This is a genomic window from uncultured Jatrophihabitans sp., from assembly GCF_964244045.1.
Taxonomy (GTDB): domain Bacteria; phylum Actinomycetota; class Actinomycetes; order Mycobacteriales; family Jatrophihabitantaceae; genus Jatrophihabitans.
In genome coordinates this window covers 1-111,710 of record NZ_CAXTHK010000006.1, presented here as the reverse complement: position 1 = coordinate 111,710, position 111,710 = coordinate 1, and the positions used below count along the sequence as shown (strand labels likewise).

Annotated in this window: 120 protein-coding genes and 4 pseudogenes (1 of these 124 running past the window's edge); 60 read left to right on the top strand and 64 right to left on the bottom strand. The window is 69.6% G+C overall.

Going from position 1 to position 111,710, the window contains the following annotated elements:
- The 5 genes and pseudogenes from ACFFC4_RS07285 to ACFFC4_RS07265 form a co-directional block, all read left to right on the top strand.
- A protein-coding gene (locus tag ACFFC4_RS07285; RefSeq protein WP_375499264.1) for a L,D-transpeptidase crosses the window boundary here: on the top strand, positions 1-574 show its 3' portion. 221 nt of this gene lie to the left of the window's left edge; 574 of the gene's 795 nt are visible here — the last part of the coding sequence; its start codon lies off the left edge, out of view; its stop codon occupies positions 572-574.
- A gap of 43 nt (positions 575-617) precedes the next feature.
- Positions 618-1,043 (top strand): annotated as a pseudogene (locus ACFFC4_RS07280) (zinc ribbon domain-containing protein); the annotation flags it as partial.
- Between the two features lie 94 nt (positions 1,044-1,137).
- Positions 1,138-1,332 carry a hypothetical protein gene (locus tag ACFFC4_RS07275; protein WP_375499386.1) on the top strand — a complete coding sequence of 65 codons (195 nt, stop codon included), beginning with the start codon at positions 1,138-1,140 and terminating at the stop codon, positions 1,330-1,332.
- A gap of 64 nt (positions 1,333-1,396) precedes the next feature.
- Positions 1,397-2,644: an NAD(P)/FAD-dependent oxidoreductase gene (locus tag ACFFC4_RS07270; RefSeq protein WP_375499262.1), complete on the top strand. Its 1,248-nt coding sequence runs from the start codon at positions 1,397-1,399 to the stop codon at positions 2,642-2,644.
- A gap of 74 nt (positions 2,645-2,718) precedes the next feature.
- Positions 2,719-4,278 carry a GAF domain-containing sensor histidine kinase gene (locus ACFFC4_RS07265; protein ID WP_375499260.1) on the top strand — a complete coding sequence of 520 codons (1,560 nt, stop codon included), beginning with the start codon at positions 2,719-2,721 and terminating at the stop codon, positions 4,276-4,278.
- A gap of 19 nt (positions 4,279-4,297) precedes the next feature.
- Here ACFFC4_RS07265 and ACFFC4_RS07260 read toward each other — a convergent pair whose 3' ends face one another.
- The 4 genes from ACFFC4_RS07260 to ACFFC4_RS07245 all read right to left on the bottom strand — a co-directional run bounded on the left by ACFFC4_RS07260 (position 4,298) and on the right by ACFFC4_RS07245 (position 6,410).
- A complete protein-coding gene (locus ACFFC4_RS07260) occupies positions 4,298-5,263 on the bottom strand; it encodes a DNA polymerase domain-containing protein (RefSeq protein WP_375499258.1) in 966 nt (321 codons plus the stop codon).
- A 111-nt stretch (positions 5,264-5,374) separates the two neighbouring features.
- The gene (locus ACFFC4_RS07255; protein ID WP_375499382.1) at positions 5,375-5,770 is read right to left on the bottom strand and encodes a type II toxin-antitoxin system VapC family toxin; all 396 of its coding nucleotides are present in this window, start codon (positions 5,768-5,770) and stop codon (positions 5,375-5,377) included.
- Positions 5,771-5,790: 20 nt separating this feature from the next.
- A complete protein-coding gene (locus tag ACFFC4_RS07250; protein ID WP_375499256.1) occupies positions 5,791-6,027 on the bottom strand; it encodes a type II toxin-antitoxin system Phd/YefM family antitoxin in 237 nt (78 codons plus the stop codon).
- Between the two features lie 5 nt (positions 6,028-6,032).
- Positions 6,033-6,410, bottom strand: coding sequence for a DUF4262 domain-containing protein (locus tag ACFFC4_RS07245; RefSeq protein ID WP_375499254.1), 378 nt, complete (start codon positions 6,408-6,410; stop codon positions 6,033-6,035).
- A gap of 109 nt (positions 6,411-6,519) precedes the next feature.
- Here ACFFC4_RS07245 and ACFFC4_RS07240 point away from each other — a divergent pair, with 109 nt between their 5' ends.
- Complete coding sequence (locus ACFFC4_RS07240) at positions 6,520-6,777, top strand: type II toxin-antitoxin system Phd/YefM family antitoxin (RefSeq protein ID WP_375499252.1); 258 nt, start codon at positions 6,520-6,522, stop codon at positions 6,775-6,777.
- Positions 6,774-7,175, top strand: a complete 402-nt coding sequence (locus tag ACFFC4_RS07235; RefSeq protein WP_375499250.1) for a type II toxin-antitoxin system VapC family toxin — start codon at positions 6,774-6,776, stop codon at positions 7,173-7,175. Before ACFFC4_RS07240 ends, ACFFC4_RS07235 begins: the two co-directional genes overlap by 4 nt.
- Positions 7,176-7,608: 433 nt before the next feature.
- Here ACFFC4_RS07235 and ACFFC4_RS07230 read toward each other — a convergent pair whose 3' ends face one another.
- A complete protein-coding gene (locus ACFFC4_RS07230) occupies positions 7,609-7,974 on the bottom strand; it encodes a hypothetical protein (protein WP_375499248.1) in 366 nt (121 codons plus the stop codon).
- Between the two features lie 332 nt (positions 7,975-8,306).
- On the opposite strand from ACFFC4_RS07230, the gene ACFFC4_RS07225 reads away from it, so the two are divergent.
- From ACFFC4_RS07225 to ACFFC4_RS07210, 4 genes are all read left to right on the top strand, one after another.
- Positions 8,307-9,563, top strand: a complete 1,257-nt coding sequence (locus ACFFC4_RS07225; protein ID WP_375499246.1) for a nucleotidyltransferase family protein — start codon at positions 8,307-8,309, stop codon at positions 9,561-9,563.
- Positions 9,564-9,614: 51 nt separating this feature from the next.
- Positions 9,615-9,764, top strand: a complete 150-nt coding sequence (locus ACFFC4_RS07220) for a lasso RiPP family leader peptide-containing protein (RefSeq protein ID WP_375499244.1) — start codon at positions 9,615-9,617, stop codon at positions 9,762-9,764.
- Positions 9,765-9,842: 78 nt separating this feature from the next.
- On the top strand, positions 9,843-10,928 hold the full coding sequence (locus ACFFC4_RS07215; protein WP_375499380.1) for an asparagine synthase-related protein: 1,086 nt from the start codon (positions 9,843-9,845) through the stop codon (positions 10,926-10,928).
- Positions 10,925-11,209, top strand: coding sequence for a PqqD family protein (locus ACFFC4_RS07210; RefSeq protein WP_375499242.1), 285 nt, complete (start codon positions 10,925-10,927; stop codon positions 11,207-11,209). Before ACFFC4_RS07215 ends, ACFFC4_RS07210 begins: the two co-directional genes overlap by 4 nt.
- A 416-nt stretch (positions 11,210-11,625) precedes the next feature.
- On the opposite strand, the gene ACFFC4_RS07205 is transcribed toward ACFFC4_RS07210, so the two are convergent.
- From ACFFC4_RS07205 to ACFFC4_RS07195, 3 genes and pseudogenes are all read right to left on the bottom strand, one after another.
- The gene (locus tag ACFFC4_RS07205; protein WP_375499240.1) at positions 11,626-12,153 is read right to left on the bottom strand and encodes a GNAT family N-acetyltransferase; all 528 of its coding nucleotides are present in this window, start codon (positions 12,151-12,153) and stop codon (positions 11,626-11,628) included.
- Between the two features lie 9 nt (positions 12,154-12,162).
- Positions 12,163-12,689, bottom strand: a pseudogene (locus tag ACFFC4_RS07200) (DUF6596 domain-containing protein).
- A gap of 8 nt (positions 12,690-12,697) precedes the next feature.
- Entirely contained in the window at positions 12,698-13,132 is a 435-nt protein-coding gene (locus tag ACFFC4_RS07195; RefSeq protein WP_375499238.1) for a YciI family protein, read from the bottom strand.
- A 150-nt stretch (positions 13,133-13,282) separates the two neighbouring features.
- Between ACFFC4_RS07195 and ACFFC4_RS07190 the strand changes: the two genes are divergently transcribed.
- The 4 genes from ACFFC4_RS07190 (at position 13,283) to crtI (ending at position 17,641) form a co-directional block, all read left to right on the top strand.
- Positions 13,283-14,041 (top strand): class I SAM-dependent methyltransferase, encoded by a 759-nt coding sequence (locus ACFFC4_RS07190; protein WP_375499236.1) that lies wholly within the window; start codon positions 13,283-13,285, stop codon positions 14,039-14,041.
- 192 nt (positions 14,042-14,233) lie between these two features.
- On the top strand, positions 14,234-15,064 hold the full coding sequence (locus tag ACFFC4_RS07185; RefSeq protein ID WP_375499234.1) for a carotenoid biosynthesis protein: 831 nt from the start codon (positions 14,234-14,236) through the stop codon (positions 15,062-15,064).
- Complete coding sequence (locus ACFFC4_RS07180; RefSeq protein ID WP_375499232.1) at positions 15,058-16,155, top strand: polyprenyl synthetase family protein; 1,098 nt, start codon at positions 15,058-15,060, stop codon at positions 16,153-16,155. Before ACFFC4_RS07185 ends, ACFFC4_RS07180 begins: the two co-directional genes overlap by 7 nt.
- A gap of 4 nt (positions 16,156-16,159) precedes the next feature.
- On the top strand, positions 16,160-17,641 hold the full coding sequence (gene crtI, locus ACFFC4_RS07175) for a phytoene desaturase family protein (RefSeq protein WP_375499230.1): 1,482 nt from the start codon (positions 16,160-16,162) through the stop codon (positions 17,639-17,641).
- Between the two features lie 24 nt (positions 17,642-17,665).
- Here the strand turns inward: crtI and ACFFC4_RS07170 are convergent, their stop codons facing one another.
- Positions 17,666-18,106 (bottom strand): SRPBCC family protein, encoded by a 441-nt coding sequence (locus ACFFC4_RS07170; RefSeq protein ID WP_375499228.1) that lies wholly within the window; start codon positions 18,104-18,106, stop codon positions 17,666-17,668.
- Between the two features lie 95 nt (positions 18,107-18,201).
- Between ACFFC4_RS07170 and ACFFC4_RS07165 the strand changes: the two genes are divergently transcribed.
- Together ACFFC4_RS07165 and ACFFC4_RS07160 are read left to right on the top strand one after the other, a co-directional pair.
- Positions 18,202-18,954: a class I SAM-dependent methyltransferase gene (locus ACFFC4_RS07165; RefSeq protein ID WP_375499226.1), complete on the top strand. Its 753-nt coding sequence runs from the start codon at positions 18,202-18,204 to the stop codon at positions 18,952-18,954.
- Positions 18,903-20,519 carry an FAD-dependent oxidoreductase gene (locus ACFFC4_RS07160; protein WP_375499224.1) on the top strand — a complete coding sequence of 539 codons (1,617 nt, stop codon included), beginning with the start codon at positions 18,903-18,905 and terminating at the stop codon, positions 20,517-20,519. Before ACFFC4_RS07165 ends, ACFFC4_RS07160 begins: the two co-directional genes overlap by 52 nt.
- On the opposite strand, the gene ACFFC4_RS07155 is transcribed toward ACFFC4_RS07160, so the two are convergent.
- Complete coding sequence (locus tag ACFFC4_RS07155; RefSeq protein ID WP_375499222.1) at positions 20,489-21,433, bottom strand: DUF5914 domain-containing protein; 945 nt, start codon at positions 21,431-21,433, stop codon at positions 20,489-20,491. The genes ACFFC4_RS07160 and ACFFC4_RS07155 overlap by 31 nt on opposite strands.
- Positions 21,434-21,542: 109 nt before the next feature.
- Here ACFFC4_RS07155 and ACFFC4_RS07150 point away from each other — a divergent pair, with 109 nt between their 5' ends.
- On the top strand, positions 21,543-22,676 hold the full coding sequence (locus ACFFC4_RS07150; RefSeq protein WP_375499220.1) for a glycosyltransferase: 1,134 nt from the start codon (positions 21,543-21,545) through the stop codon (positions 22,674-22,676).
- Between the two features lie 40 nt (positions 22,677-22,716).
- Here ACFFC4_RS07150 and ACFFC4_RS07145 read toward each other — a convergent pair.
- Positions 22,717-23,124: pseudogene (locus ACFFC4_RS07145) on the bottom strand (CDP-alcohol phosphatidyltransferase family protein); the annotation flags it as partial.
- 189 nt (positions 23,125-23,313) lie between these two features.
- On the opposite strand from ACFFC4_RS07145, the gene ACFFC4_RS07140 reads away from it, so the two are divergent.
- From ACFFC4_RS07140 to ACFFC4_RS07100, 9 genes and pseudogenes are all read left to right on the top strand, one after another.
- Positions 23,314-24,417, top strand: a complete 1,104-nt coding sequence (locus ACFFC4_RS07140) for a branched-chain amino acid aminotransferase (RefSeq protein ID WP_375499218.1) — start codon at positions 23,314-23,316, stop codon at positions 24,415-24,417.
- A 221-nt stretch (positions 24,418-24,638) separates the two neighbouring features.
- Positions 24,639-24,854, top strand: a complete 216-nt coding sequence (locus ACFFC4_RS07135) for a hypothetical protein (RefSeq protein ID WP_375499216.1) — start codon at positions 24,639-24,641, stop codon at positions 24,852-24,854.
- Positions 24,855-25,228: 374 nt separating this feature from the next.
- Positions 25,229-26,113 (top strand): aldo/keto reductase, encoded by an 885-nt coding sequence (locus tag ACFFC4_RS07130; RefSeq protein ID WP_375499214.1) that lies wholly within the window; start codon positions 25,229-25,231, stop codon positions 26,111-26,113.
- 1 nt (position 26,114) lies between these two features.
- Positions 26,115-26,483 (top strand): DUF3253 domain-containing protein, encoded by a 369-nt coding sequence (locus ACFFC4_RS07125; protein WP_375499212.1) that lies wholly within the window; start codon positions 26,115-26,117, stop codon positions 26,481-26,483.
- 39 nt (positions 26,484-26,522) lie between these two features.
- A pseudogene (cynS, locus tag ACFFC4_RS07120) lies at positions 26,523-27,009 on the top strand (cyanase).
- Between the two features lie 219 nt (positions 27,010-27,228).
- Positions 27,229-27,504, top strand: a complete 276-nt coding sequence (locus ACFFC4_RS07115) for a nucleotidyltransferase family protein (RefSeq protein ID WP_375499210.1) — start codon at positions 27,229-27,231, stop codon at positions 27,502-27,504.
- Positions 27,452-27,631, top strand: a complete 180-nt coding sequence (locus tag ACFFC4_RS07110) for a nucleotidyltransferase family protein (RefSeq protein ID WP_375499208.1) — start codon at positions 27,452-27,454, stop codon at positions 27,629-27,631. The genes ACFFC4_RS07115 and ACFFC4_RS07110 overlap by 53 nt, the downstream gene beginning before the upstream one ends.
- 51 nt (positions 27,632-27,682) lie before the next feature.
- Complete coding sequence (locus ACFFC4_RS07105; protein ID WP_375499206.1) at positions 27,683-27,967, top strand: type II toxin-antitoxin system Phd/YefM family antitoxin; 285 nt, start codon at positions 27,683-27,685, stop codon at positions 27,965-27,967.
- Positions 27,964-28,224, top strand: a complete 261-nt coding sequence (locus ACFFC4_RS07100) for a type II toxin-antitoxin system RelE/ParE family toxin (protein ID WP_375499204.1) — start codon at positions 27,964-27,966, stop codon at positions 28,222-28,224. Before ACFFC4_RS07105 ends, ACFFC4_RS07100 begins: the two co-directional genes overlap by 4 nt.
- Positions 28,225-28,271: 47 nt before the next feature.
- Here the strand turns inward: ACFFC4_RS07100 and ACFFC4_RS07095 are convergent, their stop codons facing one another.
- The 17 genes from ACFFC4_RS07095 to ACFFC4_RS07015 all read right to left on the bottom strand — a co-directional run bounded on the left by ACFFC4_RS07095 (position 28,272) and on the right by ACFFC4_RS07015 (position 45,929).
- Entirely contained in the window at positions 28,272-29,816 is a 1,545-nt protein-coding gene (locus tag ACFFC4_RS07095) for a class I adenylate-forming enzyme family protein (RefSeq protein ID WP_375499202.1), read from the bottom strand.
- Between the two features lie 2 nt (positions 29,817-29,818).
- Positions 29,819-30,787: a phosphotriesterase gene (locus ACFFC4_RS07090; RefSeq protein WP_375499200.1), complete on the bottom strand. Its 969-nt coding sequence runs from the start codon at positions 30,785-30,787 to the stop codon at positions 29,819-29,821.
- 41 nt (positions 30,788-30,828) lie between these two features.
- On the bottom strand, positions 30,829-31,848 hold the full coding sequence (locus ACFFC4_RS07085; RefSeq protein ID WP_375499198.1) for an LLM class flavin-dependent oxidoreductase: 1,020 nt from the start codon (positions 31,846-31,848) through the stop codon (positions 30,829-30,831).
- 1 nt (position 31,849) lies between these two features.
- Entirely contained in the window at positions 31,850-32,569 is a 720-nt protein-coding gene (locus tag ACFFC4_RS07080) for a 2-phosphosulfolactate phosphatase (RefSeq protein ID WP_375499196.1), read from the bottom strand.
- The gene (locus ACFFC4_RS07075; protein ID WP_375499194.1) at positions 32,566-33,174 is read right to left on the bottom strand and encodes a hypothetical protein; all 609 of its coding nucleotides are present in this window, start codon (positions 33,172-33,174) and stop codon (positions 32,566-32,568) included. Before ACFFC4_RS07075 ends, ACFFC4_RS07080 begins: the two co-directional genes overlap by 4 nt.
- Positions 33,147-33,620 carry an adenosine deaminase gene (locus tag ACFFC4_RS07070; protein ID WP_375499192.1) on the bottom strand — a complete coding sequence of 158 codons (474 nt, stop codon included), beginning with the start codon at positions 33,618-33,620 and terminating at the stop codon, positions 33,147-33,149. Before ACFFC4_RS07070 ends, ACFFC4_RS07075 begins: the two co-directional genes overlap by 28 nt.
- 33 nt (positions 33,621-33,653) lie before the next feature.
- Positions 33,654-33,908: a hypothetical protein gene (locus tag ACFFC4_RS07065; protein WP_375499190.1), complete on the bottom strand. Its 255-nt coding sequence runs from the start codon at positions 33,906-33,908 to the stop codon at positions 33,654-33,656.
- Positions 33,905-36,115, bottom strand: a complete 2,211-nt coding sequence (locus ACFFC4_RS07060; protein ID WP_375499188.1) for an NADP-dependent isocitrate dehydrogenase — start codon at positions 36,113-36,115, stop codon at positions 33,905-33,907. Before ACFFC4_RS07060 ends, ACFFC4_RS07065 begins: the two co-directional genes overlap by 4 nt.
- A 43-nt stretch (positions 36,116-36,158) precedes the next feature.
- Entirely contained in the window at positions 36,159-37,718 is a 1,560-nt protein-coding gene (locus ACFFC4_RS07055) for an acyl-CoA synthetase (RefSeq protein WP_375499186.1), read from the bottom strand.
- Positions 37,719-37,763: 45 nt separating this feature from the next.
- A complete protein-coding gene (locus tag ACFFC4_RS07050) occupies positions 37,764-38,240 on the bottom strand; it encodes a DUF2867 domain-containing protein (protein ID WP_375499184.1) in 477 nt (158 codons plus the stop codon).
- A gap of 13 nt (positions 38,241-38,253) precedes the next feature.
- Positions 38,254-39,660 (bottom strand): DUF222 domain-containing protein, encoded by a 1,407-nt coding sequence (locus tag ACFFC4_RS07045; RefSeq protein ID WP_375499182.1) that lies wholly within the window; start codon positions 39,658-39,660, stop codon positions 38,254-38,256.
- Positions 39,661-39,752: 92 nt separating this feature from the next.
- Positions 39,753-39,950, bottom strand: coding sequence for a hypothetical protein (locus tag ACFFC4_RS07040; protein ID WP_375499180.1), 198 nt, complete (start codon positions 39,948-39,950; stop codon positions 39,753-39,755).
- Positions 39,951-40,301: 351 nt separating this feature from the next.
- Positions 40,302-40,982, bottom strand: coding sequence for a uridine kinase (locus ACFFC4_RS07035; protein ID WP_375499178.1), 681 nt, complete (start codon positions 40,980-40,982; stop codon positions 40,302-40,304).
- Between the two features lie 9 nt (positions 40,983-40,991).
- Entirely contained in the window at positions 40,992-41,882 is an 891-nt protein-coding gene (locus ACFFC4_RS07030) for a DUF6159 family protein (RefSeq protein ID WP_375499176.1), read from the bottom strand.
- A gap of 74 nt (positions 41,883-41,956) precedes the next feature.
- Entirely contained in the window at positions 41,957-42,388 is a 432-nt protein-coding gene (locus ACFFC4_RS07025) for a heme-binding protein (RefSeq protein ID WP_375499174.1), read from the bottom strand.
- Positions 42,388-44,565, bottom strand: a complete 2,178-nt coding sequence (locus tag ACFFC4_RS07020) for a malate synthase G (protein WP_375499172.1) — start codon at positions 44,563-44,565, stop codon at positions 42,388-42,390. Before ACFFC4_RS07020 ends, ACFFC4_RS07025 begins: the two co-directional genes overlap by 1 nt.
- Positions 44,562-45,929 (bottom strand): FAD-binding oxidoreductase, encoded by a 1,368-nt coding sequence (locus ACFFC4_RS07015; RefSeq protein WP_375499170.1) that lies wholly within the window; start codon positions 45,927-45,929, stop codon positions 44,562-44,564. The genes ACFFC4_RS07020 and ACFFC4_RS07015 overlap by 4 nt, the downstream gene beginning before the upstream one ends.
- 53 nt (positions 45,930-45,982) lie before the next feature.
- Here ACFFC4_RS07015 and ACFFC4_RS07010 point away from each other — a divergent pair, with 53 nt between their 5' ends.
- The 5 genes from ACFFC4_RS07010 (at position 45,983) to ACFFC4_RS06990 (ending at position 51,279) form a co-directional block, all read left to right on the top strand.
- Positions 45,983-47,167: an MFS transporter gene (locus ACFFC4_RS07010; RefSeq protein WP_375499168.1), complete on the top strand. Its 1,185-nt coding sequence runs from the start codon at positions 45,983-45,985 to the stop codon at positions 47,165-47,167.
- A gap of 23 nt (positions 47,168-47,190) precedes the next feature.
- On the top strand, positions 47,191-48,012 hold the full coding sequence (locus tag ACFFC4_RS07005) for an SDR family oxidoreductase (RefSeq protein WP_375499166.1): 822 nt from the start codon (positions 47,191-47,193) through the stop codon (positions 48,010-48,012).
- Between the two features lie 4 nt (positions 48,013-48,016).
- Positions 48,017-49,048: a glutathione S-transferase family protein gene (locus tag ACFFC4_RS07000; RefSeq protein WP_375499164.1), complete on the top strand. Its 1,032-nt coding sequence runs from the start codon at positions 48,017-48,019 to the stop codon at positions 49,046-49,048.
- A 127-nt stretch (positions 49,049-49,175) separates the two neighbouring features.
- Positions 49,176-49,535: an STAS domain-containing protein gene (locus ACFFC4_RS06995; protein WP_375499162.1), complete on the top strand. Its 360-nt coding sequence runs from the start codon at positions 49,176-49,178 to the stop codon at positions 49,533-49,535.
- A 25-nt stretch (positions 49,536-49,560) separates the two neighbouring features.
- Positions 49,561-51,279 carry an SDR family oxidoreductase gene (locus ACFFC4_RS06990; protein WP_375499160.1) on the top strand — a complete coding sequence of 573 codons (1,719 nt, stop codon included), beginning with the start codon at positions 49,561-49,563 and terminating at the stop codon, positions 51,277-51,279.
- A gap of 14 nt (positions 51,280-51,293) precedes the next feature.
- On the opposite strand, the gene ACFFC4_RS06985 is transcribed toward ACFFC4_RS06990, so the two are convergent.
- Positions 51,294-51,803: a hypothetical protein gene (locus ACFFC4_RS06985; protein WP_375499158.1), complete on the bottom strand. Its 510-nt coding sequence runs from the start codon at positions 51,801-51,803 to the stop codon at positions 51,294-51,296.
- Between the two features lie 194 nt (positions 51,804-51,997).
- On the opposite strand from ACFFC4_RS06985, the gene ACFFC4_RS06980 reads away from it, so the two are divergent.
- Together ACFFC4_RS06980 and ACFFC4_RS06975 are read left to right on the top strand one after the other, a co-directional pair.
- Complete coding sequence (locus ACFFC4_RS06980; RefSeq protein ID WP_375499156.1) at positions 51,998-53,710, top strand: sensor histidine kinase; 1,713 nt, start codon at positions 51,998-52,000, stop codon at positions 53,708-53,710.
- Between the two features lie 67 nt (positions 53,711-53,777).
- Complete coding sequence (locus tag ACFFC4_RS06975) at positions 53,778-54,410, top strand: response regulator (RefSeq protein ID WP_375499154.1); 633 nt, start codon at positions 53,778-53,780, stop codon at positions 54,408-54,410.
- Between the two features lie 9 nt (positions 54,411-54,419).
- Here ACFFC4_RS06975 and ACFFC4_RS06970 read toward each other — a convergent pair whose 3' ends face one another.
- From ACFFC4_RS06970 to ACFFC4_RS06960, 3 genes are all read right to left on the bottom strand, one after another.
- Entirely contained in the window at positions 54,420-55,796 is a 1,377-nt protein-coding gene (locus ACFFC4_RS06970; protein ID WP_375499152.1) for a wax ester/triacylglycerol synthase family O-acyltransferase, read from the bottom strand.
- 63 nt (positions 55,797-55,859) lie between these two features.
- Positions 55,860-56,849: a cation diffusion facilitator family transporter gene (locus ACFFC4_RS06965; RefSeq protein WP_375499150.1), complete on the bottom strand. Its 990-nt coding sequence runs from the start codon at positions 56,847-56,849 to the stop codon at positions 55,860-55,862.
- An 11-nt stretch (positions 56,850-56,860) separates the two neighbouring features.
- Positions 56,861-58,297 (bottom strand): GuaB1 family IMP dehydrogenase-related protein, encoded by a 1,437-nt coding sequence (locus ACFFC4_RS06960; protein ID WP_375499148.1) that lies wholly within the window; start codon positions 58,295-58,297, stop codon positions 56,861-56,863.
- Between the two features lie 36 nt (positions 58,298-58,333).
- Between ACFFC4_RS06960 and ACFFC4_RS06955 the strand changes: the two genes are divergently transcribed.
- The gene (locus ACFFC4_RS06955; RefSeq protein WP_375499146.1) at positions 58,334-58,795 is read left to right on the top strand and encodes a hypothetical protein; all 462 of its coding nucleotides are present in this window, start codon (positions 58,334-58,336) and stop codon (positions 58,793-58,795) included.
- 233 nt (positions 58,796-59,028) lie between these two features.
- Positions 59,029-59,253 carry a DUF5999 family protein gene (locus ACFFC4_RS06950; protein ID WP_375499378.1) on the top strand — a complete coding sequence of 75 codons (225 nt, stop codon included), beginning with the start codon at positions 59,029-59,031 and terminating at the stop codon, positions 59,251-59,253.
- 13 nt (positions 59,254-59,266) lie between these two features.
- Here ACFFC4_RS06950 and ACFFC4_RS06945 read toward each other — a convergent pair whose 3' ends face one another.
- The 5 genes from ACFFC4_RS06945 to ACFFC4_RS06925 form a co-directional block, all read right to left on the bottom strand.
- Positions 59,267-60,100, bottom strand: coding sequence for a metal ABC transporter permease (locus ACFFC4_RS06945; RefSeq protein WP_375499144.1), 834 nt, complete (start codon positions 60,098-60,100; stop codon positions 59,267-59,269).
- A complete protein-coding gene (locus ACFFC4_RS06940) occupies positions 60,097-60,903 on the bottom strand; it encodes a metal ABC transporter ATP-binding protein (RefSeq protein WP_375499142.1) in 807 nt (268 codons plus the stop codon). The genes ACFFC4_RS06945 and ACFFC4_RS06940 overlap by 4 nt, the downstream gene beginning before the upstream one ends.
- Complete coding sequence (locus ACFFC4_RS06935; protein ID WP_375499140.1) at positions 60,896-61,816, bottom strand: metal ABC transporter solute-binding protein, Zn/Mn family; 921 nt, start codon at positions 61,814-61,816, stop codon at positions 60,896-60,898. Before ACFFC4_RS06935 ends, ACFFC4_RS06940 begins: the two co-directional genes overlap by 8 nt.
- A gap of 174 nt (positions 61,817-61,990) precedes the next feature.
- Positions 61,991-63,622, bottom strand: coding sequence for an acyl-CoA dehydrogenase family protein (locus ACFFC4_RS06930; RefSeq protein ID WP_375499138.1), 1,632 nt, complete (start codon positions 63,620-63,622; stop codon positions 61,991-61,993).
- A 41-nt stretch (positions 63,623-63,663) separates the two neighbouring features.
- The gene (locus ACFFC4_RS06925; protein ID WP_375499136.1) at positions 63,664-64,062 is read right to left on the bottom strand and encodes a hypothetical protein; all 399 of its coding nucleotides are present in this window, start codon (positions 64,060-64,062) and stop codon (positions 63,664-63,666) included.
- Positions 64,063-64,132: 70 nt separating this feature from the next.
- Between ACFFC4_RS06925 and ACFFC4_RS06920 the strand changes: the two genes are divergently transcribed.
- Positions 64,133-64,495, top strand: a complete 363-nt coding sequence (locus ACFFC4_RS06920; RefSeq protein WP_375499134.1) for an MmcQ/YjbR family DNA-binding protein — start codon at positions 64,133-64,135, stop codon at positions 64,493-64,495.
- A 35-nt stretch (positions 64,496-64,530) separates the two neighbouring features.
- Positions 64,531-64,803 carry a DUF2277 domain-containing protein gene (locus tag ACFFC4_RS06915; protein ID WP_375499132.1) on the top strand — a complete coding sequence of 91 codons (273 nt, stop codon included), beginning with the start codon at positions 64,531-64,533 and terminating at the stop codon, positions 64,801-64,803.
- Between the two features lie 8 nt (positions 64,804-64,811).
- Here ACFFC4_RS06915 and dop read toward each other — a convergent pair whose 3' ends face one another.
- Together dop and ACFFC4_RS06905 are read right to left on the bottom strand one after the other, a co-directional pair.
- Positions 64,812-66,356, bottom strand: a complete 1,545-nt coding sequence (gene dop, locus ACFFC4_RS06910; protein ID WP_375499130.1) for a depupylase/deamidase Dop — start codon at positions 66,354-66,356, stop codon at positions 64,812-64,814.
- A gap of 43 nt (positions 66,357-66,399) precedes the next feature.
- Positions 66,400-67,158 carry a sulfite exporter TauE/SafE family protein gene (locus ACFFC4_RS06905; RefSeq protein WP_375499128.1) on the bottom strand — a complete coding sequence of 253 codons (759 nt, stop codon included), beginning with the start codon at positions 67,156-67,158 and terminating at the stop codon, positions 66,400-66,402.
- A gap of 32 nt (positions 67,159-67,190) precedes the next feature.
- On the opposite strand from ACFFC4_RS06905, the gene ACFFC4_RS06900 reads away from it, so the two are divergent.
- On the top strand, positions 67,191-67,709 hold the full coding sequence (locus ACFFC4_RS06900) for a methyltransferase domain-containing protein (protein ID WP_375499376.1): 519 nt from the start codon (positions 67,191-67,193) through the stop codon (positions 67,707-67,709).
- Here ACFFC4_RS06900 and ACFFC4_RS06895 read toward each other — a convergent pair.
- From ACFFC4_RS06895 to arc, 6 genes are all read right to left on the bottom strand, one after another.
- Positions 67,696-69,954, bottom strand: a complete 2,259-nt coding sequence (locus tag ACFFC4_RS06895) for a glycosyltransferase family 2 protein (RefSeq protein WP_375499126.1) — start codon at positions 69,952-69,954, stop codon at positions 67,696-67,698. The genes ACFFC4_RS06900 and ACFFC4_RS06895 overlap by 14 nt on opposite strands.
- Entirely contained in the window at positions 69,951-71,816 is a 1,866-nt protein-coding gene (locus ACFFC4_RS06890) for a hypothetical protein (RefSeq protein ID WP_375499124.1), read from the bottom strand. The genes ACFFC4_RS06895 and ACFFC4_RS06890 overlap by 4 nt, the downstream gene beginning before the upstream one ends.
- A complete protein-coding gene (locus tag ACFFC4_RS06885) occupies positions 71,809-72,774 on the bottom strand; it encodes a glycosyltransferase (RefSeq protein WP_375499122.1) in 966 nt (321 codons plus the stop codon). Before ACFFC4_RS06885 ends, ACFFC4_RS06890 begins: the two co-directional genes overlap by 8 nt.
- The gene (locus tag ACFFC4_RS06880; RefSeq protein ID WP_375499120.1) at positions 72,771-73,835 is read right to left on the bottom strand and encodes a glycosyltransferase; all 1,065 of its coding nucleotides are present in this window, start codon (positions 73,833-73,835) and stop codon (positions 72,771-72,773) included. Before ACFFC4_RS06880 ends, ACFFC4_RS06885 begins: the two co-directional genes overlap by 4 nt.
- A gap of 115 nt (positions 73,836-73,950) precedes the next feature.
- Entirely contained in the window at positions 73,951-74,301 is a 351-nt protein-coding gene (locus ACFFC4_RS06875; protein WP_375499118.1) for a VOC family protein, read from the bottom strand.
- A 6-nt stretch (positions 74,302-74,307) separates the two neighbouring features.
- Positions 74,308-76,083: a proteasome ATPase gene (gene arc, locus ACFFC4_RS06870; RefSeq protein ID WP_375499116.1), complete on the bottom strand. Its 1,776-nt coding sequence runs from the start codon at positions 76,081-76,083 to the stop codon at positions 74,308-74,310.
- Positions 76,084-76,241: 158 nt separating this feature from the next.
- On the opposite strand from arc, the gene ACFFC4_RS06865 reads away from it, so the two are divergent.
- A complete protein-coding gene (locus tag ACFFC4_RS06865) occupies positions 76,242-76,517 on the top strand; it encodes a ferredoxin (protein WP_375499114.1) in 276 nt (91 codons plus the stop codon).
- A gap of 40 nt (positions 76,518-76,557) precedes the next feature.
- On the opposite strand, the gene ACFFC4_RS06860 is transcribed toward ACFFC4_RS06865, so the two are convergent.
- Both ACFFC4_RS06860 and ACFFC4_RS06855 read right to left on the bottom strand, forming a co-directional pair.
- Positions 76,558-77,454: a tRNA (adenine-N1)-methyltransferase gene (locus ACFFC4_RS06860; RefSeq protein WP_375499112.1), complete on the bottom strand. Its 897-nt coding sequence runs from the start codon at positions 77,452-77,454 to the stop codon at positions 76,558-76,560.
- Positions 77,451-78,581 (bottom strand): site-2 protease family protein, encoded by a 1,131-nt coding sequence (locus ACFFC4_RS06855; protein WP_375499110.1) that lies wholly within the window; start codon positions 78,579-78,581, stop codon positions 77,451-77,453. The genes ACFFC4_RS06860 and ACFFC4_RS06855 overlap by 4 nt, the downstream gene beginning before the upstream one ends.
- Before the next feature lie 50 nt (positions 78,582-78,631).
- Between ACFFC4_RS06855 and lepB the strand changes: the two genes are divergently transcribed.
- Together lepB and ACFFC4_RS06845 are read left to right on the top strand one after the other, a co-directional pair.
- Positions 78,632-79,621, top strand: coding sequence for a signal peptidase I (lepB, locus tag ACFFC4_RS06850; protein WP_375499108.1), 990 nt, complete (start codon positions 78,632-78,634; stop codon positions 79,619-79,621).
- A 40-nt stretch (positions 79,622-79,661) separates the two neighbouring features.
- Positions 79,662-80,525, top strand: coding sequence for a RecB family exonuclease (locus ACFFC4_RS06845; protein WP_375499106.1), 864 nt, complete (start codon positions 79,662-79,664; stop codon positions 80,523-80,525).
- Here ACFFC4_RS06845 and ACFFC4_RS06840 read toward each other — a convergent pair.
- Entirely contained in the window at positions 80,455-81,147 is a 693-nt protein-coding gene (locus ACFFC4_RS06840; protein ID WP_375499374.1) for an HAD family hydrolase, read from the bottom strand. The two genes, ACFFC4_RS06845 and ACFFC4_RS06840, sit on opposite strands and share 71 nt — an antisense overlap.
- A gap of 258 nt (positions 81,148-81,405) precedes the next feature.
- On the opposite strand from ACFFC4_RS06840, the gene ACFFC4_RS06835 reads away from it, so the two are divergent.
- Positions 81,406-82,626 carry an EAL domain-containing protein gene (locus ACFFC4_RS06835; protein WP_375499104.1) on the top strand — a complete coding sequence of 407 codons (1,221 nt, stop codon included), beginning with the start codon at positions 81,406-81,408 and terminating at the stop codon, positions 82,624-82,626.
- 24 nt (positions 82,627-82,650) lie between these two features.
- Here the strand turns inward: ACFFC4_RS06835 and ACFFC4_RS06830 are convergent, their stop codons facing one another.
- Positions 82,651-83,001, bottom strand: a complete 351-nt coding sequence (locus ACFFC4_RS06830) for a VOC family protein (RefSeq protein ID WP_375499102.1) — start codon at positions 82,999-83,001, stop codon at positions 82,651-82,653.
- 29 nt (positions 83,002-83,030) lie between these two features.
- On the bottom strand, positions 83,031-83,558 hold the full coding sequence (locus ACFFC4_RS06825; RefSeq protein WP_375499100.1) for a DUF4383 domain-containing protein: 528 nt from the start codon (positions 83,556-83,558) through the stop codon (positions 83,031-83,033).
- A 196-nt stretch (positions 83,559-83,754) separates the two neighbouring features.
- On the opposite strand from ACFFC4_RS06825, the gene ACFFC4_RS06820 reads away from it, so the two are divergent.
- Positions 83,755-84,531: a GAF and ANTAR domain-containing protein gene (locus tag ACFFC4_RS06820; RefSeq protein WP_375499098.1), complete on the top strand. Its 777-nt coding sequence runs from the start codon at positions 83,755-83,757 to the stop codon at positions 84,529-84,531.
- 26 nt (positions 84,532-84,557) lie between these two features.
- On the opposite strand, the gene ACFFC4_RS06815 is transcribed toward ACFFC4_RS06820, so the two are convergent.
- The 4 genes from ACFFC4_RS06815 to ACFFC4_RS06800 form a co-directional block, all read right to left on the bottom strand.
- The gene (locus ACFFC4_RS06815) at positions 84,558-84,965 is read right to left on the bottom strand and encodes a hypothetical protein (protein ID WP_375499096.1); all 408 of its coding nucleotides are present in this window, start codon (positions 84,963-84,965) and stop codon (positions 84,558-84,560) included.
- Positions 84,965-86,170, bottom strand: a complete 1,206-nt coding sequence (locus tag ACFFC4_RS06810; protein ID WP_375499094.1) for a molybdopterin-dependent oxidoreductase — start codon at positions 86,168-86,170, stop codon at positions 84,965-84,967. The genes ACFFC4_RS06815 and ACFFC4_RS06810 overlap by 1 nt, the downstream gene beginning before the upstream one ends.
- A gap of 89 nt (positions 86,171-86,259) precedes the next feature.
- The gene (locus ACFFC4_RS06805) at positions 86,260-87,375 is read right to left on the bottom strand and encodes an alkaline phosphatase family protein (RefSeq protein ID WP_375499092.1); all 1,116 of its coding nucleotides are present in this window, start codon (positions 87,373-87,375) and stop codon (positions 86,260-86,262) included.
- A 25-nt stretch (positions 87,376-87,400) separates the two neighbouring features.
- Positions 87,401-87,634, bottom strand: coding sequence for a hypothetical protein (locus ACFFC4_RS06800; protein WP_375499090.1), 234 nt, complete (start codon positions 87,632-87,634; stop codon positions 87,401-87,403).
- Between the two features lie 142 nt (positions 87,635-87,776).
- Between ACFFC4_RS06800 and ACFFC4_RS06795 the strand changes: the two genes are divergently transcribed.
- Positions 87,777-87,980 (top strand): DUF2945 domain-containing protein, encoded by a 204-nt coding sequence (locus tag ACFFC4_RS06795; RefSeq protein WP_375499088.1) that lies wholly within the window; start codon positions 87,777-87,779, stop codon positions 87,978-87,980.
- Here the strand turns inward: ACFFC4_RS06795 and metH are convergent, their stop codons facing one another.
- Complete coding sequence (gene metH, locus ACFFC4_RS06790; RefSeq protein WP_375499086.1) at positions 87,981-91,775, bottom strand: methionine synthase; 3,795 nt, start codon at positions 91,773-91,775, stop codon at positions 87,981-87,983. It lies immediately after the preceding gene.
- A gap of 209 nt (positions 91,776-91,984) precedes the next feature.
- Here metH and ACFFC4_RS06785 point away from each other — a divergent pair, with 209 nt between their 5' ends.
- Entirely contained in the window at positions 91,985-92,947 is a 963-nt protein-coding gene (locus ACFFC4_RS06785) for a PAC2 family protein (protein ID WP_375499084.1), read from the top strand.
- 35 nt (positions 92,948-92,982) lie between these two features.
- Entirely contained in the window at positions 92,983-93,147 is a 165-nt protein-coding gene (locus ACFFC4_RS06780; RefSeq protein WP_375499082.1) for a hypothetical protein, read from the top strand.
- 76 nt (positions 93,148-93,223) lie between these two features.
- Here ACFFC4_RS06780 and ACFFC4_RS06775 read toward each other — a convergent pair whose 3' ends face one another.
- Together ACFFC4_RS06775 and mshC are read right to left on the bottom strand one after the other, a co-directional pair.
- Positions 93,224-94,030, bottom strand: coding sequence for a hypothetical protein (locus ACFFC4_RS06775; protein ID WP_375499080.1), 807 nt, complete (start codon positions 94,028-94,030; stop codon positions 93,224-93,226).
- A 266-nt stretch (positions 94,031-94,296) separates the two neighbouring features.
- Complete coding sequence (gene mshC / locus ACFFC4_RS06770) at positions 94,297-95,541, bottom strand: cysteine--1-D-myo-inosityl 2-amino-2-deoxy-alpha-D-glucopyranoside ligase (RefSeq protein ID WP_375499078.1); 1,245 nt, start codon at positions 95,539-95,541, stop codon at positions 94,297-94,299.
- A gap of 44 nt (positions 95,542-95,585) precedes the next feature.
- On the opposite strand from mshC, the gene ACFFC4_RS06765 reads away from it, so the two are divergent.
- A complete protein-coding gene (locus ACFFC4_RS06765; protein ID WP_375499076.1) occupies positions 95,586-96,029 on the top strand; it encodes an SRPBCC family protein in 444 nt (147 codons plus the stop codon).
- Positions 96,016-96,381, top strand: coding sequence for a VOC family protein (locus ACFFC4_RS06760; protein ID WP_375499074.1), 366 nt, complete (start codon positions 96,016-96,018; stop codon positions 96,379-96,381). The genes ACFFC4_RS06765 and ACFFC4_RS06760 overlap by 14 nt, the downstream gene beginning before the upstream one ends.
- Here the strand turns inward: ACFFC4_RS06760 and ACFFC4_RS06755 are convergent.
- The 6 genes from ACFFC4_RS06755 to ACFFC4_RS06730 form a co-directional block, all read right to left on the bottom strand.
- A complete protein-coding gene (locus tag ACFFC4_RS06755; protein ID WP_375499072.1) occupies positions 96,378-96,620 on the bottom strand; it encodes a hypothetical protein in 243 nt (80 codons plus the stop codon). The genes ACFFC4_RS06760 and ACFFC4_RS06755 overlap by 4 nt on opposite strands.
- A 220-nt stretch (positions 96,621-96,840) precedes the next feature.
- Positions 96,841-97,614 carry an SCO1664 family protein gene (locus ACFFC4_RS06750; protein WP_375499070.1) on the bottom strand — a complete coding sequence of 258 codons (774 nt, stop codon included), beginning with the start codon at positions 97,612-97,614 and terminating at the stop codon, positions 96,841-96,843.
- Between the two features lie 9 nt (positions 97,615-97,623).
- Positions 97,624-98,187 (bottom strand): DUF3090 family protein, encoded by a 564-nt coding sequence (locus ACFFC4_RS06745; RefSeq protein WP_375499372.1) that lies wholly within the window; start codon positions 98,185-98,187, stop codon positions 97,624-97,626.
- A 45-nt stretch (positions 98,188-98,232) separates the two neighbouring features.
- Positions 98,233-98,937 (bottom strand): MSMEG_4193 family putative phosphomutase, encoded by a 705-nt coding sequence (locus ACFFC4_RS06740; RefSeq protein WP_375499068.1) that lies wholly within the window; start codon positions 98,935-98,937, stop codon positions 98,233-98,235.
- Positions 98,934-99,779 (bottom strand): undecaprenyl-diphosphate phosphatase, encoded by an 846-nt coding sequence (locus tag ACFFC4_RS06735; RefSeq protein ID WP_375499066.1) that lies wholly within the window; start codon positions 99,777-99,779, stop codon positions 98,934-98,936. Before ACFFC4_RS06735 ends, ACFFC4_RS06740 begins: the two co-directional genes overlap by 4 nt.
- The gene (locus ACFFC4_RS06730) at positions 99,776-100,828 is read right to left on the bottom strand and encodes an LLM class F420-dependent oxidoreductase (RefSeq protein WP_375499064.1); all 1,053 of its coding nucleotides are present in this window, start codon (positions 100,826-100,828) and stop codon (positions 99,776-99,778) included. The genes ACFFC4_RS06735 and ACFFC4_RS06730 overlap by 4 nt, the downstream gene beginning before the upstream one ends.
- A gap of 74 nt (positions 100,829-100,902) precedes the next feature.
- On the opposite strand from ACFFC4_RS06730, the gene ACFFC4_RS06725 reads away from it, so the two are divergent.
- The 6 genes from ACFFC4_RS06725 (at position 100,903) to ACFFC4_RS06700 (ending at position 106,713) form a co-directional block, all read left to right on the top strand.
- On the top strand, positions 100,903-101,898 hold the full coding sequence (locus ACFFC4_RS06725; RefSeq protein WP_375499062.1) for an aldo/keto reductase: 996 nt from the start codon (positions 100,903-100,905) through the stop codon (positions 101,896-101,898).
- A gap of 101 nt (positions 101,899-101,999) precedes the next feature.
- Positions 102,000-103,805 carry an AAA family ATPase gene (locus ACFFC4_RS06720; protein ID WP_375499060.1) on the top strand — a complete coding sequence of 602 codons (1,806 nt, stop codon included), beginning with the start codon at positions 102,000-102,002 and terminating at the stop codon, positions 103,803-103,805.
- Positions 103,806-103,829: 24 nt separating this feature from the next.
- Positions 103,830-104,501 (top strand): TetR/AcrR family transcriptional regulator, encoded by a 672-nt coding sequence (locus ACFFC4_RS06715; protein ID WP_375499058.1) that lies wholly within the window; start codon positions 103,830-103,832, stop codon positions 104,499-104,501.
- Positions 104,498-104,716, top strand: coding sequence for a DUF5703 family protein (locus ACFFC4_RS06710; RefSeq protein ID WP_375499056.1), 219 nt, complete (start codon positions 104,498-104,500; stop codon positions 104,714-104,716). Before ACFFC4_RS06715 ends, ACFFC4_RS06710 begins: the two co-directional genes overlap by 4 nt.
- A gap of 42 nt (positions 104,717-104,758) precedes the next feature.
- Positions 104,759-106,099, top strand: a complete 1,341-nt coding sequence (locus ACFFC4_RS06705; RefSeq protein ID WP_375499054.1) for an MFS transporter — start codon at positions 104,759-104,761, stop codon at positions 106,097-106,099.
- A 23-nt stretch (positions 106,100-106,122) separates the two neighbouring features.
- Complete coding sequence (locus tag ACFFC4_RS06700; RefSeq protein ID WP_375499370.1) at positions 106,123-106,713, top strand: hypothetical protein; 591 nt, start codon at positions 106,123-106,125, stop codon at positions 106,711-106,713.
- A gap of 16 nt (positions 106,714-106,729) precedes the next feature.
- Here the strand turns inward: ACFFC4_RS06700 and ACFFC4_RS06695 are convergent, their stop codons facing one another.
- Positions 106,730-107,122 carry an ankyrin repeat domain-containing protein gene (locus ACFFC4_RS06695; protein WP_375499052.1) on the bottom strand — a complete coding sequence of 131 codons (393 nt, stop codon included), beginning with the start codon at positions 107,120-107,122 and terminating at the stop codon, positions 106,730-106,732.
- 74 nt (positions 107,123-107,196) lie between these two features.
- On the opposite strand from ACFFC4_RS06695, the gene ACFFC4_RS06690 reads away from it, so the two are divergent.
- The 5 genes from ACFFC4_RS06690 to ACFFC4_RS06670 all read left to right on the top strand — a co-directional run bounded on the left by ACFFC4_RS06690 (position 107,197) and on the right by ACFFC4_RS06670 (position 110,932).
- Positions 107,197-107,646 carry an SRPBCC family protein gene (locus tag ACFFC4_RS06690; protein WP_375499050.1) on the top strand — a complete coding sequence of 150 codons (450 nt, stop codon included), beginning with the start codon at positions 107,197-107,199 and terminating at the stop codon, positions 107,644-107,646.
- Between the two features lie 42 nt (positions 107,647-107,688).
- Positions 107,689-108,924, top strand: a complete 1,236-nt coding sequence (locus tag ACFFC4_RS06685; RefSeq protein ID WP_375499048.1) for a phosphatidylserine decarboxylase family protein — start codon at positions 107,689-107,691, stop codon at positions 108,922-108,924.
- A 92-nt stretch (positions 108,925-109,016) separates the two neighbouring features.
- Entirely contained in the window at positions 109,017-109,247 is a 231-nt protein-coding gene (locus tag ACFFC4_RS06680; RefSeq protein ID WP_375499046.1) for a hypothetical protein, read from the top strand.
- Between the two features lie 51 nt (positions 109,248-109,298).
- Positions 109,299-110,075, top strand: coding sequence for an HNH endonuclease family protein (locus tag ACFFC4_RS06675; protein WP_375499044.1), 777 nt, complete (start codon positions 109,299-109,301; stop codon positions 110,073-110,075).
- Positions 110,076-110,299: 224 nt separating this feature from the next.
- On the top strand, positions 110,300-110,932 hold the full coding sequence (locus tag ACFFC4_RS06670; RefSeq protein WP_375499042.1) for a hypothetical protein: 633 nt from the start codon (positions 110,300-110,302) through the stop codon (positions 110,930-110,932).
- Positions 110,933-111,710: the final 778 nt, after the last annotated feature.

The following is a 111,710-nucleotide window of genomic DNA, read 5'->3' as shown; positions in this document are numbered from 1 at the left end:
CTCCGGGCAGGTGATCACCGTGGTGGCGTCCTCGCACGCCAGCACCACAGCCCAGCTGCAGGCCTGGACGAAGGTGCCCGGCGGCTGGCGCAAGGAGGGCCCGGCGATCACCGCGCACGTCGGCTCGGGCGGCATCGGCAAAGCCAGCGAGGGCTCGACGCGCACCCCGGCCGGTAGCTTCACACTGACCCAGGCGTTCGGGCACGACGCGAACCCCGGCACCCGGCTGCCGTTTGTGCACACCACCCCGGCCGACTGGTGGATCAGCGAGCCGTCGTCGCCGCTGTACAACACCCGGCAGCGGTGCGCGTCGGCGTGCAGCTTCACGCGCGGCGACCCGAACGAGCACCTGTACTACGAGACGCCGTACTACGACTACGCCGTGGTCATCGACTACAACACCGCGAACGCGCCGGGTGGCATCCGTGCTGGCGCAGGCAGCGCGTTCTTCCTGCACGTCACCGACAGCGACCCGACGCAGGGGTGTGTGTCGATCCCGAAGGCCCGGCTGATCGCTGTGCTGCGATGGCTGCGCCCGGCCCAACACCCGCGCATCCTGATCGGCGTGGCGTAGCCGGAAAGTCGTGTCATGATTCCCCGGTGCTGACCTGCACCTCTTGCGGCGCCGAGAATCCGCAGCGAGCAAGCTCTGCCACGAGTGCGGCACGTCCTTGGCCCGAGCCTGCAAAGCGTGCGGAGCCGCGCTGTCCGCCATGCAGCGTTTCTGCGGTGAGTGCGGCACTCCCCATGCCGTCACCGCTCCCGCACCGGTGTCGCCGGCGCCGACGCAGACCGAGCGTCGGGTGTGTTCGGTGCTCTTCGTCGACCTCGTGGGGTTCACGCCGCTGTCGGAGGCCCGTGACGCCGAGGACGTCCGGGAGCTGCTGTCGCAGTATTTCGAGCGGGCGCGGACGATCATCGAGCGGTACGGCGGAGTGGTCGAGGAATTCATCGGCGACGCGGTGAGGGCCATCTTGGGCACGCCGGTAGCCGTCGAGGGCGACGCCGAGCGCGCGGTGCGTGCCGGGCTGGACCTTGTCGTGGTGAACACGGCGGCGCGCGTGCAGACCGTGGCAAGCCCCGCAACGGTGTGGGTCGACGGCGTCACCGAGCGCATCACGCACGCCGCCATCGGCTATGTCGACGCTGGTGCCCTACCACTTGGCCCACGGCCTGCTCGACGTCGTCGAGCTGCTGTCCCACATCGACCCCACGTCGGCCGCGGCTCACCTCCAGGAAGCATCCAACATCAACAATTATCTCGGCGCGCCGGCACTGATTCGGCGGCTTCAGCGCAGCTCCATCCAGTCAGACGGCACCGTTCCGGTATGAAGGGCAGCGCTGAGCTCCGGCACGGCTCGCGAACGTGGCACTCCCTTTCGCTACCGTCGATTCGGTGACGCAGGCGTGCGATGTGGTCGTGGTCGGGGCCGGACTGGCAGGTCTGAACGCTGCTCGTCGGCTGCACCGCGCGGGCCTGTCGGTGCTCGTGCTCGAGGCCTCCGACGCAGTGGGCGGACGGGTGCGCACCGACACCGTCAACGGAATGCTGCTCGACCGCGGCTTCCAGCTGCTGAACCCGTTCTACCCGCGCGCCCGGGCTGACCTTGACCTCGCGGCCCTCGACCTGCGGACGTTCCAAGCCGGCGCAATGGTCGGCCACGGCGACGGTCGCTTCGTGGTGGCTGACCCGCGCCGCTCGCCGCGTGATCTGCCCGCCGACCTGCGCCTGCCGGTCGGCTCGCTGCGGGCCAAGGCCAGCTTCGTGCGCTGGGCAGCCACCGTGGGCTTCGGGCCGGCATCGCGGATCAAGCGCAGCCCCGACCGCAGCCTCGCGGAGGAGCTGCGACGGCGCGGGCTCGACGGGCCGCTGACCGAATCCATCCTGCGGCCGTTCCTGTCCGGAGTGTTGGGCGAGGACGAGTTGCGGACGTCGCGTCGTTTCGCGGAGCTGATCGTCCGCTCATTCGTACGCGGCTCGCCGGGGGTGCCGGCCGCGGGGATGCAGGCGATCCCCGACCAGTTGGCCGGCGCGCTGCCCCCGGGCACGGTGCGGTTGTCGACGCCGGTGACCTCCGTCGCCCCGGGCGTCGTTCGCACGGCTGCAGGTGAGTTCATGGCGCGGGCCGTGGTCGTCGCAGCCGACCCGGTCACCGCCGCGGCCCTGACCGGACTGCCCGAACCGGCGATGAACGCGTTGACGACCTTCTACCACCGCGCACCTGTGTCTCCTGCGCAGCGCCGCCTGTTGCACCTCGACGGCGATCGGCGCGGTCCGGTCGCGAACACCGCGGTGCTGACCGACGTCGCGCCGGCGTACGCGCCCGGCCACGCACTCATTGCATCCAGCGTTGTCGGTACGGACTCGTCAGGGGAAATGGCGGCGCGGGTGCGCACCCAGGCCGGCCTGCTGTACGGCGTCGACCCGGGGGAGTGGGAGCACGTCGGCACCTACGCGATCCCACACGCGCTCCCGGCGATGCCGCCCGGCACACCGCTGCGTAAACCCGTACGCCTGGCCGACGGGTTGTACGTCGCCGGTGATCATCGCGACACGGCCTCACAGCAAGGTGCGCTGGTCTCCGGTCACCGAGCAGCCGGAGCTGTGCTGGCTCAGTTCGATGCTGTGTCAATGACTGCATGACGGGCCGTCGTCCGGTTCATATCCGCTACAGTCTGTTAGCCCAAGTCCATCCTGGATCCCCGGGGGATGAGTCTGTGAGCAGCGTGTTCGACGACAAGCCGTCAGCCGAAGCCGCCATGCGCCGTGCTCTCAACGATTCGCCGCAGGCCGGCGCGGACCGCCCGCTGCCCGAGCTACTCACCGACGTCGCCCGCGATCTGCACGGCACCGTTGCGTGCCAGTGGGTGGCCATCGTTGTCTGGGCGAGCGATGGACCGCCCGAACTGCTCGTCACCGCCGGCGACGACGCCGCGGCTCGCACCGAGATCGATGGGCCGCAGAGCGCCGCTGACCTGCTCGAAGACGCCGCGCCTGCGCCGCCGGACGGCGGGCCGGTGACCCGGCTGACCGTGCCGTTGCTGCTGCGTGGGCGGACGGCCGGTGTCGTCGACATGGGTGGAATCTCCCCCGACGCTGATCTGGCGGAGGCCGACTCGGTGGTGCACGCAGCGGCAGCGAACGCGGGCGCCATCGTCGAGCGGGCGCGCACTGCCGACGCTAACCGGCGACGCGAGAAGTGGCTGTCGGGCGGCACCGACATCGCGCGTGCGCTGACGGCCGAACACCATCCCGACCCGCCGGCCATGATCGCCGAGCGGGCCGCGGAGATCGCCAGCGCAGACAACGTCCTGCTGCTGAGTCCCGGTGCACTCCCGGGACTGTTCCGGGTCGACGCGGCGGCCGGCGCGACAGAGATAACGGCGGGGCAGCAGCTGCCCGACACCGAGGACGGTCACCTCGGGCGCGTCCTCGCCGAGGGTCGAGCGGTGCGCATCGACGACGTGGCTGTGGCCACCCCACAGGATCATCTCGCCGTCGGTGCGTCGCTACTCGTGCCCATGTTCGGAAGCACCGGCTTGCGTGGCGTCATGTGCTTCGGCCGTCTCGGACGCAACACGTTCAGCGAGGCCGAACTGGGCATGGCCACCCTGTTCGCCGGAACGGTGGCGCTCGCGCTCGAGCTGGCCGAGTCCCAGAGCCGGCGCGAGCAGGTCGCGCTGATCCTCGAACGCGACCGTATCGCTCGGGACCTGCACGACCACGTGATCCAGCGGCTCTACGCGATCGGGTTGACCGTGCAACACGTGAGCTCGCTCGCCGGCGGCGAGACGGCAGACCGCCTGTTCAACGCGGTCACGGACATCGACGCGGCCATCGCCCAGATCCGTTCGACGATCTTTCGGCTCACCACCCCCATCCTCGGCGCCGACAGGTCGCTGCGCGCCCTCGCCGACGCACTCATCGACGAGTTGGAACCCGTCCTCGGCTACCGACCCGCGCTGCTGTCCGAGGGCCCGCTCGACTTCGGTCTGGACGATGACCTGATCACCGATTGCGAGGCCGTGCTGCGCGAGGGCATCACCAACATCGCGCGGCACGCGCAGGCCACGCGCGCGGACGTCAAGATCGCCGTCGGACGTGATCAGGTGCAGATCGAGATCAGCGACAACGGTCGCGGCCTCGGCGACACCGACCGGCGCAGCGGGCTGGCCAACATGCGCCAGCGTGCAGAACAACACGGCGGCGCGTTCGAGCTCGCCGACGCCCCCGGGTCCGGTACCCGGCTGGTGTGGACCGTCCCGCTGGGGGAGTAGCGCTGCTCGCTGCGGCGAGTCAGTCGGGTGGCGGCCCGTCGGAACGCTGCGCACGCTTTCGACGCTTGCCGGCGTGCATGGCCTGCACTCGGGCCACCGGGATCGCTTGGCCCTCGTCCAGCAGCGCCTGCGGCAGCTCCTGGGGGGCCGGCAGCAGGGTGACCCACGGGTCGCTGTCGCCGAGCAGGTCCGGCACCGTACGGATGGTGAACGCCAACGGATCGACCTCGGCGAGATCGACCCAGGCCACCGGAAACGACACGGGCAGGCCCGGACGTATTCGTGGACTGTAGGCGGCCGCGACGGTGGCGCCACCGGCTCGCGTCGAATCGAGGAAGACCTTGCCCTCGCGTTCGTCACGGACGAAGGCGGTAGTAGCGAGGTCTGGATCGAGCCGTTCGGCCCGAACCGCAATCGCCCGAGACGCGGCAGCAGCCTCATTGGCGCCCGCCGACGCCAGCGGGACGAAGACGTGCACGCCTTTCGCCCCACTCGTCTTCACCGCACCATCGAGCCCGACGTCTGCCAAGGCCTGCCGGACGAGCTGCGCAGCCGCCACGACAACCCCGAAGTCGGAGTCGAGCGGCGGGTCGATGTCCAGCACGAGGTGGGTGGGTCGGGTGTCATCGGCCAACCGGAACAACGTCGGGTGAAATTCAACCGCCCGTTGATTGGCCAGCCAGAGCAGCGTGCGGCGGTCGTCGCAGACCGGATAGGTCACGGTCCGCTTCGAGCGCTGCGCCCAGCTCGACGATCTACGGATCCAGTCCGGCGCATATGTCGGCAGGTTCTTTTGCATGAAAGACGCCGACCCGGGACGCACGCGGATCACGGACAGCGGACGGTCGGCGAGCACCGGGACGAGCCGGTCGGACATAGCGTCGAGGTAGTCCAGCAGCTCGCGCTTGGTGACGTCGGTGTCATCGTGCAGCGGCTCGTCGAGATGCGTGAGCGCGATCCCGTCACGCGCCTCGTTCGCGGCCACGCCCTTATCGTCTCAAACGGGTGCTGTAGTGGCGTCGGCTGAGACCGAAGTTGGTCGCGCACTTCGCTAAGTTTGTTGTGCCGATAATGCACATTATGTCAATTAAAGCAGCTATCGATCCGGGTGAGGCACGGCGCGAACCTCGAGACCCTCGATCCCCTGAAAGTCGTCAGGATTGCAGGTGTGGATCGGAATGTTCTCGGCCAGAGCTGACGCTGCGATGAGCGCGTCGTAGGCCCGAGCACCAGGTTTGCGGCCGGCGGATCGCAGTGACGCCGCCACGCGACCGAACGCGCGGGCCGCCTCGGGTCCGAACGGGATCGCGTCGAAGTCGGACTCGGCCTGCTGCAGATGCGCCTGGCGTGCAGCACGCTCCTTCGCAGTGTGTGCAACGTGCGGACCGACGGACAACTCAGCCAAAGTGATGGCGCTGATGACGGAATCGGTCGGCAAGGTCGAGGGATCGGTGAGCCGGCCGAGCAGGATCACCGTCGAGGTGTCCAACATCCCTCGGTCTTCGGCCTCGGTCACAGTTCGGCATCCAGCACCGTATCCATGTCCCTGCGGAGCGCATCGGGATCGACAACCGGAAGGTGGCGACGTCGCGCGATGAGGTCTGATGCCGACGGGCTCCGGCGGGTGCGAGGCCGCAGCTCGGCAACCTCAGCTCCATCGCGCGTGACGACGAGCGCCTCGCCGCGCGCCACCCGGTCGAGGACCTCTCCCCCGTGGTTGCGCAACTCGCGGACGGTGACCGATTCCATAGCCCTCACTGTATCACCGGTGATACCAGACCGGGCGGTCTGCGCGCCGAATAGTGCCGATCCGAATATTGACGGATACGCAACCCGGACCGCACCGCCCGGTCTGCCAGGGAATTCAACGCGTGGTGCATGACTGCGACCGGTAACCCGGTCATCGCTAGTTCCGGATGGCCGGCGCGGTGGCCCAGCCCGACCGTGTACGCGAACGCCGGGCCGTCGTTGCTGTCGGAGTCGCTGCCGCAGCAGGTGCACGGTGCGTCACCGCCCACCGTGACCACCTGCCACCCGCATCGGATGACCGTTTCGATGCAGCGAGGGTCGTCGGACGCAGCGAACTCATCGACAAGGTCCGGAACGCAGATCCGGCACGCCCAGCCCGACACGGCCGGAGTGGACCCATCGCTGGTGTCCTCATGGCGCGCAGCGTGTCAGGTGGGTCTGACACTTTTGCACGGCTGCCTATAGTGTGGCGGAAGTGCTACGATTGCGCACATGACAACGGTTGCGTCGCGCGATCTCCGGAACCACACGGCCGAAGTCCTGCGTCAGGTCTCCGGTGGCACCAGGGTCACAATCACCGTGAACGGCACGCCGGTAGCCGAGATCGGGCCGGCGCGTTCGACGCGTCCGCAGTTCTTCACCAAGGCTGAGCTCGTCGACCTCGTCCTGCACCATCAGGCCGACTCCGGGCTGTCTCGCGATCTGGAACTACTCGCCGGTGACACCACGGACGGCCTCGACGCGCTGTGAGCACGCGTCCAGGCCTGCTCGACACGAGCGTCCTCATCGCCCACGAATCAGGACGCCGCCTGAACGGTGACGCGCTGCCCGAGCAGACCGCGATCAGCGTGGTGACCATAGGCGAACTGCATGCCGGCGTACTTGCCGCTTCCGACACCCCCACCCGGGCTCGTCGCCTGTCGACGCTCGAGTCTGCCTCGGCCGTCGAACCCCTGCCGATCACCGCGGAGGCCGCTCGCCGGTGGGCCGAGATGCGAGTGCGACTGGCGGAACAAGGTCGCCGCGCCAAGGTAAACGATCTATGGATCGCAGCCGTTGCCACGGCCAACGGGATGGACATCATCACTCAGGACGACGACTTCGACGCCATCGAAGAAGCCGGAGGACCCACAGTCATCCGAGTGTGACGCCGGCACTCCCCCGCGCGGCGGCCGGGTCGGTGGCGCTGGTCCAAGACGACCGCGCCGGCCGCCCGCGTGGGAGTGCCGCTCGTTCGGGGTACTGCGGGAACCCCTCACTGCTGCACCACCGCGTGTTGCCGGCGTGAGTTACAGTGGGACCTTCAGCCCCCGCAGGTTCTGCTGAACACTCCCCCGATGGGGTTCTCCCCACGGCGGCACCTCGGGTCGCACAGGATGCCAGCCACATGCATCTGCAGCAGCCATCTTCGACGCGTGCGTCCAAGCCGTCCACGTGAGTGCGGCTAACCCAAGGACTGGACGCTTTGTCTACGGCATTGACGTGTACGGGCTGGACGAAGTAGCCGAGTTGGACGCCGCTGCAGTCGGGCCGGGCTCCGTCGCAGTGCGGGTCTCCAGGCGCGCCGGTCCCCCCGAGCCACTACATCGCCTCGACGCTGACCGTTCGGTCGAGCCGGCAGGCGCACAGCACCAGTGGGTCTTTGAGCGCAGCGCCGGTACGGCTCACCTCGTCGGACCACCACTCGATCCGGACCTGCTCGCGCATCCCTACTTGGCCTCTGCCGCAATCGCCTTCAATCGATGGGCAGGTCGTGAGTCCTTCCATGCCGCATCGTTCGCAGTGGGCGGGCAGGCCTTCGGCGTCATCGGTCCGCGTACCGCCGGTAAGAGCACGATGATGGCCGGCCTGACCCAGGCGGGGTTCACGGTCCTCTCGGACGACATCGTCATCACCGATGGAGTCGATGCGTTTGCCGGTCCTCGATGCATCGATCTGCGAAGCCATGTCCCCGGCAGTCACCTGGCGGCCACGTCGGCACGACTGGGCACCCGATTCCGGTTGCCGCTACCGAGCGCGCCAGCTCAGCTGCCGCTGGGGGGATGGATCTTCCTTCATTGGGGACCGGAGGTGTCGATGCAACCGTGTCCACCGACTGTTGTCCTGTCCAGGCTTGCTACATGGCGCGGTCGACGAGGCCTGGCCACCGACCCGGGCGTGCTGCTCGACCTCGCAGCTCTACCCGCGTGGGATCTCGTGCGTCCGGCGGATTGGCAGCTGTTCGATCAGACGACCGACACTGTAACCAGGACGCTTCTCGACCATGCCGTGGTGTCTGCATGACCGCCACCATCGCGTCGTGGATCACGGCCGCCCGAGCGCTGGCACTGGATGACGCGGCCGTCGCCACGACCACGCTGCTGCAGGCTGCCGGCATCGAGGTACTGCTGATCAAGGGTCCGCTCACTGCCGCGCGCTTGTACGCCGAGGCGCCGGACGCCCGCAACTACTGCGACGTCGACCTGCTCGTCGCGCCGGACCGGTTCGCCGACGCCCAGGCCGCCTTGGCCCGCGGTGACTTCACCCCGGGCCGCCCCGGGGTCAGGCCGTCCGAGCAGAACGAACGAGAGGTGACGTGGTACTTCCCTGGCAGCGCGCGGCTGGCGATCGACCTGCACCGGTCGTTGGCCTGGGTGGGTGACCCGCCGGTTCTCTGGTCCCGGCTGTGGAGAGATCGAACAACCATGGTGCTTCAGGGAACGGACCTACAGGTACCCGACGCCGCAGGCAGCGCGCTCATCATCGGGTTGCATGCGAGCCGGCCCGGCAACACTCGAAAACCCATGCACGACCTGGCTCGTGCAGCGACGACGTTCGACGACGTCGTATGGCGTCGAGCGATCGACACCGCGCGGGAATGCGACGCGATAACCGGGTTGGTGCTCGGCCTCGACGCCGTGCCGGAAGCTCGTCCGCTGCTGGCCCGTTTCGACCTGCCGACGACTGCGCCGACGGCGATGCGCTTGCACGCCTACGGCACGTCGCCGGCGGGTATGGCCCTGGGACGCCTGCTTGAGGTTCGCGGCCCGCAGGCCCGGATCCGGCACCTCCTGGACCGTGTGGTCCCGTCCGTCGCGCACATGCACACATCGTGGCCCGCTTCGTCCTCCGGTCCCATCGGGCTGCTTCGAGCTCATGCGCAGCGGTGGTCGCGACTGGCTCGAACCCTGCCCCGGGGTCTCGCCGAGCTCGCCCACGCCCGGAAGGGGGGTTCGGCCGGGCGCGACTATTGGACCGTCGATTCGCTCATTGCCGTCCGCGCTCAGGTGGAAGCACGCGGATTGGAGCAGATCCGGCCGATCCGTCCACCCAACCGCGCAGTTACGGAGAGTAGCATGGAGACCATCCTGCAGCGTCAGGGCGCCAGCTGTCTGGAACGCTCGCTGGTCCGTCAGCAGTTCCATCTCGCGAAGGGACAGCAGCGCGCTCTGATCATTGGCTTCGCGCCGTCTACCGAAGCCTTTCGGGCCCATGCCTGGCTTTCCGGTGACGTCGAAGACAAGGACGAGAACTATCTAATACTTCATCGCGCCTAACCGCGGCAATGAAACCTCCACGACAGCATCAAGGGAAAAGGCGAACTCATCATGGGTGACGACGACAAGAGCCACGTTCAGACAGCTGATTACGAGGTGCCAAGAATCGTGCGGCTCGGCACACTCACCGAATTGACACAGGGCGGCACGGTGGGGCTCGACGACGGGACCGGCGGAGCCGGCGACAGCGGATCGTTCTAGACCACAAGGCATATGACACCGTCTTGTCCACGTGAATGAGCAAAGCGACCTGACGCCCACAGCGCTCGAGATCGCCAGCTGTACCGCCGACGGCACAGCCGCCGCTCCCTGCCGCCGACTGGCCCACCTCTGAGTCCGCTTGCTGCACTGGAGGAAGCAGTCCTGCCGGCGCTTCAGCGGTCGCCCTGTGTCGTCAGCTTCTCCGGTGGTATGGACTCCTCGTTTGTGCTGTCCGTAGCCGCCCGTGTTGCCCGCGGCGCCGGCCTGCCCGCCCCGATACCGGTGACCTGGCGATTCAGCGGGGCGCCGCGCGCCCAGGAGTCAGCGTGGCAGGAGCGGGTCATCGCAACGATGCCCGACCTCGCGTGGCAGGTGCTACGAGCCGACGACGACCTCGACCTGATCGGACCCGTGGCGCAACGCGTACTGACCCGACACGGGGTCCTGCTGCCACCCAACGTCCACCTGCACCTACCCATCGTCGAACTGGCCCGCGGTGGCTCGGTGCTTACCGGGGTCGGCGGAGACCAGATGCTCATCGGCCACGGGTCACGCAGCCGGTCGATCCGGATCCGCTCGCGCGCCCCGGATCGCCTGGTCGCGGTTGTTCGGCAGCTCCAGGGACGCAACCAGTACCCCTGGCTGCAGCGATCGGCCGCGCGAAGGGTGCTTCGTGCGCAACGACGCACCAACCGCCACGAGCCGCGACCGCTGGACCGACGCATCGCCTGGCGTGCCCGGCAACGAGCACTGCTGATGGCGTGCGCCAGCCTGAACACGATCGCAGTGGCGTCCGACACCCGGGTCGTCAACCCCCTGCTCGACGCCGGGTTTCTCGCCGCGCTGTCAGGGGTGGGACCGGTCCGCGCAGGATCCACGCGAGCGGACCTGCTCCGCATGATTGCCGGCGGCGCCCTTCCGGCCGCCGCCACCGATCTGCGTCCGAAGGCGAGCTTTCTCGAGGTGTTCCTGCGCAACCCCACCCGGGAATTCGTCCAGTCGTGGGACGGCCTCGGTGCCGACGAGACCGTCGTCGATGCGCCCACCTTGCGTGCTATCTGGGCACGCTGGCCAATACCCGCTGATACCGCAGCACTCGTGCAGCAACTGTGGCTCACGAAACGCCAAACACGAGAATTAGATGTCATGGAGGATCACAAATGAGTCCGGCTAATGAGTTACTTGTCGTCGGCGGGCCTGATGTTGCGTGGCGCGAGACCGGTGGAGAAATCGTTGTTCTCGACCTGGCTGGATCCGTCTATTTCGGGTTGAACGGGATGGGTGCGGAGCTATGGAAGACATTGCTGGCTGGTTCCAGCAGAGCAGAGCTCACCGCTCAATTGTCCCGGCGCGCGGGCCGCGTCGGTCCGCAATTGCAAGTTGACGTAGATCAGTTTCTGGCTGACCTCGATGAGCACGGATTGCTGCGCCGCACGCTGGTCTAGCGGCCGGGGTGACTCGCGATTGGGCGGGCATCATCTGTGTGAAATCGGCGTAGTGGACAGAACACGCTGCGTTGCTGGTTTGCCCCCCGGATGGAAGCACTCCACGGCGGCACCTCGTGCCAAGGACCTCTGATCGAGCGTCCTGCTGGAGGACCACCGTGAGTCGAAGCTCCCGCCTGCGACGCCCGGTCGCGATGATCACTGCCCGCACGCTCGCGATCTCCGGCCTGCTGATCGTTCTCGCCGCCTCATGAGCTACGTCGACACCGACGGATCGGCCGGCGTCGGCGCCCGACGTTCAATTCCTGCACTGCGACGGTGACGGTCCCTGCCGGGACCACCGTGCTGTACGCCGGGTTGAGCTGCGGCACGTTCTGGTTCGGCTAAGACGTCGACGCCACCACGAGCAGCGGTACCTAGGCGCCGGCGATCATCAGGACCGCGTCGACGCTGCGTGGCCCCCACTGCTGCCGTGCGGCGCCGACTTCACGCCAACCCCGCCGCAGGTAGAAGTCGCGAGCCGCACTGTCCGGATCGACGAGGAGCACGGGCACCCTGTCGATGTCGGCCGCGGCCCGCACCGCATGTGCCAACAGCGTCGTCCCGTTTCCCGGCACCGACCGGTCGGTGACGAATCGGGAGAGCACAGCCAATCGACCGACGGCGACACCGGTGGCGTGCTGCCACTGCACGGCCGCTGCGTCCTCTCCCGCATCGTTCCCAGGGACGGCCGTCGGGTGTAGCGCGATGTGGCCGATCACCCGCCTGTCGTGCTCGGCGACCAGCCCGGCGAGCTCACGCGGCGCGGCGAGCCAATCGGCGCGTACCGCTGACGCGCGAACCGGGTATCCCTCGCGCTCGTGGGTCCGCTGCAGCATGGTCAACAGGACGGGGAGGTCAGCGTCCCGCCTCGGCCGCACCGAGATGTGCGCACCTGCAGCCACTGTCGGATCCTAAGCCGGCCCGCCGCGCTGCAGGTCGGTCAGGCGCGCGGCCTGCCTGGTGAGGTGATCACGTTCCGCCACGTTCGGGGCGGTTCGGGCGGCGTCGGCGTACAGCCGCGCCGCGTGCGCGTGCTCGCCGGCCCGCTCGCGTAGGTGGGCCTCGACCGCCCCGTACCGCGGGACGTCGCGATCCACACCTGCTTCAGTGCAGCGCGCCGCGCGGCGTGCCCGGTGCAGCAGCATTAGCGCCAGCAGGCCGCACACCTCCTCGTCGTCGGACATTGCCCGCACCTGCCGAGCCAGGCGGATCGCCTCGTCGGCAAGGTCCACCTCGCCGCTGTACCCTCCCGCGCATGCCGTGACTGATCGGCGCGGGCTGCATCCAGGAACTTGCGCCAGGCAACCGTGATCAGCCAACCCTTGGGATCGGCCGGCGGGTCGGCCGGCCATGACGTGAGGGCCCGGACCAGCGCCTCCTGCACGGCGTCCTCGGCCGTCGCGAAGTCGGCTCCGCGACGGACGAGAACCCCGGTCATTGCCGGGATCAGCTCCCGCAGCAGCGCATCGTTCGCTCGCCGTCGATGGGCGGCGCCGACATGAACGGCCGCAGCTCGATCCACTCGTAGATCGGGTCGCCCTTGGGGCCGGGTGCCGCCGACAGCTCACCGGCCAGCTGAAGCGCGCGGTCGTAGGTGTCGACGTCGATCACCATCCAGCCGGCGATGAGATCCTTCGTCTCGGCGAAGGGCCCGTCGGTGACGGCCGGGCGCCCGGCGCCGTCGTAGCGGACGAACGTGCCCTCTGCAGACAAGCCCTGGGCGTCGACGAACTCGCCGGTCCCCTGCAGCCGGCGGGCGAAGTCGTGCATGAAGCGGATGTGCGCGTCGACCTCCGCCGGCGTCCACTGGTCCATCGTGCCGAAGTCGACGTGCGGGGTCGGGCCGCCGCGGTAATGCTTGAGCAGCAGGTACTTGGCCATGAGCGTTCTCCCTCGGTGCGGCGCGACCATTGTGGTCGCGTTCATATCAGGGACGGCGCCGGGCAAGGATTCTCGACATGCTCGGGCAGCGAATTCTGAAATACCGGACGCGGTCTTGCCGGCTCCCGCAGGTCCGCTCAGCATGGCGTCGTGACCGGTCGTGCAAAGAGTTTCGGCTCAGCCGCAGCGGCCTACGAGCGGTACCGGCCGGGGTACCCGGACGAGCTGGTGGACACTGTGCTCATCTACGCCGGGCGGCCCGTCCGAACCGCGCTCGAGATCGGTGCCGGTACCGGGAAGGCCACCCGCGCGTTCGCCGATCGCGGCATTGCCGTCACGGCCACCGAGCCGGACGAGGCAATGCTCGACGAGCTGCGCCGGCACGTGCCGGCGTCGGTGACGACGGTGCAGGCCACCTTCGAGAACCTGTCGACCACCCGGACGTACGACCTGGTGTTTGCCGCGGCGTCGTTGCACTGGACGGCGCCGGTGGGTCGGTGGCCGCGCGTGGCGGCGCTGCTCGCGACATCGGGCACCTTCGCCTGCTTCGGCGGGCAGCTGGAGCTGAGCGACCTGGACGTCGAGCGGGCCGCGCGGTCGGCACGCGAGCCCTATCTGCGTGACGACGACATCGTCGTGCCCGACCTGCGACCGGCCGGTTCGCAACTGCGCTGGCCGGGATCCGAGCTGCTCGACTGCGGTCTGTTCACTGATGTCCGGGAATCAACGATCCCCCAATCCGAGACCGTCTCGGCATCGGACTACGTCGGCCACCTCTCGACGGTTTCCGCCTACCTTTTGCTGCCGCCCGCGGTCCGCCGGGTGGCCCTGACCCGCATGCTGGAGGTGCTGCCCGACCAGGTGAACGTCACGGCCGACATCACGCTGCACACCGCCCGGCTTGCGTGAAGCAACTCAGGACGATCGGCGCAACGCCTTCCAACGATCGCGCGACGCGCGCATCGAACGCCGAGACGAGAAAGGGTTTCGGTTCCACCCCATACGCGAGTACCCCGGCCCCACAACGCGTTATTGGCGATTGCGGGTATGCCAGAGGAAGAGAACGGCCAACAGAGGCCTTTCCTCGGTGGATCGGTCCCCATGCAGCTTCTCGTCACCTTCGCTCGGCGGCGCGTCAAGGCCACCTCCGGCTCGTCGTTCACTGCGGTGCTCGTCGCGTTGGCCGGCCTGCTGATCGGGTTGCAGATCGCCTATCCCGTCACGGACGGGCTGCTGCGCGCTCGCATCACGGTCGCTGTGGTGGTGGTGTTCGCCACGTTGTGCGTGCTCGACGCGGCGGCCAGTCGTGGCCCGCGCCGAGCGCTGACCATGCTGGGCGTAACCGCGATACCTGGCCTGTTGGTCGAGATGGTCGGGGTGGGCACGGGCGTGCCGTTCGGTACGTACAGCTACACCGGCGCGCTGGGTCCACGCGTCCTGGACGTCCCGTTGCTCGTCGGCCTGGCCTGGACGATGCTCGCCTGGCCGGCAGCGCTCGTCGCACGGCGGCTGACGGCCAACCGGGCCGGCCGGGTGCTCATCGGCGCCTGGGCGATGACGGCCGGCGATCTGTTCCTCGACCCGCAGATGGTGTCGGCAGGCATGTGGCGGTGGCGCGACCCCAGCCCGCATCTGCCGGGAGTGCCGGACGTCCCGCTGACCAATCTGGCCGGCTGGTTGCTCGTGACCGTTGTGCTTTCGGCACTGGTCCAAGGTGTGATCGGCGACGGCGCAGACACCCTTGGCATTGCGATGTACGTGTGGTTGTGGGTCGGCTGGACGGTCGCCCTCGGCGTCTTCCTGCACCTGCCCGCCGCGGCCGGGTGGGGCGCGCTGGCGATGGGTTCGGTTGCCATCCCGGTGCTGGCCCGAGTCGCGGAGCAACGACGCGTCGAGCAACGGCGGGAACCGGTTGGGATGGCGTCGTGGTAACGCCGGTATTGGACTGGTCCGCGCGCATCGCCAGCCACGTCGCCGAAGTCGAGCAGCTGCTCGACAGCCGCCTGGCCGGCCTGCGGCGTCGCTGGCACGCGGAGGTGGTCGGAGAGAGTGGCGGCGGCGCTGCGTTCGACGTCGATCCGCCGGCACTGCTGCGCGACATGCTTGAGCGCGGGGGCAAGCGCACCCGCCCGGTGATGACCTACCTCGGCTGGATCGCCGGCGACGGGCACCGCCGCGATGTCGGTCACCCTGATGTCGTGCGGGCCGGCGCTGCGGTAGAGCTGCTGCACGCTTTCGCGCTGGTCCACGACGACGTCATGGACGAGTCCGACACCCGCCGGGGAAGGCCGACGCTGCATCGCAACGTCGCGCGTCTGCACCGAGCCGGCGGCGGCCGCGGCAGCAGCGAGCGCTTCGGCGAGAGCGTCGCCGTGCTCGTCGGAGACCTCGCACACGCCGAGGCCGACCGGCTCGCCGCAACGCTGCCCGCCCCGCTCAGCGACGTCTGGCAGCAGCTTGTGCTCGAGCTCGTTGCCGGCCAGCTCTGGGACCTCACCGGTAGCGCAGCCGCCGATCGGCGCTTGTCGTTCGCCCGATCGGTCGCCCGGCAGAAGACCGGGAACTACACCGTGGCCCGCCCGCTGCAGCTCGGCGCCGCCGCCGCTCAGGGCTCTCCCGAGCTGCTGGCGGCGCTGGGCGAGTACGGCCGGCACGCGGGTGAGGCGTTCGCGCTGCGCGACGACATGCTCGGTGCCTACGGCGACCCGGCGGTGACAGGCAAGCCGGCCGGCGACGACCTACGCTCTGGCAAGCCGACGGTGCTGCTGGCGATGTCAGCGCAGCTGCTCACCGGTCCCGCAATCGACGCGCTGGCAGTCGCGGGCACCGCGGAGATGACCGCTGCGCAGGTCTGCACATTGCAGCAGGCCATGCTCGAGCAGGGCGTCGTCGAACGGGTCGAAGCCATGATCGACGAACGCATCGGCGACGCGCTCGACGCGCTGGCGCCGGGGGTCGTCTCCGCGGACGGCATCGAACAGTTGACCCGCGTCGTCGACGAGCTCACCCGAAGAGGACGATGAGATTATGCGCCCAGTTGTGATCATTGGGGCCGGTTTGTCCGGCCTCGCGACGGCTTGTCACCTGTCGCAACGCGGGTACGACGTGACCGTCCTGGAGGCCACCGACGCCCCTGGTGGCCGCAGTGCGCAACTGCGCGACGCCGGCTTCACCTTCGATCTCGGCCCCACCGTGTTGACCATGCCGGGCATCATCGCCGACACCCTGGCCGCAGCCGGCACCACGATGACCGACGTCCTGCCCCTGCGCCGTCTGGACCCGGCCTACCGGGCGCGCTACGCCGATGGCAGCACCATCCACGTGCGATCGGCGCTCGAGGACATGCGAGCCGAGATTGCCGCCACCTGCGGAGCCGGCGACGCCGAGGGTTTCGACCGATTCGCCGAGTGGCTGAAGAAGATCTACGACGTCGAGATGCCGAACTTCATCGACCGCAACCTCGGCTCGCCACTCGACCTCCTCGCGTCCCCCGCAGCGGCGGCCACGTTGCTTCGGTTGCGCGGATTCGGTCGGCTCGGTCCCGCCGTGCGCCGCTTCTTCACCGACGAACGGTTGCAGCGACTGTTCAGCTTCCAGGCGCTCTACGCGGGGCTAGACCCGGAACGGGCGTTGGCCCTGTACGCGGTAATTACCTACATGGACACCGTCGAGGGCGTGTGGGTTGCCGACGGTGGCATGCATGTACTGCCGGTGGCGCTGGCCGACGCCGCGACAGCCGCCGGCGTCGACATCCGCTACGGCGCCCGGGTCGGCGAGATCCTGCGGCGCAGCGACGGCGCCGGCGTGGCCGGGGTTGCGCTGGAGGACGGCGAACGGCTCGCTGCCGACGCGGTCGTGTGCACCATCGACACCGCCGAGGCCTATCACCGGCTGCTGCCCGACCTGCGTGCGCCGCGCGGGGTACGTCGGGGTCGGTACGCGCCGTCTGCGGTGGTCTGGCACGTCGGCGTACGGGGGGTACCTGGACCCGAGGTCGTGCACCACAACATCCACTTCGGCGAGCAGTGGACGGAGGCGTTCGACGCGCTGATCAACCACGGCCGACTGATGCCCGACCCGTCGCGGTTGGTGTCCGTGCCGTCCGTCGACGACCGCTCGCTGGCGCCGGAGGGCTGCTCGACGCTGTACGTGCTCGAGCCGGTACCGAACCTGAACGGCGAGCCGGACTGGGCCACCGAGGCCGAGCCGATGCGCGAGCGGCTGTTCAAGTTCCTTGACGCCGAGGGTTACCCCACCGACATCGTCACCGAGCGGCTCGTCACGCCGCAGGACTGGGCCGACGAGGGCCTCACCGCCGGCACCCCGTTCGCACTCGCGCACACCTTCGCCCAGACCGGACCGTTCCGTCCGAAGAACACCGAGCGGCAACTGCCTGGACTCGTGTTCGCCGGGGCCGGCACCACCCCAGGGGTCGGTGTGCCGATGGTGTTGCTGTCCGGACGGCTCGCGGCCGAGCGGGTCAGCGCGTTCCTGCCCGGTGCCGGCTGAGCACCGGTGCCATGGCACCTGCAGTCAGCACAGCTGCTCGAGTCGCTCGCGCAGGACGTCGGTGCCGTCGTCGGCGATGCGCTTCATGACGCTCGGCACCATCCGCTCGCCGAGGCGGGCGATGCCCGCCAGGGTCACCTCGACGGTGTGGTCCACGACGGTGCCGCCCCCGTCAGCGGGGTGGAAACGGAACTCCTCGCGGCCGGTGGCCATCGGGTGGCCGCCCGACCAGGCCACCAGCGTGCCGGGCTCGAAGGCAACGACCTCGACGTCCAAGGTGACCTCGTAACCGTGGAACTCGCGGGTGTGCGCGTAGCGGGTGCCCACTCCGATCGAGCCGTGGTCGAGCCGGCGACAGGCCACGGTGTGCGGGTCCCATTGGACACTGGTAGTCAGGTCGCCGAGGTAGTCCGCGACGCGGTCGATCGTCGTGGTCACCACAAGCGATTGACTCAGCGACGACATCCGGACTCCTGATGGGCACGTGGGCAGGAACATGAGGAGCCTTCCGTCGTCGACGGACGGGCTAACGACGCTTCGATGACACGAGGGTGGAGACGATGAAGCCAGCGACGGGGTCTGCCGCAGCGACTCTCGAGCGGGAGTTCGACGCGACTGCCTACCGCTACGACTTGATGGTGGGGCTGAACCCGGGGTACCACGAGCACCTGCGCACTGCGGCCGACGTGCTCGCCGCCGCGTTGCCGGCGGCACCGCCTGTTCGCGCATTGGACCTCGGTTGCGGGTCGGGCGCCTCGACGGTGGCGCTGCTCGATGCGTTGGGTGAGCGGGCGGCGTCGGCCCAGGTGGTCGGCCTCGATGCCTCCGACGGCATGCTCGACGTCGCGCGGGGCAAGTCATGGGTCGGGGGTGTGCGCTTCGTCCACGGCATGGCCGAGGACATCGCCACGCGAGCCGGTCAGTGGGCGCTGCCCGTGCCCGTCGACGGGGTGTTCGCCTGCTACCTGTTCCGCAACGTCGGTGATCGCGACGCCACCCTGTCGGCCGTCTTCGACGTCCTCGCACCCGGCGGCCGGCTGGTGACCCAGGAGTACTCCGTAACCGGTTCCCGGCGCTCGGCGGTGCTGTGGAGCGCCGTCTGCTGGACGGTGGTGATCCCGCTCAGCCTCGTGCTGACGCGGCGCACGAAGCTGTACCGCTACCTCTGGCGCAGCGTGCTGCGCTTCGACTCGGTCGAGCGGTTCAGCTCCCGCCTGTGCGCGGCCGGGTTCGAGGACGTCCAGGTCACCACCGTCGACGGGTGGCAGCGCGGCATCCTGCACACGTTCTCGGCCCGGCGGCCGGCAGCGTGAGCCGGCGGCAGTGGGCGCCGGGGCGGGACGCCCATGCCGAGCGCCACCCCGGCCCGACCGGCGCAGTGAGTGACGGCCGTACGCACCGAGTGGGCGTGTTGGGTGGCGGCGTCGCCGGGTTGGCCGCGGCCACGGCGCTGGCTGAACGCGGAGTGGCCGTCACGCTGTTCGAAGCCCAACAGCAGCTCGGCGGCCGGGTGCGCGCCTGGCCGGTGCAGCACCCGGACGGGCCGACCACCATGAGCCGCGGTTTCCACGCGTTCTTCCGCCAGTACTACAACCTGCGGGCCCTGCTGCGCCGCGCCGACCCGGACCTGCACCGGTTGATCCCGATCGATGACTATCCGCTCGTCTCCGCCGACGGCTTCCGCGACTCGTTCGCCCGTACCCCGCGCCGCCCGCCGCTGAACCTCGCCAGCTTCGTGCTGCACAGCGATACCTTCACCCTCGCCGACCTGCGTCGCATCGACACCGACGCGGCGGCCGAGCTGCTCGACGTCGAGTTCCCTCGCAGCTTCGCAGCTCACGACGGCGAGAGCGCCGACGCGTTCCTGCGCCGGCTCAACTTCCCGTCCGCCGCCCGCCATCTGGCGTTGGAGGTGTTCGCCCGCAGTTTCTTCGCCCGGCCCGAGCACTTCTCGGCCGGCGAGCTGGTGGCGATGTTCCACACCTACTTCCTCGGCTCGTCCGAAGGCTTGCTGTTCGACGTTCCCGACGACGACTACGACACCGCGCTGTGGGCACCGCTCGGCCGCTACCTGCACGGCCGCGGAGTCGAGATCCGCACCAGCACGCCTGTCGATCAGGTGCGCTCGACGGGGAGCGGGGTCGTCGTCGACACGGCCGACGGTTCGTTCGAGTTTGACGCCCTCGTGGTCGCCACCGACCTGGCCACTACCCAGCGGCTCGTCACGGCTGACGGCGCGCTGGACGCCGACGCGGCCTGGCGCGAGCGGGTGAGCAGGCTGCGGAGCGCCCCGGACTTCGCGGTGTGGCGGCTCTGGCTCGAGCGGCCGGCGAACGCCGAGCGTGATCCGTTTCTGGCGACGGCGGGTTTCGGCTGCGTCGACAACATCAGCGTGCTGGAGCGCTTCGAACGTGGCGCCACAGACTGGGCCCGTCAGCACGGTGGTTCGGTCGTCGAGCTGCACGCGTACGCCCTCGACGACGAGATATCGGACGACGCCGTCCGCACCGAGATGCGTTCCGTACTCGACGGTATGTATCCCGAGCTCGCCGGTGCACGCATCGTGGCCGAGGAGTACGTGCGCAGCGCGGACTGCCCGCTGATCGGCACGGCGCCGTGGGCCGACCGGCCCGGCGTGAACACTCCGGACCCGCGGGTCATGCTGGCCGGCGACGGCGTGCGCTGCGCCTATCCCGTGGCGCTCATGGAGCGCGCGGCGACGACCGGGCTGCTCGCCGCCAATCAGCTGCTGACCGGGTGGGGCGTCGCAGGACACGACGTGTGGACGGTGCCGATGCAGGCGCGCACCTGGCTGGCCCGGCACGCCGGGCGAAGCGCCCGCAAGGCTCAGCCCAGCTCGCCGGCCCGGACCGCGTAGGTCCGCTCGGCGTAGGCGAGGTCGTCGACCCACAGCTGTCGCGCGGTGCGGCGCATCGCCGGTCGCAGCAACCCGGCCAGTCGGGTCGCGGCGCGGAAGCCGGAACGGTCGGAGTAGGCGATGGTCGCCTCGGTGACCTGGGTAATCGGGCCACCCTGCTCATCGCGGCCGATCGGGGTGGCGTGCGTCTCGACCACGCTGCCCGTGCCTTCGCCGTCGACGATCTGCATGACGATCGTGCGCGCGTCAGGGCAGAAGAACTCAGCGCGCACGGGCACGCCGTACTTGCGGCCGAGCCGGAACGCGACGTCGACCACGAGCCGCCCGGTCGTGCTGGCGTCGTCGTCCACGGTGAGGTGGCTGAACGCGTACGGGTGCAGCCACGAACCGTGCCAGGGGTCGAGCCGGTTGGCGATGACGTCACGCGGCTCGCAGCGGCCCCGGACGGCGATGACGGCAGCCACTGACCGGTCCGGCGCCGGCCGCGGGGGAAGCACCGGCGGGCCGTCGGAAAGTTCGGCGTCGGCGCCGGGCAGCTGCACCCAGATCAGCACGCCGTCATCGTGCGCGCGGATGGCCGGCCAGTCCGCACGTCCCTTCGGGGTGAAGCCGAGTCCGTGCCACTTGCAGTGCAGCGTGCTGCCGGTGACGGGACAGTCGGCGAGTGACGCGCCCAGGTGCGGGCACGCACCGGGACCGGCGTGCAGCCGGCCGTCCTCGCCGCGCCAGAGGACGACCTCACGGCCCGCGACGGTCTGCACGACCGACCGACCCACCGGGACGTCTCCCGTCGCGCCGACGACCAGCCAACCACCGGGGCTGCGGGTCTGCGCGTCGGCGAGCGCGGCGGCGATGCGTGCGGGATCGGCCTGCCGCCAGGTCGGCGCCAGCCGGTTGGTCGGGGTGCGCGGCATCCGCACGATCGGGACGCGTGGTCGTGACGTCGGCGTTGTTGGCGTCGTCAATGCGGCCGGGACGGCTCGACTAGCGTGAAGCACACCCTCATGCCTACCCGGAGGTGCTGTGCGCGCACGCAATTCGGCCGTGGTGCGCGCCGCCAGTTGGCTCGCACTCGCCGGCACCGTGCACGCGGCCCTCAACGCCCGCCTGCTGCGCCGCCCGGGCGGTACCGGGTCTGGAACGCCGGTATCGGTGCTCGTCCCCGCTCGCAACGAGGCGCGGAACATCGTCGACTGCCTGCGTGCTCTGGCCGGGTCCTACGAGGTACTCGTGCTCGACGACCGCTCCGACGACGCCACGGCTACGTTGGCGAGTTCGGCAGGCGCCCGTGTCCTGACTGGCACTCCCCCGCCGGACGGCTGGCTGGGCAAGGCCTGGGCCTGCGCGCAGCTCGTCGAGGCCGCCGACGCGAATAGCGAGGTGTTGGTCTTCGTCGACGCCGACGTGCGGCTGGCTCCGGGGGCGGTAGCCGCAGCGGTCGGCCTACTCGAGCGCCACGGTCTCGACATCGTCTGCCCGGTCCCCCGCCAGCTCGCAGGGACCGCGGTCGAGCGGCTCGTGCAACCTCTCGTGCAGTGGTCATGGCTCACGACGCTGCCGTTGCGGGTGGCGGAGCGCTCCGCCCGCCCGTCGCTCACCGCAGCGTGCGGGCAGTTCGTCGTGGTTCGGTGCGCAGCGCTGACCCGCGCCGGTGGTTTCGCGAGCGTCCGCGCCGATGTCCTGGACGACGTCGCACTCGTTCGGGCGATCAAGGCGGCCGGGGGCCGCGGCGGGGTGGCCGACGGCTGCGCGCTGGCCGGCTGCCGGATGTACGTCGGCTGGATCGAACTCCGGGACGGGTACTCGAAGTCATTGTGGTCGGCGTTCGGCGGCGACGCCGGCGCGGCCGCTGTCGTCGCCGCACTGGGGTTCGTGTGGGTGCTCCCCGCAGCCGCCGCGCTGCGCGGGTCGCGCGCCGGCCTAGCCGGCTACGCCGCCGGGGTGGCGGGCCGGGTGATCGCTGCGCGCAGTACCGGTGGGCGCGTCGTCCCCGACGCACTCGCGCATCCGTTGTCGGTTGTGGTGTTCGGCTGGCTCACTGCTCGCTCGGTGGTGCTGCACCGCCGCGGGGCGCTGCAGTGGAAGGGCCGCCCCGTGGCGTTCGCAGCAGCTGGCCGATCCCGGCCACGCCTGCCCCGATCCATACCGCCGCGCTGAAGGTGCCAGGGTTCCGTGGCCGCCCCGCCGCGGCGGCGAGCGCGGCGAGTACGGCGCAGATGGCGAACGTAGGACGCTCCGCGACGGTGATCCGGTCCGGGGTGCGCCGCATCCTGCGCAGGGTGTCGACGCCGACGGCCAAGCCTGCCGCACTCGCGGCCGCCCACCGCGGCGCGCCGAGCCGGCCGAGCACGCCAGCGAACGCGACGTCGCAGAGCCGGTCGGCCACCGCATCGGCGCGTCGCCCCGACGTCGTCGCGTGCCCTCCGACGACCGCTACGGCACCGTCGAGCCCGTCGCACAGTGCGGCTGCGGCGACGGTGACGGCGGCGAACCCGGGGCGGGTGGGCGCCGCCGCCACCGCCCCGCCGGCCAGCACGACACCAGCCACGGTGATGGCCGTCGGCGACACACCGGCCGCTGCGAGCGGGCGGGCCAGCGACCACATCCCGCGCAACCAGCCGGACAGGATCGGCACGGACGCAGGGTCGATCCCGTGGTGCAGGGCCGACCAGCGTTCGGCGGGGCCGTCCGCGTCGTGGAAGGCGCCCAGCACGTCGTCGGTCACGTCGTTCAGGGTGGCACGACGCTCGCAAGCCAGCCTTATCGCGGTGGCCCGCAGCGATAGAGTGTGGCCATGAGTGACACCGTGCCGCGCTTCGGCGTGGTCCCCTCTGCCCAGCGACTGGCAAGCGCCGAGCGCGACGCCATCCTGGCCGCGCCCGGCTTCGGCAAGTTCTTCACCGACCACATGGCCCGCGCCGTCTGGACGCGCGACGCCGGCTGGCACGACGCCGACGTGCGCGCCCTCGAGCCGCTCGTACTGCACCCGAGTGCTGCGGTGCTGCACTACGGGCAGGAGATCTTCGAGGGGCTCAAGGCCTACCGACAGCCCGACGGCTCCGTCGCCCTGTTCCGCCCCGAGATGAACGCCGAACGCTTCCGCCGTTCCGCCGCCCGGATGGCCCTGCCACAGCTGCCGGTGGAGATGTTTCTCGACAGCGTCGAGCAGCTCGTGCGCACCGAACTCGACTGGGTGCCCGCCGGTGACAACGAGGCCAGCCTGTACCTGCGGCCGTACTGCGTCGCCACCGAGGCCTACCTGGGCGTCCGGCCTGCCGACGAGGTCTTCTACGGCGTCATCGCCTCCCCCGCCGGCCCGTACTTCGCCTTCGGCGCCACCGGCATCACGCTGTGGGTGTCCACCGATTTCATCCGCGCGGCGCCCGGTGGCACCGGCGCGGCCAAGTGCGGCGGGAACTACGCCGCGAGCCTGCTGCCGCAGGTCCAGGCCCAGCAGAAGGGTTGCGACCAGGTGCTCTACACCGTCGACGTCGGCGGTGAGCCCTACATCGACGAGTCCGGCACCATGAACGTCTTCCTCGTGACGAGCGACGGTGAGTTGATCACGCCGTCACTGGCCGGCGGCACGATCCTCTCGGGTGTCACCCGCGACAGCGTCCTGACCCTCGCGAAGTCCTTCGACCTCAACCCGGTCGAGCGGCAGGTCAGCCTCGCCGAGGTGCTCGACGGTGTCGCCAACGGTTCGATCGTCGAGGTGTTCGCCGCCGGGACGGCCGCGGTCATCACGCCCATTACCGGGCTGAAGACCGGCGAGCGCGAGTTCACCGTCGCCGACGGGACGCCGGGTCCGCGCAGCGAGCAGTTGCGCCGGCACATCGTCGACATCCAGTTCGGCCGCCGTCCCGACGAGCACGGCTGGTTGCACCCGATCGCCTGATCTGCAGCTCGATTGCGGATACGCTGCCCGCCGGCACATCGGTCTCGATGGGCGGGGGTCCCTGATTATGAGCATGCGACGAGCACACTGGCGAACGTTGGTGTTGGGCACCGTCTGCGAGTTACCGCTGCCGCCGAGCCGATGCTGCGCCGGCGCCGCGGGCCCAGTCCGCGCATGCGCCCGTTGTGCTGTTCCCGGCGTTCCACTTCACGAAGCTGCTGGTGACGGTTCACGACCAGCGGATCGCGCCGAACTGCCCGCGTAACGGCAGCTTCCAGGACTGGTTCCAGAACCCGGCCAGGAGTTCGTTCTCGCAGGTGTGCAAGGACGAGCTGATGACGTTGCGCTGCCGGACGAACCCGGAGCTGGCCTGGTCGAAGCGTTTCGTCGACCACGCCGGCGTCAAGATCAGGGTTCTGCACGACGGCTCGGTGTGAGCGCGCCGTTCTACAAGCCACTGTTCGCAGCTCTCGAAGCACCCGGCTGAAAGGCCAACAAGGACATCCGGGTCGCCGGATACGACTCCCGGCTCGCCCCCTACCAGGGTGGCTTCCTGAAGCGGACGAAGGCGCTCATCGAGCAGACGTAGCGGCAGAACAAGCACCGTCGCGTCTTCCTCGTCCGCCACTCGAACGGCCCGCTGTACGCGCAGTACCCACATGCGTGGTTACCACTTCAGCCCCACCGACAATGCCGGCGTCGGGCACTTCGACCTGCCCAGCAACAAGGCGGTGCTCGCCCGGCTCGTCAAGCACGCGACCAAGGCGCGGTAGACCGGTTAGCCGTGCGGCCGTCGTGGCATTCTCCAGTCATGCACTCACGCAGTCTGGGCAACGACACCGTCGGCCGGCACGAGGTGGGAGCTATCGGGCTGGGCCTGATGACCTTCGACCAGACCGGCAGCCAGCCACGTGAGCAGCTGCTCGACACCGTACGAGCCGCGCTCGATGCCGGCGTCACCCTCTTCGACACCGCCGACGCGTACGGGCCGGGCGCCGATCTGGGCGACAAGGCCCAGGGGGCGAACGAGGAGCTCATCGCCGGGCTGCTCGACGAGCTCGGCGTGCGCGACCAGGTGCTGCTCGCCACCAAGGCCGGGCACGTGCGCACCGACGGCGGTGGCTGGGCCCTCGACGGCTCCCCCGCCCACCTGCGCGAGGCCGTCGAGGCCAGCCGGCGTCGGCTCGGCGTCGAGCAGCTTGCGCTGTGGCAGCACCACCGCCCGGACCCGGCCGTCGACTACGCCGACACGCTGGGTGCATTGAAGGACGTCTACGACTCCGGGGCGGTGGCCATGATCGGGCTCTCGAACGCCGACCCCGAGCAGATCCGCCAGGCGCACGCCATCCTGGGCGACGCCCTGGTCAGCGTGCAGAACCAGTTCTCCCCCGCGTTCCGCAGCAGCCGCCCGGAGGTCGACGTCTGCGCTGAGCTGGGGCTGGTCTTCCTGCCATGGAGCCCGCTCGGCGGACTGGGCAGCGCGAAGGAGCTCGCCGGCAAGCACCCCGCCTTCGCCGAGGTGGCCGCCGAGCTCGACGTCAGCGCCCAGCAGGTGGCACTGGCGTGGGAACTCGCACAGAGCCCCGTCGTCATCTCGATCCCGGGCGCCAAACGCCCGCAGTCGATCGCCGACTCCGCGGCGGCCGCCGACCTCGTACTCACTGACGATCAGCTGGTCCGGCTGAACCAGGACTGACGTGCCCGACCGCCCGAGCAAGAGCTGCCAGTCGTGCGGTCGCACGATCGAGTGGCGCAAGAAGTGGGCGCGCGACTGGGACAACGTTCGCTACTGCAGCGACGCGTGCCGTCGCCACGGCGTCAACGACACCGACCGCAAGCTGGAGGACTCGATCCGTCAGCTGCTCTCGACGCGTACCGGCACCATCTGCCCGTCCGACGCGGCCCGCGACGTGGGGACGGCCGAGGGCTGGCGGGACCTCATGGAACCGGCCCGGCGCGCGGCACGTCGGCTCGTTGCGGCTGGGGAGGTCGAGATCACCCAGGGCGGTCGGGTCGTCGACGGTTCAACCGCCAAGGGCCCGATCCGCATTCGCAAGCTCCGGTGAACCGACGCGAACAGTCATGTCTTCGGTCGTGTCTTCCGCCTGAAACACCCGTCTGCCCAACGTGACGCCGTCACCCGAGACGACATCACCGCCCGCATCGTCGCCCAGCGCCTGGCCAAGGGGCTCACCTGGCAGCAGCTTGCGACTGCTCTGGACCGTCCAATTGTGTGCACCGTCTCGACCCTGCTCGGCCAGCACCCGCTGCCCCTGCCGCTCGCCCGGCAGGTGGTCGAGCTGCTCGAGCTGCCGCAGGAATCCGTGCCGGTCCTGGCCGCGGTACCGCACCGCGGGACGCAGGTGAGCGTGCCGCCCACCGATCCCACGATCTACCGCTTCTACGAGGCGCTCGCCGTGTAGGGCCCGGCGCTCAAAGAGCTGATCCACGAGCAGTTTCGGAGACGGCATCGTGAGCGCCATTAATTTCGGGATGACGCTGGAGAAGAAGGCGCACCCGGCGGGTGACCGGGTCGTCGTCACCTTCGACGGCAAATTCCTGCCCTATGACTGGACCTTTGCGCAGGAGTAAGACCAGCCCGACGGTGTGGGTCACGCCGGCTGGTCGAAGATCGAGTTGTCAACGAAGTCGCACCCACGTAGCGGTGCGTTCTCGTTGAACCAGCCAACCGAATCACGCTGAGCGCCAAGGACGGCAAGCCCACGAACAGCTGCAGGGCCACCGGGAAAGGTCCGGGGGTCTGACACGATCGGCGGATGGAGCTACGCGAGGCCCCGATAGACGTCCAACTTGTTGAACTATTTTGACGCCGCCGAGCTGAGCTGGGACGCAGAAGACCACGCGATCCGGTCAACCGCGGATGCGCTGGCCGACCTTGGTGCGAACGTTGAACTCCGCAACGAAGCGCGGGTTCACCTCTGGTACGAAGCTAGATTCGGGATGCCCTGCCCTGCGTACCGCGATACACGCCACGCCATCTCGACCTTTCCCAATTGCAGCTCCTGCCTCGGGTGTGCGACCCGCCGACGGTTACCTGGAGGTATTCGCGCCCTACGGGTTCACTGACCTCTTCTCTATGACAACCCGGCCCAACCCGATCCTGGCACCGGCGAGTGTGTACGAAGCCAAGACGATGCGCTGGGCACAGCAATGGCCCCAGCTGACCGTGCTGCCCTGGCCAAGGCCGGCTTGACCGGGCGCCGGCACCTGCCGATGAGCGTGCGATCTCTGCATTGCAGCTGACATGTACGACTCGGAAATTGAACTGTACGATTCGGTGATGGCGACGATGAACATGAGTGACGCGCGGGACCACTTGCCCGAGGTGATGGAGACCGCACGCACCGAGGCGGTATTCCTTGAGCGCCGAGGCCGTCTGGCTGGGGTGTTGGTGAGCCCTGAACGCTACGACCAGCTCATGACCGCTCTGGAGGACGCCGAGGACGTCGCCGCCTTCGATGAGGCAATGGCTGAGGAAGGGCCCAACATCCCTTGGGCCCAAGTCAAGGCGGATCTCGGCTGGGAGTGAGCGCGTATCGCATCGAGCTTCGCCCTGCCGCGGTGCGCGCACTGCGCAGACTCGACCCCCAAGTTCGGCGTCGCATTCAAGGCGCGATTGCGTTGCTTGGCCAGGATCCACGCCCGCCGGGTGCCCGTGCACTCCAAGGTCGCCCGGGGCTCCGCGTCCGGGTCGGCGATTACCGCATCATCTATACGGTGAAGGACGACGTGTTGTTGGTCGTCGTCGTACGTCTTGGACGTCGACGCGACGTCTACGAACAGTAGCGACCGGTGCTCTGCAGACTGCCTGGCTGCGCACCGACGCCAAGACGTCAGCGCAGCGGCGCGCCCCACGCCACGTCGGAGCGCAGCCGGGACTTGAGCAGCTTGCCGCCGGCGTTGCGGGGCAACGGCCCGGCCACGACGCTGACGAACTGCGGGATCTTGTAGTCGGCGAGCCGCGTGCGGCAGTGCGCGAGCACCGCCTCGACGTCCGGGTCGACACCGTCGAGCCCCACCAGCACCGCACCGACCTTCTCGCCCATCACCTCGTCAGGGACGGCGATGACGGCCGCGTCGGCCACCCCGGGCGCGGAGGCGAGCGTGTCCTCGACCTCTACGCTGGAGACGTTCTCGCCACCCCGGTTGATGATGTCCTTGGCCCGGTCGACGATGTGCACCCGACCGTCCTCGTCGACCCGCACGATGTCGCCGGTGTGCAGCCAGCCGTCCACGACGGTCGCCGCCGTCTCCTCGGGCCGCTGCCAGTAGGCGGTCATGACGTTGGGCCCGCGGGCGAGCAACTCGCCGGTCGTCCGGTCATCGCCGATCGGTGCGATCGCCAGATCGACGACGGGCATGGCGTAACCGACCGAGTCGGCGTGCGCGACTGCGTCGGCGTCGGGCAGCACCGTCATCAGCGACGCCGTCTCGGTCATGCCGTAGCCGTTCGAGACGCCGCTGTTCGGGAACGCCTTCTTGAGCTCGATCACCAGTGACGGCGCGATGGGCGCACCGCCATAGCCGACCCACCGCACGCCCGTGACGTCGGCGTCCGCGAAGCTGGGGTGGCGCATCAGCAGCGTGTAGACCGCGGGCACGGTGACCAGGAAGGTGACCCGTTCGCTGACCAACGCGTCGACGATCCCGGCAAGGTCGAGGGCGGGCATGATCACCGCCGCCCCGCCGACGTACAGCGCCACAATCAGCTGCGAGTTGCAGCCGGTGACGTGGAACAGCGGCACCGAGATCAGCGTGCGCAGCTCGGGCCCGACGTCGCCGGTCATGGCCAGTGAGGTCAGCATGTTGCGTGCGTTGCTGACGAACGCGCGATGCGTTGTCGGCACGCCCTTCGGTTTGCCCGTCGTTCCCGAGGTGTAGAAGAACGCGGCGACATCGTCGGGGCCGAGGTCGCCCACGGAGACCGGTTCACCGTCGGGCAGTGGGGTGCCGGGCGCGAGATCGACGAGGGCTCCGCAGTCGGCAAGTACGAACTCGACCTCGGGCGGCGCCAGGCGGGTGTTGACCGCCACCGCGATGCCGCCGGCCAGGACGGTGCCGAAGAACGCGAGCACCCAGTCGACGCCGGCCGGGTAGCGGATCGCCACCCGATCTCCGCGGCCGACGCCGTGCGCCCGCAGCCCGCCGGCCACCCGCTCGGCGGCGTCCCACAGCTGGCGATAGGTCACCCGCCGGCCACCCAACTCGACGACCGCCTCCGCGTCGGGCCGCGCATCGACATGAGTACGCAGCATCGCGACGAGCGAGCCGGGCACGTCCTCGAAGTAGGCGATGCCGTGAGCGTCACGAGCCACGCCCGTCAGGGGATAGGGGTAGGCGTCGGTGCGCGGGATGGGCACCACGAACTCGGCGGTCATCGTCAGGCCGACGTGGTCTCGAAGTAGCGGCGCGGGTTGTCGACGAGCATGGTCGTGAGCTGCTCGTCGGTGACGCCCGCGTCGCGCAGGGCGGGCAGCACGGTGTCGTGGATGAACGTGAAGTGCCAGTTCGGGGCAAATTCCGCGACCATGCCCGGCGGGAACCAGTCGATGTGACACGACGCGTCGTGAGCGAGCACGAGCTGGTTGGCGTACCCCTGCTCGACGAGGCTGGCGATGGTCTGCACCCGCTGATCGGTCGGCAGCAGGACGTCGAGCCCGAAGCGGTCCATGCCCAGATAGGCGCCGGAGTCCAGCAGTTGACGCAGATAGTCCAGGTCGGGGCTGTCGCCGCTGTGCCCGAGCACGACGCGTGACATGTCGACGCCCTGCTTGCTGAAGATCTCGAGGGCGACGAGGCCGGTGCGGTGCGGCGCGCTCGTGTGCACGGTGATCGGTACGCCGGTGCGCTTGTGGGTCTCGGCCACCGCGTTCATCACCCGCTCTACGCCGGGTGTCAGCTGGTCCTCGATGGCGCACTTGAGGAACGCAGCCTTGATCCCGGTGCCCGCGATGCCCTCGGTGATGTCGCCGAAGAACATGTCGACCATCGGCTCGTCGCCGCCGAACATGGTGTCCGGCCCGACGTAGTGGAAGAAGAACGGGACCGTGTCGTAGGTGTACAGACCGGTGGCCGGGACGATGTTGATGTCGACCTGCTCGTTGACCCGCGCCACCCGCTCGACGTCACGACCGAGCCCGACCACCGTGGGGTCGACGATGGTGTCGACGCCGCGGTCCTTCAGGGCCTGCAGCCGGGTGACGGCGTCGCCGACGCGGGCGTCCTCGTCCCACGTCTTCGGGTAGTTGCGCCGGATCTCTTCGCTCAGCACGAACACGTGCTCGTGCATGAGCGTCGTACCCAACGCGTCGGACGAGATCGGACCGCGGACTGTGTCGACGTTGACCATGATCCGACGCTAGCGATCGACGCGGGCTGTGACTAGTGCGCTCAGCGCCACCCGAGTGCCGGCGCCACGTGGGTCAGCAGCGCGTCCAGCTGGTGCGCGCAATAGTCGACGCCCAGTTGGTTGGGGACGGTGACGAGCAGCGTGTCGGCCGCGGCGATCGCCTCGTCCTGAGCTAGCTGCTCGATGAGCGCATCGGGCTCGCCGGCGTAGGTCTTGCCGAAGCGCGCCTTCCCGCCGTCGAGGATGCCGACCTGGTCCTGCGACCGTCCCTCGCGGCCGAAATAGGCGTAGTCGAGGTCGTCGACGATCGGGAAGATGCTGCGGCTGACGGACACGCGCGGCTCGCGGATGTGGCCGGCGTCGGCCCAGGCTTTGCGGAACCGCTCGATCTGCTCGGCCTGCAGCTCGTGGAACGGCACGCCGGTGTCCTCGCTGAGCAACGTCGAGCTCATCAGGTTCATGCCCTGCACAGCGGCCCACTCGGCCGTCGCCCGGGTGCCGGCGCCCCACCAGATGCGCTCGCGCAACCCCGCCGAGTACGGCTCGAGGCGCAGCAGGCCCGGCGGGTTGGCAAACATCGGTCGTGGGCTCGGCTCAGCGAAGCCCTCGCCGCGCAAGACGTCGAGCAGGACGGCGGTGTGCTCGCGCGCCATGTCGGCGTGGTCGCTGCCCTCGGCCGGGACGTAGCCGAAGTACCGGTAGCCGTCGATGACCTGCTCGGGTGATCCCCGGCTGATGCCGAGCTGCAGGCGCCCGCCCGAGATGAGGTCGGCCGAGCCGGCGTCCTCAGCCATGTAAAGCGGGTTCTCGTACCGCATGTCGATCACGCCGGTGCCGATCTCGACCCGGCTCGTCCGCGCGCCGACAGCGGCGAGCAACGGGAACGGGGACGCGAGCTGCTTGGCGAAGTGGTGCACGCGGAAGTACGCCCCGTCGACGCCGAGCAGCTCCGCGGCGACCGCCAGCTCGATGGACTGCAGCAGCACGTCGGAGGCCGAACGGGTCTGCGAGTGCTGCGTGTCCGACCAGTGCCCGAAGGACAGGAAACCGATGTTCTTCATGTCAGGTCGAACGCTGCGGCGGCCGCCCGTCTTCCGTCGGGACGTGTGGAGTCAGCAGCAGACCGTCCGAGACCACACGCGCTTCCATGGCGAAGGCGAACGCGTCGACCCGAACCGCAAGCTCGACATCGCGTGGGTCGACGTGGCTGCGGCCCAGGGCGAGCGTCACTGCCGCCTCGCGGCTGGTTGCGACAGCGCGAGCGGTGGCGTCGGCCTCGACGGGTGCGCCGACGCGTACTCGCTCGATCAGCTGCGCAGTAAGCAGGTCGTCCTCGCCGCGCTGGTCGGCGCTGCGGCGGCCGGTGATCACATAGGTCGGTTCGCCGAGGCCGGCGGCGGTGACGGCGTTCGCAGTGGCGGTGGCGCACACCAGGCTCGCGCACCAGCGGCGCTCGGCACCGGTCGCCGCCACCACACCCCGGGTGCCGGCCGACGTGCGCTGGACGAGTTCCCGACCTGCGAGGTCGGCCTGTGAGACCTCCCACGGCGAGTTGGCGAAGTCGAACCCGACGATCCGCCGGCCACCGTCCTCGCCCATCGCAAGCAGCTCCGGATGCGCAGCCTTCAGGGTGAGCGCCTGGTCCACCGAGTCGACCAGCCAGATGGCCGTCGCTCCCGCGGCGAACGAATACGCAGCGGTACTGAAGGCGCGCAAGACGTCGACGACCACCACCGCGCCACGGGCTTCGCCGGCCTCCCCGGCGTCGAGAAAACGGGTCACACCCGCACGGCGGCGAGGCCCACCGGAATGTCCTGACCGTCCCACGTGCCCGTTAGCCGAGCCCGGCCGGGCACCGCGTCGCCGAGCACCCGCTGGACCACGAACTCGCAACCGCCCGCGCGGATCAGCGTGCTCAGGTCCTCATCGATCACGGAGACGTCGTCGATCAGCGGCACCTCGCTGCGCTCGCCGTCCACCGTCACCCGGACCGACGGCTCCCGTCGCTCGGGGGTGCCGTCGACGTCGTACCAAAGCTCGGCCTGGGGTGCGCCGGTGAACAGCGCCACCGCCAGCGCGTTGACGTACGCCGGGTCCGTGCAGCCGTCGTAGACCCAGCGGTGGCCGAGCACGGAGTGTTCGGTGGTGCCGATCAACTCTGCGGACGGGTACTCCGCCCGGCGGTAGGTGACCGGGAGCTGGAACAACCCGTCCCCGGAGCGCACGATGTGCGTCTCGATGCCGACCTCGCCGGCCGGGTCGTCCCAGCGGAAGGCGCCGATCGCCTCGAGCGGACCGCCGTCGGTGAACCACGACCGCCCCGGGACGAACTGCTGCAACAGTTCGAGCTTGGACGGGGTCAGGGTTGCCTGGTGGAGGAGGGCCACGACTCGACCGTACCGAGATCGGTGAACGCGGCCCGCACCGACTGCTCGGCGACGGCCAGCAGCTGCTCCGGCGTGAGCCCCACCTCGTCGACGGCTGTCCGGTGCTCCTGCGACAGCGTCACGTTGCTGACCCGCGGGTCGTCGGTGTTGATCGTCACCGGCACGCCGGCGGCCAGCAGGGCGTGGATCTGGTGATCCCGCAGGCTCGGTGAGGCGCCGGTCTGGGTGTTGCTCGTCAAGGCGACGTCGAGGGTGATGCCGCGCTTGGCCAGGTGCTCGAGCAGGGCCGGATCTTCGACGGAGCGCACGCCGTGCCCGATGCGCTCGGCGCCGAGGTGCCGGACGGCGGCCCAGACGCTGGTGCAGTCCGGCGTCGCGCGCCGACGCGAAGGCGGGCGCGAACAGCTCGGCCGGAAAACCGGCCTCGTTGCCGGCCAGGTCGGCACCGCACAACCGCTCGCGCCGCGTCAGCATCGTCGCTACCTGCTCTCTCGCGGACTTTGGGCCGAGCGGGCCCAATCCTGTTCGGTGGTCTGAGCCGACTCTGCGACGTCGACCTTGGGCAGGTAGGGCAGCAACCCGGGCAGCGGCTCGTCGGCGACGAGCGCCGCGCGCGGGTCCGCCAGCGAGGCCAGTGGATGGCCGGTACGCCGAGCGATCTCGAGCACCGTGCTCGTGCGGATAGACCCCTCGAGGTGTCGGTGCAGGTCGATCAGCGGGAGCGCACCGTTCACAGCGCCGCGATTGCCTCGTTCAGGGTCTTCGACGGACGCATGACGGCCGACACCTTCTCGGCGTCGGGGCGGTAGTAACCCCCGATGTCGGCCGGCGAGCCCTGCACCGCGAGCAGCTCGTCGGTGATCGTCTGCTCGTTCTCGCGCAGCGCACCGGCCAGCTGGGCGAAGGCCTTGCCGAGCTCGGCGTCGCCGTCCTGCTTCGCCAGCTCCTCGGCCCAGTACAGCGCCAGGTAGAAGTGGCTGCCGCGGTTGTCGATCGTGCCCAGCTTGCGACCCGGCGACCGGTTCTCGTCCAGGAACGTCGCTGTGGCGCGGTCGAGGGTGTCGGCCAGGATCTGCGCGCGTGGGTTGTCGCTGGTCTGTGCCAGGTGCTCGAAGCTGACCGCCAGGGCCAGGAACTCACCTAGGCTGTCCCAGCGCAGGTAGTTCTCCTTGATCAGCTGCTGGACGTGCTTGGGCGCCGAGCCGCCGGCGCCCGTCTCGAACAGCCCGCCACCGTTGATGAGCGGGACGACCGAGAGCATCTTGGCCGACGTGCCGAGCTCGAGGATCGGGAACAGGTCGGTGAGGTAGTCGCGCAGCACGTTGCCGGTGACCGAGATGGTGTCCTCGCCCTTGCGGATGCGCTCGAGGGAGAACGCGATCGCCTCGTCCGGGGCCATGATCTCGATCTGCAACCCGTCGGTGTCGTGCTCACCCAAGTACTCGCGCACCTTGCCGATAAGGACGGCGTCGTGCGCGCGAGTCTCGTCCAGCCAGAAGATCGTCGGCGCGCCGGTGGCCCGCGCCCGGGTGACGGCCAGCTTGACCCAGTCGCGGATCGGGACGTCCTTCGTCTGGCACATGCGCCAGATGTCGCCCTCGGAGACAACGTGCTCGAGCACGACGTCGCCGGCGGCGTTCGTGACGCGCACGGTGCCCGTCGTCGGGATCTCGAAGGTCTTGTCGTGCGAGCCGTACTCCTCGGCCGCCTGGGCCATCAAACCGACGTTGGGCACCGAGCCCATGGTCGCGGGGTCGTAGGCGCCGTTCGTGCGGCAGTCGTCTATGGCGACCTGGTAGATACCGGCGTAGCTCGAGTCGGGGATGACGGCCAAGGTGTCGGCCTCGTCGCCGTCGGGGCCCCACATGTGTCCGGACGTGCGGATCATTGCCGGCATCGAGGCGTCGACGATGACGTCACTCGGCACGTGCAGGTTGGTGATGCCGCGATCGGAGTCGACCATGGCAAGCGCGGGCCCTTCGGCGATGCCCTTCTCGAAGGCGGCCTTGATCTCGGCGCCGTTCTCAACCTTCTCGAGGCCATTGAGGATTGCGCCGAGTCCGTCGTTCGGGCTCAACCCGGCGGCGGCCAACGCCTCGCCGTACTGAGCGAACACGTCCGGGAAGAAGGCCCGCACGACGTGGCCGAAGATGATCGGGTCAGACACCTTCATCATCGTGGCCTTGAGGTGCACCGAGAACAGGACGTCGTCGTCCTTTGCCCGCTGGATCTGGGCGGTGAGGAACTCGCGCAGCGGGCCCACGCGCATGGCGGTCGCGTCGACGACCTCGTCCTTCAGCACCGGCACCGACTCGCGCAGGACGGTGTTGCTGCCGTCGTCGCCGGCCAGGGTGATCGTCAACGTGTCGTCGGCCGGGAGGACGGCCGACTTCTCCGAGGAGCGGAAGTCATCGGCGGTCATGTGCGCGACGTTCGTCTTCGACTCGGGCGTCCAGGCACCCATGCGGTGTGGGTGCTTTCGGGCGTACTGCTTCACCGACGCCGGGGCGCGCCGGTCGGAGTTGCCCTCGCGCAGCACCGGGTTCACGGCGCTGCCCTTGGTCTTGTCGTAACGGGCGCGCGCGTCCTTCTGCTCGTCGGTCTTCGGGTCATCCGGATAGTCGGGCAGGTCGTAACCCTGCTCTTGCAGCTCCGTGATCGCTGCCTTCAGCTGCGGGATCGAGGCGCTGATGTTCGGCAGCTTGATGATGTTGGCCTCAGGCGTCTTGGCCAACTCGCCGAGCTCGGCGAGTGCATCGTCCTGGTGCTGCTCGTCGGTGAGGCGGTCGGGGAACTGCGCGATGATGCGCCCGGCCAGCGAGATGTCACGAGTCTCGACCTCGACGCCGGCCGTCGAGGCAAACGCCTCGATGATCGGCAGGAACGAGTAGGTGGCCAATAACGGCGCCTCGTCGGTGTGCGTGTAGATGATCTTGGCCATGTGGCGGCTGCTCCCCGATCGAGTGCGACAAACTTCCTTGACGTCAAGATACCTTGCGATTAGATATAGCGGTCCCGCAGCTGCCCTTCACGAGCTTGCCCGTCGGCGTGCGTGGCAGCTCGTCGACGAAGTCGAACGAGCTCGGCACCTTGTAATGCGCGATGCGCTCACGCAGGAAGGCCCGCAGCTCGTCGGCTAGGTCGGCGCCCGGCTCGACGCCCGCAGCAGGCTGGATGACGGCCTTGACCGCCTCCCCCATCTCGGGGTCGGGCACGCCGATGACCGCACCATCGAGCACTTTCGGGTGCAGTGCGAGCGCGTCCTCGATCTCCTGCGGGTAGACGTTCACCCCGCCCGAGATGATCATGAATGCCTTGCGGTCGGTGAGGAACAGGTACCCGTCGTCGTCGATGTAGCCGATGTCGCCGTTGGTGGCCCAGTTGTCGTGGCGGGGATGTCGGCTGCCGCGGGTCTTGTCCGGGTCGTTGTGGTACTCGAAGGTGGGTTCGTCGCGTTCGAAGTAGACGGTGCCGATCTTGCCCACCGGCAAGTTCGTTCCGTCGTCGTCGCAGACCTGCAGGATGCCGAGCGCGGACGGGCCCACCGAGCCCGGTTTCGCCAGCCACTGCGCCGAGTCGATGAGCGTGACTCCGATGGATTCCGTCGACGAGTAGTACTCCTCGAGGATCGGCCCCCACCAGTCGATCATCGCCCGCTTCACCTCGACGGGGCAGGGCGCGGCGGCGTGGATAGCGACCCGCAGGCTCGACAGGTCGTACCGCGCGCGGGTGGCGTCGTCGAGCTTGAGCATGCGCACGAACATGGTCGGCACCCATTGGCTGTGCGTGATCTTGTATTGCTCGATCGCGGTTAGCGCGGCCTCGGCGTCAAAATGATCCATCATCACGACGGTGCCGCCGAGCGCCTGCACCGCACCCCCGAACCGCAGCGGCGCTGCGTGATACACCGGCGCGGGCGAGAGGTACACGGTGTCGGTGTCAAAGCCGTACTTCGTCCCGAACACCGCGGCCACGGTGTCACCGGGTTCCTCGACCTGCCGGTCCGGCAGCGGTGGCTCGATGCCCTTGGGTCGGCCGGTAGTGCCCGAGGAGTACAGCATGTCGGTGCCGCGAGGCTGGCTCGGTAGCGGCTCGTCGGCGGCCCCGGCCAGCGCGTCCTCGTACGAGTCGTGACAGGCCAGGCTGTCCGCGTCTCCTGACGCGCCGAAAACGAGACGTTGCTCGACCTGCGGCGTGTGCTCGACGACAGCCGCGGCGAGCTCGCTGAGCCGGGCCGACACGATCAGCACCCGGGCGCCGCAGTCGTCGACGATGTAGCTGACCTCGGCCGGCGCGAGGTGCCGGTTGACCGCCGTGATGTACAGGCCGGAGCGCAGGGCGGCCCAGTAGATCTCGAACGCCGTCGTCTCGTTGCCGGTCAACATGGCGATGTGGTCGCCGCGACGCAGGCCGAGGTCGTAGAGGTGACGGGCCAACCGTCGCGACCGGTCATCGAGCTGGGCGAAGGTCAGCTGGTCATCCGAACCGGCGATCTGCACGGCCGGCTTGTCTGGGAACCGATCGACGTAGGCGCCCGGATACATGCGGCCTCCTACTAGCGGACATGACGACGGTCACGCTCACCCTAGTCATGCGAGGCGGGACGCTCGCTTCAGCAAGATCGGCATCGAGAGCTCATGGCCAGGGGCGATCGCCCGCCACAGCAGCCGTCCGACCTTGGTGTGCGTCCGGACGACGGTCACCCAAGTGATGGTGTCGCCGTCTCGGACGAAGTGGTGCTGGCACTCGAGTAACGGCGAGCCGGCCGAGATGGTGGCCTGCTGATCGGTGCTGGCGATGACGTACCAACCCAACACGGTGGTCGGGGATCGGCGCGGGCCAAGTCGAAGCCGAAGCCCCTTGGTCCAGCCGAGCACCAGCATCGCGCGCAACCAACCCGGTGCGCCCTCGAGGCAGCCGCGCGCCCACTGCTCCGGCGAGGCACCCGGCCCGCCGTCGAGCCGGACGGCCGTCGAGTAGTCGGCCTTGCGGGCCTCGGAGGTTTCGGCGACCTGCGCGGGCACGGCGACGCGGTGCGTACGGACGGTCGAGGTGGCAGGACTCATGCCCCCACGCTAATCATGCTGCTCGGCGCGGGTGGGTGGAGTGGTACACGAGGTCGACGACTCGAACCTGGGTGGCAAACACCACGCTCGTTCTACCTGGTGGGTCGGGCTGTTGGCTGCGGTAGTGCTGGCCGGTGGGGGTTTCGGTGATGATGGTGCCGTTGGTGGTGGCGCCGGCTCGCCAGCCGGGTGCTTGTTTGGCGTAGTTGCAGGCTTCGCACAGTCCCTGACCATTGCCGACGTCGGTGCGCCCGCCCTGACCGTGCGCTCGGATGTGGTCGGTGTGTCGGATCGGCGCTCCGCACCAGGGGGTGCGGCAGGTGCCGTGGTCGCGCAGGCGGATGAAGCGGCGTTCGTTGTCGGTGAACAGTCGGCTGGTGGATTCCATGGCGGCGAGTTGTCTGGTGCTGGGGTGCAGGAACAGGCGACGGATCCGGCGGCGGACGGTGTCGCCTTCGCAGCCGAGGGCCAGTTCGCGGGCCAGTCCGGCTGGGATGGGCCCGAACCCGACGAGCAGGCCTGGCTCGTCATCAGCGCCACCCTCGACGTCCTCTACATCGAGGTCGAGGTCTGCATCCGCATCGGCATCGAGGTCGTCGGTGTTGGTGGTGTCGGGGGTGAACAGGGTGGTGTCGGTCATGATGAGCTCGATCTCGACGGGTACGGCGGTGGCGGTGGTTTGTCCGGTGATGCGCTCGACGAGGGTGTCGGCCATGATCTGTCCGCGGCCGCGTTCGTCGCCGCCGGCGGTGGTGGTGGTGTCGGCGGCCTGGCACAAGGCTTGGTAGGTGGCGACGCCTTGGGCGACGGGTAGCAGGGCGGTGAGCCGGGCCATGGCGTCGGGTACGGGTCGCATGTTGACCCGGCGGTCCTTGTCCGCACCGCGGACGCGGGCGAGGAATCCTTGCGGGTCCAGGCGGTAGCCGGCTTTGCGGGTTTCGGCTTCGACCCGCCGGTCGCTCCATGCTTCGAGCTGCGGGGCGAGTTCGGCGTCCACCGTCTCGCGGTCCTGGCGGGAGAGCCAGATCGTTTCGCGTGCGATGAGGGTGGCGCGCCATTCGGTGATCCGCCCGGCTTGCAGCGCGGCGAAGGTGTGCGGTAGTTCGGTGGGCAGGATCGTGGCCCAGCCCAGGTAGCGCTGCGCGGCCCAGGGAGAGATCCGCCGAGCCAACCCGATCTGGGCGGCGATGCCGCGGCCCTGCTGCTTGACGGGCACCCCGACGATGGCCTGCTGCGCCCGCTGGGACACCTCGAAATCCCGCGCCTCGACCACCTGAGCCGCGGCCGCGGCCGCCTTGAGTTCCTCGAACAGTCGGACCCGATCGATACGGTCGGCATCATCGACCGCCGGGCTTAGCGAACCGAGGGCAGCGACTAGGGCACACACCGCATCGGTGTCCGTCGATGAACCCGTCGCCATCTGTCCATCGTCGAACATATAAGCTAATAAGTCAACGGATGGGCATTGATCGTCGTGTCTCGGGCCAGTGCTGACAAGAGCTGCGCGGTCGTTTACCGGGTTGCGAACGCACCTGCCCACGGCGGGCCAGGATGCGCGATCGCGGCCCGCGAGGGCACTGGCGTGATGCCCTGGGCGGCGAGCCGGTCGGCGATGCTGAACGGGCCGTTGGAGTCACCGTCGTTGGCGAGTTCCCTCCGGGCGCGCACGACCGCGTCCTCGACCTCACCCGGCGTCGCGTTCACGATCACGTTCGGTCGCCGGGATCGATCTTTCAGCCCTCCCAGACCCTCATGATCGAACGCTTCTTCCACTTGTAATAGCTCTGCCGGGAGATGCCCTGCGCCAGCGCAACCGCCATCCGAACGTCCATCGCAACTAACGTTCCGGCTAATGAGCAGCAGCCCACAGCACCTCAGGTGTCAGCGATGTCCCGAGACGTAAACCTGCCAGCGAAGTCCTGAGACTCGACAGCCTAGGAGGGCAACTTGTCGTGTGTCCGGACAGTGCTGACACGGGTCACGAACGTGCTTCAACCTGCCAACTACACGACGCAAGACGTCAGGCGATGGAAACGCGGAGGCGGACGCTCCCAGCCGTCGTCACCGAACACATTCGAGACCTCCTACGGCGTGGGGTCTGTCGATGTCGTCAAGATCAATGACGACGCCGGCGCGCTCGGCCGGGAGCTCTTCGCGGACGTAGATGTCGTACGCCGCCATGTACCGGTCTTCGTAGGCGTTGCGGGCGCCGTCGATCCCGCCGAACGCCGCGGCGTCGCGTGCGGCGCCGCGAGCGACAGCGACGTCTCGACGCACCTGCAGGTAGATGACCTCGTCCCAGTGATCTCGCAGCAATCCGCGCTGCAGGAAGGTGCAGTCGAAGACGACGATCGCGTCCTCAGGTGCAACGGCAACGAGCTTTTCCTCGACCCGGTCGGTGGCGAGGTCGTGGACCTTGGGCGCATAGATACGCGTGCCGTCCGGCCCCAACGGAAGGAGCACGCGCTCCACCAGCGCGTCGAAGTCGTAGGCGTCCTCGTAGTACCCACGCGCCGAGTCGCGGCCCTGCCGGTAACGGACGTCCCGTGGATGGTGGAAGCCGTCGGAGTCGATGTGCACCGCGGGGCGTCCACGCCTGGTGATGGCCGCCACCAGCTCACCGGCCAGCGTCGACTTGCCCGACCCGCACGGACCGTCGACGCCCACCCGCACCGGATGGCCGACCTCGACCGCAGCCAGCTGGGCCGCCAGCTCGGACACGAGCTCGGTTCGACGGGTCATGCCTACCGGCTACCTACGGAACCGGCGTCGTTTGGGCACGAACGTGCCGGCGAAGAAGGCCGTCGGGATGCCGGGCACCGGTTGCTGGGTGGCGTAGCGGTAGATGAGCGCGCGGGCATAGGTGGTGATCGCGCCGATCACCGAGAGCAGCGCGACGAAGCTGCCAAAGCCGAGGACGATCAAGACGATGCCAAGCGGCAGGGAGCCGGCCTCGGCAACGGCAGCTCCGACGATGCCGACGACCAGCAACGGGATCGAGACCAGCGTCGCACCGATGCCGACGCGCAGGGTTGTGCGCAGGCTCGTCCCCCACGTCTGCCGGATCAGCTCGCTCGACCGTTTGACCGATTCGATCGGCCCGGTGCGCTCGGCAATGAGGACGGGAACGGCAAGGAAGGTGGCGATTGCCCACGTAATGCCACCAAGGAACCCCAAGAGCTTGCCGACGATGCCCAAACGCTGTTCCACGGCTCGGATCACCGCACCGACGGTCGACGTCACCACCGCCCAGGCCAGGATCTGGCCCTTGCGGTCCCACGCAGCGGACAGCACGCCGCCGAGGGTTGGGCGCCGTCCCGCGGCGCGCTCGAACGCACCGATGACGAGTGCGGACTGGAAGAAGATGCTGATCACCGACAGCGCGAACCCGGCGAACGCCGCTCCGACGTAGACACCGGCGCGGCGGTGACCCACCACGGCGTCACCGAGCAGGTAGCCCGGAACGAAGAACGCCGCCGCCGCGAGCAGCCCGGTCACGGTCGAGATGGCGGGCAACCACAGCAGCTGACGGTCCTCGCGGAGCAGGCGCCAACTGGCGGACACCACCTGCTTGCCGGTCGGGTTGGACGTCGCCGGCGGCTCGGGTGGGCCGTAGCGATAGGGATCGACGCCGTCGGTCATGGAGCCTCCTGTGCGCGGATGACCATGAGATCGCGTCCGGATGGCAGCGTCAACGATGCCCGGTCGGCCTCTTCTCAGCCGGTGACGGCAGTGAACCCCGACGCCTCAACGCCCGCGACGGCAGCGGATTCATCGTTGTCGGAGCTGTCGCCCGTGACCCCGACCGCGCCGATCGTGACACCGGCGGCGTCGCGCACCAGCACCCCGCCAGGCACCGGCACAAGCGCGCCGCCGATGGCCGACGTCGCGGCGGCGATGAAGTATGGCTGCTGCTCCGCCCGCTGCATCAACGCACGCGAGCCCACCCCCATGGCCAGGGCGCCATGCGCCTTACCGAAAGCGATCTGGAACCGCATGTTCGCCGCTCCGTCCTCCCGCTCGAACGCGGTGACGTGTCCACCGGCGTCGAGCACGACGACGGACAGCGGTTGGAAGCCCCGCTCCCGGCCGTAGGCCTGCGCAGCGGCAATGATCACGCGCGCGTTGTCCAGGCTCAGTTGGGGCATCAGCGGGCCTCGACGCTTCTCGACTTCCGGACCTGACGATGCCGATGCAGCAGCGGTTCGGTGTAACCGGCGGGCTGCACGAGACCTTCGACGATCAGGTCGCGGGCAGCGTGGAAAGCCTCGCCGTCGAAGCTCGGCGCCATGGGCTCGTAGTGCGGGTCGTCGCCGTTCTGCTCGTCGACGATCGCGGCCATCTTGCGCAGGGCCGCATCGACGCGGTCGAGGGTGACGACGTCGTGGTGCAACCAGTTCGCGATGTGCTGCGAGGAGATGCGGCAGGTCGCGCGGTCCTCCATCAGCTCGACGCCGGAGAGGTCGGGCACCTTCGAGCAACCCACGCCCTGATCCACCCAGCGCACGACGTAGCCGAGGATCCCCTGCGCGTTGTTCTGGACCTCGGCGTCGATGTCGTCCTCGCTCCAGGGGCGATCGGGCTCGATGGGGATCGTCAGCAGGTCGGCGGGCTGCGCTCGGGAGCCGCCGGCTGCGAGTTCGGACTGCCGCTGCGCGACGTCGACCTCGTGGTAGTGCGTGGCGTGCAGGGTCGCCGCAGTCGGCGAGGGAACCCACGCGCACGAGGCACCGGCGCGCGGATGGCCGCCCTTCTCGGTCAGCATCTGCTGCATGCGGTCAGGCGCGGCCCACATGCCCTTGCCGATCTGCGCCCGTCCCTGCAGGCCGCAGGCCAGCCCGACGTCGACGTTGTTGTCCTCGTAGGCGGTGATCCACGGTTGCGCCTTCATGTCGGCCTTGCGGACCATCGGCCCGGCCTGCATCGACGTGTGGATCTCGTCGCCGGTGCGGTCGAGGAAGCCGGTGTTGATGAAGGCCACCCTTGATCGCGCGGCGCGGATGCACTCGGCAAGGTTCACCGTCGTCCGGCGCTCCTCGTCCATGATGCCGATCTTGACGGTGTTCGGCGGGAGCTCGAACACCTCCTCGACCACGGTGAAGATCGCGTCGGCGAAGGCGACCTCGTCAGGCCCGTGCATCTTCGGTTTCACGATGTACACCGAACCGGCCGGCGAATTGACGCGACGCCCGGACGGCCCGACGTCGACCAGCGCGGCGAGCACGGTGATCACCGCGTCGAGCAATCCTTCGGGTATCTCGTGCCCGTCGGCGTCGCGAACCGCGGGCGTCGTCATCAGGTGCCCGACGTTGCGGGCGAGGAGCAGAGCGTGCGGACGGACGGCGCGTTCGGAGCCTTCGGGCGTGCCGATCGTTCGCTCCGGGTTCAACCGTCGGGTGAAGCTCTGGCCGCCCTTGCTGACCTCCTCAGCCAGCTCCCCAGTCATCAGCCCCAGCCAGTTGCGGTAGCAGGTGACCTTGTCCTCGGCGTCGACTGCAGCAACCGAGTCCTCGAAGTCGACGATCGTGGTGACCGCGGACTCGATGACGACGTCGGAGACGCCGGCGATGTCGGTCCGGCCCACCGGGGTGTCGGAGTCGAACACGATCTCGACACCGAGGCCGTGGTGGGTCAGCAGCACGCTCGAGGGATCGTCGGCGGGCCCGGTCCAGCCGGTGAACGCCGACGGGTCGACGAGCGCGGACCACGCACCCTCGACGGCTACAGCCAGCGCACCGTCGAATACCGCATACCGGTCGGCGTTGGCGTGCGAGCCGTTCGCCAGTGGGACGGCGCGGTCGAGGAACGCCCGCGTCCAGGCGACGACCTCCGCGCCGCGAGCGTCGTCGTACGGACCGGCCGGGGGCGTCGAACCCAGCGCATCGGTGCCGTACAGCGCGTCGTAGAGCGAACCCCACCGCGCGTTCGCGGCGTTGAGCGCATAGCGCGCGTTCGAAGCCGGCACGACGAGCTGCGGCCCGGCCAGCGTCGCGATCTCGTCGTCCACATTCAGCGTGTCGATGGTGAACGGCTCGCCCGCAGGAACGAGGTAGCCGAGTTCGGTGAGCAGGGCTCGGTACTCGTCAGGGTCGATCGGTTGCCCGACCCGCTCGCGGTGCCATTCGTCGAGGACGTCCTGCAGGCGGGTGCGCTCGGCCAACAGCTCACGGTTGCGCGGTCCCAGCTCGGCCACTACCCGCGCAAGCCCGGCCCACACGACGTCGGGATCGACTTTCGCCGCCGGCACAGCCTCGTGTTCGACGAAGTCGACCAGCCGGATATCGACGGCCAGGCCGGAACGCTCGACGTACTCAGGCCCACTCATATGAGGATCGCTCCTGGGTTGAGGATGTTGTCGGGGTCGAGCGCCTGCTTGATGCGCCGGGTGACGTCCAGGACGTCGGCGCCGACCTGGCCTTCGAGCCACGGCTGCTTCATCCGCCCGACGCCGTGCTCGCCGGTGATCGTCCCGCCCAGGGCGATCGCGAGATCCATGATTTCGCCGAACGCGAGTTGCGCGCGCTGCTCCATCTCCGGCTGCGACGGGTCGAACACGATCAACGGGTGGGTGTTGCCGTCGCCGGCGTGCGCGATCAACGCAATGGTGAGCTCGCGCGCCGCGGCGATCTGCTCGATGCCAGCGACGAGATCGGGCAGCCGCGGCAGCGGCACGCCGACGTCCTCGAGCAGCAGCCGGCCGTGCTTCTCGACGGCCGGGATGGCGCCGCGGCGTGCGGCGACGAACAGCTCACCCTCGGCCTCGTCTGCGGTCGAGTAGATCTCCGTGGCCTGGTGCCGTTCGCACGCCGCAGTGATGATCTCGAGCTCGCGCGCGTCACCGCTGTCGGTGCGCGCGATGAGCAGTGCGGCGGCGGTCCGGTCGAGGCCCATGTGCAGCTCGTCCTCGACGGCGTTGATCGTCGCGCGGTCCATGTACTCGAGCATCGACGGACGGATCTGCGCGGTGATGTCGAGGATCGCAGCAGTGGCGTCCTCGGTGGTGGCGAACCAGGTGGCCAGCGTGTGCGCCGGCGGCGCCGGCGGCATGAGCCGCAGCGTCACCTCTGTGATGATTCCGAGGGTTCCCTCGCTGCCCACGAACAGCTTGTGCAGCGCCAATCCCGCAACGTCTTTCACGCGCGGGCCGCCGAAGCGCACCGCCCGGCCGTCGCTGAGTACGACCTGCATGCCGAGCACGTAGTCGGTGGTGACGCCGTACTTAACGCAGCACAAGCCACCGGCATTCGTCGCGATGTTGCCGCCGATCGAGCAGATCTCGTACGACGACGGGTCGGGTGGGTACCAGAGCCCGTGCGCAGCAGCGGCCGCCTTCACCTCGGCGTTGAGCAAGCCCGGTTGGACGACGGCCACCCGGGTCGTCGGGTCGATGCTGATCGCGCGCATCCGTTCGGTGCAGATCACGATGCCGTGCGCCAAGGCGGTCGCGCCGCCCGACAGCCCGGTTCCGGCCCCCCGCGGCACCACCGGTACGCGGTGCTCGGCCGCCCAGCGCATCGCGACCTGGACGTGCTCGGTGCTCTCGGCCCGTACCGCGGCCATCGGCCGCTCGGCTGCCGGGTCCAGCGCGCGGTCCCAGCGGTACTTGTCCAACCCGTCGGTGTCGGTGAGCACGACGCCGGCCGGCAGGGCATCGACCAGGTCCTGGACCGAGATGTCAACGTCGAGCATTGGCTGACCCTAACGCCAGACGTTGGGGAGACCCTGCGGTTTAGGGTCGAGCTGTGGTGGCGGGGCAGGTCGACGTGGACGAGCGCGCCGGGCGCCGCGCACAGTCCGCCGTCATCACGGTGTTCTTCGTGCACGGCCTGCTGTTCGCGTCCTGGGCCGCGCACATCCCGCACATCAAAGCCAGCCTCGGGCTCGATGACGGCAGCCTGGGTATCGCGCTGCTCGGTACGCCTATCGGCTCGGTGTCGGCCATCGCCATCGCAGCCCGGCTGGTGCCCCGGTTGGGCAGCCGGCGGGTCGTCCAGATCAGCCTCGTCGGGTACTGCCTGTCCGGTCCGCTGATCGGGCTGAGCGGTTCGGTGGTCGGGCTGATGCTCGCGCTGTTCGTCTGGGGGTTGTTCCAGGGCATCCTCGACGTCTCGATGAATACCCAGGCCATCGCGGTCGAGGGGGCCCGCCGCCGGCCCCTGATGAACGGCATCCACGCCTACTGGAGCGTCGGGGCTTTCGCCGGCGCGGGGGCAGGCACGCTCGGTGTCGCGGTGGGTGTCGAGCTGTCGCTACAGCTGCTCGTGCTCGGCATCCCGGTCATGATCGTCGCCGGGCTGCTCACAGCTCGCATGCTGTCCGATCGCATCGACGCGGCGCCCGCCGGCACCGTGAATCTCAGCGAACCCATCCGGCGCTTCTCGCGCGGCATGCTCGCCCTGGGCGGCATTGCGTTCGCATCGATGCTCTGCGAGGGGGCGGCGGCGGACTGGTCGTCGGTGTATCTACGCGACTCGCTCGGGGGCAGCGCGGCGGCGGCGGGACTCGGTTACACCGCCTTCGCGCTTGCCATGTTCGTGGTGCGCGTCGGCGGCGATCGCTTGGTGGCCGCCCTCCCCGTCCATCGTCTGCTGCCGCTGCTGGCAGCGGTCGCCGCGCTGGTGTTCCTCGCTGCCCTGCTCATCGGCCAGGTGGCCGTCGGCATCGCCGGGTTCTTCGTGCTCGGTCTCGGGCTGGGTGCGGTCGTCCCGTCGGCGTTCAGCGCCGCCGGTCGATTACCCGGCGTGCATCCGGGGGTCGGCGTGGCCGGGGTGTCCGGCCTCGGGTGGGCCGGCTTCGTCTGCGGGCCGCCGGTCATCGGCCAGGTCGCGAGCCTGACGTCGCTGCCCGTCGCCCTGGGCCTGGTGCCCTTATTGGTCGCCGGGGTGGCCGTCGGCTGCGCGCGAGTGGTGGCTCTGCGCCAGGGGTAACCGTCGCGGGGTATCAAGGTCGTATGACAAAGACCTGGTTCATCACCGGCGCATCCCGCGGCTTCGGCCGCGAATGGTCGATCGCGGCCCTCGAACGCGGTGACTCGGTTGCGGCCACCGCTCGCGACACGTGCACCCTCGACGACCTCGCGGCGAAGTACGGCGACCGCCTCCTGCCCATCCAGCTCGACGTGACCGACCGCGCGGCCGACTTTGCCGCCGTGCAGCAGGCCCACGAGCACTTCGGCCGACTCGACGTGATCGTCAACAACGCCGGCTACGGCCAGTTCGGCATGATCGAGGAGATCAGCGAGGACGAGGCCCGCGCCCAGATCGAGACCAACGTGTTCGGTGCCCTCTGGGTCACGCAAGCCGCATTGCCGTTCCTGCGCGCACAGGGTTCGGGGCACATCCTGCAGGTCTCGTCCATCGGCGGCATCAGCGCCTTCCAGAACGTCGGCATGTACCACGCGTCGAAGTGGGCGCTGGAGGGCTTCAGCCAGGCTCTAGCCCTCGAGGTCGCCGACTTCGGCATCAAGGTCACCCTCATCGAGCCGGGCGGCTTCTCCACCGACTGGGGCGGCTCGTCGGCCAAGCACGCCACAGACCTGCCTGCCTACGACGGCGTCCGTGCGGCGGCGACCACGGCCCGCGCGAGTCGGATGTCCGCACCCGGCAACCCCAACGCCAGCGCCGCTGCGGTGCTCAAGATCGTCGACGCCGACGAGCCGCCGCTGCGCGTCTTCTTCGGGGAGGCGCCGCTCGCGATCGCCACAAAGGACTACGAGTCGCGGCTGGCCGAATGGAACGCCTGGCGGCACGTCTCGCTCTTGGCGCAGGGCTGAGCAGGTGGCGGCAGACACTGAGGACACCACGTCGGCCGGCACGTTCGAACGCGACCAGAATTACCTGACGACCCGCATCACCGCGGACGGCCGCGACGGCTACCCGGTGCAGGCCGGCCGCTACCGGCTCGTCGTGGCCCGGGCGTGCCCGTGGGCGAACCGCGCGACGATCGTGCGTCGTCTGCTCGGGCTCGAATCGGCGATCTCGCAAGGCATCTGCGGGCCGACGCACGATGACCGCAGCTGGACGTTCGACCTCGACCCGGGTGGTCTCGACCCGGTGTTGAAGATCGAACGGCTGCAGCAGGCGTTCTTCGCCCGTGACCCCGACTACCCGCGCGGGATCACCGTGCCGGCGTTCGTGGACGTGCCCACCGGTGCGGTCGTCACCAACGACTACGCGCAGATGACCATCGACATGTCGCTGGAGTGGACGGCCTTCCATCGCGACGGCGCACCCGAGCTGTACCCCGACGCGCTGCGCGACGAGATCAACGAGGTCGCGGAAATGGTGTTCACCGACGTCAACAACGGCGTCTACCGCTGCGGCTTCGCCACCGCGCAGGACGCGTACGAGCAGGCGTACGCCGACCTGTTCGCTCGACTGGACTGGCTCGAGGACCGGTTGACGGACCGCCGATACCTCGTCGGTGACACGATCACCGAGGCTGACGTCCGCCTGTTCACGACGCTCGCCCGCTTCGACGCCGTTTACCACGGGCACTTCAAGGCCAACCGGCAAAAGCTCGTCGAGTTCCCCGCGTTGTGGGCCTATGCCCGCGACCTGTTCCAGACGCCCGGGTTCGGCGACACCACCGACTTCGTGCAGATCAAGCAGCACTACTACGGCGTGCACAAGAATCTGAACCCGTCCGGCATCGTGCCGGCTGGGCCGGACACGGCGGGCTGGCTCGTGCCGCACGGACGGGAATCGCTGAGCGGCAGGCCGTTCGGCGACGGCACGCCACCGGGCCCGGTGGCCGCTGCCGAGACGGTCCTGGCCGGCCACGGTGCCCACTTGGCGAGCAACGGGTAAGCGCACGGATTTTGTCTGGCCGGATCACGTCGTCGCGTCGCTTTGTGGCATAGCATCAGCGTTGCGGTTAGGCAGTTAGCCGTGCTCCGGACCGTTGTCCCGAGCACCTGCTGCTTGAGGGCTGCCGATGACCTCCAATCCGGACCTTTCCGACCGGCTCGTACGCCTACATCCCACCGCCGACGGTGTCGTGGTAGCCGTCGTCACCGGCGAACTCGACTTGTTCGTCTCGCCCGCAGTGCGCCGGCGGCTTGTCGAAGCCTCTGGCCCGCAGGTCGATCTGCTGCTCGTCGATCTCGACGAGGTGGCCCTGTTGTCGGGCGCGGGCATCGGCATGCTCCTCGACGTCCTGCGGCTCGCCGGCGACCGTGGCACCACGGTCCGCTTAGTCTCGACGTCGCGGGTGGTGCTCCGTCCGCTGGCGATCACCGGCGACGGCGCCCACCTCCCGCTGTTCCCGTCGCAGGCCGCCGCGTTGGGCGCCTGATCGAACAGGGTGCTTGACTGGCCCGATGATCGCCACCCCCCGACGAGTGCAGTCCAGCGACGGTGTGAGCCTGGCCGTCTACGAGTCCGGTGACCCGGACTCCCCCGCGCTCGTGCTGATGCACGGCTACCCCGACAACCACACCGTCTGGGACCCGGCCGCCGCGCTGCTGGCCGAGCGCTTTCACGTTGTGCAGTACGACGTGCGCGGCACCGGCGAGTCCGACAAGCCGGGCAGCACGAGCGCCTACCGCATCGAGCACCTCGTCGCGGACTTCACGGCGGTCATCGACGCGACCAGCCCGGACGCGCCGGTCCACGTCCTGGGCCACGACTGGGGCTCGACGCAGGCTTGGGCCGCGGTCACCACGCCGGAGTTGCAAGGTCGCATCACGTCCTACACCTCGATCTCGGCACCCTCGCTCGACTACGCCGGCGCGTGGCTGCGCGACCTCGGGCACGACACCGGGACGAAGCTGCGGCAGCTGGCACACTCGACCTACATCGGCATTTTCCAGCTGCCCGCGCTGCCCGAGCTGCTGGCTCGCGCCGGCGTTCTGGACCGTCTCGCCCAGTTCCAGGCGCGCGGCACGCACAGCTCGCGCAGCGTGCCGGTCGAGCCCCAACGCGGGTTGCCCGACAAGATCAACGGCCTGGAGCTGTACCGAGCGAACATCGGCCACCGTCCGCAGCCGGTGCGCACGACGATCCCGGTGCAGATCATCGTGCCACGCAAGGACCCCTACATCGGACGCGACGTCGCGGTCGAATCCGCCCGCCCGTGGGTCGACGACCTCACGGTGCACGAGGTCGCCGGTGGCCATTGGATAGTCAGTGAGCGGCCCGACGTGATCGCCCGGCTCGCCACCGAGTTCATCGACGGCCTGGGCGCGCCCCGCCCCGCACCGCGCCCGGCCAGCCGCGGACCGCACGCCGGGCACTTCGTCATCGTCACGGGCGGCGCTCGCGGCATCGGCCGGGCCACCGCGTTGGAGTACGCCCGGCAGGGCGCCGACGTGCTCATCGCCGACATCGACGACGTCGCCGCGAAGGAGACCGTCGGCGAGCTGAGGGAGCTCGGCGTCGACGCCTGGTCGTGGCACCTCGACGTCAGTGACGTCGACGCGTGGGAGGCCTTTGCCCGCGAGGTCCAAGCTGAGCACGGCGCGCCGGATGTCATGGTCAACAACGCCGGCATCGGCATGGGCGGGCCGCTGCTGGGCACCACCGCCGCCGACTGGGGACGCGTGGTCAACGTCAACATGTGGTCGGTGATCCACGGCAGTCGGCTGTTCGCAGCGCAGCTGGTCGAGCGCGGCCAGGGCGGCACCATCGTCAACGTTGCCTCGGCCGCGGCCTACACGCCGTCGACTGCCTGGCCGGCGTACGCGACCACCAAGGCCGCTGTGCTGATGCTGACCGAGTGCCTGCGGGCCGAGCTGGCCTGCGAAGGCATCACCGTCACCGCCGTCTGCCCGGGCATCGTCGACTCGAACATCGCGGCCAGCACCGTGCACGTCGGGGTGGACAGCCAGACTGCGGAGGCCCGGCGCGAGCACCAGATCGCGTCCTACCAGCGCCGCAACTACTCCCCCGACAAGGTCGCCCGCCAGCTCGTGCGGGCTGCGACGGCCGGCCGGCCGATCGTCCATGTGACGCCGGAGGCGAGGGCGATGCGCGCGCTCAGCCGCATCTCACCGCGACTCATGCAGCGCCTCGCACGGGTGGACCTCAACGCACTCTGAACCAGGCGCGGCTGTCAGCTGCCGTAACCCCCCTTGGTGATCACGTTGCCGAGGGTCAGCACCAGGATCGCAACGACATTGAGGACGGCGGCGACCAGGCCGACGATGCCGAACGCGCGGGCAGCCCCGGTGTGCGGTTCGCCGTCCTTGGTCAGGCCGCCGAGCCAGGCAGCGAGACCGCCGAAGATTGCCGGGCCACCGGCCCAAAAGACCGGAATCGACAACACCGACAGCGCGCCGAGCACGATCGCGCCGACCTTGCTGCGGCTCGCCGGCCGGGTCGCAAGGGCAATGCCGAAGCCAACGATGAGGCAGACCGCGGCGACGACGGAGATGCTCACCAGCGACGCTTTGACGCCCTGGGAGCGGTGGATGTCGTGGTCGCTCGCGACGAACATGCCGACGCCGAACACGGCGAGCTGGACGCCGGCGGACAGCGCGATGGCCGCGCCGATGACCAGGGCTGCGGAGGGCGCGCGGTGGGGCTTCGTGGTGACCACAGTGTGGGAGGCGGTCTGGGACATGGTGTTCTCCTGAGAATTCGGCCCGGACGCTCCGGGGCTGTCAGCAGAATTGGCCGCGCACTGTCCCGGAGGCGATGCCCCGGCCGTCCCGCCGTGTCATCGGACGTCCCGTGAGTGTCCCAGGGGTGTCCCGCTGTGTCCGGGAACCGTCCCGCAACCTCCGTATTCGTCCTCGATCGACCATCATGGCGACCATGACTGTCGCGTCGACCGCTGGAGCCGGGCGGCCGGGTTTCCCGACCGCGGTCCTCGGCGCCGCGCTGGCAACCGGCGTCGGGACGATCCCGGTCTTCGCCGGGATCACCGAGAACCGGTTACCGACCGCCGCGATCGTCAGCGCCGGCTGGGTGGCTCTCGGTCTGGCCGCGGCGCTGTTGGTGGACCGAACGGATACGAGGCGCGTGGGCGCAGTGTTCGCGGCGTGCGCAGTCATCCCGGCTTTGGTCGGCGGGATAGCGAAGACCCAGGACGCAGATCGGCCCTGGGTCGCGTTCTCCCGGCTCTGGGACCGCTTCGATTGGCTTGCCGTCGCCGCCGCGCTAGTTGCGATCGCCTGGATCGTCGACCGGGCCGGAGATCGGGTGTCCCGCCGCCGGCCGGTGTGGCTCGTCGTCTGGGCCGCCGTCCTGTTCGGCCTCGTCCTGGCCGGCCGGTTCATCACCGACGATCGCCGGGCCGCGCTTGTGACGATGATCGGGCTGTGGGCTTTCGCGGCGGCGGCGACCCGGGTGCTGCTCGCCCGTGAGCTGCGCCCGATCGGCGAGCCGCTGGTCGACGCCGCCCTCGTCGTCGGGGCCGTCGCGATCAGCGCTGCCCTCGGCCAGGGCGTCCGCGCGGCGGGACGCTGGGCGGATCTGCCGTCGCCGGACGCGTCCGCAGCGTTCGTCACGTTCGCGGCTGCTGCCCTGTCCTGGCCGCTGGGGCTCTGGCTGCGACGTACCTACCTCGAACGCCGATACGGGCGCGGCACGCTGACGCCCGCCGATGTCGCGGCGATCACTGCGGGCCTGCACCGGGAGGCCGATCCGCGCGAACTGCTGGAAAACGCAGCCGTCATGGTGGCCGCGGCCAGCGGTCACCGGGCGGTGAGCATCGTGCTCGGCGCGGACGAGCCGGACGACTCGGACGGCGTGTTGCACCATGCGCTCGTAGTCGCGGGCGACCGGGTCGGCACGCTCTCGATCCGGTTGGACCATCCCGAAGGTCCCGAGCCGCGCCAGAGTCGGATGGTCACCGGGCTGCTGCCGACGGTATCGCTGGTCGCCCGTGCAGTCGGGCTGGCCATCGAGGCCGACCACGCCCGGCAGGACGTCGCCCGCGAACGCGACCTGGAACGGTCCCGCATCCTCGGCGACCTGCACGACGGCGTCGGGCCCGTCCTGGCCGGGTTGAGCATGCGGGTCCAGGCCCAGCTGCGTCGCCAGCCGACACCGCTGCTCGAAGCTGTGGCGAAGGAGCTGGCCGACTGCCGGGGGGATTTGCGACGGATCGTGTCGGGGCTGACACCGTCCGCCCTTCACGACGGCGACCTGGCCGGGGCCCTGGCCCGGTTGGTCGACAGCTTCGCCAGCGAGGGCCGCACGGTGAGCCTTCGTACCGCGCTCCCCGCGGCACTGGCGCCTGAGGTCACGGTCGCCGTCTACCGCTGCGTTGCCGAAGGCATCACCAACGCACTCCGGCACGGCAACCCAACGCAGGTGAACGTCAACGTCCGCGTCGGCCTGGCCGGGCGGATCGAGGTCGACGTATGCGACGACGGGATCGGGGGGCCTGTCGTACCGGGCGTCGGTCTCACCTCGCTGCTGCGGCGCGCCGAGCAACTCGGGGGGCGCCTGCAGGTCGAGCCGGCGCAACCGAGCGGCGTCCGCCTGCACGTCGAGCTGCCGCTCGCGGGAGCGGCCGCGTGAACGCCCTCCGCTGCGCTGCGGGCGCCGAAGGCCATGCCCATTTGTCCTGCTCCGACTGCGTCGTCGCATGATCACCGTGTTGCTGGTCGACGATCACCCGATCGTGCTGTCCGGGCTTGCCGCCCTGGTGCAGTCCGACGACGGGCTGGAGCTGCAGGCAACGGCGCGATCAGTCGCCGAGGCATCGGCCGTGACGGCCACCCCCGACGTCGCGCTCGTCGATCTCGACCTCCCTGACGGCGACGGGATCTCGCTCGGCGCAAGCCTGAAGGCCCGCTGGCCGGCGGCCCGCGTCGTCGTGCTCACGATGCACGCCGACGATAAGGCGGTCATACGCAGCCTCGGCGCCGGCCTGGACGGATACCTGCTGAAGGATGCCGATCCGGAGGACATCCTCGCCGCGATCCACACCGTCGCTCGCGGGACGATGGTGCTGGGTCGAGGGACCACGGCGGCCGTCGTCGCGGCCGCCGCCGTCGCGCCGCGGACCGACGGGCTGGCCCGCCTGGACGCACGTGAACTGGAGATTCTCGAACTGCTGGTCCAGGGCCTGACGACATCCCAGGTCGCCGCCCGACTGTTCCTGGCGCCGAAGACGATCCGCAACCGGGTCTCCGATCTTGTCGGCAAGCTCGGCGTCGCGTCACGGGAAGACGCGATCGAGTTCGCGAAGGCGTCCGGGATCGGACCCCGCCGCTGACCTCCGTCCTCAGACCCCGAACGCCTCCTCGAGCGCGTCGAGCTCGTCGCCGAGGTACGTCAGCATGACCTGCAGGTGCGGCACCGTGCGGCGACAGCCGGTGAGCCCGAACGCGATCTCGTCGGAGTAGGTGGTGCACGTGATGTTCAGGCCCTGGCCGTCGAGCGGGATCGACAGCGGGTAGAGCCCGTCGAGGCGGGCACCGTTCCAGTACAGCGGCTCGGTCGGACCTGGCACGTTGGAGATGATGACGTTGAACGGCGGGCGGACGCGTTCGGTCAGCCGCAGTGCGGGCCACAGCCCGAGTGGACTGATGCCGAGCGCGCTCATGGCGAGGATCTGCGTCTGGCTCATGCTGCCGAGCGCCGCCTTGCCCTCGGTCATCGAGGAGTGGACGGTGGCCAGCCGCTCGGCCGGATCGGACAGGTCGGTGCCCAGACGGCACATGACGGCGCCGACCGCGTTGCCGCCACCGTCGGGGCTGCCGCTGCTGTCCGGGCGGTGCAGCGACACCGGCACCATGGCAATCAGTGACTGCTCGGGCAGCTGGTCGAGGTCGGCCATGTAGCGACGCAGCGCTCCCGAGCACATGGCCAGGACGACGTCGTTCACGGTGGCCTCGGACGCCTTGCCCACGCTCTTGATTCGCTCCATCGGCCAGGACTGGCCGGCGAACCGTCGGGCGCCGGTGATGCCCACGTTGAACATCGAGCGCGGTGCCGACAGCGACACCGCACCCGCTTCGTCGCGCAACGCATTGCGGGCGGTCCGGGCCAGCGCAGGGGCGAGACCGGCGATGTCGCTCAGCACGGCGGCTGCGGTCGCCGCAGGAGTGCGGTGGTGTTGCGAGCTCGATCGGCTGCTTCGCTCGTGCGGTGCCCAGGGCGGTGGCATGTCGCGCTCGTCCGGGTCGGTACTCAACGTCTTCGAGATCATCCGCATCGCCGACACCCCGTCAAGGAGCGAGTGGTGGACCTTGAAATAGATGGCGTAGCGCCCGTCCTCGAGGCCCTCGATGAGGTGCATCTCCCACAGCGGCCGGTGGCGGTCGAGCAACGTGGAGTGCAGCCGTGAGCAGAGCACGAGCAGATCGCGGATCTTGCCCGGCTGCGGCAGGGCGCTGCGTCGCACGTGATGCTCGAGGTCGAACGCGTCGTCGGGCGCCCACCCCCACTGCCCGAGCGAGGTGAGCGAGCGCTTCGGCCGTTTCTGGAACAGCGGCGCAACCTGGTCGAGCTCGATGGCCTGCTCGAACTGCGCTCGCACGTCCAGCGCGGTGGACCCTTCGGGTGGTTGGAACAGCTGCAGGCTGGCCACGTGCATCGGGTTCTCGCGCGTCTCGGCCATGAGAAACATCGAGCTCGTCGGCGACATGGGCAGCAGCATGGGTTGATCATGCCACTCGACGTGACGTCTATCACCTCGCGCGGGGCGCGGATGGGTTTCCGTTCAGCGCAGCGTGCCGGGTGCGGAGTGGATGACGCCGTGCGAGTCGGTGCACTGCTCGGCGCGGTGCGCGCGGTGCTCCTGCGCATCGGCGTGATCGACCTGCAGGGTCACGTGGCTGATCCCGTAGCGCTCGGCGAGTAGGGCCCGCAACTGCGCGGATACCGCATGGCAGTCGTATTCGCGGTCGACCAGGACGTGCGCCGACAGTGCGGTGTCGCTGGCACCGATGTTCCAGACGTGCAGGTCGTGCACCTCGGCCACCCCGTCGCCGGCCACGAGTGCGCCGCCGATGTCGGCGGGGTCCAGACCCTGCGGTGCTGCCTCGAGGAACACCCGGTTGGCGGCTCGCACCAGGCCAGTACCGGTCCACGCCATCAGGCCGGCGACCACGAACGTGGCTACCGCGTCGGCGCGCAACCAGCCGGTGGTGAGCACGACGACGCCGGACACGAGGGTGGCACCGAAGGCCCATACGTCGTTGAGCAGGTGGGCCAGGACCCCGCGCACGTTGAGGCCCGAGCGGTCGGCGCGCCCGGCCAGCCAGGTGGCCAGCACGCTGACGCCGGCGCCGATCGCGGCGACCACGACGACGATGCCGCCCTGCACCTCGGCCGGGTCGAGCAGTCGGCGCACGCCCTCGACGACGAACCAGACGGCGAGCAGCAGCAGGGTGATGCCGTTGGCCTGGCCGGACAGCGCGTCGACCCGGGCGAAGCCGTAGGTGAAGGCGCCCCGCGCCGGTCGTTCGGCGATGCGCGAGGCGATGACCGCCAGACCGAGCGCCGCTGCGTCGGTGAGCATGTGCCCGGCGTCGGCGATCAAGGCCAGCGAGTTGGCCAGCAGGCCGGCGACGACCTCGGCGACCATGAAGACGAGGATGACGCCGAGGCTGGCCAGCAGCCAGCGCCGGTCGGCCGCGCCGACGTGCGTCCCGTGCTCGTGTCCGTGGCCCACCCGTCCACTGTCCCACTGGCCGCGGGGTGCGGCCACCGACACGCGACCTACCAGCCGGCGTGCAGCGGACGACCCTCGGCGTAACCGGCGGAACTCTGGATGCCGACGACGGCCCGCTCGTGCAGTTCGGCAAGGGTGGCCGCGCCGGCGTAGGTGCAGGCCGACCGCACACCGGCAGTGATTCCGTCGATGAGGTCCTCGACGCCGGGCCGGGCCGGGTCGACGAACATCCGGCCGCTGGAGATGCCCTCCTCGAACAGCGTCTTGCGGGACCGTTCGAAGGCGCTCTCGCCGCTGGTCCGACTGGCGACCGCGCGCGCGGAGGCCATGCCGAAGCTGTCCTTGTAGGCGCGCCCGTCGGGCGCGACGTGTAGGTCGCCCGGCGACTCGTGCGTGCCGGCGAACCACGAGCCGATCATCACCGACGACGCCCCGGCGGCAAGTGCCAACGCGACGTCGCGTGGGTGCCGCACTCCCCCGTCGGCCCATACGTGCTTGCCCAACTCACGAGCCGCAGTGGCGCACTCCAGCACCGCGGAGAACTGTGGGCGCCCGACGCCGGTCATCATCCGCGTCGTGCACATGGCGCCCGGTCCGACTCCGACCTTGATGATGTCCGCGCCGGCTTCGATCAGCTCACGGGTGCCCTCGGCCGACACGATGTTGCCCGCGACTACAGGGACGGACGGCGCCAGCGCGCGGACGGCCTGCAGGGCCTCGATCATGCGCTGCTGGTGGCCGTGTGCGGTGTCGATCACCAGCACGTCGACGCCGGTGTCGAGCAGCTCGGCGGCCCGGCTCTTGACGTCGCCGTTGACACCCATGGCCGCCGCGACCCGCAGCCGGCCAGCGTCGTCGAGCGCCGGCTGGTAGATCGTCGAACGCAGGGCCCCGGTGCGGGTGAGGATGCCGACCAGCACGCCGTCGGCGTCGACGACCGGCGCCAGCTTGCGTCGATGACGGTCAAGCTCGGCGAAGGCGTGCGCCGGGTCGATGGGTGCGGTCAGAGTGAGCGGCTGGGGCGTCATGACCCGTTCCAGCTGGGCGAAGCGCTCAGCACCGGCACAGTCGGCCTCGGTCACGACGCCGACCGGGCGCCGATTCTCATCGACGACAACGAGCGCTCCGTGCGCCCGCTTGGGCAGCAGGGCCACCGCGTCGCTGACCGTGCTGTGCGGCGAGAGCGTGATGGCGGTGTCGACGACGAGATCGCGCTGCTTGACCCAGCCCACCACCTCGCGCACGACGTCGACGGGGATGTCCTGGGGCAGGACGGTCAGGCCGCCGCGCCGGGCGACGGTCTCGGCCATCCGGCGTCCGGCCACCGCGGTCATGTTGGCCACGACCAGCGGGATGGTCGCGCCGCTGCCGTCCGTGGTCGCCAGGTCGACGTCGAAGCGGGACTGCACGTCGGAGCGGGCCGGCACCATGAACACGTCGTCGTAGGTGAGGTCGAATGTCGCGGGAGATCCGAGGAAGCGCACGAGTTAACGATCGCACGGGCTCTCTAGGCTGGCCTTATGCTGGCCGTCTTCGACATCGACGGGGTGGTCGCGGACGTCCGGCACCGGTTGCACCACCTCGAGCGGCACGCGTGGGACGACTTCTTCGACGAGGCCTGCGCCGATCCGTTGCTCGACGAGGGCGCGCGCTTGGTGAAAGAGCTGGCTCTGCAGCATGACATTGTCTGGCTGACCGGACGCCCGGAATGGTTACGCGACGTAACTGGTTCGTGGCTGAGCGCACACGGCCTGCCCGGAGCCGAGCTGCACATGCGGCCCTGGGGCGACTACCGCCCAGCGCGCCGCTACAAGCTGTCGGTGCTCACCGAACTGGCTCCGCGTGGTGTGGCCGCACTGATCGATGACGATGACGAGGTCGTGCGAGCGGCAGTGCGGGCTGGGTTCCCTGCGGTATTGGCCGATTGGGTGCCGCGCGAGCGGGTGCTGCGGCGGGCTCAGGAGCGCGACGGCCGGACCTGACGGTCCGGTTTGAGAGGGTCAGCCGGCATGTTAGGTCACGGTTTGGTCACGGTCTCACACGGATCTCACACAGAGCCTGCGACACGGTGTCTGATTGAGGGAGCAAGTTCCGGCGGGGATGCTTTACAACCGAGAATTCGCGTGCACACTGGTCCGAGCCACACCGCAAGCGATTACAGGACACCAACATGATCAAAACCCAGATCACCACCGACGCAGAGGCCAACCACTCCATGGCCACAACCACCTGCCGGCACACCCCGTGCTGCCCGGCTGCCGATGCCTTCGACCGCGATGCCGCCCACGTCATCTCGGCCCGCCCGGAACAGGGGTGGAGCCTGTTGTGCAACGGCGTGGTCGTCTTCGAGGACTTCGGCGAGCTGCTGCCGAACGGTCAGAGCATCGACTCGCGCCGAGTCGACCTGCTCGCCGCCTCGCCGCACCGCCGCAGCGCCTAGACCGCTGTAACGCTCAGACCGACATAGGTTGGGTCCGCCGCCGCGAACGCAGCGGGCCGCCGATCAGCCGGGACAGCAGGTAGAGCCCGAAGCTGATCGCCGTGATCGGCACGCTGGGCGTCACGTCGACGGCCAGGCTGACGAAGATCCCACCGTCGGCCGCGACCAACGCGACCAGCACCGATACGACGGTCACCAGCACTGGGCTCGCGGATACCCGATGCGCGGCCGCTGCCGGCGTGATCACCAGGCACAGCACGAGCGTGGTGCCGACGATCTGCGCGGCCTCGGTCACGGTCAACGCCAGTAGGGCCAGGAAGACCAGTCCGACCAGGCGAACAGGCACCCCGCGAGCCTGGGCGAGTTCCGGGTCGACGGACGCGAACAGCAGCGGACGATAGATCGCCAGCGTCACGACGAGGACGCCGACCGCGATGCCGACCAGGACCCAGATCTCGGTCGTGCTGACCCCGAAGATCTGCCCGAACAGCAACCGCGTCGCCTGGGACGCGAAGTTGTGCATCAGACCGAGCAGGTAGACGCCCAGACCGAGCCCGAACGCGAGCGTCACGCCGATTGCGCTGTCTCGCTCGTGGTCGCGGGCGCCGAGGGCGGCAATGGCCGCCGCCACCACGATGCTGCCCAGCAGCGCTCCGAGCAGGGCGTCGTCGAAGAGCAGCAGACCGGCCGCAGCCCCGGTGAACGACAGTTCGGACACCCCGTGCACGGCGAACGCGGCATGCCGGGTGATGACGAACGGCCCGAGCAGACCGCTCACCACCGCCACCAGCGAGGCCGCGATGAACGCGTGCTGCACCGCGGGCAGCCCGAGCAGGTAGCCAATCATCGGAACCCGCCGTGGGCTGAGTCCGGCGCGCCCACGACCACGATGCGGTCCCGGATGCGCAGCACGTCGATCTGCGTGCCGTACAGCGCGCTCAGCCGCTGCGTGGTCATGACCTCGTCCGGGGTGCCGACCGCCCAGCGGGCGCCCACGAGGTACAGCACCCGGTCGACGAACGGCAGGATCGGGTTGATCTCGTGCGTCACGAAGACCACGGACGTGCCGGTCTTGCGCCGCTGTTCGTCGATGAGCGCGCTGGTGCTGTGCTGACGCTGCAGGTCCAGGCTGAGCAACGGCTCGTCGCACAGCAGCAAGCGCGGATCACCGAGCAGCGCCTGGGCAATGCGCAGCCGCTGTTGCTCACCGCCGGACAGCGTGCCGAGCGGTGCGTCGGCGTAGGACTGCGCGCCGACCTCGGCGATGACGTGTTCGACGGCGTCGCGGGTGGCGCGGTCGGCGCGGCCTATTCCCCAGCGGTGGCCGTCACGGCCGAGGCGTACCAGATCGCGGCCGCGCATCGGGACATCGCGGTCGAATGCCTTCTGCTGCGGGATGTAGCCGACCAGGTCGCTGCCCCGGTGCGGCACCCGGCCGCACACCTCGACCGAGCCGGCAGCCAAGCCCTGCAGGCCCAACAGCACCTTCAGCAGGGTCGTCTTGCCGCTGCCGTTCGGGCCGAGCACGGCCACGAACTCCCCCGCCGCGACGTCGAGGTCGAGGTCGCCCCACAACGTGCGCGCGCCGAAGCGGACGCTCGCGCCGCGCAGGCGCACGGTGGCCCGGTCATCCTCGTGGGCCTCAGGCACCGAGGGCCCCCAGCAGCGCCGTGGCCTGTGCGGCCTGCCAGGTCTGGAAGTGCTCACCCTTGGGCAGCGTCTCGGTGACCCGCACGACCGGCACCTCGGCTGCCAACGCCAGCTTCTGGAGTCGGTCGGTCTCCGTATCAGTGACCTGGGTGTTGAGCAGCAGTGCCTTGATCGTGCCCTTGGTGACCGACTGCTCGAAACGGGCGTTGTCGCCCGGCGTCGGATCGGTGCCGTTCTCGAGCGCCAGGGAGAAGTCTTTCGGCGTACCCAATCTCAACCCCGCGGCCTCGACGAGATAACCAGGCACCGGTTCGGTGTAGCCGACCGCCGCGCCGGCGTGCAGCGCCCTGATGGTGGCGATGATGCGGTTGACCTTCGCCATCCCGGTGGTGAACCGGGCCAGCCCGGCGGCGAAGTCGGCGCGGTGCGCGGGCTGCTCGCGGACCAGGGCGGCTTCGATGGCGCCGGCCGCGCGCAGCGCGTACGACGGGCGGTACCAGAGGTGCGGGTTGTTGCCACTCTTCGCGCCGACCACCGTGCTGATGGTGATCACCGTGCGCGACGGCTTCTTGTCCACGCCCAGCAGGCGGTCCATGAACGGGTCGTAGTCAGCCCCGTTGACGATGACGAGGTCGGCCCGGCTGGTCGACGCGGCGTCGGAGACCGAGCTCTCGTACTCGTGCGGATCCTGGTTGGGATCGGCGAGGATGGAGGTGACGTCGACGTGCGTGCCGCCTACTTGCGCTGCGATGTCACCCCACAGGCTCTCGGCGGCCAGGACCTGCACGCGTCCCTGATGGGTAGCCGCCGCTGAGGCCGGCAGGCCGTTGCCCGCGGCGCTGCTCGCAGCCGAGCAGGCGGACAGCGTGGCGGCAACCAGGACGGCAAGCGCGGTGCCACGGAACGAACGCATAATGGAACAGTACTGGATATGAAAACGGTTCCCAACAAGGGGCGAGTGAGAATGCAACGCCTCCCCCCTTGGTGATCAACTGCGGATTTCGGCCGTCAAGCGACGCGAATGCGCAGTTGATCACCACGCGGAGGGGGCCGTTCAGCCTCGCCGCCCGCGGCTGTGGGCGACGGGTTATCCGGAGACGGCGGCGCGAGCCAGGATGGCCGCAGTGTCGAGGCCGGTGGGCAGGGTGCCGTAGGCGACGCCCGAGTGCTCCGCCAGCCGGGACGCGACGAACGCGTCGGCGACGGCGTGGTTGCCGTGCCGGATGAGCAGCGAACCCTGCAGCAGCAGTGCCATCCGCTCGACGATGCGCCGCGCGCGGAACGGCATTTCGTCGAGATCGGCGATTTCCTTGTGCAGCAGCGCGAGCGCGTCGTCGTAGCGGGGGTCGATGCCACTGGCGAGCGCGAGCTCGGCAAGAAAGGCCTCCACCGCCGCCGGTTCGCGACCCAGCGCTCGCAACGTGTCGAGCGCGGCGACATTGCCCGAACCCTCCCAGATCGAGATCAGTGGCGCCTCGCGGTACAGGCGCGGCAGGCCGGAGTCCTCGACGTAGCCGTTGCCACCCAGGCATTCCAGGGCCTCGACGGTGTGCGGCGCAAGGCGCTTGCAGAGGTAGTACTTCGTCACCGACAGCGCCACGCGGCGAAACGCCTTCTCGGCCTCGTCACCGCGGGTCGCACGGTCGACCGCGCCGGCAATGCGCATGATGACCGTGCTCGCGGCCTCGCTGTCGATGGCGAGGTCGGCAAGCACGTTGATCATGGCCGGCTGGTCGAGCAGCCGGGCGCCGAAAGCTGAGCGGTGCGTGGCGTGGTGCACGGCGTGCGCGACGTTCAGCCGCATGCCGCCCGCGGCCATCAGCGAGCAGTCCAGCCGGGTCATGTTGACCATCTCGATGATGGTGGCGACACCGCGCCCCTCGTCGCCGACGAGCCAGCCGCACGCATTGTCGTACTCGACTTCGCCGCTGGCGTTGGACTTGTTGCCGAGCTTGTCCTTCAGGCGCTGCAGGAAGAAGGCGTTGCGGGTGCCGTCGGGCAGCACGCGCGGCACGAGGAAGCACGACAGCCCGCCCGGAGCCTGGGCCAGGGTGAGGAAGAGGTCTGACATCGGGGCGGACGTGAACCATTTGTGCCCGGTGAGCCGGTAGCTGCCGTCGGCGGTGGGCACCGCCCGCGTCGTGTTGGCGCGCACGTCCGAGCCGCCCTGTTTCTCGGTCATCGACATGCCGGCGATGAGCCCGCCCTTGTCCAACGGGGCGCGTAGTTGCGACTCGTAGACGTTGTTCGTCAGCAGCGGCTCGTACTGCGCTGCGAGATCGGGCGTGGTGCGCAGCGCCGGCACCACCGCGTACGTCATGGAGATCGGGCACAGGTGGCCGGCGTCGGCCACGCCCCATGCGATGACCTTGGCGGCGCGGGCGACGTGCGCGCCCTCGCGTGCGTCGGTCCACGGGGCACCGTGCAGGCCGTGCTCGACGGCAGTCCGCATCAGGTCGTGGTACTGCGGCAGGTAGTCGACCTCGTCGACGCGGTTGCCGTACCGGTCGTGAGTGCGCAGCACCGGCGGGTGATCGTTCGCGAGCCGGCCCGCTTCCTGCCAGGCCGCACTGTTGCCGAGCAGCGCGAGCTCGCGGACCTCGGTCTCGGCCCACCCGGCGCCCTCGCGCCGCAGGCCTTCGAGCAGCGCCGGCGAGGTGCTGATATCGCGTCCGACGATCGGCGGGACCTGGTTGGTGACGTCATGCGTGGCTGCCATGCCGTCGAGTGCAGCACTGATCCCGCGCTCGGGCAACGCGGCTAGCCGAACACCGCGACGGCCCCGCACTCGGGGCACGTCCAGCGGTCGCCGGCGGCAGTCAGCTCACCATGGGCGATGCACGCCGGCCGGCCGTTCGGACCGAGCACGACGTTGCCTAGGCTGACGTCCCAGCCGCCGTCCGGGTCGCGCAGCACCGCGCCGCTCGGCGCACTGGCCACTCGTGATCGCTCGAGGGCGCGGAGGGCGTCGGCGGCGGCCAGCCACGCGTCGCAGCTGCGGGTCCAGTCCGTGGGCAGGCTTGCCTCGGCGACGTCTACGGTGTCGGCGTCGGTGATCTGCACGACGGCGGTCTGCTCACTGCCGTCGCCGCGTCGGAAGGTGACCGCCCACCGCCCGTCACCGGGCAGGGCCTCGAGTCGGTGCAGAACCGCGTCCACAGCCAGAGCATGCCGCAGCCGCCCCCGGCTCAGGCAGGGGGCAGCACAGGCAGGCGCGGTAGCGTGTCCCATGGCCGACTTCGAGGACGTCCGCCGGATCGCGCTCGCCCTGCCGGAGACCGTCGAGGACAACGACGCGTTCAGCGTCGTGGGCAAGGGTTTCGTGTGGCCGTGGCGCGAGCGGGTTAACCCGAAGAGGAAGAAGGTCAAGCGCTTTGACATCGTGGCCCTGCGCACCGATGGCGTCGCCGAGAAGGACGCGCTGATCAAGTCCGACCCGCGCAGGTTCTTCACCGAGGACCACTACAACGGCTACGCCGCCGTGCTGTTGCGCCTCGACGAGGTCGACGTAGACGAGCTGCGTGAACTCCTCACCGACGCGTGGCGGGTGCAGGCCCCGAAGCGGCTGCGCAAGGTGCTCGAGGCGAGCTGACACCCGCGGCGGCGCAGCCGTGGCACAGTGGCGGCATGTGCCGCAACATCCGAACCCTGCACAACTTCGCCCCGCCTGCCACGACGGACGAGGTGCACGCCGCTGCGCTGCAGTACGTCCGCAAGATCAGCGGCACGGCCAAACCGTCCGCGGCGAACCAGGCCGCCTTCGACCGCGCCGTCGCCGAGGTCGCGCACGTCACCAGGCATCTGCTCGAGGACCTCGTCACCGCGGCGCCGCCCAAGGACCGCGACGTCGAGGCGGCCAAGGCGCGGGTCCGTGCGGCCGAGCGCTACCAGCGCGCCTGAGCCAGGCTCTATCGCGCCGCGTTGAGCGCGTCGACCAGCTCGCTCGCGGTGCGACACCGGTCGAGCAATTCCCCCACGTGCGCCTGCGTGCCGCGCAGCGGTTCGAGCATCGGGACCCGCACCAGCGAGTCGCGCCCGACGTCGAAGATCACCGAGTCCCAGGACGCCGCAGCCACTGATTGGCCGTAGCGACGTAGACACTCGCCGCGGAAGAAGGCGCGGGTGTCGGCCGGCGGCGTGGCCACGGCGCTCTGCGCGTCCCCGTCGGCGAGCAGCGTCTCGAACGCGCCGCGCGAGACGAGGCGGTTGTAGAGCCCCTTCTCGGGCCGCACGTCGCTGTACTGCAGGTCGACGAGCTGCAGGCGCGAGGAGTCCCAGTCGAGGTTGTCGCGGTCGCGATAACCCTCCAGCAGGCGCAGCTTGGCCACCCAGTCCAGTTCGCGGGCCAACAGGAACGCGTCCTGCTTCAGTCGGCTGAGCACGGACTCCCAGCGGGCGAGCACGTCGCGGGTCTGGCTGTCGGCGTCGGCGCCGAGGCGGTCGTCGACGAACTTGCGGGCGCGGTCGAGGTACTCGCCCTGCAGGTCGAGGGCGGTGATCGTCCGCCCGTCCACCAGCTGGATGGGGTGCGTGAGCGACGGATCGTGCGATACCTCGTGCAGCTCGCGCACGGGCTGCGTCACGGCGAGGTCGTCGCCCAGGAAATTGGCCTCGATCATGGCCAGCACCAGCGACGTCGTCCCTACCTTGAGGTATGTCGAGATCTCGGACATGTTGGCGTCGCCGATGATCACGTGCAGGCGGCGGTAGCGGTCCGCGTCCGCGTGCGGCTCGTCGCGGGTGTTGATGATCGGCCGCTTGAGCGTCGTCTCGAGCCCGACCTCGACCTCGAAGAAGTCGGCGCGTTGCGAGATCTGGAACCCACTGGTCCGCCCGTCCTGACCCAGCCCGACCCGGCCGGCTCCGGTGATCACCTGGCGGGTGACGAAGAACGGGATCAAGCCGCGCACGATGGCCGCGAACGGGGTGTCGCGGCTGCAGAGGTAGTTCTCGTGGGCGCCGTAGGACGCACCCTTGTTGTCGGTGTTGTTCTTGTAGAGGTTGATGACGGCCCCGGAAGAAGTGCTACTGGCGCCGGACATGCTCGGCAGCCGGCGGATGGCCTCGAGCATCACCAGCTCGCCGGCCTTGTCCCAGCGCACGGCGTCGAGCGGGTTGGTGACCTCGGGGCTCGAGTACTCGGGGTGCGCATGGTCGACGTACAGCCGGGCGCCGTTGGGCAGGATGACGTTCGCCATCCCGGCGTCCTCCTCGGCGTCGATGAACTCCTGCGCCACGGTGCCGCTGCCGCCGCCGAGGTCGAACCCGCGCGCATCGCGCAGCGGGGACTCCTCCTCGAAGTCCCAGCTGGCCCGCCGGGCCCGGCCCGCCGGCAGCGTACTGGCGTAGGAGTTCACGACCTGGGCCGAGAGCAGCATGGCGTTGGCCGCGGGCTGCCCCGGCAGGCTCACGCCGTACTCGACCTCGGTGCCCATCACACGTCTGACTGTCACTCTCTCAACCTACGTGTCACCCCGCCGAAGCACGTCACTCCAGTCAAAGCAGCAGCTTGACGAGCGCGGCGATGCCGACCACGACGATGGTCGCGCGCAGCACGGTCGGCGAGAGGCGGCGGCCGATGCGGGCGCCGAGCAGGCCGCCGGCGATCGAGCCGGCGGCGACCAGTCCGGCGGCCACCCAGTCGATGTGGTCGGTGGCCACGACGACGAAGACCACTGCCGCAACCAGGTTGACCAGCCCGGCCAGGACGTTCTTCAGGGCGTTCTGCCGTTGTAGCGACTCGGCGAGGAACAGGCCGAGGAAGCCCATCAGCAGGATGCCCTGGGCGGCGCCGAAGTAGCCGCCGTAGACGCCGGTGCCGAAACTCGTGAACACGAGAGCCGGACCGACCCGTTCGCTCGCGCCGCCGCCACGCGCCTGCATCCAGGCCGTCACGCGCTTGCCGAAGACCACCAGGAGCAGTGCGATGACGATGAGCACCGGGACGATGGCCTGGAAGGCGCTGGCCGGCAGCTTCAGCAGCAGGATGGCCCCCACCAGTGCGCCGAGCGCGGTGGTCGGCCCGAGCACCAGCACCCGCGAGCGCTGGCCGACGAGCTCGCGGCGGTAGCCGTAGGCGCCGACGAACGAACCCGGGAACAGGCCCAGGGCGTTGGTGACGTTGGCGGTGACCGGCGACAGTCCCACCCCGAGCAGTACCGGGAACGACACCAGCGTGCCCGAACCGACGACGGTGTTGATCGTGCCGGCCCAGACGCCGGCGATGAAGACGAGCACTCCCTCCCAGCACGTCACGCAGCGAGTCTGTCAGGCTGGCTGACGTGCCGATGAGCTCGCCGGAGGGCAAGGACTGGACCCATGACCGCATCGCCGCGCTCGCGGCCGACGGGTCGGTATCGGTGCTCGACATCGGCCCCGGTGTCGGCACGTACGCCAAGCTGCTGCGCGACCTGCCGGTGAGCAGGATCGTCGGCCTGGAGGCGTGGGAGCCGTACGTCACGACGTACCGGCTCGGCGAGTACTACGACGAGCTGATCATCGGCGACGCCCGCACCACCGAGCTGCCGGCCGCCGACATCGTCATCCTCGGCGACGTCGTCGAGCACATGACCCGCGCCGAGGGCGTCGAGCTGTGGCGGCGCTGCGCCGTCGCCGCGCGGCGGGCGGTGTACCTGTCGATCCCGATCGTGCACTACCCGCAGGACGAGATCGAGGGCAATCCGTACGAGGTGCACGTCGAGGAGGACTGGTCGCACGACGACGTCCTGGCCACCTTCGAGGGCATCGGCGCGACGTGGCGCGGCACCGAGGTCGGGGTGTACGAGCGGCTGATTACTCCTGTCTGAGGGCAGCTGCCAGATCGACGTGCGTCCACGGCCGGGGTCCGGTGCGGTCGTGGCGGCCGAACAGCGCGTAGGCCAGCGCCGCGGCGTCGCCGGTCGACCAGCGGGCGGCCCGCCGCACGGCGCGCGCCGAGCGCACTCGCATGGCCGGCGTGCGCACCTCACCGAGTCGGTCGACGTCGGCGGCCATCGCCGTGAGTTCGCCGAGGTCGGTGGGCCCGTCGAGATCCACCATGCACGACGCCCGGGCCAGGACGTCATCGGCCGGCGGGCCGATTTGTACCCGTGGGTCGGCCAGGACGAGTTCGGCGCGCGGACCGCTGACCCCGGCCAGGTGCAACATGCAATCGGCGCCGGCGCCGAAGGCTGAACGGGCCGTAGCCAGCGCGTCGACATCGGACATCGCCGGTCCCCGCACGACGATCGAGGGGTAGGGCCACCAGCTGCCCGTGCCGCGCGCGTCGGGGTCCGGCAGCAGGCCGGCCAGCGTGAGCGTCTCGAGGTTCTTTGCCGCTGCGGCCTCGCCGCGTTCGGCCCAGTCCGGCCCGTCGTGCCACGCCACTGCGGACGGGACGTGAGCGAAGACCGCGCCCGCCGCGTACAGCCGGTGCGCGAGCTCCCAGTCCTCGCCGCCGTAGCCGACGAAGCGCTCGTCGAAGCCGCCGACCTCGGCGAACAGCCGTGCCGGCAGGGCGAGCACGGCACTGATGAGGAAGCGGTACGAGCGGCGGTCCACGCGCAGCAGGTTGCCGCTGGCGCGGTAGGCGTCGATCAGCCACTGCGGCTCGGTGAGCTCGGTGATCGGAACCGTCGACAGGTCAGCGTGCCGGCGGCGTCCGACGGTGACGGCGTCGGGGCAAACCGTCGGCAGTGCGAGCAGCGCCCGCAGGTAGTCCGGTTCGGGGACGGTGTCGGCGTCGAGGAAGGCCAGCAGCTCCCCGGAGGCAGCCGTAGCCCCGAGGGTGCGGGCCCGCGCGGCGCGAAACCCCTCGTCGGCCTGGCGCAGGACCTGCACGGTCAGCCCACCGGCCGCCGAGACGTCCGGCGGGTGCTGCGAACCGTCGTCGACGACCATCACCTCGACTCGCTCGCTCGGGTAGGTCTGAGCCGCGAGCGCGGCGAGGACGAGATCAAGCTGGCGCTGAGCCTCGAAATATGGCACGACCACCGAGACGCTCGGCTGCGTGCTGGCCGGTGGCAGCAGGTCCCAGCGGTTGCCGGGCACCACGTAACCGCCCGAACTCAGCGCGCGGGCCCGCGGCGGCTGGCAGGCCTGCAGGTGCTCCGCGTACTCCGCGGCGACGTCAGCCGGCGACGGCCCGCGCGGCACATCCGGGCCCAGCCAGGTGCGCTCGGGTTCGCTCAGGGCGACGCGCAGCGCGTCGGGCAGGTCGGCCGGGTCGTCGGGGTCGTAGATCCACAGTGCGCCGGGTCGGGTGGCCGCCACTTCGCGGGCATAAGGGCCGTCGGGAACCAGCGGGCGGCGCCCGTGCGCCAGCCAGGTGTTGATGGACGCCGACGCCGTGACTCGTCGGTTCGGCGCCACCGGTACCGCCGCCACCCGCAGCTGGGCGGCGAGCTCGTCGTCGGGCACGAACCCGACAGCCCGGAACCGGCCGTCGGCCAGGGTGGCGTAGCGCTCGAGCAGATCGTCATGGCCCTCGGACGCGCGCCCGAGGGCGACCAGCGAGGCATCGTCAGGAAGCGCGGTTATGACGTCCTCGTAACCACGATCAGGGAAGACGAAGCCCAGGACGGTGATCTCTGCGCGGGGGGCCGGGCCTGGCGTCGGGACAGCTCGGACCTGCTCGACCGGCAACCGGATGCGGCGCAGCGAGTGCACCGCGACAGCCCAGGGAGTGACGAGGTCGAGCTCGACATCGCTGTTGACGACGACCCCGCGCGCAGCGCCGACCACCTGTTCGTAGAACAGCGCCCGCCGGGTCTGAAACGGACTCTTGTCGTGGGGCAGGTCGTGCAACGTCACCGACAGCGCCGCACCGGCAGCGTGGACGGCGTCGGCCAGGTGGGTGAAAGCCGCTGCGGCGGTGTCCAGGTCGCGGCCGAACAGCTGCTCGGTGACGGGGACGTGCACCACGTCGTACGCCGACAGGGTGGGCAGCTCGATGTGCCCGGTGCCCTCGACGCGCAGCACCTCGTGGCCGCACGAGTGCGCCACGTCCACCGCGTGCCGCACGACGCCGTGTTCGGCCGGTCCGGGCACGAGGTGCAACACGCGCACCGTCATAGACGCACCGTGCGGCGGGCCACCTCGCGGTAGAGCACGTCGTGTGCGGCGCGCACGAGGTCGCGCTCGACCTCGCGGGCCCGCCGGTCGGCCGGCAGTGCGGGCGGTCGCCGGCACGCCTCGGCCACGGCCACGCGCAGGCTGGCTGCGTCGAGGCCGACGTCCTCGTTGTGGACGTAGCTCAACGCGCCGTCCGCCTGGTCGGCGGCGTGACCGCCGTCGGGCGCGACAACGTGGCTGCCGAGGTCACGGGCCAGTTCGGCCCAGCCCGAGTGCGTGCCGAAGCGATAGGGCAGCACCACCGCCTGCGCCGCGGCGACGAGCGCATACAGCTTGTCGGCCGGCAGGTAGTCCGTCAGGTGCAGGTCGATCTCGCCGCGGGCTGCCGCCGCCACCGTTGCGGCGACCTCCGCGCGGTCGGCGTGCCGGGGTTGCAGCAGCACCTGCACGCGAGCGCCGGCGAGCGCAGCTCCTTCGACCGCGGCGATCACCACCGCGTCGGGCTCCACGATGTTGCGGCGCAGCGCTTTGAGCGGCACGAGCACGGCGGGTCGATCCGTCCTCGACGTCGATCTCGCCCGATCGATCTCGGCGGCCTCGAGCAGCGTGGGGTGGGCGAGCACCTCGGGACGGCGGCCGAATCGCAGCTCGCACTCGCCTGCCGCGGCGGCCGTCAGTGTGATGACGCGCTCAGCCGCTGCGAGCAACAGCGTCAGGTGTTCGTCGTGGCGATCCCGGTCGGCGTGGTGTGGATTGCGCAGGTCGTGCACGGTGACAACCAGTGCGACGCCCAACTCGTCGAGCCGGGCCAACCACCGGGTGAGGTCGAGCGGGTCGAGGTGGTCGTAGCCGAAGTGGACGTGCACCACGTCGGTCTCGTCGAGGTGCGAGCCGCCGAGGGGTGAGTCGACGTCGAGCAGGGGGTCGGGCTCCCATCCCGTCACCCGGTCGGGCGCCACCCGCACCACCGAGGTCGGCAGCACGGCGTCGAGATACGGATGGCGAGCCGGAACGGTGGCGACCCGCGGGGCGTCGCAACGCCGCGGCGCGCCGGACGGGCCCACCTCGACCAGTCCGGCCGTCGTGAAGTCGCGCAGCCAACCCGTCATCGGCAATGTTGCGTGCCGGCGCAGGTAGATGGCGCTGTTCCGCACGATGTCGTCGAGGTGCTCGACGGGCGGCCGGCTCACCGGGTGGTGCTGGTGATAGGCGTCGACCCCCCCGGCCATCAGCAATGGCACCCCGGCCGCGGAGGCGCTCACGCCGAAATCGGTGTCCTCGGCCCCGTAGCCGACGTAACCGGCCCAGAACCCGCCGAAGCGGCGCCACCCGGCGGCCGTGACGGCGAACGACAGCGACCAGAACAACGCCGGCTCGAGCGGCGCGAAGCTCCCGGACGCCGGATCGGGACGGGCCTCGTGCGCGTGGCGGTGCGCTGCCGGGTCGTCGACGCGCCAGCCGCGTGCGGACGCGGGCGGCAGGTAGGTCACCGGCCCGCACAGCAGTGCCTCGGGATGCTCGGCCAGTGCGGCGACATAACCCGCAAGCAGTCCGGAAGCGGGCAGGCAGTCGACGTCGAGAAAGACCAGATTCGTGGCGCCGGCGGCCAGCGCTGCCTCGGCGCCGGCGTTGCGAGCGGCGGCCACCGGCAACCCGGCCGGAGTCGTAGCCAACGGCACGACCAGCGTCGGGATCACGGGTTCGCGGGCCACCACGACGTCGATCGCGGGGTCGTCGACGGCGACGACCACGTGCAGCAGCGGAGCACACGTCGACCGCGCGAGGTGGTGGCGCTGCACGCTCAGGTGCTCGTGCCGCCCGCTCACCACCGTGACGACGGCCGGCCCGCTCGTCTCAGCCACCGTGCGCCACCTCGGTGACGACACGGGCGAACCGGGCCGCGCCGCGCCCGTCGTTCCAGCGCGTCCACTGCTGTCCCTGCGCGGCAGCGGCGTCGAGCAGTCCGGGCCAGTCGCCGGCCGCGGGCCAGGCGTCGAGCACGGTGGCCAGGCCGGCAGACCGCAGCGCGTCCCCAGTGGTCCGCTGTTCGTCGAAGGGGCGACCCTGCGGCACGACGATCGCCGGACGGCGCGCGGCGGCGACCTCGGCCAGCGCGTTCAACCCGGCGTGCGTGACCACGACGTCCGCGTCCTGCAGCGCCGTCCAGACGTCGTCGCTCCACCGCCCGGCGCCGCCCAGGGTGCTCCACTGCCAACCCGCCGACCGGCCGGTCGCGACGGGGACGTCGGTGCCGCCGGACCCGAGCAGCAGCAGCGCCCGCTTGTCGCCGGTGACCGGACCAGCCGGTTTGCCGTCGAAGCGCGAGAACGCACCGGTGAAGACGACCTTGCCGGCGTGAGCCGTCAGGTGCGGTGGGTCGTACACCTCGCCGGGCCACGGAGCCACGATCGCCGCGGCGAGCCGGTAGGCCGTCGTGTGCGGGTCATCGGCGCGCCCGCCCGGCAGGGTCACCACGACGGTGGGCGTGCCCAGCAGTCGGATGAGCGCAGCGACCTCGACGGACACGTCGACGACGACCAGGCGCGGGGCGTCCTGGGCCACCCACCGGGCCAGCTGGTGCATGCGCCGCTCGTAACCCGGCGAGTTGATCGGTGCCCAGTGCAACGCTCCCCCGGCATGCAGGTCCGCCGCGCCCTCGAACGCGTCGTCGGGCGCGAGCTGGACCCAGTCGGCGAACGGCGCGTCCGCGGGCGGCGGCCGCGACGAGAGCCCGACGACCGGCTCGTCGAGCTGCTGCGCCAGGCTCAGTGCGCGGTGCAGATGGCCGTGGCCGTGGTGGTGGACGTAATACCCGATCAAGCGGCCACGGTCTCGCCCAGCAACAGCTCGTACTCGTCCATCATGCGTTCGATCGAGCAGTGCTCGAGCGCCCGCCGGCGGGCGGCGCGACGGTCGAGCGCAGCCGCTTCGGTGATCGCACGGGCCAGGGAGTGGACGTCGTCGGGCACGGCCAGCCGCGCACACGTCTCGTCGACGACCTCGACAGTGCCGCCGCGCGCGAAGGTGGCCACCGGGGTGCCGGAGGCCAGCGCCTCGGCGAGCACGAGCCCGTACGGCTCGTCCCACACCGGGGTGGCCACCGCGACGGCAGACGTACGCACGAGCCGCGACAGCGCGTTCTGGTCGAGGTGCCCGGCGTAGTGCGCGTCCGGGCCGAGCAGCGGGCGCACGCAGGCGGCGAAGTACACCGGGTCGGCGACGGGCCCGGCGAGCACGATGCGTCGGCCGGCCAGCCGAGCTGCCTCGATGGCGAGATGCGGTGCCTTCTCGGGCACCATCCGGCCGGACCACACGAGGTCGGTGCCGCCCGGGCCGGGCGTCCAATGCTCGCAGTCGACCCCGTTCGCGACCACGTCCACCGCGCCCAGCAGCGGGCTCCACTGATCGGCGGTGAACTGGCTGACGGCGACGAAGCGCATCGCCAGCGTGGGGCCGACCTGCACGGCCGACTCGAGCCAAGGGGTGGGCGGCGTGTGCAGCGTGGTGACCATGGGCGTGGCCAGCAGATAGGACAGCGCGATCGGCAGGTGGTGCTGGCTGTGGTTGTGGATCACGTCGAAACGGTTGCGCTGCCGGGCCAGGCTCGTCATCAGTCCGAGGTAGGCGTGGTGTTCGTGCATGAATACCTCGGGCGGCATCGAGACGTCCTGGCGAGCATCGTCGGACAGCCGCAGGTTCATCGCCAGCTCGACGACGGGCAGCTTCCGGTCGGAACCGGGGGCGGCGAAGAGCGTCACATCGTGGCCGCGCTGGCACAGCCGTTCGGTCAGTGCGCCGATGTGTGCGGTCAGTCCTCCGGAGAAGGGTTCGGAGATCGGGGTGCGGGCAGGCCCGATGATGGCAATGCGTCGTCGGGTCACGGTTTGACCTCGGTCAGTAGAAGTCCGCCGCTGCTCCATTTATTGGAAGCGCATACGTAACCCAGCCGATTCAAGCAGACGGGCGCTATAACGCCGCAATTCGGCCTTTCGGGGGTCAGCGGTGGGCGACGACGTTGATGACGTTGCCGTCCGGGTCGCGAAAGAAAAAGCGGCGAACCCCCCACTGCTCCTCCTGCAGCTCGTGCACGATGTCGGCGCCCGCTTCGCGGACCCGCCGGTAAGCCTCGTCGACGTCGTCGACGGCAATGCTGACCACGGACTCGACCGGCGCGGTCTCGTCGTGAGTGACGGTGTGCAATTCGACAGGGCCGGATTCGGGGGCCGTCAGGAAACCGACCCACCCGAAATCGTCCGCGATCGTGAAGCCGAGCGTGTCGGCGTAGAACCGATTCGCCGCTGCGGTGTCGGACACCGTCAGGTTCGGGACAACTCGGGTGACCCGCACGCCGGCCTACAGATACTGGCCGGTGTTACCGACGGTGTCGATGGAACGCCCTGCCTCCGTGCCCTTGCCCCCGGAGACAAGCGTGCGGATGTAGACGATCCGCTCACCCTTCTTGCCGGAGATCCGCGCCCAGTCGTCAGGGTTGGTCGTGTTGGGCAGGTCTTCGTTCTCGCGGAACTCGTCGACGCACGCGGCGAGCAGGTGCTGCATGCGCAGCCCGCGCTCACCGGTCGTGAGTAGGTCCTTGATCGCCATCTTCTTGCCGCGGTCGACGATGTTCTGGATCATCGCGCCGGAGTTGAAGTCCTTGAAGTACAGGATCTCCTTGTCACCGTTGGCGTAGGTGACCTCGAGGAAGCGGTTCTCCTCGGACTCCGTGTACATCCGCTCGACGGTGTTCTGGATCATCGAAGCCACCGTGGCCTCCGGGTCCCCACCGTTCTCCTTGAGGTCCTCGTCGTGGATCGGCAGGCCCGGGAGGATGTACTTGCTGAAGATGTCGGCCGCGGCCTGCGCGTCGGGACGCTCGATCTTGATCTTGACGTCCAGCCGGCCGGGCCGCAGGATCGCCGGGTCGATCATGTCCTCGCGGTTCGACGCACCGATGACGATGACGTTCTTCAGCCCCTCGACGCCGTCGATCTCACTGAGCAGCTGGGGGACGATCGTGTTCTCGACGTCAGAGCTGACGCCCGACCCGCGGGTGCGGAAGATCGAGTCCATCTCGTCGAAGAACACGATCACGGGGGTGCCGTCGGACGCCTTCTCGCGAGCGCGCTGGAAGACCAGGCGGATATGCCGCTCGGTCTCGCCGACGTACTTGTTGAGCAGCTCTGGGCCCTTGATGTTCAGGAAGAACGCGGTGGCCTTCTCGTCGCCGCCGTGCACCTTCTGGACCTGCTTGGCCAGCGAGTTCGCGACCGCCTTGGCGATCAGCGTCTTGCCGCAACCGGGCGGTCCGTAGAGCAGGATGCCCTTCGGCGGGCGGAGCTGGTGCTCGCGGAACAGGTCGCCGTGCAGGAAGGGCAGTTCGACCGCGTCGCGGATGGACTCGATCTGCCCGGCCAGGCCGCCGATGTCGGTGTAGTCGATGTCGGGAACCTCTTCGAGGATGAGCTCCTCGACCTCGCTCTTGGGCACGCGCTCGTAGGCGTAGGACGAGCGGGACTCCATGAGCAGCGAGTCGCCGGCGCGCAGCGGCTTGTCGCGCAGCAGGTCGGCGAGATAGACGACGCGCTCCTCGTCGGTGTGGCCGACGACCAGCGCGCGATCGCCGCCATCGAGGATCTCCTTGAGCATCACGACCTCACCCGAGCGCTCGAACCCACGCGCGGCGACGACGTTCATGGCCTCGTTGAGCATGACCTCCTGGCCACGATGCAGCTCAAGCACCGGCACCTCGGGCGACACCGCCACCCGCAGCTTGCGCCCGGTCGTGAAGATGTCGACGGTGCCGTCCTCGAAGGCCTCGAGGAAGACGCCGTAGCCGCTCGGCGGCTGAGCGAGGCGGTCGACCTCCTCCTTGAGCTGCACCATCTGGTCGCGGGCCTCGCGCAGCGTGTCGGCGAGCCGCTCGTTGCGGTCGTTCAGCGCGGCGATGCGTGACTGGGACTCGGCGAGCCGGTCCTCGAGCAGCCGCATGTGGCGGGGCGACTCCGAGACCTTGGCCCGCAGCAGTTCGAGCTCCTGCTCGAGGAATGCCGTGCGCCGGCGCAGGTCCGGGTCGCGCGACGCGCCGGCGTTCGAAGCGTCGTCCTGTCCACCTCGTGACTCCTGAGCCACTGCGGCCACCTCCAATGTCGCACCATGTAGCCGTGCGGAGTGTTCGCGAGATTTCACCCTACACACGGCAGGGCAACGTCTCTCGGCAACTACCCTTGAGTGAGTCCTGTTCGTTGTGACAGGCAATCCGCACCGCGTTACCGAGGAGTTTCTGACTGATGAGCGACGCGCTGCGCGTATGGATCGATCAGGACCTGTGCACCGGCGACGGGCTGTGCGTCCAGTACGCACCGGAGGTCTTCGAGTTCGACATCGACGGGCTCGCCTACGTCAAGGACAGCGACGGTGAGCTGCTCGCAGCCCCGCAGGCGCGGGCCGACGTGCCCATGTCGCTCCGCCTCGACGTCATCTCCTCGGCCAAGGAATGTCCCGGTGACTGCATCCACGTCGTGCGCGAGAGCGACGGCGTCGAGGTTGCGGGACCTGAAGCCTGATTGCTCCTGATGCCCGGGCGTGTCGGCCGATAGCGTCGACTCAGGGCAGGCTCGGCCGGAAGGGCACCGTCTCGTCGCGCAGCGGGACGATGGGCTGTTCGGTGGCCGTCGGGCGACGCTGCCGGGCCGGCGCCACCACCCCCGGCGCGAGCCGCCGGGCGGTGACGAGGAACGCGGTGTGCCCGATCATCCGGTGCTCCGGACGCACGGCCAGACCCACCACGTGCCAACCCCGCACCATCGTCTCGAACGAGCTCGGCTCGGTGAACCCGCCGTCGGTCCGCAACGCCTCGACGAGCCGCGACAGCTGCGTCGTCGTGGCGACGTAACCGATCAGCACCCCGCCCGGACGAAGCGCGGCGGTGACGGCAGGCAGCACCTCCCAGGGGCTGAGCATGTCCAACACCACCCGATCGACGGGCTCGTCCGCCGGGTGTTCGACGACGTCACCAAGGCGCAGCGACCAGTTCGGCGGTCGCCCACCGAAGAACATCTCGACGTTGCGCACGGCGACCTCGGCGTGGTCATCGCGGACCTCGTAGGAGACGACCGACCCGGTGGGCCCGACGGCGCGCAGCAGCGAGCACGTCAGAGAACCCGAGCCGGCGCCGGCCTCGAGCACGGTGATCCCGGGGCACACGTCGCCCATGGCGACGATCTGCGCGGCGTCCTTCGGATAGATCACCGCGGCCCCGCGCGGCATCGACAGCACGAAGTCGCTGAGCAGCGGTCGCAGCGCGAGGTACTGCGTGCCCGACGTCGCACTGACGACGCTGCCCTCGAGCGTCCCGATGAGGTGGTCGTGCTCGATCGCGCCGCGATGGGTGTGGAACTGCTTGCCGGGCTCCAGGGTGACCGTGTGCAGCCGACCCTTGGGGTCCGACAGCTGCACCCGCTCGCCGATCTCGAACGGCCCCGACCCCGGGGTGCGCGTCATGCGGTTCCCTTGAGGCGGCGCGCGAAGTCGACGGTGGCGATGATGCCGGCCGGTGCGCCGTCTGCGGCGATCATCAGGTACTCGCGAGCGGGGTGGGCCTGCATGCGGTCGAGCAGATCCCGAGAATCGATGTCCACGGGCAGCACCATGCCGCTTTCGAGCGGACGGGCGACGGTCGACACCTGCGTCCAGGCTCGGCGCTGGGGTGGGACCGCGCTGATGAGGCGCTCGTCGACGATTGCGCTCGGCTGCGCGGACGAGTCGGTCAGGACGATGCCGCCCACGTTGCCCGCCCAGGCCCGCCTCAGCGCGTCGTCGACGGTGACGGTGCTTGGCACGAGTAGGCCGGGACGCAGCAGGTCGATGACCCGTACGAGTGGCAACCGCTCCTGGACATCGGCAACCCGAATTGCTGCCGTGGCGCCCGACCACAGGTAGGCGGCTAGGAACAGCGTGACGAGACCAGCCGCGAACCCGGCCGAGGTGCGATCGACGACGAGCCCGGTGATCGCGACCAGTACGGCCACACCACGGCCGAACCAGCCGGCGACCTTGATGCTGCGCGTCTCGCGGCCGCTGACGCCCCAGACCGCGGCGCGCAGCATGCGTCCGCCGTCGAGCGGCAGGCCCGGCAGCAGATTGAACACCACCAGCGCCGCGTTGCTCCACGCCAGCAGCAGCAGGAGCGCTTCGACCAACGACTCACTCGGCGCGACGGCGTATCCGCCGAACAGCACGGCGGCGACGAGCGCGGACACCAGCGGGCCGGCACTGCTGATCAGCAGTTCGTCGCGGGCGCGGCGGGGCTCGCCCTCGATCTCGGACACCCCGCCCAACAGGAACAAGGTGATCCGCTTGACGGGATACTTCAGCGCCCGGCTCACGAGGGTGTGTCCCAGCTCGTGGGCGACGATGCACAACGCGAACAGCACGGCGAAACCGAGGGCTGCCAGGTATCCCACCGCGTTGGACGTGCCCGGCACGGCGTCGCGGACGATCGGGCCGTAGCTGATCGTCAGCACTGCCGCGATGATCAGCCAGGACGGCGTGACCACCACCGGGACGCCCCACACGCGCGCCAGCTGCAGCGTCGGCCGGGGCCCACTCCGGGTCGGCTCGGTGTGCACGCTTGAGATGCTACGACCATGAGCGGTGGCGACCGGTTACCGTTTCACGCGTGACGCCCTCGCCCAACCCTGCGTCGCGTACCGGCGTCCGCGGTTGGTCGCGCCGGCGCGCCGCCAGCGACGACGACGAAGGTCCGTTCTTCCCGCCGGAGCCCGTCCCCGCTGCGCTCGACGAGGCCCCCCGCCGCGATCGGCCTGCGCCGCGGCCGCGCCCCGCGTCGAGCGACGACCTGCCCGCACAGGCCGCACCCGCCCAGCAGCGTTCGCAACAACAGCGTCCTCAACACCAGCGTCCGCGGCCCCGTCCCGGACCTGTGCCCGGCCCCGACCGGCAGCAGACTGACACCGACGACGACGCCGGTCACCGCCGCCCGGACATCAGCCGATACCTCGCCGCAGAGGAGCCGAAGCAGAAGCCTGCGCACGCCAAGGAGCCGGCGCACGCCAAGGAGAAGAAGCCCAGCTGGCTCAGCAGGCTGCGCGACAGCCGCGGCGCGCGACGGGTCACCAAGCTGGTGATCACGCTGGTGGTGGCCGTTCTCGCTGCGCTGGTGCTGCGGAACTACGTCGTCGCCCCTTACTACATCCCGTCGGCCTCGATGGAACCCACGCTCAAGGGCGGCGGCGGTGGTCCCGACGACCGCATCCTCGTGGACAAGATCAGCTATCGCATCCACGACCCGCATGAGGGCGACATCGTCGTCTTCAACCGTCCGGACACGTGGAAGATCGACGACAAGACGCTGGTCAAGCGGATCATTGGTCTGCCCGGTGACATCGTGACATTGCGCAACGGCCTGGTGTACGTGAACGGGCTCCGGCTGACCGAGGACTACGTGAACAAGGCGTGCGGCCCGACCCCGACCAAACCGCTCACCAAGACCTCGAAATGGACGGTGCCCATGGACGACTACTTCGTCATGGGCGACAACCGCTGCAATTCCGACGACAGCCGCATGTTCGGGCCCATCCCGGGGTCGAAAATCGTGGGCCACGCGTTCCTGCGCGTCTGGCCGCTCTCACGGTTCGGCACGCCCTGATCTCCCAGAACTGTCGGATGGCGCAACTAACCTCTCGGACATGACCCAGGTGATGGCAACGGCGCAGACGCCCGTCGAGGGCGAGCTGCCGCCGGTGGTGCTGGGTTCGCTGTCGCCGTCGCGGGCCGCGGACTTCAAGTCCTGCCCGCTGCTCTACCGCTTCCGCTGCATCGACCGGTTGCCCGCGGAGCCGTCGTCGGCCGCGGTCCGCGGCACGCTGGTCCACGCGGTGCTCGAATCGCTGTTCGACCTGCCGTCGGCGCAACGCACCGTCGAGGCGGCGCGGGCCATGCTGCCCGAAGCCTGGGCGCAGGTCCGCGAGGCCGAGCCCGGCGTCGCAGCCCTGTTCGCGGCCGACACCGACGGCACCGGGTTCGCCGAGTGGATGGCCTCCGCGGCCGCCCTGCTCGGCAACTACTTCGCCCTCGAGGACCCGGGACGCCTCGAGCCCGCCGCCCGCGAGGAACGCGTCGAGGTCGTGGTCGACGGCGTGCGGCTGCGCGGCATCGTCGACCGGCTCGACGTCTCCCCTGCCGGCGACCTGCGCGTCGTCGACTACAAGACCGGCGCCTCCCCGCGTGAAGCGTTCGAGGCCAAGGCCCTGTTCCAGATGAAGTTCTACGCACTGGTGCTCTGGCGCACCCGCGGCATCGTGCCGCGCCAACTGCGCCTGATGTACCTGGCCGACATCGACACGTTGAGCTACGCCCCCGATGCCGACGAGCTGGCCCGCTTCGAGCGCACGCTGATGGCGATCTGGGCCGCCATCGAACGCGGTATGCAGACCGGTGACTTCCGGCCCAGCCCGAGCCGGCTATGCGATTGGTGCGACTTCAAGGCCCACTGTCCGGAGTTCGGTGGCACGCCTCCACCGTTCCCGCAGCTGCCCGTGACGTCCGGCTGAACGCCACGAGCTCGGCCACGGTCAGCCCGACCAGGGTGTCCCGCACCCATATGCCGGCTGCCGGATGCACAGCTGTCTCGCTCGGCACTGCGATCACCGCGCAGCCGGCCGCCTCGGCACTGGCGATACCGGTCGGTGAATCCTCGACGGCCACGCATGCCGCGGCGGGCACACCGAGTAGTTGCGCGCCCCGCAGGTAAGGGTCCGGCTCGGGCTTGGGCCGGTCCACCTCGTCGCCGCAGACGCTCACGGTGAACAGCTCGCGCCCCATCGTGTCGAGCGCGATGTCGGTCAGCCGGCGCACGGTCGAGGTCACCAGTGCCGTGGGCACGCCCGCCGCCCGCACATCGGTGAGCAGTTCGCGGGCACCGGGCTTCCAGACCAGGTCGGTCCGGAACAACGCCTCGGCGCGGTCGAGCAGGTACGCGGCGCTCGTGGCCGGGTCGGCGTTTAGGCCAAGGTCGCGGTGCACGACGCCGATCGAGCGGGTCAGATTCGAGCCGATCATGGCTACCCGCGCCGCGCGCGACAGCCGGCCGCCGAGCCAGCCCGCGAGGTCGTCCAGGGCGACGTCCCACACCTTCTCCGAGTCCAGCAGGGTGCCGTCCATGTCGACCAGCACCGCCTGCAGCGCAACCGCACCCGGGCCGGTCTCGTCGTCGGTCGTCATCGCGTCGGTGGTCATCGCGTCAGTGTCATCGCATGCGCCAGTACACACGGCAGGTGGTCGGCGGCGACGAGCGGGCCGCCCGAAGCCGGTGCAGGCCACGTCGCAGCAGGCCAGTTCGCCTGTCGCCGACCACCCCGCACGTCGGTGAGCTAACGTGCACCCGACACCCCACCCATCGACGATCCGCGCCCAGCGCGGCGAGAGGTCGTCGTGACGTCAGAGACCGTGCCCGCCGAAGGCCGGGTGCAATCCGTGTACCAGCCGATCGTCGAGCTCGCCACCGAGCGAGTGGTCGGGTACGAGGCATTGGCCAGGTGGATGTCGCCGGGCCTCGAGGTGGCCCCTGATTTCGCCAATTCCGCTGACCTCAACGAGATCGAGTGGGCGTGCCGGACGGCCGCCTTGGCCGGGGCGCTGGACGCCGGTCTCGATCGCGGGACGCTGCTGTTCGTCAACGTCGAACCACGGATCCTGGCCCGCCGGGCACCGCAGGCCTTCATCGACGTCTTCGGCCGCGCCCGTCGTGACCTGCAGATCGTCGTCGAGCTGACCGAACGGGACCTGCTGAACAGCCCGGGCGAACTGTTCGCGTTCGCCGACCTGATCCGCAGACTCGGATGGAGCCTGGCCCTCGACGACGTGGGCGTGCACACCGAGTCGCTTGCGGCACTGCCGTTCCTCGATCCGGACGTCGTGAAGCTGGACATCTCCCTCGTGCAGAACGACCCCACCGCCGAGCAGGCCCGCACGCTCACCGGCGTCCTTGCGCACAGCGAGCGGATGGGTACGGCGCTGCTCGCCGAGGGCATCGAGACGCCGGCCCATCTCGAACGGGCCCGCACCCTCGGCGCTGTCTACGGCCAGGGATACCTGTTCGGCCGTCCGGGACCGTTGCCGACCGTCCGGCCAACGGCTCCGCTGCGACCGCCGGGCGTCGGGCGGCACCGCTCCGCCGACGATGGTGCGCCCGGCGGGTTACTGCAGGCGGTCGAGACGCGGATCGCCCGCAAGCCGATGCTGCTCCAGTTGTCCAGGCAGCTCGAGCAGCAGGCCTGCAACCCGGCGGACCCCTCGATGGTGCTTGCGACCTTGCAGGAGGCCGAGCGTTTGACACCGGCCGGTGACCGGTTCCGCAGCCTCGCTGCCGTGTGCCGGTTCGTCGGCGTCCTCGGTGTGGGCATGCCGGCCGAACCCATGCCTGGGGTGCGCGGCGCGGCGGTGGCGCCGGACGACCCGCTGACGACGGAGTGGACGGTCGTGGTGGTGGGTGCGCACTATGCCGGCGCGCTGATCGCCCGGGAGATCCACGATGGCGACGAACCGGTCACCGAGTCCGACCGCCGCTACGAGTTCGTGCTCACCCACGACCGCGACACGGTGCTTGCCGCGGGTCGCCATCTGCTGCGCCGCTTCGAGCGAGTCCCGGGCTGACCGACGAAGCCTGCGTCGCTCGGGTCAGACGGGCGGTGCGTAGAACTGCAGGTCGTTGCCCTCGCTGTCCCGGAACGGCGCAATCCGGCCCCACGGGTGCTCGCTGATCTCGCCGGTCAGCTCGACACCGCCGCTGGACAGCCGGTCGACCTCGTCCTCGATCGAGCCGTCGCACTGGAAGCTGATGACCGCGCCGCCGCCGCCCGTCGAGGCGTGTTCCCGGGCGTTCAGACCGATCGTCAACCCGTTCGCATCGATCTCGGTCCACTCGTCGCTCTCGCTCTTGACGCTCAGCCCGAGCTGATCGCGGTAGAAGCGCACCGCGCGGTCCATGTCCTCGACCGGCACCCACACCGTTGCCACACCTGTTGCCATGATCTCTCCTACGTTCGTCGGTCTTCGAATCATTGAGCGCCCGGTGAGACCCGGTCGCGGGCGGCGCGTAGCCGCAGGTGCAGCAGGATCCCGATCGCTATCATTCCCACGCCGAGGCCGAAGTGCAGCCAGTTGTCGGCGGTGTTGACCGGCAGGAAGTTCGCGGAGCTGTCCTCGCGCACGATCAGCCCGTAGAGCCAGACAACCAGATAGATCACGCCGCCGGCGATGAAGTACACGCGGACGGTCTGAGCGAAGAATGACGAAACCGCGCCGAGCGCTGCATAGCCCAGGTGCACGAAGTTGTGCAGAACCGACACCATGAACACCCCGAAGAGCATCGCGTGCGAGTGGTGGCCGGAGAATCTAGGGCCATTGTGGAACGACAGGTCGCTGGTCACACCCGGCAGGAAGCCGAGGATGCCGACGACCATGAACACTGCCGCCGTGCCGAGCGTGATCGCTTGCAACGACAACGGCCCGATGATCGGTTCGTACAGCTCATCGAAGTCGTCGTTGCCGGCGTCGTCCTCGAGGTCGATCTGGTGGGAGGTCATCGGCATCCGGTTCACAGGCCCGGACGCGCCGGGGAGACAGGAGAACGGGTTCGCTCCACCGACGACGGTTCCCGGGGATGAGTTCGGGTAATCCGCAAGTCGCCATCCGGTTGACCAATGTCACGTACAGTCGGTCGGCGGCACGATTCGAGCCATCCAGCGTTCCTGGACGCCCAGCGACGGTCTTGGGGTGTACATGGCAGCGACATTCGAGGTCTCCGCCGTCACGGCGCTCTTCCGCGAGATCGCCGCCGAGCTCGCTCGAGCCGGCGGCACCCCGCAGGTCCTCGACCAGCTGTGTGCGATAGCCGTCGAACGCGTCGACGGTGCTGAGTGGGCCGGGGTCTCGGAGGGACACCGAGGCACGTTCCACACCGTGGCCGCCACCGGCGACGTCGTGCGCGAGGTGGACGCCGTCCAGTACGCGCTCGCGTCCGGGCCGTGCGTCGATGCCATGGCCGACGATCATGTGTTCAACGCTCCCGACCTGGCCGTCGACCCACGATGGCCCGAATTCGGTCGCGCCGCCGCCGACAAGGGCGTGCGCAGCATGATGTCCTACCGGTTGTTCCTCGAAGAGGAGAGCGACAGGATCGCGGCGTTGAATCTCTACTCCGGCAGCGTCGCCGCCTTCGATGACATCGACGAGCGGTTGGCCGTCATGCTGGCCACGCACGGTGCCATGGCGCTCAGCCGTGCGGTCGAGAGTGCCCGCGCCGACAACCTTTCGGTGGCGTTGGTGAGCAGCCGCGAGATCGGCATCTCCATCGGGATCCTGATGGCCACCTATCGCATTCCCCGCGACGAGGCGTTCCAGATCCTGCGCCTGTTCAGCCAGCGGACGCATCGCAAGCTGGCCGACATCGCTGCCGAGGTCGCCAACACCGGGGCCCTGCCCGACCTGCCCAACCCGCGTCCTCGCCGTAGCCCGGCCAGCCTCAAGACAGGGCCGGAGGCAGCAGCGAACGGCTGACCTGTGCGTAGCTGCCCGTGGCGGGTTCAGGCCCGGCGGTCGCGCACCAGCGCTATGACGTAGAAGGCGACAGCACCGGCCGCCACCACGGCCAGCAGGATGCCGAGGTTGGCGGTGAAGTTCTGCCGCAGGATCGCCTTCGACGCCGGCTGGGTGTACGCGCGATGGATCATCGGCACCGCGACGACGGTGATCAGGCCACCGGCGATGAGCCCGCCCTGCAACGCAGCACGGGCACGCGACGGGATGCGGCTGACCACAACACCCACCGCGACGATGATCGGCGACAGCACGCCGTCGTGCAGCACGAGCGCCGCCACCAACCAGATCGCCAGCTGCACGAGGTCGGCGGTATCGAGTTGGGTCAGTAAGCGGAAGACACCGAACAGGCCGAAGGCCACGCCGAGCGCGCCGAGCGCGATACGCAGTCGCATCAGAGCACCCGCACCGAGGTCAGCCACTTGGTGTTCAGCACGCCGGCACGATCGGGCGCGATGAGTCGCAACGGGTAGCCGTGGTCGAGGTTGAGCCGTTCGCCGTTGATGTGCGTGGCGAGCAGGGCGTGCGGCACCTGCGGCCCGTGAACGAACGAACGGTTGTAGGAACCCTTTGGTTCGAGCGAGCGCACCTCGATCTGCGAATCAGCGTTGCCGCCGGCGCGGCGCACAACGTCCAGCAGCTTCAACCCACGCCAGTGCGCGCCGACGCTCCAGCCCTCGACGCAGGAGATGGGGAAGCTCGCCTCGTGGACCGACATCGTCAGGATGTCGTCCAGCGTCAGCTCGTAGGGTTTGGGCCCCCGCACCTGCAGCGTCCAGTCGCTGCGCAGAGCCAGCTGTTGCACTGCCGCCTGGTCGGCGGTGCGGTTGATCGGCACGCCTGCCGGACCCTTCTGGTGCTGGCGGACCGCGAGCAGCCCGATCGGCTCGAGCGGGGTGATGGTCTGGCCCACCTGGGTGACCGCAATCAACCCGACCCCGGCGCCCGTTGCAATGAGAGCGCCGCGTCGCGAGATGCCCGTGGGCGGCGGTGTCGGCGTGGGTGAGGGTCTCGGCGGCGCTGGCGTGTCGTCGTCGTCCGATTCCTGTTCGGTCAGCACCGAACCCGTGGCCAGCCTGGTTGCCAGGCCGCGCTTGATGGCGGGCAGCTTGATCGCGATGTGCAACACCAGCGATCCGATGACGACGTAACCCAGGTAGCGGTGCACAGGGGTGAAGTCCCACGACCACGGGTACCAGTTCAGCACGTTGAAATAGCCGGTGACGAGTTCGACGAGTGCCGAAGACACGAGCACCGCGATCGAGAGCCGCTCCAGCGCATCCTTCACCGACGTGAGCAGCGGCCAGCGGAACAGGTTCGGGTAGACCGACCACAGCTTCACCAGTAGCAGCGGGATCGAGATGGTCCCGGTGGTGACGTGCAGGCCCTGCGTGAAGCGGTAGAGCCACACCGGCGCCGAAGGTTCAGGCAGCCAGCTCCACGGGTGGTACTGGTAGTGGCTCAGCAGCCCGGTGACGAAGCAGATGGCGAAGCAGATGCCGAGCACGCGCCCGACCCGCGCCGTCAGCGCCACCGAGCGCAGCGGGCTGCGGAACCGCGGCCACAGCGCGGGCGGATCCTGCGGGAGCTTCAACAGCACGACACACCTCGGTCCGAGTCGGCGCCCGCCTGTTCGGCCTGGCATGACGTATTCGTGCCGAGAACCCGAATCGGTTCGGTGTCCGGCCCTCAGGGTGTCAGCGTGATCAGCGGGATCGCCGTCTCAACCGGGCTGTCGGCACCGTGGAAGCCGATGAGGCTGAGCACTTCGCGGGGCTCGTGCGCGGAGTCGAAGATCGCCGTGTCGCCGCGGCAGACCACGACAACGTCGCCGAGGCGCGGCATGTGCTCGGGCGGCACCGCACCGAACCACCCGTGCGCCACCGCCTCGTTGCGACTCTGCACGAGCGCCCGCGGGCCCAGCCGTGCGCGCCAGGCGGCGAGCACGTCGTCGACCGCGCCCTCGACGGTGTGCAGGTAGCGCACCCGAGGCTCGCCGGCGGTGACCCGCACCCCGTCCTGCAGCTCAGGTTCTTTGGCGAGGTCAAGTCGGCCGGCTGGGCTGATGTCCAGGCCGCCGTGATCGGCGGTGACGACGAGCAACGCGTCTGCCGGCAGGCGCTCGAGGATGCGGGTCAACAGGCCGTCCACCGACGCGGCTGCCCGTCGCCACTGCGGCGACGCGATGCCGTGCACGTGGGCTGCGGTGTCGAGTTCAGCGGTGTAGCCGTAGACGAGCCCGCCGACCTCGCGTAGTTCGTAGCCGACCCGTTCGGCCGGATCCTCGCCGCTGAGCAACCAAGCGAAACGCGCCCCGCGGTAGGCCGCCCGGGTGAGCCCGCTGCCCAGGAACTCGACGGGCAGCACCGCAGTCACCGGGACGCCGGCCGCCGCGCTGCGCTCGAACCACGTCGGTACCGGTTGCCAGACGTCCGGTTCGGGGTCGTCGCGCCAGGTGATGTGGGTCAGCACTCGGTCGGTGCCCGGGACGTTCACCGTGAAGCCCAGGACGCCGTGCTCGCCCGGGCGCACGCCGGTGGCGAGCGATACCAGGCTGGTGGGCGTGGTGGACGGGAACGTCGACTCCAGGGCGGTCAGCCGGCCGGTGCCACCGGCCAGCACTGAGGCAAGCAGTGGTGCGTGCGGCGCGAGCTCGGGCAGCAGATGCAACCCGAGGCCGTCGACCAGCACCAGGCCGATCCGGCGGGCGTCCGACTGACTCCCAAGATCAAGTACGTCGATGGCGTTCGGCACGCCCAGCAGGGCGGCGACGCTGGGAAGGATGTCGCACAGGGATGCCGTCACGACACCAGCCTGGCATCTGGACCGGTCAGGCGCAGTGGCGTCCGGTCTGCGGAGCCCGGCGGCTGTGCAATCGGAAGGTCGAGTCCAATCCGTAGCCGCGGCCGACCACGATCGGGGCGTCGTACTCGCGGTAGATCCAGAGGGTGTCGCGGCGCAGGCCCAGCGGCTCGCCGAGCGTGAACGGCTCGCTCTCGGCGCCATCCGGACCGATCATGGTCAGGACGTCGCCCACCTGAATGGTGTGGATCAGGAGCTTCACTCGTGGGCCCTCGCTGGATCGTCACAGGCACCCTGGCGGATGCCCTCCCCTGTGGCTGCGAGATTAAGAACGACGCGGACGACGTTCGCGTTACGGTTGGGCGCGGCGCTTATCCACCGCGCGACACGGGAAGCCCTCCGTCATGGCGGAATTCAGTAAGGGTGACCGCGTCACCTGGAACAGTCACGGCAGCAAGGCGCACGGCGAGGTGGTCCGCAAGATCACGAGTGAGACAGAGGCCGCCGGTCGCACCGTCAAAGCCAGCAAGGACGAGCCGCAGTACCTGGTGCAGAGCGACAACGGCGGTGCAGCCGTGCACAAGCCGGACGCGCTCACCAAGGGCTAGCTACTCGTCGTCGGTGCGGTACCCGAGCACGGGCGAGAGCCACTTCTCGGCCTCGGCGACCGGCCAACTCTTGCGCTTGGCGTAGTCCTCCACCTGGTCGCGCCCGATCCGGCCCAGAACGAAGTACTGCGACTGCGGGTGGGAGAAGTACAGGCCGCTGACCGCGGCGCCGGGCCACATGGCCATGCTCTCGGTGAGTTCGATGCCTGCGTTGGTCTTGACGTCGAGCAGCTCCCAGATCGTCTGCTTCTCGGTGTGCTCTGGGCAGGCCGGGTACCCGGGCGCCGGGCGAATGCCCTGGTAGCGCTCCTTGATCAGGTCCTTGGCCTCGAGGTGCTCGTCCGGGGCGTAACCCCAGAACTCGGAGCGGACGCGCTCGTGCAGGCGCTCGGCGAACGCCTCGGCCAGCCGGTCGGCTAGGGACTCGAGCAGGATGGCGTTGTAGTCGTCGTTGTCCTTCTTGAACTGCTCGACGCGTTCCGCGCTGCCGAGGCCGGCGGTCACCGCGAAGCAGCCGACGTAGTCGCGCAACCCGGTCTCCTTGGGTGCCACGAAGTCGGCCAGCGAACGGTGCGGCACACCCTCGCGGTGCTCGGTCTGCTGGCGCAGCTCGTGCAAAGTGGTGGCTACCGACGTCCGCTTCTCGCTGTCGTAGATCTCGATGTCGTCGCCGACCGCGTTGGCCGGGAACAGCCCCATGACGCCGCAGGCACGTATCCAGCGCTCGGCGATCAGCTGATCGAGCATGCGCTGTGCGTCCTCGAACAGCGGGCGCGCGGTCTCGGCCGTAGTCGGGTTGTTCAGGATGTCGGGGTACTTGCCCTTCATCTCCCACGCGTTGAAGAACGGCTGCCAATCGATGTAGTCGCGCAGCTCGTCGAGCGAGTAGTCGGTGAAGGTGCGCACGTACTGGGTCGGTGTGCTCGACTCGTGATATCCGTCGGTGCGAGTGTCGCGCAGCTGTTGCGAGATCAGGTGCGGCCGAGGCGGGCGGTAGCTGCTCCAGTCGATCGGCGTCCGATTCTCGCGGGCCTTGGCGATCGGCAGGATCGGCTTGGCCTCGTTGCGCGCGGCGTGCCGCTCGCGCAGCGAGTCGTAGTCGGCGTCGAGGTCGGCGAGCAGCTTGGGCCGCTGCTTGTCATCGAGCAGGGCGGCCACCACCGGCACCGAGCGTGAGGCGTCCTTCACCCACACCACCGGACCGTGGTACTTGCGGTCGACCTTCACCGCGGTGTGCGCCCGCGACGTCGTGGCGCCGCCGATGAGCAGCGGGATGTCGAGCCCCTGCCGCTCCATCTCGGCAGCGAAGTTGACCATCTCGTCCAACGACGGCGTGATCAGGCCGGAGAGACCGATGACGTCGGCGTCGTGCTCCTTGGCCGCGTCGAGGATCTTCTGGGCGGGCACCATGACGCCGAGGTCGATGACGTCGAAGTTGTTGCACTGCAGCACGACGCCGACGATGTTCTTGCCGATGTCGTGGACGTCGCCCTTCACCGTGGCCATGACGACCGTCCCGTTCTTGCGGGCCGCGTCGCCGGGGCGCTTCTCGGCCTCGATGAACGGGATGAGGTAGGCGACGGCCTTCTTCATGACGCGGGCCGACTTCACCACCTGGGGCAGGAACATCTTGCCGCTGCCGAACAGGTCGCCGACGACGTTCATGCCGTCCATCAGCGGGCCCTCGATGACCTCGATGGGCTTGCCGCCGCGGGCCGAGATCTCGGCGCGCAGGTCCTCGGTGTCGAGCTCGACGTGCTGGTCGATGCCCTTGACGAGTGCGTGCGTGATGCGCTCGCCCAACGGCAGCGAGCGCCACTGCTCGTCGGCGATCTCGCGGACCTGCCCGGAGCCGGCGTGCGCGGCAGCGACCTCGAGCAGCCGCTCCGCGGCGTCGGGGCGACGGTTCAGCACGACGTCCTCGATGCGTTCGCGCAGCTCGGGGTCGACCTGGTCATAGATGACGAGGGCGCCGGCGTTGACGATGCCCATCGTCAACCCAGCCTTGATCGCGTGATAGAGGAACACGGCGTGGATGGCCTCGCGCACCGCGTTGTTGCCGCGGAAGCTGAACGACACGTTCGAGATGCCACCGCTGATCTTGGCGTTCGGCAGGTTCTGCTTGATCCAGCGGGCACCCTCGATGAAGTCGACGCCGTAGTTGGCGTGCTCCTCGATGCCGGTGGCCACCGCGAAGACGTTCGGGTCGAAGATGATGTCCTCAGCCGGGAACCCGACCTGGTCGACCAGGATGTCGTAGGCCCGCTGGCAGATCTGCTTGCGGCGCTCGAGACTGTCGGCCTGCCCGTCCTCGTCGAAGGCCATGACCACGACGGCCGCACCGTACTTGCGGCACAGCCGGGCGTGGTGGATGAAGGGCTCCTCGCCCTCCTTGAGTGAGATCGAGTTGACGATCGACTTGCCCTGGACCTGCTTGAGGCCCTCTTCGATAACCTCCCACTTCGAGGAGTCGATCATCACCGGCACCCGGCAGATGTCGGGCTCGGAGCCGATGAGGCGCAGGAAGCGCTGCATCGCCGCGAGGCCATCGATCATGCCCTCGTCCATGTTGACGTCGATGATCTGCGCGCCGTTCTCGACCTGCTGACGGGCCACCGACAGCGCGGTGTTGTAATCGCCGTCCTTGATCAGGTTGCGGAACTTGGCCGAGCCGGTGATGTTGGTGCGCTCGCCGACGTTGACGAACAGCGAATCGTCGTCGACGGTCAGTGGCTCGAGACCGGACAACCGCAACGCAGGCTTGATCTCGGTCGGGACGCGCGGCGTGCGGCCGTCGAGGTGGTCGGCGATGGCTGCGATGTGCGCCGGCGTCGTGCCGCAGCAGCCGCCGGCCATGTTGATCAGACCGGACGTCGCGAACTCCTCGATCGTCTCGGCGGTCTCGTCGGGCAGCTCGTCGTACTCACCGAAGGCGTTGGGCAGGCCTGCGTTGGGGTAGGCGTGCACGAAGCAGTCGGCGATGCGCGACAGCTCGGCTACATAGGGCCGCAGTTCCTTGCCGCCCAGCGAGCAGTTCAGGCCCACGATCAGCGGACGTGCGTGCCGGACCGAGTTCCAGAACGCCTCGGTGACCTGCCCGGTGAGCGTGCGACCGGACGCGTCGGTGATGGTGCCCGAAATCATCACCGGCCAGCGGCGCCCGTGCTCCTCGAACAGCGTCTCGACGGCGAAGATCGCGGCCTTGCTGTTGAGGGTGTCGAAGATGGTCTCGATCATGAAGACGTCCACACCGCCGTCGACCAGGCCGCGGGCCTGCTCGAGGTAGGCCTCGACCATGGTGTCGAAGTCGATGTTGCGTGCGCCGGGGTCGTTGACATCGGGCGAGATCGAACCGGTGCGGTTTAGCGGGCCGATCGCGCCGGCCACGTAACGCGGCTTGTCAGGCGTGATGGCGGTCATCGCGTCGCACGCCTCGCGGGCCAGCTGGGCCGCGACGACGTTCATCTCGTAGGCGAGGTCCTGCATGCCGTAGTCGGCGAGCGAGACCTTCTGTGCGTTGAAGGTGTCGGTCTCGACGATGTCGGCGCCGGCCTCGAGGTACTCGGTGTGGATGCCGCGGATGATGTCGGGCTGCGTCAGCACCAGCAGGTCGTTGTTGCCCTGGACATCGCTCGGCCAGTCGGCGAACCGCTTGCCGCGGTAGTGGTGCTCCTCGAGCTTGTGCCGCTGCACCATCGTGCCCATGGCGCCGTCGATGACCAGCAACCGTTCCCGGAGCGCGGCGGTCAGCTCGTCCGTTGCGTCCGGACGGAGTGCTGCGGTCGGTGCGGTCAATTCGGGGTCCTCAACGGTTCTCGGTGCGAAGGCCGGGCGGCGGTGAAGACCGACGACGGCCGAAACCTGTGCCCTCCCAGGGTACCGGGGTCCCGGTCGTTAGGCTGGAACCATGGACGGCCACGGATCGGATTCTGCGTGACCACCCTCCGCTGCGCGCCGGACGCCAACGGCCATTCCTATTCGTCCTGCTTCGACTGCGTCGGCACATGACGCCTGACGACCTGGGCGAGGACGTCGCGGAGATCGCCCCCGGCGTGGTCATCCACGCGGCGGTCGAGGGCGTGCCCGAGGTGTTGCCCGAGCTCGTCAACCCGGTGCTCGTCGGTGCCTTCGAGGGCTGGAACGACGCGGGCGACGCCGCCAGCGGCGCCATTGAGCACCTCGAGCTGGTGTGGGACGCGATCCCGCTCGCCGAGTTGGACCCCGACGACTACTACGACTTCCAGGTCAACCGGCCCTCGGTGTCGCAGGTCGACGGCATCTCGCGGCGCATCACATGGCCCACCACCCGGTTCTCCTACTGCCGCCCACCCGGCGCCGAGTTCGACCTCGTGCTGCTGCACGGCATCGAGCCCAACATGCGCTGGCGCGCGTTCTGCGACGAGGTCCTCGACGTCATCCAGCGTCTGGACATCAGCACGGTCGTGACCCTCGGCGCCCTGCTGTCAGATTCGCCGCACACCCGGCCCACCCAGGTCACCGGCGCCGCGTACGACCCCGAGTCCGCTGCCCGGTACGGGCTCGAGCGCTCCCGGTACGAGGGCCCGACCGGCATCGTCGGCGTGCTGCAGGACGCCTGCGTCGCCGCCGGCATCCCGGCCATCTCGTTCTGGGCCGGCGTGCCGCACTACGTGTCGCAGCCGCCGAACCCGAAAGCGACGCTGGCCCTGCTGCACGGCGTCGAGGAGGTGCTCGACCTGCCCATCCCCCTCGGCCAGCTGCCCGAGCAGGCCGAGGAGTGGGGCAAGCTCGTCGACGAGATGGCCGCCGAGGACGAAGAGGTAATCGAGTACATCCGCAATCTCGAAGAACGTGACGACGAGATCGACCGCACCGAGATGACCGAGGCCTCCGGCGACGCCATTGCCCGCGAGTTCGAGCGGTATCTGCGCCGCCGCGACCGCGGTGGCGGGCACGCCGGCGGCGGCCCCTGGACCAGCGGCGGCTGAGTGTCCTGATCGCGCAGGGTGGGTACCGCGTGGGCATGACCGACGTGCAGCCGACCGCAGAGCCCTCCGACCCGGACGACGCGTCCGACGACCGCTACCCGGGCGGCGAGAAGCCGCTGAATGCAGACGAGGAGGAGCCGAACGTCGAGCCGTTCGCCGGCGACGACGACATCCTCTCCGGCCACATCGGGACAGACTGAGCTGCTTAGACGACCGCGCAGATAACAGAAGGGCTCCACACCGAGGTGTGGAGCCCTTCCGGGTCGAGCTCTTCGCTCAGTACAGCGTGACGAGCTTGTACATGCCCATGGCCGCGTGCGACATGCCGGTGACGTCGTCGGCCCAGAAGCAGGCGAGGACGTAGCGGCCGGCTGCCGTCGAGTACGAGAACGCCTGCGTCTTGCCCGGGGACAGGATGCCGGTGGAGGTGCCGCCGCTGAGGACGAAGTTCGGGGCGCTCTGGCTTTCACTGCTGAACGCCTGCTTCAGCATCGCCCGCGTCGTGTTCTTCTTGACGTGGATCAGCACCAGGAAATGCGGCTGCTCGGCGCCATTGCTCAATCGCATCTCCCCGGACCGCGGAAGACGGGGCAGGCTGTCGAACCCGTAGGTCAACATCGTCACCGTGCTATTGGTCTTGACGGTCTTACGATTGACGGCCGCGCCGGAAACGGTGATCTTCTTGAATAGATTGTTGACAGTCGCGTAATACGTGCCCGCCGACAGGTAGACGGTGAAGCTCGCCGGGTGTTTGGGGGTGGCCGCGACTCCACCCTTGAAGCTGATGTTCGCGTCGGCCCGGCGAATAGCCGCGAGATTGCCGCCGAACGCCGCGTTGACGTCCTGATTGGCTTGAGCGAACGTGTAACCGTTCCGGAGGCTGGCGATCTGCAGGTCGGACTCGCCCTTGGCCGATTGCACGTCGAAGGTCACCCGCCCAGGACTCAGGTGGGTTCGGCTCAGCGACAGCGTCTTGCCCGCATGCACCGAGACGACGGGGATGCGCTTGGCCGCCGCAGCGCTCGCCCCGCCGGGGGCCACCACAATCCCGGCGAGAAGGGCTACGGCGGTAGCGGCACCCATTGCCGCACGCCTGGAAGTAACACTCACTTCTTCCTCCGATTTACAGTGAGGCGCCACGGATGGCTCACGCCTCTTGAGCCATGGCGAATATGCACCCAACAAGAGTCGCGAATCAATACCCGAAAAGGCCCGATTTTGCAGGTCCGAAAAACAAACCCGACGAACACGACAAAGGGCGGAATGCTCGTACGTAGAAATACGTAGCTCACGCGCGACGAATAGGTTGCTCGCTTATCCAGCGCTGAGCGTGCGTCGCGGAGTAACAGTCAGAGCAGAACGCCAAGTAAAGCGTCGGTCAAGGAGCGCACCAGTGTCCCGGCGCCCGACGCACCTACGGACCCCGGGGAGGACAGAGCGTCGTCGGCCCAGGTATCGATCCCGGCGATCGCTCGCGTGGTGTCCAGGTCGTCGGCGAGGGCTTCACGAACGTCGGTCAGCAGACCCTCGGCCGGGGGCGCAGCAGCCAGCGCGGTCGCGGCCCGCCAGCGGGCCAGCCGCGCCTCAGCTGCAGGTAGCCGGCCGCCCGTCCACTCGCGGTCGGCGCGGTAGTGGCCGTCGAGCAACGCCAACCGCACGGCCATCGGGTCGACGTGCGCGGCACGCAGCTTCGAGACCAACACAAGATTGCCGCGCGACTTGCTCATCTTCTCGCCGTCGAGCCCGATCATGCCGGCATGCACGTAGTGCTTCGCGAAGGGTGCGGTGCCGGTGAGGGCCTCGGCGTGCGCTGCAGAGTGCTCATGATGCGGGAAGACGAGGTCCGATCCCCCGCCCTGGACGTCGAACTGCATCCCGAGGCGGTTCAGGGCTATGACGCTGCACTCGATGTGCCACCCCGGCCGCCCGGTCCCGAGTGGTGAGTCCCAGAACGGCTCCCCCGGCCGACGCCCCCGCCACAGCAGGGAGTCGAGTGGGTCGCGTTTGCCGACGCGCTGCGGGTCGCCGCCGCGCTCGGCGAACAACCGCAGCATCGTCGCGCGGTCGTAGTTCGACTCCGACCCGAACCCGGGCGCGGCCGAGACCGGGAAGTACAGGTCCTCGTCGACGGCGTAGGCCTGGCCGGCGTCGCGTAGCGCCTCGATCGCTGCGGTTATCTCAGGGACGGCCTCCACGGCGCCGATGTAGTCATCGGGCGGCAGCACCCGCAGCGCCGTCATGTCCTCGCGGAACAGTTGCGTCTCGCGCTCGGCGAGGGCCTTCCAGTTCTCGCCGGTGTGCGCCGCGCGCTCGAGCAACGGGTCGTCGACGTCAGTGATGTTCTGGACGTAGTGCACGCGCAGGCCGGCGTCGCGCCACTGGCGCTGGACGAGGTCGAAGGCCAGGTAGGTGGCGGCGTGACCGAGGTGCGTCGCGTCGTACGGCGTGATGCCGCAGACGTACATCCGGGCCGTTCCGTCCTGCGGATCGGTGTGCCGCACGCTGCCCGTGGCCGTGTCGTGCAAGGAAAGGGGCGGCCGGCGGCCGGTGTACCCGGGGAGTCGGGGCACGGGCACGCTCGGCCAGGAATCCATGCCTGAACGTTATCGGCCCGCCTACGGGGTGCAGACTGCGCCATGTGAGCGCTTACCTCGTCTCGGAGTCCGCTGTCATCGCCGCCGACCCGCAGCGGCTGTTCGACATCGTGGCCGACCCGGCCATGCACCCCAAGATCGACGGGTCGGGCAGCGTCCAGGCCGCTCGCTCCGGCGGCCCGCAGCGCCTTTCGCTCGGCGCCAAGTTCGGCATGGACATGAAGATTGGCGCGCCGTACAAGATCGAGAACACGGTCGTCGAGTTCGAGGACGGTCGACGCATCGCCTGGCGGCACTTCAACGGCCACATCTGGCGCTACACCTTCGAGCCCGTCGAGGGCGGCACGAAGGTGATCGAGCAGTGGGATGCCACCAAGGTGTGGAACAAGGTCCTGCTCAAGCTCGCCGGCTTCCCCAAGCGCAACCGGGCCGGAATCCAGGGCACGCTGAAGCGGCTGGCCGAGGTCAGTGGCAATGACGCTCGCTGACAGCCCGGCCTTCAGCGGTTTCAGCGCCGACGACATCGCCGCGGCGCGCACTTTCTACGCCGATATCCTCGGGCTGCACGTCACCGAGGAGAACGGGATGCTGCAACTGCACGTGGCTGGTCGCGACGTGCTCGTCTACCCGAAGGCCGATCACGTGCCGGCCGCGTTCACCGTGCTCAACTTCCCCGTCCCGGACATCGAGGCCACCGTCGACGCGCTCGTCGCTGCCGGCGTCGAGTTCCAGCGCTACGACTGGACGGACGAGCGCGGCATCAATCGCCGCGGCGGACCATTGATCGCGTGGTTCAGCGACCCGGCCGGCAACCTGCTATCGGTACTGCAGCAGGATTAGGCCGCGCCCGACGTCAGCAGACGCTCCGCGAGTGGGACGGCTTGAGCGATGAACACCAGCTCTTTGCCCGGTCGGTCTGGGGCATCCCGGACGTCCACCGTGGTGAATCCGTGTGCAGCCAGGTCCGTCTCGATCTCCAACCGCTCCCGGAAACGCAGCGTCGACGCCGACCTGACGACTTCGCCATCGATCGTCGTTCTGGATTCGAAGCTGACCAGCGGCAGCGCGACGTCGGTCACCGTGCGGGACACAACGATGGACGCGCCACGGACAGGGTCACCGCCGTCGGCGGAACGTCCCAGTGCTCCCAGTCACGGGCGTCCGGGCGGCGGGTCTCGAACACTGGTCGGCGTCCGGCTTGGCCCGAGCTACGCCCAACGACGCCTCGGCGGGGTCGAGCGCGTCGTACAGCACAGCGAGCCGCGGATCGGCGAACGCGGGATCGGGGTCACCCATGGCTCAGATCGGCGGCCAGGGCACTGGGGGCCAGTCACCCGACGGCTCAGGGTGCCGACCGTTGGCGAGCAGGTTCTCGACCCGCCACCGCGTCTGGCGGACCTCGCGCCGGGTGAGCAGCTGCTCGAGCCGCTCGCCCAGCTCGGCATCGAGGTCGGCCCGCAGCTGCGCCAAGACGGCGACGGCGTCCGGACGCAGTCGGGCGCCGGCCCACTGCCACAGCACTGTCCGCAGCTTGTCGTCGACGCTGAAGGTGACGCCGTGGTCGATGCCGTAGACGTCGCCGCGGGGCGTGGGCAGCAGGTGGCCGCCCTTGCGGTCGGAGTTGTTGATCACCGCGTCGAAGACGGCGATGTGCCGGAGGCGTTCGAGGTCGCGCCGGCGCATGAAGCGGCGGATGTCGATCTCGTCGTCGACGTCGATCCACAGCTGCACCATGCCCGGACCGGCCGGACCCTCGCGGTAGACGGTGGGCGGCACGATGCCCCACCCGGTGGCCGCGGATACCTCGTAGGCCGCAACCTCGCGCTCGGCCAAGGTGCCGTCGGGGAAGTCCCACAGCGGCCGCTCGCCGGCGACCGGCTTGTAGACGCATGCTGCCGTCTGCGCGCCGTCGGTGACCGCGCAGTAGAACGACGCGTTCGACGCGTCCATCACCCGGCCCTCGATCGACAGCTCGCCGGCGCTGAGCAGCACGACGGCGTCCTCGACGCTGATGCCTGGGCCGCACTCGCCGGCAAGGGTCAGCGCAGGCGTCAGCTCGTCAGGCGCGGACATGCCCGAGGATCACGGGTTGAGCGAGATGCCGCGGCGGTAACCGTTGAGCCGCGCGCAGACGTGGCCGGATGCAGCTAAGGGCTGACCGCACAGCGGGCACGGCGGACGGCCGGCCGACACCAGCCGACGGGCGCGGTCGATGAACGCGCGCGCTCGGCGCGGTTCGATGAGCACCCGCAGCGCGTCGGGGCCCTCTTCGACGTCCTCGAGCAGGGTCTCTTCGGCGATCTCGGGCTCCTCGGCCGGTGCCTGGGCCTCGATGACGATCAACCCGGCGTCACCGTCCCAGGCCAGCCCCATGGCCGCGACGCGGAACTCCTCGTCGATCGGCTGCGAGAGCGCTTCGGTGTCGCTGTCGGAGGCCGGCAGCGCGGTGCCGGTGCGTTCGACGATCTCGTCGAGCAGCTGCTCGAGACGGTCGGCAAGGATCTGGACCTGCTGCTTCTCCAGGGCCACGGAGACGACGCGCGGCCCCTCGACCGCCTGCAGGTAGAAGGTGCGTTCGCCGGGCGTGCCGACGGTGCCGGTGACGAACCGGTTCGGACGGTTGAAGAGGAACAGCTGACGCATGATGGTCCAAGCCTAGGTCGTCGCGCGGCCGTGCGCCCGTCCCGCCCGTCATACCGACCCGGCGCCCGTGCCGCCGCCGATGGTGGCGTCCTGGCTCTTGGGACGACGCTGCCGCTTTTTCGGGGGTGCGAACCCGGCAAGATCGCTGCCGGTGTCGTTGACCTTGATCACGTAAGGCCGGGTGTCCGTGTAGCGGATGATCGACACCGAGCACGGGTCGGGCACCAGGCGCTGGTACTGGTCGAGGTGCAGGCCCAACGCGTCGGCCACGATCGCCTTGATGATGTCGCCGTGCGCGCACGCGACCCAGACCGCGTCTGCGGCCAGGCGCGAGTCCCAGTCCCGGACGGCCTCGATGACTCGCGCCGACATGTCGGTGAGCTTCTCGCCGCCGGGGAACTGCGCGGCCGACGGTTGCGACTGGACGACCTTCCACATCGGCTGCTTCATGAGCTCTTTGAAGGGCTTGGCCGTCCAGTCGCCGTAGTCGCACTCGATGATCCGCTCGTCGACGTGCCACTCGGGCTCGCGACCAGCGGCCCGTTGGGCATCGCGGATGGCCTGGGACGTCTCGAGGCAGCGGTCGAGCGGGCTGGTGACAATTGCCGTGAGCGGCACGGCGGCGATCCGCTCGGCCACCGCGGCGGCTTGCTTGACCCCCCGCTCGTCGAGGTGCACCCCCGGCGTGCGCCCGGCCAGCACCGGTCCGGTCATCGCCGTCAGCCCGTGCCGAACCAAAAAAACGGTACTCATTTCGTGGCATCCAGCACGCCGGTGGAAAGCAGCACGATGAGCAGCACTCCGAGAGCGATCCGGTAGTAGATGAAAACGAACGTCGAGTGGTTCGACAGCCAGCGCATCAGCCAGTGGATCGACGCCAGGCCCACAATGAACGCGAACACGACGGACACCCCGGTGAGCCCGACGCCGGGCGTTTTGCCGGACCCCGGGTGGATCGCTTCGTAACCGCCGGACAGCACGACGGCGGGGATGGACAGTAGGAACGAGAAGCGGGCGGCGGCCTCGCGGGTGAGTCCGCGGAACAGCCCGGCGGTGATCGTGGTGCCCGACCGCGACGCTCCCGGGATCAAGGCCAGCGCTTGGGCGGTGCCGACGAACGCGGCGTCGACGGCGGTGATCTGCTCCTCCTCGCGCTCGCGGCGGCCGACCTTCTCGGCCGCGAACAGCACAATGGCCAGGGCAATCAGGGTGATGGAGATGATCCAGAGATTCCGGGCGCCGTTCTCGATCTGGTTGCTGAAGATCAACCCGAAGACGCTGACGGGGATGGTGGCCAGGATCAGGTACCACCCGAGCTTGTACTCCAGCGAACTGCGCACCGACTTGTCGCGCAGGCCCCGGAACCAGGCGACCGTGACCTGAAGCAGCTCGCGCCAGAAGTAGCCGACGATCGCCACGGACGTGCCCAGCTGGATGATCGCCGTGTACGGGGCGCCCGGGTCGTTGGTGGCGCCGCCGTAGAAGTGCCAGCCGAACAGCGCCGGGATGATGCGCAGGTGCGCGGTGGACGAGACGGGCAGGAACTCGGTCAGGCCTTGGACGATGCCGAGCACGATCGCCTGGAGCAGCGTCATGTTCCGACGCCAGATTTCTGCAGGGCCTCGGCCGCGACGCGTAGGCCGTTGATGCGCTCCTCGGCGGTGTCGCCGTAGGGGCTCACGGAGAGCGTCCCGACGCCCGCGGCCGCGAACTCGGCCATCCGCTCAGCGATCCGCCCGACCGGGCCGAGCAAGGAGGTGGCGTCGATGAACTCGTGCGGCACCGCCGCCGCGGCGCCGGCGTAGTCCTTGGCCAGATAGCGGTTCTGGACCTCGGCGGCGGCGTCGCCGAAACCCATGCGGGTGGCCAGCGCGTTGTAGAAGTTCTGTTCCCGGCTGCCCATGCCGCCGATGTAGAGCGCGGCGTAGGGACGCACCGGATCGGCGCAGGCGGTGACGTCCGGGCCGACGACGAGCGGGACGGTGGGTGCGATGTCGAAACCGGTCAGGTCCTTACCGACCTTGGCGCGTCCCGCCGCAATCCGCTCGAGCGGTTCGCTCACGTGACCGGTGGCGAAGAACACTGGCAGCCAGCCGTCGGCGATCTCGCCGCACAGCTCGAGATTCTTCGGCCCGATCGCGGCGAGGTAGAGCGGGATGTGCTCGCGCACCGGGTGCAGCATCAGGTGCAGCGCCTTGCCGGGGCCGTCAGGCAACGGCAACTCGTACGTCGACCCGTGGTACTCGACCTTCTGCCGCGCCAGCGCCAGGTTGACGATGTCGACGTACTCCCGGGTGCGGGCCAGCGGCTTGGCGAAGCGCACACCGTGCCAGCCCTCGGACACCTGGGGACCGCTGACGCCCAGCCCGAGCCGAAACCGGCCCTGCGACAGCGTGTCGAGCGTCGCGGCGGTCATCGCGGTCATCGCCGGAGTGCGGGCGGGAATCTGGAAGATCGCGCTGCCGATGTCGATGGACGAGGTCTGCGCCGCGATCCACGACAGCACCGACACAGCGTCGGATCCGTAGGCCTCGGCCACCCAAACGGCGGCGAAGCCGAGCCGTTCGGCCTCCTGCACGAGGGCGAGGTCGTCGCCGGAGCTGCCGTGCAACCCCCAGTAGCCGACGTTCAGTCCCAACCGCATCGCGCCACCTTATCGATGCACCGCCCTGGGGACGGGGAAGGCGCTGCGCCGCGGAGCCGGTAGTTTCCTGCAACGTGAAGCAGCGCACGGTGGGACGCAGCGGCCTGACGGTCTCGCACCTCGGTCTAGGCACCTGGCGCTGGGGGCGCGAGACCGATGCCGACGAGGCAGCCGCGATCCTCATTGCCTTCCACGACGCGGGCGGCACCCTCGTCGACACCGCGGTCGGCTACGCCGACGGCGCGTCGGAGGAGATCCTCGGCGGCCTGGTTGCCGACGTCGTGCCCCGGGAGGAGCTGGTCATCGCCGGCAAGGCCGGGCATCGCTTCCTTTCCAGAGAAGGTGGCCTGTCCGGCGAGGGCGGCGAGGCCCGCGTCGACGGCTCGCGCGGGCAGCTGCTGCGCGATCTGGACGTATCGCTGCGCCGGCTGGGCGTCGACTACCTGGACCTGTGGCAGGTGCATGTGCCGGACCCGTCTGTGCCGACCGAGGAGACGTTGTCCGCGCTCGATGCCGCGGTGGCGTCGGGAAAGGTCCGCTACGTCGGGGTGTCGAACTACGCGGGCTGGCGCATGGCACAGGCGGCGACGGTGCAGGCCGGCAAGTCCGGGTATGCGCCGATCGTGTCGAACCAGGTGCGCTACTCGCTGCTCGACCGCTCGGCTGAGCGCGAGATCGTCCCGGCCGGCGCGGAGCTCGGCATCGGCGTGCTGCCGTATTCACCGCTCGGCGGCGGTGCGCTCACCGGCAAGTACCGCTCTGGCATCCCGTCGGACTCGCGGGCCGCGCTCGGCGGCCGCCATCTGGCTGACCTCGACGACCCGGGCACCATCGGGGTGATCGAGGCGGTGGCCACCGCCGCCGAAGGGCTGGCCACGTCGCCGATCGCCATCGCGCTGGCCTGGGTGCGCGACCGTCCCGGCGTCACGGCGCCGATCCTGGGGGCGCGCACGCTGGGTCAGCTGACCGCCGCGCTGGTGTCGGAAACGCTCGATCTACCGGCCGAGATCCGCAGCGCCCTGGACGACGTGTCGGCCCCGGCCGTCCGCACCACCGGGAACGTGCTCTGACCGACGTCTTCGCCGCGTTCTGCGACGCCGGGCTCTGGCCCGGCCTGGGCAAGCGACTGGCGGGCGAGCTGGTCGAGGCCGGCATCCGCGGCCCCGAGGACGTGACATCGGTCAACCTGCACCGACTTCCCAAAGTCGGCCCGCAACGCGCTGGGCGGTTGCTGTCGTCGTTCATCGCCGCGGCGCCGGCGTACGAGCTCGCCGAGCTGCTCGTGCCCGCCGGCGTCGATGCGCGGATCGCCGGCCGGGCCGTCGACACCTTCGGCCCGCCCGCGCCGCGTCTCGTCCGCGACGACCCGTGGAGGCTGCTGGCATTGACCGGCGTAACCCCGCCCGACGCCGATCGGGTGGCCCGCGCGGCCATCCCCGGCGTCCAGCGCGACGACCCGCGCCGGGCCCGCGCGCTCGTCGGCTGGGTGCTCGCACGGCAGGCCCGCGACGGGCACACCGTCGACACCCGCGAGGACGTCGCGTCTGCCCTGTCGGAGTTCTCGCCGGGCGACGCCGAGGGCGCGATCGACGCCGCGGTCGAGGCGGCCACCGTCATCGAGTCCGACGACGGGTTGCTCGGCCTCGCGCGTTTCGCCGAGGCCGAGAACGGCGTGGCGCAGGGCATCGCGCGATTGATGGCTACGGCCGAGCCGATCGACTTCCCGCCGAAGGCCAAGGCATTCAAGGATCTCGACGACACGCAGCGCTCAGCCGTTGCCGCCGCGCTCGGCGGTGGCGTGACGGTGCTGACGGGCGGACCGGGTACCGGCAAGAGCCGCACCGTGGCCACGCTGGTGTCGCTCGCCGAGGCGGCCGGCAAGTCCGTGGCCCTCGCCGCCCCGACCGGGCGCGCGGCCAAGCGGCTCGAGGAGCTGTGCGACTCCCCCGCCTCGACGCTGCACCGGCTGCTCGGCGCGCAACCGCGCCAGACCGGGGACGCGGTCACCTTCGACGGCGGCTTCGCGCGCGGTGAGGACTGGCCGCTGGACGAGGACGTCGTGGTCGTCGACGAGGCGTCCATGCTGGACGTCGAGTTGGCCGACGCGCTGCTGTCCGCGTGCTCCGACGGCACGCACCTGGTGTTCGTCGGCGACGCCGCGCAGCTGCCTTCGATCGGGCCCGGGCGGGTGCTCGGCGACCTCATCGACGCCGGCCGCGTGCCCGTCACCGAACTGACCACGCTGTACCGCCAGGCGGAAGGCGGCACGATCGCGCGGTTGGCCGCGGCGGTGCGGACGGGCGAGCTGGCCGCGATCGACGACCCGACCCACGAGGTCGTCATCGTGCCGTCGCGCGGCTCGGCCGAGGCCGCGCATCGGGTCGTGCAGCTCGTCACCGACTCGATCCCGCGGGCCTTGTCGATCCCGGCCGCGCAGGTGCAGGTCGTCACCCCGGTGCATCGCGGCGGGGCCGGGACGCAGGCGCTGAACGCCGCGCTCAAGGCGGCGCTGAACCCGGGCAGCGGCAAGCGACGCTTCGACCCGGGCGACCGCGTGGTGGCCACTGCCAACCACCTGGAGGCTGAGCCGAACGGGTACGCCAACGGTGAGGTCGGCGTCGTCGACGACGTGTCGGGTGACGGCGCGGTGACCGTGACGTTCGCGTCCGGACCCGCCACGGTGAAGGGCAAGGCGCTCGGGGACCTGCTGCACGGCTGGGCGATCACCGTTCACCGGGCCCAGGGTTCGGAGTTCCCCGCCGTGGTCGTGGTGCTGCCACCCGAGGCCGGGATGATGATGTCGCGCCCGCTCGTCTACACCGCCCTGACGCGCGCGCAGCGGCACCTGTCGATCGTGCACGCGGCCGGCCCGGCGGTGGCCCGAGCGGTGCGTCAGGTCGGTGCCCTGCCGCGGCGCACCCGGCTCGTCCCGTTGCTGCAGGAGTACGTGCCGGCCGTCGAGCCGCGACAGATGTGACCGGGTGGTCATAGACTGCTTCGCGTGCCCCGCCCGACCTGGCAGAACCTGGACACCGATCGACGCGACCGGGTACTGCTCGCGGCGATGGCGGAGTTCGGCCGGCACGGTTACTTCGGTGGCAGCTTGAACGTCGTCGCCCGGGAGGCGGGCGTTGCGAAAGGTTCGCTGTTCCAGTACTTCCACGACAAGTCCGACCTGTTCGGCTACGTGGCCGAGCAGGCCTCGCTGCGCGTGTACGCCGCGATGGCGCCGCACCTCGTCGCGGCACCAGACGGCACCGAGTTCGTGGACCAGTTCGCTGGGCTCGTCGAGATCTGGATCGCCTATATGGCAGCACATCCGCTCGAGCGGGGCGTCACGGCCGCGACCACCCTCGAGCGCGATCCGCAAGTGCGTCGGGCCGTCCGCGAACCTGTCCACCGGCTCTATGCGCAGGGCATCCGGCCACTGCTCGACAATGCCGTGCAGCGCGGCGACCTGCGTCCCGACACCGACGTCGACGTCTTGCTGCACCTGATCGTGATGTTGCTGCCGCACCTGGCCATCGCACCGTTCGAACCCGGTCTGGACGCTGCGGTGCCGCTGTTCGGCGTGCCGAGGCGAACCCGGATCGCCAACACCCGTCGGTTGCTCGACCAGGTGTTCTGCGGCGTTGTCACTCGCGCTCACCGTGGCGTTCAATGGTCTCGATGAACACCGAGACCGCGGAGCCCGACTGGGAGTACGCGCCCCTGCGCATCCCGTCCGACGTCACCCGGTCCAACGCCGCCGCGCAGCTGTCGCTGCACGCCGAGTTCGGCGGTTGGGAGCTTGCCCGGGTGGTCAAGTACCTGGACGGCAGCCGGCGCATCACCCTGCGGCGCAAGCGACGTAAGACCCCGGTCCCGCTGCCCGGCCTCAAGACCTGACCGAACGGTCCGCCGCGTCGCCGGTCATGTGAGGATGATCGAATGCGGAGTGCGGCAGTTCCCCTGCTGGCGCTGACCGTGGGGCTCGTTCTTGCCGACTCGGCCGTGGTCACGCTCGCGCTGCCCGACATCCTGCAGCACCTGGGTGGGACGGTGGCCCAGGTGGCCTGGGTGCTGATCGCGTTCAACCTGGTGCTCGCGCTGGTCGTCGTACCCGTCGCCTGGGTGTGCAGTCGACGTGACCCGGCACCACTCACCGCTGCCGGTATCGCGGTGTTCGCGGTGGCCTCGGCCGCGTGCGCAGTGGCCGGCTCCATCGAGGTGCTGATCGCCGCTCGCTGCGTGCAGGCAGTCGGCGGCGCGTTTGCGCTGGTCGGCTGCCTGGAGCTGCTGGTCATTCGCAGCGACGAGCAGCGCGGCGTCTCGCGCTGGGTGGCCGCGGGTGTCCTCGGGACCGCAGCCGGTCCCGTCGCCGGCGGTCTGCTGACGGAAGCCTTCAACTGGCAGTCGATCTTCGTCGTGCAGGTGCCGATCGCAGCGCTCGCGGTGCCGGCTGCGCTCTCGGTACGCGGTCGTCCCGTCCGCAGCGTCGACCGGCACCGCCCGGCCTTCGCGCCGAACCTGGCCCTGGCCCTGCTGTCCGCGGCGCTGACCGCCGCGCTGTTCCTGCTCGTCCTTCTGCTGGTCGACGGCTGGCGCCGCTCCCCGGCGACTGCGGCCTTGACCGTCTCCGTCGTGCCGCTGGCCGCGTTCGCCGCCGGTCCGCTGGCGCGGGCGTTCCGTGCCGGACCGGCAGCCGAGACGGCAGTCGGGTGCTTCCTCGTCGCCGGTGGCTTGACTTCTTTGGCACTGCTGCCGTCGGCCGACCTCGTCTGGACGATCGCGCCCCAGGCGTTGATCGGGCTCGGCCTCGGGTTGACCGTCGACCGGTTGACCGCCGCGGCCATGAAAGGCCGGTTCCCGCGCGCCATCCACGGCGGTTGGACGATCGGCGCGCGGCACGCCGGCGTGGTGCTCGGACTGGCCATCCTGACGCCGGTCTTCACCGCCGACCTGCGGGACGCGCAGGTCCCGGCCCAGCAGGCCATCACGTCGTTGGTACTCGACGCCCAGCTGACCGGCCCGGACAAGGTCGCGCTCGCGAAGGGTCTCGGTGCGCAGCTGATGAACGAGCGTGGCCGGGTGCCCGACCTGCATCCCGCGTTCGCCCGGTTGCCACTGGCGGCGAGCGAGCGGCCCGCGGCCGCACAGCTCGAGCGCGACCTAGACAGCCAGCTCGAGCGGGCCGCGAACCGAGCATTCCGCGACTCGTTCCTCATCGCGGCCGGGCTGGCCCTGGCGGCGCTGGCGTCATTGGCCCTCGTCCGTCGGCGCGTGGCGTGACGTCCTCGCTCCCCCGGCGGGCGATGACGCTGGTGGCTGTTGCTGTGCTGCTGGTGGCCGGCGTCCTCGGCGTGCAGGTCGCCCACGGCGGTGGGGACTACACGCCGCTGCGGCCGGCCGACCCGTGCGTGGCCCGGCCGGTGACGTCGGTGTCGAAGGGGATCGAGGGACTCACCGAGCGGCTCGTGCTGATCGGCCTCGACGGTGCCGCGTGCCGCCTGCATACCAGTCGTGAGGCATTGACGCTGCAGCTCGCCCAACCCGGCCCGCGGACGACGGCACAGGTGAACGCCGTGCGGGCCGGGCTGCTCGGTGCGGTGACCCGGATGAAGGCCGACGGCACCCTGCCACGCTCGTCCGGCCTGGCCAACGAGGCACTCGGCAAGTCGAACCTGAACGGCTTCCTCAAGGCCGCGCTGCGCGCGCTGCCCGACTCGTTCATCGACAAGAACCTCAAGACCGACGACGTGCTGCGTCGGGCAATCAACAAGCTGGATCTACGTGCGGTGCTCGGCGAGCTGAACGATCCGGACGAGCTGAACAAGCGCGTCAACGCGGCGGTCACCAGCGCGGTGAAGGACGCGCTCATCGCCCGGCTGCGCAGCCTGCTCTGACCGGTCTGACCCTGGGTCAGACTGCGCGCAGCAGCTTCGCCATCTCCGTCAGCTCGAAGAACTCCGCGATCGAGACGGCTGAGCGCCCGCCGGCGTGCGGGTCGGCGCCGACGTCGAGCAGGGCTCGGACGCTGGTTTCGCTCTGGCGAAAGACCGCCGCACCCAAGGCCGTCTGCCCCCGGTCGTTGATGCGCTCGGTGTCGGCGCCGGCGTCCAGCAGCGCGACGACGGTGTCCGGATGGTTGTAGTAGGCCGCCAGCATCAGCAGCGAATCGCCGCTCGCGCCGGTCAGGTTCGCGGGCACACCGGCATGTATCGCCGTCAGCAGCTCGTCGGTGCGGCCCTCGCGGGCAAGGTCGAGAACCGAGACGAGGTAGGCGAGTTCGTCGTCGGAGAGCGCGTCGGACATCCGTTCAACGTATCCACCGCCACCCGGCTCGCGCGAGGTGACAGGCAGGGCCGCGCGGCGGGTACGCGTGTGTCGTGGCTACGATCCGTCGACACACCGACATTGCTGCACCGCGCGAGCGGGTGTGGGACCTGCTCGAGGACGTCCGGCGGCTGCCCGAGTACTCCGAGAGCACCCAGGAGGTGCGTGAGGCACCCGAGCGGCTGACGGAGGTCGGGCAGCATTACGTCCAGGTCGGACGGTTGCTCGGCATGAAGGTCACTTCGCGCTGGGAGGTGGTAGCGATCGAGCCCGGGACGATGTTGAGCAGCCTAGGCACCCTCGCGCCCGGCGTGCGGTACACGCTGACCCAGCGGCTGGAATCCTTGGACGGAGGCCACACGCGGCTGTCCATCGACATCGACTACACGCTTCCGGGCGGCAAGCTGGGCCGGCTCGCAGCGCGGGCCGGTGTCGAGGACCGCGCCGGGCGTGAGGCGCAAGCCGTCCTGGACGGTTTGCGCGCTACCGCAGAGTCAAGCTGAGAACGCGTTTCGCCCCGCAGCACCGTCGGGCACCGTGACGACATGACCCCCCACATCCTGCGTCAGGCCGGCTGGCTCCCGCAGCAGGACGACCTCGAGAACTGGCTCGCTGCGCTGCGAGAGCGGGCCCACGCCCACGCGGATCGCCTGCTGCACCCGTCGCTGGTCGAGTTCCGTGAGCTGATCGACGCCGACCCGATCGTGCGCATGTACGTGCACCAGATGATCGAGCAGGAGCCGGGCGGCTCGCGCCGGTACAGCCAGCGCCACATCGACGACGTCCCCCAGCTACTCGCGCTGATGAACGAGGTGCTGACGATGGCGCCGGAGTTCGACAGCGAAGCGATGGTCATGATTCCCCTGGCCGCGGTTCTGGACTGGACGATGGGCACGACCGCCGGCTTCGCGGCCTACCGCGACCGCCGCATCAACGTCGCCCTGCACGCGGTGCTGCGGGCCTGGTGCGAGTTCCTCGACAGCCCGGACTCGCGCTACGTCCTCAACGACGGAGACAACGGCTGGAAGTCGTCGGCCGCGCAGCAGACCGTCGGCATGGCCGACTTCGAGCACGACCCGGATGACGAGTTCTGGGGCTTCCGCTCCTGGAACGACTTCTTCACCCGGCGCCTCAAGCCCGGGGCTCGACCCGTGGCCTCCCCCGACGACGACTCGGTGATCGTCGCCCCGTGCGAGGCGACGCCGTATGCGCTGGCCACCGGCGTGCAGCGGCAGGACCGGTTCTGGATCAAGAGCCAGCCATACTCGCTGCAGGACATGCTCGCCGGGGACGAGTCCGTCGAGCAGTTCGTCGACGGGACGGTCTACCAGGCCTTCCTCAGCGCCACCAACTACCACCGCTGGCACAGCCCGGTCGCCGGCACGGTGGTGCGGGCCTTCGTCGAGAACGGCACGTTCTACTCCGAGGCCGACGCCGAGGGCGACGCGTCGTTCGAGCCGCAGAACTCTCAGGGCTACCTGGCGCACGTCGCCACCCGGGCGATCTTCATCATCGACGCCGACAACCCGGCGATCGGCCAGGTGGCCGTCGTCCAGGTGGGCATGGTCGACGTGTCGTCGTGCGTGCTCGACCCCGAGATAGTGCCAGGCCATCACCTGGCCAAGGGCGACGAGCTAGGCTGCTTCCAGTTCGGCGGCTCGACGTACTGCCTCGTCCTGCGCCCGGGCGTGGTGGCCAACTTCGCTCTGGACGCGATCCCGCGCCTCGGCGCGTCGCTCGTGCGCGTGCACTCGCATCTCGCAACAGTGCGTCACACCTGATCACCCAGCGTTTCGGCCCAGAGTGCACCGTGGTGCACGTGCGCGGTCGTCGGGTTCGCGCCTCGAGGAACCTTGCTATAGCCGCTTGCGTCATGCTCCTGACGTCGTGCATCAGCCCCACCTCCACCGGCACCACGCACGCCGGCTCGGTAACCGCGGCGCCCAGTACGACCGTCCACGCCCGGCCCGGTTCGCTAACAGCCCTGGCCACGCTGCCGGTCAAGGGACGGGCGCCGAAGACCGGGTACGCCCGTAGCCAGTTCGGCACGGCATGGACCGACGACACCGACAACCCGCTCGGGCACAACGGCTGCGACACTTGATGGCCGGCACCGTTTCGAAGCGACGAGAGCGACGAAGAGCGGGGGAACGTCGTGACGTCCAGAGATTTCCGGCGCTGGTTGCCCGTGCTGACAGTCGCCGTCCTATCGCTAAGCGGTTGCGCGGTTTCGACCACGTCGGCCCCGGGCAGTGCGACGGCACGGGAGCCGATGGTGTCCCCGGCCGCGACAGCCTCAGCGGGCGCTGCTTTGGTCGTGCTGCAATCCCTGCCGGTCAAGGGGCGGGCGCCCATGACCGGCTATGCGCGCAGCGAGTTCGGCGCGGCCTGGACCGACAAGAGCGACGCGCCGTGGAGTGCCGACGGCCTGTCGACGCGGGAGGACGTGTTGTCACGTGATCTCGCGACGATCGTCTGCAAGTACCGACCGCCGCGCTCGGCGGCGGGACGATGCGTCGTGCTCAGCGGTGTGCTGCACGACCCCTATACCGGCAAGACGATCAACTTCACTCGCGGCGTGCGCACGTCGCAAGCCGTGCAGATCGATCACGTCGTGGCGTTGGGGGATTCGTGGCAGACCGGTGCGCAGCAGCTGACACAAGCCCGACGGGTCGACCTGGCCAACGATCCGCTGGAGTTGCTCGCGGTGGACGGCTCGACCAACGAGTCCAAGGGCGACGGCGACGCCGCCACCTGGCTACCTCCGAACAAAAGCTTCCGCTGTGCCTACGTGGCTCGCCAGGTGGCAGTGAAGGCAAAGTACCACCTCTGGGTGAACGCGGCCGAGCAGGCGGCAATGTTTCGCGTCCTGTCGCGGTGCCCCGGCCAGTCGCTGCCGACCAGCGCAAGCGCCGAGCAGCGGGCTTCATGATCGAACCGCCATCGCAACGGACCAGCCGTGTCGTTTGGCGCCCCCGTGCGGGATTTTGCTCCGGGCGGGGCAAGCGGGGGCAGCTGCCCACCGGCAAGCTGGCGGTGCCCGAAGGGACCGCGACAGTCGCGCTGAGCGGTCGCCTACCGGGGCGCCCGTTCGGCGTCGACCATGCCTAGTAGGCACTGCCGCTGACAATCTCGGCGAGGCCTCCTGCGCACAGCGTGACGCACCCGCTGGCCTCAGCGGGCACTGTCGTATTCATCCTCTGGGTCATCAGCGGCCTGCTCGTCGGGGCCGGGCGCGAGACCGCCGCGCGGTGGGCTCTCACTGGTTCGATCGTTGCGACCATTGTCTCGGCGGCCTACGCCGGTCCCTTGGAGATCCGGCGACCCGCACTGTTCCTGCTCGCAGCGATGCTGCTGCTCAACCTGTTGGCGCTCGGCGTGCGTCCTGTGATCCGGACAGCGGCATCCGCCCGCACATGCCTGGTTGGCGGCACATTCGTGGTCGCCGCCGCACTTGCCCTTTGCTGCCGCGTCGCAGTTGCGTGGCATCCCGCGAACACCGCGTATGTCGGCAATGCCCTGGTGCTGGCCGGCATCTCGAGGATCGTGCTCATCGCGTTCGGCGTCGCCGCAGCCATCTCCCTGGGCTCGCGAACCGGCCGGCGCGACGTCTTGCCCGCCCTACTGATCTGTGTAGGCCCGTGGGCCTTGCTGGTGGCCAGAGCCTCAAGCAATCAAGCGACGTCTAGTCATCAACATAGCGCCATAGTGGTGGCGGCCTGGGTGATCGGCATCGCCCTGTTCCTTGCCTGGCGAATGACGGCGCGGGGTCGAGTCTCGTCCCAGTGACCGATCGGCAACCGACGAAGGTGACAGCGGCAAACGCGGGCCGTACAGCGTTAGCGAGCAGGACACCTGAACACGAATCGGTCGCTGGGGTCCCATACATGTTCGCCGCTGCCGCAGTGGTAGCCCCGGAGCCAGGGTTGGCCGGTGATCACTCGAAGGTAGAAACCCTTTGGGTAGTCCTCGTCGACTTGCAGCGGGGGCGCGGCAACGGTGATGACCCCGATGGCGCCTTGCCGTTCGACACCACCGCGTCCGGGGCTGTCGATTGAGCGTGCAACGCGAGTCGGAGGTAAGGGCCCGTGGTCGGTGGGCACAGCGCCAAACCACGGTCCCGCGCCGCCCCGAAGACCCGACGCAGAACTGCGCCACTCACTAATCCCAGGTCGCTAACAGAACGCTCAACGACGGTCACCGACTCGGGCTCCGGCCGATCGTAGATGGGATCGTCGAGCAGCACTTCTGCCGACTCGTTTAGCTGGACCCGCTTCTCGCGGAGCACCTTCAGTAGACGATCTCGAGGCATCGTGCCCACATCGAGCGTGACCGGGTCAGCCAGGGTGCGGTGATCCATGTCCTCATGATTGCGCAAAGCGGGGCAGCTTGCCCCGTCTCATTAGCCGACCCGCCTGCGGACGGTCCCGGCGGTGTCAAGGCATTGAACTTCATCTCGCCGAGAGCTCACGAGGGTCGTCTCGCAGGGGAATCCTCCTGCGGAACGTGAACGTTGCTCGAGGGCGCCGGGGGTGCCCATATCCACTACTGCGTGCGAACATTTGCA

Coding starts and splice junctions, on each gene's coding strand:
- ACFFC4_RS07275 (WP_375499386.1), top strand. CDS start 1,138: ATGTCGACGCTGGTGCCCTACCACTTGGCCCACGGCCTGCTCGACGTC.
- ACFFC4_RS07255 (WP_375499382.1), bottom strand. CDS start 5,770: ATGTTGGACACCTCGACGGTGATCCTGCTCGGCCGGCTCACCGATCCC.
- ACFFC4_RS07250 (WP_375499256.1), bottom strand. CDS start 6,027: ATGGAATCGGTCACCGTCCGCGAGTTGCGCAACCACGGGGGAGAGGTC.
- ACFFC4_RS07240 (WP_375499252.1), top strand. CDS start 6,520: ATGACAACGGTTGCGTCGCGCGATCTCCGGAACCACACGGCCGAAGTC.
- ACFFC4_RS07230 (WP_375499248.1), bottom strand. CDS start 7,974: ATGGCTTCGCAGATCGATGCATCGAGGACCGGCAAACGCATCGACTCC.
- ACFFC4_RS07225 (WP_375499246.1), top strand. CDS start 8,307: ATGACCGCCACCATCGCGTCGTGGATCACGGCCGCCCGAGCGCTGGCA.
- ACFFC4_RS07220 (WP_375499244.1), top strand. CDS start 9,615: ATGGGTGACGACGACAAGAGCCACGTTCAGACAGCTGATTACGAGGTG.
- ACFFC4_RS07210 (WP_375499242.1), top strand. CDS start 10,925: ATGAGTCCGGCTAATGAGTTACTTGTCGTCGGCGGGCCTGATGTTGCG.
- ACFFC4_RS07195 (WP_375499238.1), bottom strand. CDS start 13,132: ATGGCCAAGTACCTGCTGCTCAAGCATTACCGCGGCGGCCCGACCCCG.
- ACFFC4_RS07185 (WP_375499234.1), top strand. CDS start 14,234: ATGCAGCTTCTCGTCACCTTCGCTCGGCGGCGCGTCAAGGCCACCTCC.
- crtI (WP_375499230.1), top strand. CDS start 16,160: ATGCGCCCAGTTGTGATCATTGGGGCCGGTTTGTCCGGCCTCGCGACG.
- ACFFC4_RS07170 (WP_375499228.1), bottom strand. CDS start 18,106: ATGTCGTCGCTGAGTCAATCGCTTGTGGTGACCACGACGATCGACCGC.
- ACFFC4_RS07165 (WP_375499226.1), top strand. CDS start 18,202: ATGAAGCCAGCGACGGGGTCTGCCGCAGCGACTCTCGAGCGGGAGTTC.
- ACFFC4_RS07155 (WP_375499222.1), bottom strand. CDS start 21,433: ATGCCGCGCACCCCGACCAACCGGCTGGCGCCGACCTGGCGGCAGGCC.
- ACFFC4_RS07140 (WP_375499218.1), top strand. CDS start 23,314: ATGAGTGACACCGTGCCGCGCTTCGGCGTGGTCCCCTCTGCCCAGCGA.
- ACFFC4_RS07130 (WP_375499214.1), top strand. CDS start 25,229: ATGCACTCACGCAGTCTGGGCAACGACACCGTCGGCCGGCACGAGGTG.
- ACFFC4_RS07105 (WP_375499206.1), top strand. CDS start 27,683: ATGTACGACTCGGAAATTGAACTGTACGATTCGGTGATGGCGACGATG.
- ACFFC4_RS07095 (WP_375499202.1), bottom strand. CDS start 29,816: ATGACCGCCGAGTTCGTGGTGCCCATCCCGCGCACCGACGCCTACCCC.
- ACFFC4_RS07090 (WP_375499200.1), bottom strand. CDS start 30,787: ATGGTCAACGTCGACACAGTCCGCGGTCCGATCTCGTCCGACGCGTTG.
- ACFFC4_RS07085 (WP_375499198.1), bottom strand. CDS start 31,848: ATGAAGAACATCGGTTTCCTGTCCTTCGGGCACTGGTCGGACACGCAG.
- ACFFC4_RS07060 (WP_375499188.1), bottom strand. CDS start 36,115: ATGGCCAAGATCATCTACACGCACACCGACGAGGCGCCGTTATTGGCC.
- ACFFC4_RS07055 (WP_375499186.1), bottom strand. CDS start 37,718: ATGTATCCGGGCGCCTACGTCGATCGGTTCCCAGACAAGCCGGCCGTG.
- ACFFC4_RS07050 (WP_375499184.1), bottom strand. CDS start 38,240: ATGAGTCCTGCCACCTCGACCGTCCGTACGCACCGCGTCGCCGTGCCC.
- ACFFC4_RS07045 (WP_375499182.1), bottom strand. CDS start 39,660: ATGGCGACGGGTTCATCGACGGACACCGATGCGGTGTGTGCCCTAGTC.
- ACFFC4_RS07035 (WP_375499178.1), bottom strand. CDS start 40,982: ATGACCCGTCGAACCGAGCTCGTGTCCGAGCTGGCGGCCCAGCTGGCT.
- ACFFC4_RS07030 (WP_375499176.1), bottom strand. CDS start 41,882: ATGACCGACGGCGTCGATCCCTATCGCTACGGCCCACCCGAGCCGCCG.
- ACFFC4_RS07025 (WP_375499174.1), bottom strand. CDS start 42,388: ATGCCCCAACTGAGCCTGGACAACGCGCGCGTGATCATTGCCGCTGCG.
- ACFFC4_RS07020 (WP_375499172.1), bottom strand. CDS start 44,565: ATGAGTGGGCCTGAGTACGTCGAGCGTTCCGGCCTGGCCGTCGATATC.
- ACFFC4_RS07015 (WP_375499170.1), bottom strand. CDS start 45,929: ATGCTCGACGTTGACATCTCGGTCCAGGACCTGGTCGATGCCCTGCCG.
- ACFFC4_RS07005 (WP_375499166.1), top strand. CDS start 47,191: ATGACAAAGACCTGGTTCATCACCGGCGCATCCCGCGGCTTCGGCCGC.
- ACFFC4_RS06995 (WP_375499162.1), top strand. CDS start 49,176: ATGACCTCCAATCCGGACCTTTCCGACCGGCTCGTACGCCTACATCCC.
- ACFFC4_RS06990 (WP_375499160.1), top strand. CDS start 49,561: ATGATCGCCACCCCCCGACGAGTGCAGTCCAGCGACGGTGTGAGCCTG.
- ACFFC4_RS06985 (WP_375499158.1), bottom strand. CDS start 51,803: ATGTCCCAGACCGCCTCCCACACTGTGGTCACCACGAAGCCCCACCGC.
- ACFFC4_RS06980 (WP_375499156.1), top strand. CDS start 51,998: ATGACTGTCGCGTCGACCGCTGGAGCCGGGCGGCCGGGTTTCCCGACC.
- ACFFC4_RS06975 (WP_375499154.1), top strand. CDS start 53,778: ATGATCACCGTGTTGCTGGTCGACGATCACCCGATCGTGCTGTCCGGG.
- ACFFC4_RS06970 (WP_375499152.1), bottom strand. CDS start 55,796: ATGCTGCTGCCCATGTCGCCGACGAGCTCGATGTTTCTCATGGCCGAG.
- ACFFC4_RS06955 (WP_375499146.1), top strand. CDS start 58,334: ATGCTGGCCGTCTTCGACATCGACGGGGTGGTCGCGGACGTCCGGCAC.
- ACFFC4_RS06950 (WP_375499378.1), top strand. CDS start 59,029: ATGGCCACAACCACCTGCCGGCACACCCCGTGCTGCCCGGCTGCCGAT.
- ACFFC4_RS06945 (WP_375499144.1), bottom strand. CDS start 60,100: ATGATTGGCTACCTGCTCGGGCTGCCCGCGGTGCAGCACGCGTTCATC.
- ACFFC4_RS06935 (WP_375499140.1), bottom strand. CDS start 61,816: ATGCGTTCGTTCCGTGGCACCGCGCTTGCCGTCCTGGTTGCCGCCACG.
- ACFFC4_RS06930 (WP_375499138.1), bottom strand. CDS start 63,622: ATGGCAGCCACGCATGACGTCACCAACCAGGTCCCGCCGATCGTCGGA.
- ACFFC4_RS06920 (WP_375499134.1), top strand. CDS start 64,133: ATGGCCGACTTCGAGGACGTCCGCCGGATCGCGCTCGCCCTGCCGGAG.
- ACFFC4_RS06915 (WP_375499132.1), top strand. CDS start 64,531: ATGTGCCGCAACATCCGAACCCTGCACAACTTCGCCCCGCCTGCCACG.
- ACFFC4_RS06900 (WP_375499376.1), top strand. CDS start 67,191: ATGAGCTCGCCGGAGGGCAAGGACTGGACCCATGACCGCATCGCCGCG.
- ACFFC4_RS06895 (WP_375499126.1), bottom strand. CDS start 69,954: ATGACGGTGCGCGTGTTGCACCTCGTGCCCGGACCGGCCGAACACGGC.
- ACFFC4_RS06865 (WP_375499114.1), top strand. CDS start 76,242: ATGAGCGACGCGCTGCGCGTATGGATCGATCAGGACCTGTGCACCGGC.
- ACFFC4_RS06860 (WP_375499112.1), bottom strand. CDS start 77,454: ATGACGCGCACCCCGGGGTCGGGGCCGTTCGAGATCGGCGAGCGGGTG.
- ACFFC4_RS06845 (WP_375499106.1), top strand. CDS start 79,662: ATGACCCAGGTGATGGCAACGGCGCAGACGCCCGTCGAGGGCGAGCTG.
- ACFFC4_RS06830 (WP_375499102.1), bottom strand. CDS start 83,001: ATGGCAACAGGTGTGGCAACGGTGTGGGTGCCGGTCGAGGACATGGAC.
- ACFFC4_RS06825 (WP_375499100.1), bottom strand. CDS start 83,558: ATGACCTCCCACCAGATCGACCTCGAGGACGACGCCGGCAACGACGAC.
- ACFFC4_RS06820 (WP_375499098.1), top strand. CDS start 83,755: ATGGCAGCGACATTCGAGGTCTCCGCCGTCACGGCGCTCTTCCGCGAG.
- ACFFC4_RS06815 (WP_375499096.1), bottom strand. CDS start 84,965: ATGCGACTGCGTATCGCGCTCGGCGCGCTCGGCGTGGCCTTCGGCCTG.
- ACFFC4_RS06795 (WP_375499088.1), top strand. CDS start 87,777: ATGGCGGAATTCAGTAAGGGTGACCGCGTCACCTGGAACAGTCACGGC.
- ACFFC4_RS06785 (WP_375499084.1), top strand. CDS start 91,985: ATGACGCCTGACGACCTGGGCGAGGACGTCGCGGAGATCGCCCCCGGC.
- ACFFC4_RS06780 (WP_375499082.1), top strand. CDS start 92,983: ATGACCGACGTGCAGCCGACCGCAGAGCCCTCCGACCCGGACGACGCG.
- ACFFC4_RS06775 (WP_375499080.1), bottom strand. CDS start 94,030: ATGGGTGCCGCTACCGCCGTAGCCCTTCTCGCCGGGATTGTGGTGGCC.
- mshC (WP_375499078.1), bottom strand. CDS start 95,541: ATGGATTCCTGGCCGAGCGTGCCCGTGCCCCGACTCCCCGGGTACACC.
- ACFFC4_RS06760 (WP_375499074.1), top strand. CDS start 96,016: ATGACGCTCGCTGACAGCCCGGCCTTCAGCGGTTTCAGCGCCGACGAC.
- ACFFC4_RS06750 (WP_375499070.1), bottom strand. CDS start 97,614: ATGTCCGCGCCTGACGAGCTGACGCCTGCGCTGACCCTTGCCGGCGAG.
- ACFFC4_RS06740 (WP_375499068.1), bottom strand. CDS start 98,937: ATGAGTACCGTTTTTTTGGTTCGGCACGGGCTGACGGCGATGACCGGA.
- ACFFC4_RS06735 (WP_375499066.1), bottom strand. CDS start 99,779: ATGACGCTGCTCCAGGCGATCGTGCTCGGCATCGTCCAAGGCCTGACC.
- ACFFC4_RS06730 (WP_375499064.1), bottom strand. CDS start 100,828: ATGCGGTTGGGACTGAACGTCGGCTACTGGGGGTTGCACGGCAGCTCC.
- ACFFC4_RS06710 (WP_375499056.1), top strand. CDS start 104,498: ATGAACACCGAGACCGCGGAGCCCGACTGGGAGTACGCGCCCCTGCGC.
- ACFFC4_RS06705 (WP_375499054.1), top strand. CDS start 104,759: ATGCGGAGTGCGGCAGTTCCCCTGCTGGCGCTGACCGTGGGGCTCGTT.
- ACFFC4_RS06700 (WP_375499370.1), top strand. CDS start 106,123: ATGACGCTGGTGGCTGTTGCTGTGCTGCTGGTGGCCGGCGTCCTCGGC.
- ACFFC4_RS06695 (WP_375499052.1), bottom strand. CDS start 107,122: ATGTCCGACGCGCTCTCCGACGACGAACTCGCCTACCTCGTCTCGGTT.
- ACFFC4_RS06685 (WP_375499048.1), top strand. CDS start 107,689: ATGACCCCCCACATCCTGCGTCAGGCCGGCTGGCTCCCGCAGCAGGAC.
- ACFFC4_RS06680 (WP_375499046.1), top strand. CDS start 109,017: ATGCTCCTGACGTCGTGCATCAGCCCCACCTCCACCGGCACCACGCAC.